103 protein-coding genes, 4 tRNA genes, 2 pseudogenes and 1 riboswitch (2 of these 110 cut by a window edge) are annotated in these 112,261 nt (G+C 58.1%); of the genes and pseudogenes, 58 read left to right on the top strand and 51 right to left on the bottom strand.

The features are described from left to right. On the top strand, positions 1-407 hold the 3' portion of the coding sequence (locus tag ACZ9BB_RS17480; protein WP_052966452.1) for a YcgN family cysteine cluster protein. 43 nt of this gene lie to the left of the window's left edge; 407 of the gene's 450 nt are visible here — the last part of the coding sequence; its start codon lies off the left edge, out of view; the stop codon is at positions 405-407. 95 nt (positions 408-502) lie between these two features. Then, positions 503-1,732 carry a hypothetical protein gene (locus tag ACZ9BB_RS17475; RefSeq protein WP_476214823.1) on the top strand — a complete coding sequence of 410 codons (1,230 nt, stop codon included), beginning with the start codon at positions 503-505 and terminating at the stop codon, positions 1,730-1,732. Positions 1,733-1,770: 38 nt separating this feature from the next. Here ACZ9BB_RS17475 and ACZ9BB_RS17470 read toward each other — a convergent pair whose 3' ends face one another. From ACZ9BB_RS17470 to ACZ9BB_RS17455, 4 genes are all read right to left on the bottom strand, one after another. Beyond that, positions 1,771-2,148: a YgaP family membrane protein gene (locus tag ACZ9BB_RS17470; protein ID WP_476214821.1), complete on the bottom strand. Its 378-nt coding sequence runs from the start codon at positions 2,146-2,148 to the stop codon at positions 1,771-1,773. 80 nt (positions 2,149-2,228) lie between these two features. Next, positions 2,229-2,699, bottom strand: a complete 471-nt coding sequence (locus ACZ9BB_RS17465; protein WP_007898701.1) for an RNA methyltransferase — start codon at positions 2,697-2,699, stop codon at positions 2,229-2,231. A gap of 202 nt (positions 2,700-2,901) precedes the next feature. Then, entirely contained in the window at positions 2,902-3,273 is a 372-nt protein-coding gene (locus ACZ9BB_RS17460; RefSeq protein ID WP_007944009.1) for a YajD family HNH nuclease, read from the bottom strand. A gap of 49 nt (positions 3,274-3,322) precedes the next feature. Beyond that, the gene (locus ACZ9BB_RS17455) at positions 3,323-4,009 is read right to left on the bottom strand and encodes a spermidine synthase (RefSeq protein ID WP_028939344.1); all 687 of its coding nucleotides are present in this window, start codon (positions 4,007-4,009) and stop codon (positions 3,323-3,325) included. Between the two features lie 97 nt (positions 4,010-4,106). Between ACZ9BB_RS17455 and ACZ9BB_RS17450 the strand changes: the two genes are divergently transcribed. Beyond that, positions 4,107-4,397 carry a hypothetical protein gene (locus ACZ9BB_RS17450; RefSeq protein ID WP_476214818.1) on the top strand — a complete coding sequence of 97 codons (291 nt, stop codon included), beginning with the start codon at positions 4,107-4,109 and terminating at the stop codon, positions 4,395-4,397. Here the strand turns inward: ACZ9BB_RS17450 and ACZ9BB_RS17445 are convergent. Both ACZ9BB_RS17445 and ACZ9BB_RS17440 read right to left on the bottom strand, forming a co-directional pair. Further along, on the bottom strand, positions 4,394-4,867 hold the full coding sequence (locus tag ACZ9BB_RS17445; protein WP_476214816.1) for a cyclic nucleotide-binding domain-containing protein: 474 nt from the start codon (positions 4,865-4,867) through the stop codon (positions 4,394-4,396). The two genes, ACZ9BB_RS17450 and ACZ9BB_RS17445, sit on opposite strands and share 4 nt — an antisense overlap. Before the next feature lie 103 nt (positions 4,868-4,970). Then, positions 4,971-7,025, bottom strand: coding sequence for a S9 family peptidase (locus ACZ9BB_RS17440; RefSeq protein WP_476214814.1), 2,055 nt, complete (start codon positions 7,023-7,025; stop codon positions 4,971-4,973). Between the two features lie 337 nt (positions 7,026-7,362). Between ACZ9BB_RS17440 and ACZ9BB_RS17435 the strand changes: the two genes are divergently transcribed. Genes ACZ9BB_RS17435 through ACZ9BB_RS17425 form a run of 3 tightly spaced genes read left to right on the top strand, consistent with a single transcriptional unit; the run spans position 7,363 to position 9,225 of the window. Continuing rightward, the gene (locus ACZ9BB_RS17435; protein WP_476214812.1) at positions 7,363-7,860 is read left to right on the top strand and encodes an MFS transporter; all 498 of its coding nucleotides are present in this window, start codon (positions 7,363-7,365) and stop codon (positions 7,858-7,860) included. A 32-nt stretch (positions 7,861-7,892) separates the two neighbouring features. Continuing rightward, entirely contained in the window at positions 7,893-8,669 is a 777-nt protein-coding gene (locus ACZ9BB_RS17430) for a class II glutamine amidotransferase (RefSeq protein ID WP_476214810.1), read from the top strand. 13 nt (positions 8,670-8,682) lie between these two features. Beyond that, positions 8,683-9,225: a DUF2937 family protein gene (locus ACZ9BB_RS17425; protein WP_476214809.1), complete on the top strand. Its 543-nt coding sequence runs from the start codon at positions 8,683-8,685 to the stop codon at positions 9,223-9,225. A gap of 126 nt (positions 9,226-9,351) precedes the next feature. On the opposite strand, the gene ACZ9BB_RS17420 is transcribed toward ACZ9BB_RS17425, so the two are convergent. From ACZ9BB_RS17420 to ACZ9BB_RS17405, 4 genes are all read right to left on the bottom strand, one after another. Continuing rightward, positions 9,352-11,463, bottom strand: coding sequence for a TonB-dependent receptor (locus ACZ9BB_RS17420; protein WP_476214807.1), 2,112 nt, complete (start codon positions 11,461-11,463; stop codon positions 9,352-9,354). 13 nt (positions 11,464-11,476) lie between these two features. Beyond that, positions 11,477-12,688, bottom strand: a complete 1,212-nt coding sequence (locus ACZ9BB_RS17415) for an MFS transporter (RefSeq protein WP_476214806.1) — start codon at positions 12,686-12,688, stop codon at positions 11,477-11,479. Continuing rightward, positions 12,678-14,600, bottom strand: coding sequence for an IucA/IucC family protein (locus ACZ9BB_RS17410; RefSeq protein ID WP_476214804.1), 1,923 nt, complete (start codon positions 14,598-14,600; stop codon positions 12,678-12,680). The genes ACZ9BB_RS17415 and ACZ9BB_RS17410 overlap by 11 nt, the downstream gene beginning before the upstream one ends. A 332-nt stretch (positions 14,601-14,932) precedes the next feature. Next, the gene (locus ACZ9BB_RS17405) at positions 14,933-15,850 is read right to left on the bottom strand and encodes a LysR family transcriptional regulator (RefSeq protein ID WP_476214802.1); all 918 of its coding nucleotides are present in this window, start codon (positions 15,848-15,850) and stop codon (positions 14,933-14,935) included. Positions 15,851-16,022: 172 nt separating this feature from the next. Here ACZ9BB_RS17405 and ACZ9BB_RS17400 point away from each other — a divergent pair, with 172 nt between their 5' ends. The 4 genes from ACZ9BB_RS17400 to ACZ9BB_RS17385 all read left to right on the top strand — a co-directional run bounded on the left by ACZ9BB_RS17400 (position 16,023) and on the right by ACZ9BB_RS17385 (position 19,755). Further along, positions 16,023-17,309, top strand: coding sequence for an MFS transporter (locus ACZ9BB_RS17400; protein WP_476214801.1), 1,287 nt, complete (start codon positions 16,023-16,025; stop codon positions 17,307-17,309). A gap of 78 nt (positions 17,310-17,387) precedes the next feature. After that, the gene (locus tag ACZ9BB_RS17395; RefSeq protein WP_476214800.1) at positions 17,388-18,140 is read left to right on the top strand and encodes a 5-oxoprolinase subunit PxpA; all 753 of its coding nucleotides are present in this window, start codon (positions 17,388-17,390) and stop codon (positions 18,138-18,140) included. Next, positions 18,137-18,841, top strand: coding sequence for a 5-oxoprolinase subunit PxpB (gene pxpB, locus ACZ9BB_RS17390; RefSeq protein ID WP_476214799.1), 705 nt, complete (start codon positions 18,137-18,139; stop codon positions 18,839-18,841). The genes ACZ9BB_RS17395 and pxpB overlap by 4 nt, the downstream gene beginning before the upstream one ends. Next, positions 18,838-19,755 carry a 5-oxoprolinase subunit C family protein gene (locus ACZ9BB_RS17385; protein WP_476214798.1) on the top strand — a complete coding sequence of 306 codons (918 nt, stop codon included), beginning with the start codon at positions 18,838-18,840 and terminating at the stop codon, positions 19,753-19,755. Before pxpB ends, ACZ9BB_RS17385 begins: the two co-directional genes overlap by 4 nt. A 42-nt stretch (positions 19,756-19,797) precedes the next feature. On the opposite strand, the gene ACZ9BB_RS17380 is transcribed toward ACZ9BB_RS17385, so the two are convergent. The 3 genes from ACZ9BB_RS17380 to ACZ9BB_RS17370 form a co-directional block, all read right to left on the bottom strand. After that, positions 19,798-20,976, bottom strand: a complete 1,179-nt coding sequence (locus ACZ9BB_RS17380; protein WP_476214797.1) for a vWA domain-containing protein — start codon at positions 20,974-20,976, stop codon at positions 19,798-19,800. 13 nt (positions 20,977-20,989) lie between these two features. Continuing rightward, the gene (locus tag ACZ9BB_RS17375) at positions 20,990-21,835 is read right to left on the bottom strand and encodes an AAA family ATPase (RefSeq protein WP_007984829.1); all 846 of its coding nucleotides are present in this window, start codon (positions 21,833-21,835) and stop codon (positions 20,990-20,992) included. A gap of 143 nt (positions 21,836-21,978) precedes the next feature. Next, on the bottom strand, positions 21,979-23,055 hold the full coding sequence (locus ACZ9BB_RS17370) for a DUF748 domain-containing protein (protein WP_476214796.1): 1,077 nt from the start codon (positions 23,053-23,055) through the stop codon (positions 21,979-21,981). Between the two features lie 126 nt (positions 23,056-23,181). On the opposite strand from ACZ9BB_RS17370, the gene cysK reads away from it, so the two are divergent. Further along, positions 23,182-24,156, top strand: coding sequence for a cysteine synthase A (gene cysK / locus ACZ9BB_RS17365; RefSeq protein WP_476214795.1), 975 nt, complete (start codon positions 23,182-23,184; stop codon positions 24,154-24,156). 210 nt (positions 24,157-24,366) lie between these two features. After that, entirely contained in the window at positions 24,367-25,305 is a 939-nt protein-coding gene (locus ACZ9BB_RS17360; RefSeq protein WP_476214794.1) for an aspartyl/asparaginyl beta-hydroxylase domain-containing protein, read from the top strand. A gap of 100 nt (positions 25,306-25,405) precedes the next feature. Here ACZ9BB_RS17360 and ACZ9BB_RS17355 read toward each other — a convergent pair whose 3' ends face one another. Then, positions 25,406-26,314, bottom strand: a complete 909-nt coding sequence (locus tag ACZ9BB_RS17355; RefSeq protein ID WP_476214793.1) for a DMT family transporter — start codon at positions 26,312-26,314, stop codon at positions 25,406-25,408. 128 nt (positions 26,315-26,442) lie between these two features. Between ACZ9BB_RS17355 and aceK the strand changes: the two genes are divergently transcribed. The 5 genes from aceK to ACZ9BB_RS17330 all read left to right on the top strand — a co-directional run bounded on the left by aceK (position 26,443) and on the right by ACZ9BB_RS17330 (position 34,892). Further along, the gene (gene aceK / locus ACZ9BB_RS17350; RefSeq protein WP_476214792.1) at positions 26,443-28,164 is read left to right on the top strand and encodes a bifunctional isocitrate dehydrogenase kinase/phosphatase; all 1,722 of its coding nucleotides are present in this window, start codon (positions 26,443-26,445) and stop codon (positions 28,162-28,164) included. Between the two features lie 248 nt (positions 28,165-28,412). Then, the gene (gene hrpA / locus ACZ9BB_RS17345) at positions 28,413-32,324 is read left to right on the top strand and encodes an ATP-dependent RNA helicase HrpA (RefSeq protein ID WP_476214791.1); all 3,912 of its coding nucleotides are present in this window, start codon (positions 28,413-28,415) and stop codon (positions 32,322-32,324) included. 395 nt (positions 32,325-32,719) lie between these two features. Beyond that, the gene (locus ACZ9BB_RS17340; RefSeq protein ID WP_476214790.1) at positions 32,720-33,841 is read left to right on the top strand and encodes a beta-ketoacyl-ACP synthase III; all 1,122 of its coding nucleotides are present in this window, start codon (positions 32,720-32,722) and stop codon (positions 33,839-33,841) included. A 206-nt stretch (positions 33,842-34,047) separates the two neighbouring features. Beyond that, positions 34,048-34,662 (top strand): RNA polymerase sigma factor, encoded by a 615-nt coding sequence (locus tag ACZ9BB_RS17335; RefSeq protein WP_476214789.1) that lies wholly within the window; start codon positions 34,048-34,050, stop codon positions 34,660-34,662. Further along, a complete protein-coding gene (locus tag ACZ9BB_RS17330) occupies positions 34,656-34,892 on the top strand; it encodes an anti-sigma factor family protein (RefSeq protein WP_476214788.1) in 237 nt (78 codons plus the stop codon). The genes ACZ9BB_RS17335 and ACZ9BB_RS17330 overlap by 7 nt, the downstream gene beginning before the upstream one ends. A 130-nt stretch (positions 34,893-35,022) precedes the next feature. Here the strand turns inward: ACZ9BB_RS17330 and ACZ9BB_RS17325 are convergent, their stop codons facing one another. Continuing rightward, positions 35,023-36,345, bottom strand: coding sequence for a putative porin (locus ACZ9BB_RS17325; RefSeq protein ID WP_476214787.1), 1,323 nt, complete (start codon positions 36,343-36,345; stop codon positions 35,023-35,025). Between the two features lie 277 nt (positions 36,346-36,622). On the opposite strand from ACZ9BB_RS17325, the gene ACZ9BB_RS17320 reads away from it, so the two are divergent. After that, entirely contained in the window at positions 36,623-37,747 is a 1,125-nt protein-coding gene (locus ACZ9BB_RS17320) for a GNAT family N-acetyltransferase (RefSeq protein ID WP_476214786.1), read from the top strand. Positions 37,748-37,767: 20 nt separating this feature from the next. Here ACZ9BB_RS17320 and aqpZ read toward each other — a convergent pair whose 3' ends face one another. The 3 genes from aqpZ to ACZ9BB_RS17305 all read right to left on the bottom strand — a co-directional run bounded on the left by aqpZ (position 37,768) and on the right by ACZ9BB_RS17305 (position 39,958). Continuing rightward, positions 37,768-38,466, bottom strand: a complete 699-nt coding sequence (gene aqpZ / locus ACZ9BB_RS17315; protein WP_476214785.1) for an aquaporin Z — start codon at positions 38,464-38,466, stop codon at positions 37,768-37,770. Between the two features lie 382 nt (positions 38,467-38,848). Continuing rightward, positions 38,849-39,454 carry a pyridoxamine 5'-phosphate oxidase family protein gene (locus ACZ9BB_RS17310; RefSeq protein WP_476214784.1) on the bottom strand — a complete coding sequence of 202 codons (606 nt, stop codon included), beginning with the start codon at positions 39,452-39,454 and terminating at the stop codon, positions 38,849-38,851. Positions 39,455-39,472: 18 nt separating this feature from the next. Continuing rightward, positions 39,473-39,958: a GNAT family N-acetyltransferase gene (locus tag ACZ9BB_RS17305; protein ID WP_476214783.1), complete on the bottom strand. Its 486-nt coding sequence runs from the start codon at positions 39,956-39,958 to the stop codon at positions 39,473-39,475. Between the two features lie 141 nt (positions 39,959-40,099). On the opposite strand from ACZ9BB_RS17305, the gene ACZ9BB_RS17300 reads away from it, so the two are divergent. The 3 genes from ACZ9BB_RS17300 to ACZ9BB_RS17290 all read left to right on the top strand — a co-directional run bounded on the left by ACZ9BB_RS17300 (position 40,100) and on the right by ACZ9BB_RS17290 (position 42,269). After that, complete coding sequence (locus ACZ9BB_RS17300) at positions 40,100-40,525, top strand: YybH family protein (protein WP_476214782.1); 426 nt, start codon at positions 40,100-40,102, stop codon at positions 40,523-40,525. Between the two features lie 87 nt (positions 40,526-40,612). After that, positions 40,613-40,957, top strand: coding sequence for a YciI family protein (locus ACZ9BB_RS17295; protein WP_192344398.1), 345 nt, complete (start codon positions 40,613-40,615; stop codon positions 40,955-40,957). A gap of 76 nt (positions 40,958-41,033) precedes the next feature. Next, positions 41,034-42,269: an RNA polymerase sigma factor gene (locus ACZ9BB_RS17290; RefSeq protein WP_476214781.1), complete on the top strand. Its 1,236-nt coding sequence runs from the start codon at positions 41,034-41,036 to the stop codon at positions 42,267-42,269. A gap of 31 nt (positions 42,270-42,300) precedes the next feature. On the opposite strand, the gene ACZ9BB_RS17285 is transcribed toward ACZ9BB_RS17290, so the two are convergent. After that, positions 42,301-43,155, bottom strand: a complete 855-nt coding sequence (locus tag ACZ9BB_RS17285) for a LysR family transcriptional regulator (RefSeq protein ID WP_476214780.1) — start codon at positions 43,153-43,155, stop codon at positions 42,301-42,303. Positions 43,156-43,244: 89 nt separating this feature from the next. Between ACZ9BB_RS17285 and ACZ9BB_RS17280 the strand changes: the two genes are divergently transcribed. Then, positions 43,245-43,679 (top strand): multidrug/biocide efflux PACE transporter, encoded by a 435-nt coding sequence (locus tag ACZ9BB_RS17280; protein ID WP_476214779.1) that lies wholly within the window; start codon positions 43,245-43,247, stop codon positions 43,677-43,679. 180 nt (positions 43,680-43,859) lie between these two features. On the opposite strand, the gene ACZ9BB_RS17275 is transcribed toward ACZ9BB_RS17280, so the two are convergent. Together ACZ9BB_RS17275 and ACZ9BB_RS17270 are read right to left on the bottom strand one after the other, a co-directional pair. Continuing rightward, the gene (locus ACZ9BB_RS17275) at positions 43,860-45,476 is read right to left on the bottom strand and encodes an inorganic phosphate transporter (protein WP_476214778.1); all 1,617 of its coding nucleotides are present in this window, start codon (positions 45,474-45,476) and stop codon (positions 43,860-43,862) included. Between the two features lie 279 nt (positions 45,477-45,755). After that, a complete protein-coding gene (locus tag ACZ9BB_RS17270; protein ID WP_476214777.1) occupies positions 45,756-46,778 on the bottom strand; it encodes a transporter in 1,023 nt (340 codons plus the stop codon). 274 nt (positions 46,779-47,052) lie between these two features. Here ACZ9BB_RS17270 and ACZ9BB_RS17265 point away from each other — a divergent pair, with 274 nt between their 5' ends. Both ACZ9BB_RS17265 and ACZ9BB_RS17260 read left to right on the top strand, forming a co-directional pair. Continuing rightward, positions 47,053-48,678: a methyl-accepting chemotaxis protein gene (locus ACZ9BB_RS17265; RefSeq protein ID WP_476214776.1), complete on the top strand. Its 1,626-nt coding sequence runs from the start codon at positions 47,053-47,055 to the stop codon at positions 48,676-48,678. 111 nt (positions 48,679-48,789) lie between these two features. Then, positions 48,790-49,224 carry a hypothetical protein gene (locus ACZ9BB_RS17260; protein WP_476214775.1) on the top strand — a complete coding sequence of 145 codons (435 nt, stop codon included), beginning with the start codon at positions 48,790-48,792 and terminating at the stop codon, positions 49,222-49,224. On the opposite strand, the gene ACZ9BB_RS17255 is transcribed toward ACZ9BB_RS17260, so the two are convergent. From ACZ9BB_RS17255 to ACZ9BB_RS17245, 3 genes are all read right to left on the bottom strand, one after another. Next, positions 49,221-50,399, bottom strand: a complete 1,179-nt coding sequence (locus ACZ9BB_RS17255; RefSeq protein ID WP_476214774.1) for a GAF domain-containing sensor histidine kinase — start codon at positions 50,397-50,399, stop codon at positions 49,221-49,223. The two genes, ACZ9BB_RS17260 and ACZ9BB_RS17255, sit on opposite strands and share 4 nt — an antisense overlap. A gap of 158 nt (positions 50,400-50,557) precedes the next feature. Next, positions 50,558-50,863, bottom strand: coding sequence for a PepSY domain-containing protein (locus tag ACZ9BB_RS17250; RefSeq protein ID WP_476214773.1), 306 nt, complete (start codon positions 50,861-50,863; stop codon positions 50,558-50,560). Between the two features lie 190 nt (positions 50,864-51,053). Continuing rightward, on the bottom strand, positions 51,054-52,181 hold the full coding sequence (locus ACZ9BB_RS17245) for a glycerophosphodiester phosphodiesterase (RefSeq protein WP_476214772.1): 1,128 nt from the start codon (positions 52,179-52,181) through the stop codon (positions 51,054-51,056). Between the two features lie 234 nt (positions 52,182-52,415). Here ACZ9BB_RS17245 and ACZ9BB_RS17240 point away from each other — a divergent pair, with 234 nt between their 5' ends. Then, entirely contained in the window at positions 52,416-52,742 is a 327-nt protein-coding gene (locus ACZ9BB_RS17240) for a DUF2025 family protein (RefSeq protein WP_476214771.1), read from the top strand. 112 nt (positions 52,743-52,854) lie between these two features. Here ACZ9BB_RS17240 and ACZ9BB_RS17235 read toward each other — a convergent pair whose 3' ends face one another. Together ACZ9BB_RS17235 and ACZ9BB_RS17230 are read right to left on the bottom strand one after the other, a co-directional pair. Beyond that, a complete protein-coding gene (locus ACZ9BB_RS17235) occupies positions 52,855-53,178 on the bottom strand; it encodes an antibiotic biosynthesis monooxygenase family protein (RefSeq protein WP_476214770.1) in 324 nt (107 codons plus the stop codon). Then, positions 53,175-53,882 carry a CTP synthase C-terminal region-related (seleno)protein gene (locus ACZ9BB_RS17230; protein WP_476214769.1) on the bottom strand — a complete coding sequence of 236 codons (708 nt, stop codon included), beginning with the start codon at positions 53,880-53,882 and terminating at the stop codon, positions 53,175-53,177. The genes ACZ9BB_RS17235 and ACZ9BB_RS17230 overlap by 4 nt, the downstream gene beginning before the upstream one ends. A gap of 15 nt (positions 53,883-53,897) precedes the next feature. On the opposite strand from ACZ9BB_RS17230, the gene ACZ9BB_RS17225 reads away from it, so the two are divergent. Further along, the gene (locus tag ACZ9BB_RS17225) at positions 53,898-54,839 is read left to right on the top strand and encodes a LysR family transcriptional regulator (RefSeq protein ID WP_476214768.1); all 942 of its coding nucleotides are present in this window, start codon (positions 53,898-53,900) and stop codon (positions 54,837-54,839) included. A 6-nt stretch (positions 54,840-54,845) separates the two neighbouring features. Here the strand turns inward: ACZ9BB_RS17225 and ACZ9BB_RS17220 are convergent, their stop codons facing one another. Next, entirely contained in the window at positions 54,846-55,391 is a 546-nt protein-coding gene (locus ACZ9BB_RS17220; RefSeq protein ID WP_476214767.1) for a DUF1003 domain-containing protein, read from the bottom strand. 121 nt (positions 55,392-55,512) lie between these two features. Then, on the bottom strand, positions 55,513-56,139 hold the full coding sequence (locus ACZ9BB_RS17215; protein WP_476214766.1) for a TetR/AcrR family transcriptional regulator: 627 nt from the start codon (positions 56,137-56,139) through the stop codon (positions 55,513-55,515). 219 nt (positions 56,140-56,358) lie between these two features. Here ACZ9BB_RS17215 and ACZ9BB_RS17210 point away from each other — a divergent pair, with 219 nt between their 5' ends. Next, positions 56,359-57,420 (top strand): MBL fold metallo-hydrolase, encoded by a 1,062-nt coding sequence (locus tag ACZ9BB_RS17210; RefSeq protein ID WP_476214765.1) that lies wholly within the window; start codon positions 56,359-56,361, stop codon positions 57,418-57,420. Positions 57,421-57,478: 58 nt separating this feature from the next. Here ACZ9BB_RS17210 and ACZ9BB_RS17205 read toward each other — a convergent pair whose 3' ends face one another. Next, positions 57,479-57,739 carry an XRE family transcriptional regulator gene (locus ACZ9BB_RS17205; protein ID WP_476214764.1) on the bottom strand — a complete coding sequence of 87 codons (261 nt, stop codon included), beginning with the start codon at positions 57,737-57,739 and terminating at the stop codon, positions 57,479-57,481. 11 nt (positions 57,740-57,750) lie between these two features. Then, positions 57,751-58,068: a helix-turn-helix domain-containing protein gene (locus ACZ9BB_RS17200; RefSeq protein WP_476214763.1), complete on the bottom strand. Its 318-nt coding sequence runs from the start codon at positions 58,066-58,068 to the stop codon at positions 57,751-57,753. 282 nt (positions 58,069-58,350) lie between these two features. Here ACZ9BB_RS17200 and bglX point away from each other — a divergent pair, with 282 nt between their 5' ends. Further along, positions 58,351-60,654, top strand: a complete 2,304-nt coding sequence (gene bglX / locus ACZ9BB_RS17195) for a beta-glucosidase BglX (RefSeq protein ID WP_476218342.1) — start codon at positions 58,351-58,353, stop codon at positions 60,652-60,654. Positions 60,655-60,789: 135 nt separating this feature from the next. Here bglX and ACZ9BB_RS17190 read toward each other — a convergent pair whose 3' ends face one another. Further along, positions 60,790-61,557 (bottom strand): AraC family transcriptional regulator, encoded by a 768-nt coding sequence (locus tag ACZ9BB_RS17190; protein ID WP_476214762.1) that lies wholly within the window; start codon positions 61,555-61,557, stop codon positions 60,790-60,792. A 113-nt stretch (positions 61,558-61,670) separates the two neighbouring features. Between ACZ9BB_RS17190 and ACZ9BB_RS17185 the strand changes: the two are divergent. From ACZ9BB_RS17185 to ACZ9BB_RS17175, 3 genes and pseudogenes are all read left to right on the top strand, one after another. Beyond that, positions 61,671-62,481, top strand: a pseudogene (locus ACZ9BB_RS17185) (sulfite exporter TauE/SafE family protein). 71 nt (positions 62,482-62,552) lie between these two features. After that, a complete protein-coding gene (locus tag ACZ9BB_RS17180; RefSeq protein ID WP_476214761.1) occupies positions 62,553-62,915 on the top strand; it encodes a hypothetical protein in 363 nt (120 codons plus the stop codon). A gap of 32 nt (positions 62,916-62,947) precedes the next feature. Then, positions 62,948-63,637 carry a DUF6933 domain-containing protein gene (locus tag ACZ9BB_RS17175; protein ID WP_476214760.1) on the top strand — a complete coding sequence of 230 codons (690 nt, stop codon included), beginning with the start codon at positions 62,948-62,950 and terminating at the stop codon, positions 63,635-63,637. On the opposite strand, the gene ACZ9BB_RS17170 is transcribed toward ACZ9BB_RS17175, so the two are convergent. From ACZ9BB_RS17170 to ACZ9BB_RS17135, 8 genes and pseudogenes are all read right to left on the bottom strand, one after another. Next, positions 63,638-64,627: a hypothetical protein gene (locus tag ACZ9BB_RS17170; protein WP_476214759.1), complete on the bottom strand. Its 990-nt coding sequence runs from the start codon at positions 64,625-64,627 to the stop codon at positions 63,638-63,640. Between the two features lie 316 nt (positions 64,628-64,943). Further along, the gene (locus ACZ9BB_RS17165; protein WP_476214758.1) at positions 64,944-65,657 is read right to left on the bottom strand and encodes an HNH endonuclease; all 714 of its coding nucleotides are present in this window, start codon (positions 65,655-65,657) and stop codon (positions 64,944-64,946) included. A 120-nt stretch (positions 65,658-65,777) separates the two neighbouring features. Further along, a pseudogene (locus tag ACZ9BB_RS17160) lies at positions 65,778-65,929 on the bottom strand (BRO-N domain-containing protein); the annotation flags it as partial. Positions 65,930-66,052: 123 nt separating this feature from the next. Continuing rightward, complete coding sequence (locus ACZ9BB_RS17155) at positions 66,053-66,622, bottom strand: peroxiredoxin (RefSeq protein WP_476214757.1); 570 nt, start codon at positions 66,620-66,622, stop codon at positions 66,053-66,055. After that, a complete protein-coding gene (locus ACZ9BB_RS17150) occupies positions 66,619-67,593 on the bottom strand; it encodes a hypothetical protein (protein WP_476214756.1) in 975 nt (324 codons plus the stop codon). The genes ACZ9BB_RS17155 and ACZ9BB_RS17150 overlap by 4 nt, the downstream gene beginning before the upstream one ends. A gap of 13 nt (positions 67,594-67,606) precedes the next feature. Continuing rightward, complete coding sequence (locus ACZ9BB_RS17145) at positions 67,607-69,094, bottom strand: hypothetical protein (RefSeq protein WP_476214755.1); 1,488 nt, start codon at positions 69,092-69,094, stop codon at positions 67,607-67,609. Between the two features lie 76 nt (positions 69,095-69,170). Then, entirely contained in the window at positions 69,171-69,377 is a 207-nt protein-coding gene (locus ACZ9BB_RS17140) for a hypothetical protein (protein WP_095634587.1), read from the bottom strand. 353 nt (positions 69,378-69,730) lie between these two features. Then, positions 69,731-70,981: a ribonucleotide-diphosphate reductase subunit beta gene (locus ACZ9BB_RS17135; RefSeq protein ID WP_007934889.1), complete on the bottom strand. Its 1,251-nt coding sequence runs from the start codon at positions 70,979-70,981 to the stop codon at positions 69,731-69,733. Positions 70,982-71,146: 165 nt separating this feature from the next. Here ACZ9BB_RS17135 and ACZ9BB_RS17130 point away from each other — a divergent pair, with 165 nt between their 5' ends. Next, positions 71,147-71,551 carry a hypothetical protein gene (locus ACZ9BB_RS17130; RefSeq protein ID WP_476214754.1) on the top strand — a complete coding sequence of 135 codons (405 nt, stop codon included), beginning with the start codon at positions 71,147-71,149 and terminating at the stop codon, positions 71,549-71,551. 77 nt (positions 71,552-71,628) lie between these two features. Here ACZ9BB_RS17130 and ACZ9BB_RS17125 read toward each other — a convergent pair whose 3' ends face one another. Together ACZ9BB_RS17125 and ACZ9BB_RS17120 are read right to left on the bottom strand one after the other, a co-directional pair. Then, positions 71,629-71,901 (bottom strand): hypothetical protein, encoded by a 273-nt coding sequence (locus tag ACZ9BB_RS17125; RefSeq protein WP_476214753.1) that lies wholly within the window; start codon positions 71,899-71,901, stop codon positions 71,629-71,631. Between the two features lie 188 nt (positions 71,902-72,089). Further along, a complete protein-coding gene (locus tag ACZ9BB_RS17120) occupies positions 72,090-72,353 on the bottom strand; it encodes a DUF2790 domain-containing protein (RefSeq protein WP_476214752.1) in 264 nt (87 codons plus the stop codon). Between the two features lie 414 nt (positions 72,354-72,767). On the opposite strand from ACZ9BB_RS17120, the gene acs reads away from it, so the two are divergent. The 7 genes from acs to argR all read left to right on the top strand — a co-directional run bounded on the left by acs (position 72,768) and on the right by argR (position 80,588). After that, positions 72,768-74,723 (top strand): acetate--CoA ligase, encoded by a 1,956-nt coding sequence (gene acs, locus ACZ9BB_RS17115; protein WP_476214751.1) that lies wholly within the window; start codon positions 72,768-72,770, stop codon positions 74,721-74,723. Between the two features lie 616 nt (positions 74,724-75,339). Further along, positions 75,340-76,113, top strand: a complete 774-nt coding sequence (locus tag ACZ9BB_RS17110) for an ABC transporter substrate-binding protein (protein WP_476214750.1) — start codon at positions 75,340-75,342, stop codon at positions 76,111-76,113. Between the two features lie 90 nt (positions 76,114-76,203). Then, positions 76,204-76,893 carry an ABC transporter permease gene (locus tag ACZ9BB_RS17105; RefSeq protein ID WP_007951063.1) on the top strand — a complete coding sequence of 230 codons (690 nt, stop codon included), beginning with the start codon at positions 76,204-76,206 and terminating at the stop codon, positions 76,891-76,893. Beyond that, positions 76,890-77,588 carry an ABC transporter permease gene (locus ACZ9BB_RS17100; protein WP_476214749.1) on the top strand — a complete coding sequence of 233 codons (699 nt, stop codon included), beginning with the start codon at positions 76,890-76,892 and terminating at the stop codon, positions 77,586-77,588. Before ACZ9BB_RS17105 ends, ACZ9BB_RS17100 begins: the two co-directional genes overlap by 4 nt. 1 nt (position 77,589) lies before the next feature. After that, complete coding sequence (locus tag ACZ9BB_RS17095) at positions 77,590-78,702, top strand: M14 family metallopeptidase (protein WP_476214748.1); 1,113 nt, start codon at positions 77,590-77,592, stop codon at positions 78,700-78,702. A 27-nt stretch (positions 78,703-78,729) separates the two neighbouring features. Continuing rightward, on the top strand, positions 78,730-79,494 hold the full coding sequence (locus ACZ9BB_RS17090) for an ABC transporter ATP-binding protein (RefSeq protein WP_476214747.1): 765 nt from the start codon (positions 78,730-78,732) through the stop codon (positions 79,492-79,494). A gap of 113 nt (positions 79,495-79,607) precedes the next feature. Then, on the top strand, positions 79,608-80,588 hold the full coding sequence (gene argR, locus ACZ9BB_RS17085) for a transcriptional regulator ArgR (RefSeq protein ID WP_476214746.1): 981 nt from the start codon (positions 79,608-79,610) through the stop codon (positions 80,586-80,588). A gap of 34 nt (positions 80,589-80,622) precedes the next feature. Here the strand turns inward: argR and ACZ9BB_RS17080 are convergent, their stop codons facing one another. Next, complete coding sequence (locus tag ACZ9BB_RS17080; RefSeq protein ID WP_476214745.1) at positions 80,623-85,656, bottom strand: dermonecrotic toxin domain-containing protein; 5,034 nt, start codon at positions 85,654-85,656, stop codon at positions 80,623-80,625. A gap of 306 nt (positions 85,657-85,962) precedes the next feature. Here ACZ9BB_RS17080 and ACZ9BB_RS17075 point away from each other — a divergent pair, with 306 nt between their 5' ends. The 7 genes from ACZ9BB_RS17075 to astE all read left to right on the top strand — a co-directional run bounded on the left by ACZ9BB_RS17075 (position 85,963) and on the right by astE (position 93,824). Continuing rightward, positions 85,963-87,183: an aspartate aminotransferase family protein gene (locus ACZ9BB_RS17075; protein WP_476214744.1), complete on the top strand. Its 1,221-nt coding sequence runs from the start codon at positions 85,963-85,965 to the stop codon at positions 87,181-87,183. A gap of 198 nt (positions 87,184-87,381) precedes the next feature. Continuing rightward, complete coding sequence (gene aruF, locus ACZ9BB_RS17070; protein WP_007904685.1) at positions 87,382-88,401, top strand: arginine/ornithine succinyltransferase subunit alpha; 1,020 nt, start codon at positions 87,382-87,384, stop codon at positions 88,399-88,401. Positions 88,402-88,475: 74 nt separating this feature from the next. Next, positions 88,476-89,501, top strand: coding sequence for an arginine N-succinyltransferase (astA, locus tag ACZ9BB_RS17065; protein ID WP_476214743.1), 1,026 nt, complete (start codon positions 88,476-88,478; stop codon positions 89,499-89,501). After that, positions 89,498-90,967, top strand: a complete 1,470-nt coding sequence (gene astD / locus ACZ9BB_RS17060; RefSeq protein ID WP_476218340.1) for a succinylglutamate-semialdehyde dehydrogenase — start codon at positions 89,498-89,500, stop codon at positions 90,965-90,967. Before astA ends, astD begins: the two co-directional genes overlap by 4 nt. A 140-nt stretch (positions 90,968-91,107) precedes the next feature. Then, positions 91,108-92,454, top strand: coding sequence for an N-succinylarginine dihydrolase (gene astB / locus ACZ9BB_RS17055; protein ID WP_476214742.1), 1,347 nt, complete (start codon positions 91,108-91,110; stop codon positions 92,452-92,454). Positions 92,455-92,510: 56 nt separating this feature from the next. Next, the gene (locus ACZ9BB_RS17050) at positions 92,511-92,801 is read left to right on the top strand and encodes a topoisomerase II (RefSeq protein WP_258699500.1); all 291 of its coding nucleotides are present in this window, start codon (positions 92,511-92,513) and stop codon (positions 92,799-92,801) included. A 12-nt stretch (positions 92,802-92,813) separates the two neighbouring features. Then, positions 92,814-93,824 (top strand): succinylglutamate desuccinylase, encoded by a 1,011-nt coding sequence (gene astE, locus ACZ9BB_RS17045; protein ID WP_476214741.1) that lies wholly within the window; start codon positions 92,814-92,816, stop codon positions 93,822-93,824. A gap of 185 nt (positions 93,825-94,009) precedes the next feature. Here astE and ACZ9BB_RS17040 read toward each other — a convergent pair whose 3' ends face one another. Next, the gene (locus ACZ9BB_RS17040; protein WP_476214740.1) at positions 94,010-94,522 is read right to left on the bottom strand and encodes a 6,7-dimethyl-8-ribityllumazine synthase; all 513 of its coding nucleotides are present in this window, start codon (positions 94,520-94,522) and stop codon (positions 94,010-94,012) included. Positions 94,523-94,637: 115 nt separating this feature from the next. Beyond that, positions 94,638-94,807, bottom strand: a riboswitch (FMN riboswitch). Positions 94,808-95,006: 199 nt separating this feature from the next. Here ACZ9BB_RS17040 and ltaE point away from each other — a divergent pair. The 7 genes from ltaE to ACZ9BB_RS17005 all read left to right on the top strand — a co-directional run bounded on the left by ltaE (position 95,007) and on the right by ACZ9BB_RS17005 (position 100,970). Next, the gene (gene ltaE, locus ACZ9BB_RS17035) at positions 95,007-96,011 is read left to right on the top strand and encodes a low-specificity L-threonine aldolase (RefSeq protein WP_476214739.1); all 1,005 of its coding nucleotides are present in this window, start codon (positions 95,007-95,009) and stop codon (positions 96,009-96,011) included. 146 nt (positions 96,012-96,157) lie between these two features. Further along, positions 96,158-98,779, top strand: coding sequence for an alanine--tRNA ligase (alaS, locus tag ACZ9BB_RS17030; RefSeq protein ID WP_476214738.1), 2,622 nt, complete (start codon positions 96,158-96,160; stop codon positions 98,777-98,779). Positions 98,780-98,869: 90 nt separating this feature from the next. Beyond that, positions 98,870-100,111 (top strand): aspartate kinase, encoded by a 1,242-nt coding sequence (locus tag ACZ9BB_RS17025; protein WP_476214737.1) that lies wholly within the window; start codon positions 98,870-98,872, stop codon positions 100,109-100,111. 185 nt (positions 100,112-100,296) lie between these two features. Next, a complete protein-coding gene (csrA, locus tag ACZ9BB_RS17020; RefSeq protein WP_002554426.1) occupies positions 100,297-100,485 on the top strand; it encodes a carbon storage regulator CsrA in 189 nt (62 codons plus the stop codon). 62 nt (positions 100,486-100,547) lie between these two features. Beyond that, positions 100,548-100,638, top strand: a tRNA-Ser gene (locus ACZ9BB_RS17015). 107 nt (positions 100,639-100,745) lie between these two features. Continuing rightward, a tRNA-Arg gene (locus tag ACZ9BB_RS17010) sits at positions 100,746-100,822 on the top strand. 71 nt (positions 100,823-100,893) lie between these two features. After that, positions 100,894-100,970, top strand: a tRNA-Arg gene (locus ACZ9BB_RS17005). 19 nt (positions 100,971-100,989) lie between these two features. On the opposite strand, the gene ACZ9BB_RS17000 is transcribed toward ACZ9BB_RS17005, so the two are convergent. After that, positions 100,990-101,508 (bottom strand): cell envelope protein SmpA, encoded by a 519-nt coding sequence (locus tag ACZ9BB_RS17000; RefSeq protein WP_476214736.1) that lies wholly within the window; start codon positions 101,506-101,508, stop codon positions 100,990-100,992. Between the two features lie 321 nt (positions 101,509-101,829). Between ACZ9BB_RS17000 and mgtE the strand changes: the two genes are divergently transcribed. Beyond that, positions 101,830-103,272: a magnesium transporter gene (gene mgtE / locus ACZ9BB_RS16995; RefSeq protein WP_476214735.1), complete on the top strand. Its 1,443-nt coding sequence runs from the start codon at positions 101,830-101,832 to the stop codon at positions 103,270-103,272. 104 nt (positions 103,273-103,376) lie between these two features. Here the strand turns inward: mgtE and ACZ9BB_RS16990 are convergent, their stop codons facing one another. After that, complete coding sequence (locus ACZ9BB_RS16990) at positions 103,377-103,703, bottom strand: Arc family DNA-binding protein (protein ID WP_003178899.1); 327 nt, start codon at positions 103,701-103,703, stop codon at positions 103,377-103,379. A 388-nt stretch (positions 103,704-104,091) separates the two neighbouring features. Between ACZ9BB_RS16990 and phnN the strand changes: the two genes are divergently transcribed. Then, complete coding sequence (gene phnN, locus ACZ9BB_RS16985; protein ID WP_476214734.1) at positions 104,092-104,664, top strand: phosphonate metabolism protein/1,5-bisphosphokinase (PRPP-forming) PhnN; 573 nt, start codon at positions 104,092-104,094, stop codon at positions 104,662-104,664. Here phnN and ACZ9BB_RS16980 read toward each other — a convergent pair. After that, positions 104,639-104,818, bottom strand: coding sequence for a PA3371 family protein (locus ACZ9BB_RS16980; RefSeq protein WP_476214733.1), 180 nt, complete (start codon positions 104,816-104,818; stop codon positions 104,639-104,641). The genes phnN and ACZ9BB_RS16980 overlap by 26 nt on opposite strands. Positions 104,819-104,840: 22 nt before the next feature. Next, entirely contained in the window at positions 104,841-105,074 is a 234-nt protein-coding gene (locus tag ACZ9BB_RS16975) for a hypothetical protein (protein WP_476214732.1), read from the bottom strand. Positions 105,075-105,366: 292 nt separating this feature from the next. Here ACZ9BB_RS16975 and ACZ9BB_RS16970 point away from each other — a divergent pair. Together ACZ9BB_RS16970 and ACZ9BB_RS16965 are read left to right on the top strand one after the other, a co-directional pair. After that, positions 105,367-105,443 (top strand) — tRNA-Arg (locus ACZ9BB_RS16970). A gap of 90 nt (positions 105,444-105,533) precedes the next feature. After that, a complete protein-coding gene (locus ACZ9BB_RS16965; protein WP_476214731.1) occupies positions 105,534-106,850 on the top strand; it encodes a hypothetical protein in 1,317 nt (438 codons plus the stop codon). Positions 106,851-107,679: 829 nt separating this feature from the next. Here ACZ9BB_RS16965 and ACZ9BB_RS16960 read toward each other — a convergent pair. The 3 genes from ACZ9BB_RS16960 to ACZ9BB_RS16950 form a co-directional block, all read right to left on the bottom strand. Further along, the gene (locus tag ACZ9BB_RS16960) at positions 107,680-109,059 is read right to left on the bottom strand and encodes a PIN-like domain-containing protein (protein WP_476214730.1); all 1,380 of its coding nucleotides are present in this window, start codon (positions 109,057-109,059) and stop codon (positions 107,680-107,682) included. A gap of 126 nt (positions 109,060-109,185) precedes the next feature. Continuing rightward, positions 109,186-109,392 carry a hypothetical protein gene (locus ACZ9BB_RS16955; RefSeq protein WP_476214729.1) on the bottom strand — a complete coding sequence of 69 codons (207 nt, stop codon included), beginning with the start codon at positions 109,390-109,392 and terminating at the stop codon, positions 109,186-109,188. A gap of 328 nt (positions 109,393-109,720) precedes the next feature. Continuing rightward, positions 109,721-110,473 (bottom strand): hypothetical protein, encoded by a 753-nt coding sequence (locus ACZ9BB_RS16950; RefSeq protein ID WP_476214728.1) that lies wholly within the window; start codon positions 110,471-110,473, stop codon positions 109,721-109,723. A 989-nt stretch (positions 110,474-111,462) separates the two neighbouring features. Between ACZ9BB_RS16950 and ACZ9BB_RS16945 the strand changes: the two genes are divergently transcribed. Next, on the top strand, positions 111,463-111,648 hold the full coding sequence (locus ACZ9BB_RS16945) for a hypothetical protein (protein ID WP_476214727.1): 186 nt from the start codon (positions 111,463-111,465) through the stop codon (positions 111,646-111,648). A gap of 196 nt (positions 111,649-111,844) precedes the next feature. On the opposite strand, the gene ACZ9BB_RS16940 is transcribed toward ACZ9BB_RS16945, so the two are convergent. Beyond that, positions 111,845-112,261 carry the end of a lysozyme inhibitor LprI family protein gene (locus tag ACZ9BB_RS16940; protein WP_476214726.1) on the bottom strand. Its footprint extends 951 nt past the window's final position, so the window shows 417 of its 1,368 coding nt (coding positions 952-1,368); the start codon falls outside the window, past its right edge; its stop codon occupies positions 111,845-111,847.

Genomic DNA, 112,261 nt, shown 5'->3' with positions numbered 1-112,261 from the left:
ATCAACTCGATCAAGAGGAATGGGAGTCGCTGTGCGACGGCTGTGGCCTGTGCTGCCTGCAAAAGCTCGAGGATGAAGACGACAACGCGGTCTACTACACGCGCATCGCCTGCAAACTGCTGGACCTCAAAACCTGTCAGTGCACCGATTACCCCAACCGCCGCGACTTTGTGCCCGATTGCATTCAGCTCACGCCGGGCAAGGCCGATGAGTTCAAATGGCTGCCGCCGACCTGCGGTTATCGACTGGTCAGCGAAGGCAAGGACCTGCCGCTCTGGCATCACCTGGTGTGCGGTGATCGCGAGGCGGTGCATCACGAACGTATTTCCCAGTCCGGGCGCATGCTCGCCGAGGGCAGCGTGGCCGAAGATGATTGGGAAGATCATCTGATTTTTCGCGCGGGTTAATTCATTGCCGCCACACAATCGGCAGTGATTACAAGAATTTTGGGCCGCTACGCAGCCCGGCGCGAGCAAGCTCGCTCGCCACAATAGGGGTGTGTATGGCGGTGGGAGTGCTGCGGGCGTTGACTGTCGGGTTGCTGGCCCTGAGTTCGCCCGTGTGGGCGGCGAAGAAAGTCGATCTGGATTATCACGTGCGCCTGTTGCCGCAAAGCGATCAGGCCGAAGTGCGCCTGACCCTGGCTCAAGGCTCGGCGGTGCGCAGTCTGGATTTTGACTTGGGCGACGGCAGTCACTACAGCGATTTCAAGGCCGATGGCCAATGGCAGCTCACACCGGGCAAGCAGGCCCGTGGTGTCTGGCGCCCGGGCGCCGACAAGGCCAGCCTGACCTACCGCGTGCGCATCAGCCATGGGCGCAAGAGCGGCAGCTTCGACACGCGCATGACGCCAGCGTGGGCGCTGATGCGTGGCGATGACCTGGTGCCCGCGGCCAAACTCGATCAGCAGGACGGTATCGAGTTGGTGTCACGCCTGGAATTCGAATTGCCCACCGGTTGGAAAAGCGTCGAAACCGCTTGGCCGCGGATCGGCAAGAACAAGTTCCGCATCGATAACGTCTCGCGCCTGTTCGACCGTCCTACCGGTTGGATGCTCGCCGGTAACCTCGGTAGCCGGCGTACGCGACTGGGGGAAACCGAAGTCACTGTGGCCTCGCCCCAAGGCCAGGGCATGCGCCGCATGGATGTTCTGACGTTGCTGACCTTTGTCTGGCCGCAAGTGCAGGAAGTTTTTCCGCGTCACCCCAGCAAACTGCTGATTGTCGGCGCCAATGACCCGATGTGGCGCGGCAGCCTGGGGGCCCATGAATCGATCTACCTCAATAGCCGTCTGCCGCTGGTCAGCGAAAGTGGCACCAGTGCCTTGGTGCGCGAATTGGCTCAGGTGTTCGGGCGGATCAACGACAGCCAGCGCAGCGACTGGATCAGTGAAGGGTTTGCCGAGTATTACGCCATCGAACTGGTGCGCCGCGCGGGCGGCATGAGTGATGAGCGGTATGAGAGCCTGCAGAGCAAATTGACCAAAGCCAGCCAAAAAGTCACGACGTTGCGCGGGGAGAAAATCGACCCGGCGCAGGTGGCCAAAGCGGTGGTGTTGCTACAGGAACTGGATCGCGAGATTCGCCTGAAGACCCGCAACAAGCGCTCGCTGGACGATGTGCTGCGTGGGGCGATGCATTTGGAGCGTGTCGATACCAAGGAATTCGTTCAGCTCAGTGAGAGCGTTATTGGCGAGCCTTCCAAGGTGCTTGATACCGGGTTGCTTCAGTAATATCGCCTTCGCGGGTAAGCCTCACCGCAAATTCCGGATCAAACCCCGGCTTTCGGCGACTTCAAAGAATCATTACCGGTGACTGTGGCAGTGTTGGTCGCCGCTTTGGCATTCGCCTTCAACTGGCTCAACTCTTCCCCGGCCCGCTCGATCCTGGCCCGCACGTTGTTCATGTCCTGACGGCTTTTTTCCAGAAAACTTTTCGCCGAACTGTGCCCGGTGATACCGCGAGCCAGGGCCACGCCGCCAATCGCCACTTGAATCAACCCGAACACCCCACCGCGACGCAGGCCCTTGCCGACCATCACCACACCGCCGGCCAGAGAGCCGATACGCTCCCACCCCTGGACGTTTTGCGTGGGCTGAGTCTGGAACGGGGTGGACTCGATAGGCTCTACGCGTTTGAGGTCGCTCATGATCTGTCTCCAGGCGTTAGGTGTAGATAGATAAGCTGACTGCCGAGGCGGGTGGCTTGTTCCATCGAATGTGCGGTGCTTCAGCGGAATTTCGGGCCCGAACGGGTGTTGTTGCCCTTGGCCATGCGGTCGTACAGCACGACGTTGACGGTGGCCGCCAGGTTCATGCAGCCAGTGGTCGGGATATAGACCACGTCTTCGCACCACTCGCGGATCTCTTTATCCAGCGAGCCGTCTTCGGGGCCGAAGATGTAGAGGGCGCGATCCGGGTGAGTGTATTCCGGCAGCGAGCGGGCGCCATCGACCAGTTCCACGGCGACCGGCACACAGCCCAGGGGCAGGATTTTCTTCAGGTCATCGATGCCGATCAGCGGAATGTCGTAGTGGACGCGCTTGGTATCGGTGACGAAATCGGCGGCGCGTTCATAGCGCTTGCCGGTATAGAACACCGATGCCACGCCATAGCAGCCGGCGGCGCGCATTACCGAACCGACGTTCTCCGGTGATTTGGGGTTATACAAACCAATGCAGCTGTACCGTTTGTCTGCCACGAGCGGGGTGCCTTCGGGGAAAAAAGCGCGATTATACGGGGATTGGGAGAGGGGTGTTCAGTTTGGAGATTGGTGGTGTCAGGGAGATAGCCTTCGCGGGCAAGCCTCGCTCCTACAGGTTTCAATGTCATACGCGGTTGTCGCGTAAACCTGTAGGAGCGAGGCTCGCCCGCGAAGAGGCCAGCATGTCCAACGAATATCTTCAGTCTTCTTTCTTCATCAACCCCGCCAACGCCGCAAACGGGTTATGCGTCGCCTTGGCAATCTTCGGCGTACTCAGCGAACCTTCGCCAAAATACTGCTGATCGGTATAACGCGAATGCTCGTTGTCATGGCAATACAGGCACAACAGTTCCCAGTTCGAACCGTCCTGCGGGTTGTTGTCGTGGTTGTGGTCGCGGTGGTGCACGGTCAGTTCGCTCAGGCGCTTGCCGGAGAACTCACGGGCGCAGCGGCCGCACACGTGCGGGTACATCTTCAGGGCTTTGTCGCGGTAACCCATTTCCTTGTCGCGCTGATTGTCGGCAAGGATGCGGTCCAGTTTCGAAGTGTTGGTCGGGGTGGACGAACTCATGGGTTCACCTTTGTAAAAAGACTAATGACGGTTATGAACAGAGTTTAGCTCAGCCCTTGAGCTTCTCGGCAATCCAGATGGTGTGGCGGGTGCCCTTGTTGCCGTGGGCGAAAACTTGCACTTCCTCGGCCTTGAAACCGGCCTTTTTCAGCTTGTCGGAAAACTGCCGGTCGGCGCTGGCCGACCACACCGCCAGCACGCCTTTTGGCCGCAGGGCCTTGGCACATGCACTCAGGCCACCGGCGGAGTAGAGCCAGCTGTTGGCCTTCTGGGTCAGGCCTTCGGGGCCGTTGTCGACGTCGAGCATGATCGCATCGAAACCTTGCGGTTCGGCTTGCAGCACCTTGGCCACGTCTTCCAGGCGGATCACCGTGCGCGGGTCGAGCAGCGGATTACCGGCTTTTTCACCCAGCGGTCCACGGTTCCACTCCACCACGCCGGGTACCAGTTCGGCGACTACCACTTCAGCTGTCTTGCCCAAATGCTTGAGCGCCGAGGCGAGGGTAAAGCCCATGCCCAGGCCACCGATCAATACCCGTGAATTTGGCCGGCCGGCAACCTTGCGGCACGGGATCTCGGCCAAGGCATCTTCGGAGCCGTGCATGCGGGTGTTCATCAACTGCCCGCCGTCACCGCCCTGAATCTTGATGACGAAGTCCTCGCCGTATTCGAACAGGCACAGGGCACCGCCGTTTTCAGGAATGGGCGTGGTGTCGAGCAGAACGAAACGTTTCATGAGGCTCTCTTGAGGAGAAAATTGATAGATGGAAGAAGGCAAACAAGTGCAGTTGGGAGTAGCCTGCAAAAAGACAACAAGGCCAACGGAGCCCTTGATGAAGCGCACCATTCTAACGGTCATTGCCCTGGCCGCGCTCTCGATAACTGCAGTGCAGGCCCAGGAGCTGCAAGCCATCCCCACCAGCCCCGCGCCGCTGCACGGTTCACCCGGCACCGCCACCCCGACGCCGTATCCGCAGATCACCCCGACCAGCGTGCCCAGAGCCGGTTCCGGCAGTGGCGGGCCACCGTTGTTACCGCCGATCGAAATGCCCAATCCGCCCAAGGACCAGACCTTGCCGGGTCTTGAGCCGGGCACGACGAAAATCAAAACACCGGGAGGCTAGACCTGTTGCGAGAGCAGTTGTCCGTCGGCCATGCGCAAGCGTTTGGAGAGGGAGACGGCGAGGGCGCGGATGATCTTGGCGGCGATTTTCGGCGCCTCGTTGAGCATCTTTTCCAGGGAGTCCTTGCCCAGGTTGAGCAGCTGGCAATTGCTCGCGGCCACGCAACTGGCTGAGCGCCGTTCGCCGTCGAGTACGGCCATTTCGCCAAACGCCCGACCGCTGCGCAAGGTGGCCATGGTCACCCGTTGCCCTTCGCTGTTGGTTTTCTGCACCGCGACCTGGCCGGTGTGGATGATGCACATGAAACTGCCGGCATCGCCCTCATGGAAAATCTCTTCGCCTTCGGCGATGGTGCTGATGCTGAAATAACCCGAAGCCGCCGCGAAGTCTGCCGGCAGCAGTTGATCGAACAGGCCGCAGTCCATCAGCCAGTCGCGAATTTCTTTGTTCAGTAAGGTCGGTTCTGACATGTCGTCACGGTCTTTTTCTTGTGTCTGGTTCCGGTTTTTTTGGATGTGTGTTGTATCGGCATCCGGTGTCTGGAATTAAGACCGGGACACCGGACCAAGTTCCTCAGGCAATGCCCAAAACCTTAAAAACAAATGCGTATTCGAGGGCTACATCACGTAATCCCTGATAACGACCGCTCATCCCGCCATGCCCCGCGCCCAATTCAGTCTTGAGCAGCAAGAGATTGGTGTCGGTTTTGGTGGCTCGCAATTTCGCCACCCACTTGGCCGCTTCCCAGTACTGCACGCGACTGTCGTTGTAGCCGGCGATCACCAGCGTCGCCGGATAGGCTTGTGCAGCGACGTTTTCATACGGGGCGTAAGCCTTGATCCGATCATAGACGTCCGGCTCTTGCGGGTTGCCCCATTCGTCGTATTCGGTGACGGTCAGCGGCAGCTCCGGGTCGAGCATGGTGTTGAGTACGTCGACGAACGGCACTTCGGCAATCGCCGCACCGAACAGCTCCGGCCGTTGATTGAGTACCGCGCCGATCAATAGGCCTCCCGCGCTGCCACCGCTGATCGCCAGTTGCCTGGAGGTGGTGAAGCCATTGACGATCAGGTGTTCGGCGCAGGCAATGAAGTCGCTGAAGGTGTTGTGCTTGTGTTCCTGCTTGCCGGCGCGATACCAGGCTTCGCCCAATTCACCGCCGCCGCGTACATGCGCGATGGCAAACGCCATGCCGCGATCCAGCAGGCTCAGGCGGGCGTGGGAGAACCACGGGTCGAGGCTTTCGCCGTAGGCGCCGTAGCCGTACAGATAAAGCGGCGTCGGCTTACCGAGGAATTCGCGTTTGACCACCAGGCTGATCGGCACTTGCGTACCGTCCGGTGCCGTCGCCCACAGCCGTTGGCTAACGTACGCATCGGCGTCGAACAGGCCAAGCACCGGGGTTTCCTTGAGGACTTTCTGCTCGCCGGTGGTCAGAATCAGTTGGCGGATTTGCGCCGGGCGGTTCAAGGCCTCGTAGCGCAGCCGGATCCGGTCGCTGACAAATTCCAGGCTGTTCTGCACATGCAGGCTGTAGGCCGCATCCGGCAATTGCACGCGATACGGCACCAGGTCCCGGGGGTGGACTTCGATGATCGGCAGGCCACCTTCGCGCAGGCTCAGGGTCATGGCCTCGGCGTTCAGGCTCATGCCTTCGAGCATCACTGTGTCGCTGTGGGGAATCACGTTCTGCCAGTCGGCTTCGGTCGGTGCGACGCCGGTATCGGCGGCCCGGTACAAGGCGAAGTTGATGCCGTCGCGGTTGGTGCGGATCAGCCACGTCCACTCGCCATCGAGTTTGCCGTGGTCGACATCGTACTCATGTGCTTCGACCCTCGGCGCCAGGCAGGTAAAGGCCTGATGCGGCAGCGAGGCGTCGAGTACCCAGACTTCGCTGGTGGTCTTGCTGCCCAGCGACAACAGCAGTTGCCGTTCGGAGCTTGAGCGGTAGCAATGCAGGAAGAACCGACCGTCTGGCTCATGGAACACCTCTTCGGCCGCGGTACCGTCCAGCCGATAGCGGAACAGTTTGTGCGGGCGATGAGTATCGTCCAGTTCGCCGAAGAACAGCGTCAGGCTGTCGTTGGCCCAGGTCATGCTGCCGTCGCAGTTCTGGAACTCCAGTTCGCTGACGCGGCCATCGGACAATTCCTTCACGAACAGCGTGTAAATCTCTTCGCCGCTGGAATCGATGCTGTAGGCCAGGCGCTGGTGGTCCGGGCTGATGCTGAACGCACCCAGGGAAAAGAAGCCGCCCTTGGCCAATGCATTCGGATCAAGCAGCAGGAGTTCCTGGTTTTCGTCGATGTGCAGGCTGCCATCGGCTGGACGCGGGCAGCGGTAGTGGCGGGCGTATTCATCGCCGGCGGTGGTGCGGGTGTAATACAGGTACGGGCCCCAGGGCGAAGGCAGCGACAGATCGGTTTCGAGAATCCGCCCCTTGATCTCTTCGAACAGGGTTTCGCGCAGCCCGGCCTGATCGGCGGTTTGCGCTTCTTGATAGCGGTTTTCAGCTTTCAGGTAATCGAGCACCGCATCGGTGTCGCGCTCCTGCAGCCAGGCATACGGGTCAGAACCGTCGGCCTTGTGGGCAATCGGGGCGCTGGTGACGTTGGCGGATAGGGGCATGAATGGCTCTCGGACGATGTACGGAATAGGGGCTTCGCAACCTGTGGGAGCGGGCTTATGGTAAGGGGGTTTGTCTGTGGCGAGTGGCTTTTGTGGCGAGGGAGCTTGCTCCCGGTGGGCTGCGCAGCGGCCCCAAAAAAGGAACTGCTGCGCAGTTCAACGGGAGCAAGCTCCCTCGCCACAGGCAAGCGCCCTCACCACAAAAGCTTCCTCGCCACATAAGCCCCCTCACCACATAAGCTCGTTCCCATAGGGTCTGTGTCTTGCCCGACTGGTATTGGGGCAAGCCTGACGTGCGAAAAGTCGTTACTATAAGCGCCTCTTTGCCTGCCTTGCCATGGACACCATGACCGAGAACGACTATCTGATCGCTTGGGGCCTCTACGCCTTCGCTGCTTTGGGCTGCCTGTTGGTGTGGATGCGCATCACCCGCTGGATGTGGCGCTGGCTGCGTGAGCCGCTGCGGCTGCTGATGGCGGTGTTGCTGTTCAGCCCGACCATCATCGACCCGGTGAAGGAAAAGGTCGCCCCGGCCATCGCCATCACCGCCCTCGATCTATTGTTCAAGGTGGGCAACAACGCCTGGCGGGCGATTTCCGACCTGTTCATGTACGGCATGATTGCCTTCGGCCTTTACCTGGTGCTCGTGGCGATCCGTTTCCCCATCGAGCGCGCGTCCAATGCTCGCAAGGCGCGGGCGGAGGCCGCCAAGGCTGCGGCGCGGGCCGACGAGCCTGAAGCTGAGCAACCGTTCGGCGGTGCCGGCGATGATCGTTACGGTCGGCCACCGGTGCCGAGCAATCCTCAGCGTTTGCGGGTCGAACCGCGTCTGTAACCGTGTCCCTGCATTGAATCGAGAGTCCGAGCATGTGTGAGTTATTGGGCATGAGCGCCAATGTCCCGACCGATATCGTGTTCAGCTTCACCGGGCTGATGCAGCGTGGCGGTCGCACCGGGCCGCACCGGGACGGCTGGGGCATCGCTTTCTATGAGGGTCGTGGCCTGCGGCTGTTCCAGGACCCGGCAGCGAGCAGCGAGTCGGAAGTGGCGAACCTGGTGCAGCGCTATCCGATCAAAAGTGAAGTGGTGATTGGCCACATCCGCCAGGCCAACGTCGGCAAAGTGTGTCTGTCCAATACCCATCCGTTCGTGCGTGAGTTGTGGGGGCGCAACTGGTGTTTCGCCCACAACGGCCAGTTGGCCGACTTCAACCCGACCGCCAGTTTCTACCGCCCAGTCGGCGATACCGACAGCGAAGCGGCGTTCTGCGATTTGCTCAACCGGGTGCGTGCTGCGTTCCCCGAGCCGGTAACGATTGAAGAACTGCTGCCGGACCTGGTGGCCGCCTGCGCCGAATATCGCAGCAAAGGCGTGTTCAACTGCCTGCTCAGCGACGGCGACTGGCTGTTCTGCTATTGCTCGAGCAAATTGGCCCAGATCACCCGCCGAGCACCGTTCGGCCCGGCACGTTTGAAGGACGTCGATGTGATCGTCGATTTCCAGGCCGAAACCACGCCTAACGATGTGGTCACGGTGATCGCCACCGAACCCTTGACCGAAAACGAAACCTGGACCCGCTACGAACCGGGCCAATGGAGCCTCTGGCGGCGCGGTGAATGCGTTAGCCAGGGCAAGACCGAATAAGGATCTATCCCCCATGTTGCTCAGTTATCTACGGCTGGTGTTGTTCGCGGCGGGCCTGTTGATCGGTGTCCAGGTGCCTGGATTCATCAATGATTATGCCAAGCGGGTCGAGGCGCATCTGATCGAGGCGCAAACCGGTTTGCGCGGCTTCCAGGGCACTGCCGAGCAGTTCTTCAAGGGCGACATGCAGGCGCTCGTGGCTCATTACCGTGCCAGCGAAGACCCGATCTTTCGCAGCGATGCCGACAGCCTGAGTACCTTGCTCACCCGTCAGCTGGCCCTCGACAAGCAATTCCAGGCCATGCAGGGCCCGTGGTACATCCGCTTCCTGCAAGTGGTGCTGGCGGCCGACCCGGATATTCGCAAGGAAACCTGGACCGGCTACAGCTACCAGATATTGCTGACCCCGGAAGCGATGATCTGGGGCATGAGCGGCGCGTTGCTGCTGTCGTTCGGCATTGAATGCCTGTTCCGACTGATCGACTGGGTGGTGCTGGGCGGCAAGCGTTTGCGCCAGAGCCGGCCGATTGAAGAGCGGGATTTGCGCGGGTTGTAAGAAAAAGATCAAAAGATCGTCCGAACGCGGCCCGAACCTTCGGCAGCTCCTACAGCCGACTTGCCGGCGATTGCCGCGACGCGGTATGCCTGGCAGACCGCATCGCTGGCAAGCCGGCTCCTGTTTTTACCAGTCGACCGAGTAGCTCATGCTCAGTGTGCGGCCTTCGGCGTTGGCGTACGGCGCTCTGGCGTTGGCCTGGGTGAACAGGTTCTGGTAGGTGCGGTTGGTCAGGTTATACACGCCGCCCTCAAGACGACCGACCGGCAGTTGCACGGACCCAAGCAGGTCCACCAGCGTATAGCCTTCGATCTCGCGTCCGTTGTTGTCCTTGGCGGCGGCATCGTAATTGGCCAAACGCATGCCTTGCAGGCGCAGGGTGTAATCGTCTTCGGTGTAGCCGACGAACAGTGTGGTCTTGGCCGGTGAGATGCGCGTAGCCGGCAGATCGATCCATTTGCCGTTCTGCTCGGTCTCGCCTTTGGCCCAGGCATAAGTGCCACCCACCGACCAGCGATCGGTCGCGCGATAGGTCAGGCTGTTTTCGATGCCGCGAACTCGCTCTTTCTGGTTGATCAGGCGCAATACGCGATCATTGGCATCGTAGAACTGAGTCACGTCCGATGTGTTTTCGTACACAGTGACATCGGCCTGCCACTGATCCCAGTTACCGCGCCAGCCCAGTTCGTAACTGTCGACCTTGATGGCCTGGGCGTTGAGGCTCTGAATGTCGAAGGTGCTGCTGACATCACGCATGAAGCGCTGGATATCCGGCAGCGAAAACCCCTGGCTGTAATTGGCGAAGACGTCCTGGTTTTCACTCAGGTGGTAGACCGCCCCCAGGTTGTACAGGGTGGCATCGTATTTGAGGGTGTCACCGGGCAGCGTTGCGCGTACGCCGGTCTGGACGATCTGACCATAAGCGATGCTGTCGGAGACCTCGCTTTCGATCCATTCACGGCGCACACCGCCACGCAAAGTCCAGTCACCGATGTCCCAGGACATCTGCCCGAACAGCGACTTGGTGGTGGTTTCGATGTCCGGGCCCAGCTCGTAGGTGGTGCCGGTCTTGGTGTAATTCAGGCCATTGAGCGTGTATTGATCACCTCGTTGGCGAGAGCGCTCGTTATCATAATCAGCGCCCCACACCAGATTACCCGTGGCACTCCCGATCGCCGGCAGCGGCGTGTCGATGGCCGCGCGCAGGCCGTAGACATCCTGCACACTGTTGTTGTCGGAGATCCCGGCCCTGCCTCGCGACAGGTCCGGAAAGAACAGTGCATCGGCACGGCGCCAGTAGCTTTCCAGTTGCAGGCCCTGACCGTAGAAGTCCTTGTCGGTGTAGTTGAGGTTGACCGCCTGATTATGGGTATAGGGTTGGTCGTCGAGTTTCAGCCCTTTGACCGCCACGGCCTGCTGCGAGTTTTTCGGGTCTTTGGTATAGCCCGTGTCCTGCTGGTCCTTGTAGTCCTGCAGCGACAGGCTGAGTTTTTTGTCAGCATCCAGTTCATAACCGAAACGACCTTGCAGGTCATAGGTTTCGGTGTCCATGTTGCTGCCCTGGGAGGTGTCTTGCGGGATGCGGTTGCCGTTGCCATCGTACTGATCGTTACGCTGGGTCAGGTCGGCGGAGACATACCAGTCCAGGGCATCCTTGCGCCCCGTCGCACTCTGAAAGGCTTCGTAGGCGAAGCCTTTGCGGTTGAGGTTGTTGCCGCTGGTCAGGCCCAGTTTGCTGCTGTAGGCAATGTCCTGGCCCTGATTGCGCTTGGTGATGATGTTGATGATGCCGCCTGAAGCCCCGGCACCGTAGATGCTGCTGGCGCCAGAGATCACTTCGATGCGTTCGATACTGGCCGGGGCGATGCTGTTGAGCTGGCGGAAGTTGTCGCGCGTGGCGTTCTGCGATACGCCGTCGATCAACACCAGCATGTTGCGCCCGCGCAGGGTCTGACCGAAGTTGCTCATCCCGCCGCTGGACGGCGCAAGGCCGGGGACCAGTTGCCCGAGGATGTCGGAGACCCGGCGACCCGCGCCGCTCTGCTCACGGACCTGCTGCTCGTCGATCACCTGGACCGAGCCCGGAATCGAAGCAATGCTCGCTTCGCTGCGAGTCGCGGAAACGACGGTGGGTTGCATGTTCAAGGTGCCGGGTTGCTGTTCAGTATCCTCGGCCCAGGCCTGGGCGCTGAAGGTACCGAGCAGCGGGATCAGCAGAGAGAGTTTGGTTCGGATCATGACGTGGTCTTTTTTAGTTGTGATAAGTGTGAGGCGATAAGGTCGAGCGGTCGGGCGCGGAGTTTAATGAGCGCACCCAGCGGATCCCGATGGCGGCTATGGCGTAGGTCAGCGCCACCAGCCAGAAACTGTGAGCCAGGCCAACCAGGCCCATGCCGATCCCGCCAAGGACGACACCGAGCAGCGCGCCAGCCTTTGCCGCGCTGTTGCCCAGGCCGAGCGCGAAGCCCTGCTGGGTGATGGAAATGGTGTTGGCGATCAGGGCATAGGCGACGGGCAGCAGGGCGCCTTGCCAGATGCCCCAGACGAGTCGGCTGACGAGAAACCCCAGCCATTCGTTGGCCAATGCGGTGGCCGCCAGCGTCAGTGCACACAACCAGGCCACGCCTTCGATGACGCGCAAGGTGTAGGCCGGCTGCCAGCGGTCGAACAGGCGTCCCCACAGCGGTGCGCAAATGGCCAGGGTCGCGGCGCTCGCCGCGTAGGTGGCGCCAATAAGCCAGCTTGGGGCATGCAGGATGTTCGCGACGTACAGCGCGTAGAACGACTGCGGCATCATCTTCGCGGCCTGAATCAACACGATCACCAACAGAACTCCACCGAGCCAGCCTTTGGGCAGGGCAACCGGCTCAACCACTTTTTTCTTCGAGGTCCGAGCCTTGTCGGCCGGCAGGAAAAAACTCCCCAGTGCGCACAGCAGGCAAATCGCTGTCGCGCCATAACAGAGCAGGGCAAACCCCGAGACGTCCATCAGCCAGCCACCCAGCACAGGGCCGATCAATGAGCCGACGGCGGTTGCCGATTGCAGGCGGGCCAGGGTGTGACCCCGTCTGGAACTGTCGCAGCAGGCTAGGGCATAGGCTTGCGCGGCAGCGAGAAAACCGGCCAATGCGCCTTGCATCACGCGAATACCCACCAGCAGCCACGGGTCGAGGGTGATGGCCGCCAACCCTTGGCACAGCGCAAGGGCCAGCAACGCCCGGACAATCATCGGTTTGTGTCCGGTGCGATCCCCCAACCGGCCCCACATGGGTGTCAGGAGCATGGCCGCCAGCATCGGACCGGCATAAACCATCGCCGATAACAGCGCGGTATAGGCGGCGCCCTCCGGCCCGAGCAGATGCTGGATCTGCAAGGGCCAGAACGGGCCGCTCATTTCCATTGCGCCCATGGAGACAAACTGGATGACAATCAGCAGTCGCAGGGCGCGACCGTCAGCGAGCATGGGTGTTGGGTCGCAGCGGGTTACTCAGGCGTCCGACGATGTCGGCATGACTGTCGAGCAAGCGCATGCGCATGAACGATTTGGCGGGCCAATCCTGTTCCAGCAAGGCCTGGCGCTCGCGTTCCCAACGTGTCGGTTCAACGCGCTCGCGCAAGGTCTCGAAGCACTGTGCAACGTGCGATGCCAATCGCTCCCAAAGGATATTTTCCGGCACATTCCAATGGCGGGCGCAAAGCAAAGTCAGCTCACCGAGATGGCACATGAAGGTGGTGTGCAGGAGTTTGTCGCGGACAAAGCCTGAGTCGTCATACAGGGTCATTTTCGGATCGTGCAACTGGATATCCAGACCCTTGGCGTGCAGGGTTTTGCGATCGATACGAACGTCGCCGAAATCACGCAATAGCAGCCGATTCAACTGGCCGTCAGCGCCCATCACCATGAAACTGTTTTGCTGATGCGCTTCGAACGCCACGCCATACATCAGGTAAATGCCCAGCAGGCTCGGTACGGCAATCGACAGGTAATCGTCGAAGAACGTCAGCATGGCCTCGCTGTCGTCACTGCCCTGAGCCAGCCTTACCCAATCACGCAGCAGCGGTTGCTCGAATTCGTTGACGGCGAACAGGCTGCCGACCGGTACCGCCAACTCGCCTTCTTGCAAGAGGGTAAGCGGGTTGTCGCGATACAACACGCCAGCATGCCGGGAGCGCTCGTCATCGGCCGGTAGCGGTGCGTAGTGCACGCCGATGCGCTCGGGAACGATGTTCAGCAGACGCTGGATCTGCGGCTCCTGATCGAGAATGTCCAATATCAGCTGGCTGATGCGCGGACCCATCCTGGCAGAGCGTGGTGACACGGTGCGCTGCACGCTGGTCAGTCGCAGAGCCACCGGCAGTTTGACCATCGGCGCCGTGCGACTGGCCTGCGGCAGGACCGTGCGGAAGGACATGGTTGGGTGGCCGGTAAAAGCAACGATGTCAGTGACGATCAGCAGGTTGTCGGCGATCTCGTTGGCGAACGAATGTGGCAGCTCTTCATGGGCTTGCCATGGGTGCGATGGGAGCGGGAGGTAATCTTTTGCTTCAAGACCCAGCTGCTGCAAATGGCGTTGCAATTGCTCGGCGGCCTGTGGGAAGTGACCTTGCCACCAGTCCCAGTAATCGGTGGTGCCAGCCAGCGCTTCAACGTGGGCGTACTGGCGATGCAGGGCGCACAGGACAATCGGAAAACTCGCTTCGAATTCTGGCGAGAAAGCGATGACCTGAGCGGCGCTCAAGCCCAGTTTGGTCTTGTAGTTGGGGTGCCACGGATGGCCCAGAGTGCCCCACTGTTCGAGCAATGACGTAGGGTTCTGGTGGCTGGAGCCGGCGTTGAGCCATGCGAGCAGATTGTCGTCGTACTCGGTATCGATCTGCTCTCTCAGGCGCTCGGTCCATCCATGGTGAAACGCCAGGCACAGGGTGTCGTTGCTGAAGCTGTCATCCAGCTCCCGGGCCAGACGTTCCAGTACCTGAGGGGAGGCTGGCGGGTTGAGTTGAGTGCTCAGATGAGCGAGCAGTTCGCTGGGCAACTGGATTTTCTGGGGGAGTCTGTCGGGGGTGTGCAGGACGATGCTGCCGCGTATGTCCCAGCTGTTCATTCTGCCGCCGGACAAGTGCTCGAAGCAAAGATGCGCGCCATTGCCAAGTGGCAGCCAGCAACGGCTGGAGTCATCGTATTTGCAGGTGTCGGGGTTGATCAGATCTTCACGAAACAGCGCCTGGATCAGGCGTTGGAAACAGCGCTGGGCGGCGGGTTCCAGTGCATTGCTCAAATGATCGAGAGTGATGCGGTGGGACTGGAAAGCCTTAGTACCAAGAGCTTCGCTCCAGTGAGCGAGCAATTGCTGCTGTTTTTGCGTGTGGCCGCGCATCAGGTCCGACTCCTTCTGGACAATTGATTAGCTGAAAGCGCGCTGAGAATACCGTTTTGAATAAATAATGCAAATGATAGTGGTTCATATTTACAATTTGGAAGGTGTCTTTCAGATTCGTAATGCTGTTCATTTAGGCGCGCTCTTGGATCGTGCGTCCCTTTGTGGCGAGCGAGCTTGCTCGCGCTGGGCTGCGTAGCTGCCCCAAAAATCTGACAAACATCGCCAATTTTTGTGAGTGCTACGCACTCAAGCGGGAGCAAGCTCCCTCGCCACAGGTTTCTCTGATTCAAGATTCTCTTAAGTGAACAGCATTTCTCTCAGATTCGGGCCTATGATTGGCTCAAGACGATGTAGTGCTCACCCACTTTCTGCGCATAGCGCTCCAGGACTTGCTGACACAACGTCACAATCTCCTCGACCCATTCCACACCCACCCGCCACGACACCACCACCTGCAAATTCGGCGGCCGCTGATCGATGGCCAGCAAGGTCAATTCCCCCCGTGCCAACTCCTCGGCCACCAGCACGGGCGGCAGCGCGCCGATGCCGAAACCGTCGCGCAGCAAGCGGGTGATCGCCGACACTGAGTTCACACAGTTCAGCCGTGGCGCCATGACCCCGTTGGCCTGCATCAGGCTCAAGATGTCCTGATGGGGGCGGGAGTTCTTCGAATAGGTGATGATCCGCTCCCGCGCCAGGTCGGCGACACCCGAATACTCCCGGTTGTAGATGGAATTGCTGGCCACGATCCAGCCCATCGGATGGCTGGCCAGCTCCAGGCTGCGTACGCTTTCCTGACGCAACAGGTCGGTTTGCAGGATCAGATCGAGGAAGCCTTTTTGCAGCTGATCGCAGAGGTTGAGCGCGGTATCGGCCACCAGCTCGATTTCCACCAGTGGATAGTGATCCATCATCTGCGCCACCAAGGGGCTGAGCCAGGTGTGGATCACGGTGTCCATGACGCCGATCCGAACCCGTCCGACCTTGCTCGAACGCGTCTCGATCGAGTGCTTGAGCGCCTGCATCGTGTCCATCATCTGCTCGGCATATTCGAGCACTTTCAAGCCTTCGGGCGTCAAGCTCACGCCGCGAGAGTCGCGCAGAAACAGCTTCACCCCGAGCTCACCTTCGAGCACGGCAATGCGGCTGGAAATCGACGCCTGGGTGGTGAAGAGCTTGTCTGCCGTCAGGCGGAAACTCTTGAGTCGGGCGACCCAGACAAAGGACTCGAGAAACTTCAGGTTCATGGGGCAGCTCGTGGGACTCAGCTTGTGGGATAAGGTTTTCTTATCTCTAGGGCGGGTTTTTATTAGTTGGACGCAACAGGGCCGGGCGTCCAAAAATCAGCACATCCGGTTCCCACGATAGGCGTCGTCGGGGCTCAGAACAATACCAATAAAATTTGCACGGAGATTTGCCATGAGTGCGCCCGACACCCTCGATATCCCCAAGCCCACGGCTCGCCCCGGGCCTTTCGACTGGTACCGCAACATCAATCAGCAGGAGCGTCGCACGTTCTGGAGTTGCAAGATCGGTTATGGCCTGGACGGCATGGACACCCAGATGCTCAGCTTCGTGGTGCCGACCCTGATTGCCATGTGGGGCATCACCACCGGCCAGGCCGGGCTGATTCACACCAGCACCTTGATCGCCTCGGCCATCGGTGGCTGGGTGGCGGGGATTCTTTCCGACCGCATCGGTCGTGTACGCACTCTGCAACTGACGGTGCTGTGGTTCGCGTTCTTCACCTTCCTCTGTGGCTTTGCGCAAAGCTACGAACAACTGTTGATCAGCCGCACCTTGATGGGCTTCGGGTTCGGTGGCGAATGGACCGCCGGCGCGGTGCTGATGGGCGAAGTGATTCGTGCCAAGGACCGTGGCAAAGCTGTCGGCATGGTGCAATCGGGCTGGGCACTGGGATGGGGGCTGACAGCGATTCTGTATGCGCTGCTGTTCTCGGTATTGCCGCCGGAAGACGCTTGGCGGGCGCTGTTCATCTTGGGCATCGTGCCGGCGATTTTCGTGATCTTCGTCCGTCGCCTGGTGAAAGACCCGGAAATCTACCGCGAAGCCAAAGCCAAACAAGAGCCAAACAATCCGGCAAAGTTCTATGAGATTTTTGCCCCCGGCATCCTTTTCACCACCATTCGCGCTTCGATCCTGACCACTGGCGCGCTGGGCGGTTACTACGCAATCACCTCATGGCTGCCGACATTTCTGAAGAATGAGCGGGGCTTGAGCGTACTCGGCACGGGCGGTTATCTGGCGATGGTAATCATCGGGTCCTACGTCGGATACGTGATCAGTGCGTATTTGACTGACCTCCTTGGCCGTAAAAAGAACTTCATTTTGTTCGCGGTCGGCTCGTTCACCATCGTTCTGCTGTACACCCAGTTGCCGGTCAGCAACGGCGTGATGCTTTGGCTGGGTTTCCCTTTGGGCTTCTTCGCTTCAGGGATCTTCAGCGGCATGGGCGCGTTTTTGACCGAGCTGTTTCCGACCCGGATTCGTGGCTCGGGCCAGGGTTTTTGCTACAACATCGGTCGGGCGCTGGCGGCGTTGTTCCCGCTGCTGATCGGCTTGCTCAGCCAGAAGGTGCCATTGAGCGTGGGAATCGGTGCCTTCGCGGCAGTGTCCTACGGGGTGGTGATCCTGGCTGCGTTGAGTCTGCCGGAAACCAGTGGCAAGCAACTTGACGCGCAATAACCGAATATCCGGCAACTGATAATCTGTGGGGCATATGTCCTTCAGTTAAAAAGACAAAAACCTACAGGAGTGTTCACCGTGAACCGCCTGCTATTGAACTGCGATATTGGCGAGAGCTTTGGCAACTGGACCATGGGTCTGGACGCCGAGGTCATGCCGTTCATCGACTGCGCCAACATCGCCTGCGGTTTCCATGCCGGCGACCCGAGCATCATGCGCAAGACTGTCGGTCTGGCCCTGAGCCATGGCGTACAGATTGGTGCACACCCGGCTTATCAGGATCTGGTGGGATTCGGTCGCCGCTCCATGGCGTACACCGCCCAGGAATTGCAGGACCTGTTGCATTACCAGATCGGCGCCCTCGACGGTATTTGCCGGGCACAGGGGGGGCGGGTGAGTTACGTCAAACCTCATGGTGCGATGTACAACGACATGATGGCCAACCCGGCGCAATTGCGCGCGGTGATACAGGCCGTGGCGGCCTACGACCGGAAGCTGCCGCTGATGCTGATGGCCACCCGCGACAACCGCGCTGCCCAGCAGCTGGGCGACGAGTATGGCGTGACGTTGTGGTTTGAAGCGTTCGCCGATCGCGCTTACGACAGCGCCGGCCGGCTGGTCTCGCGGCAACTGCCGGGAGCCGTGCATCACGATCCCGAGAAAATCATCGAGCAGGCGCTGATCATTGCCCGTGGTGACAACCTCACGGCCAGCGACGGCAGTGCCTTGCATTTACAGGCCAATACCTTATGCGTACACGGCGACAACGCCAGTTCGGTGGCCGCTGTGCAGCGCATTCGCGAGGCCTTGAATCAGCAGGGCGCGTCATGAAACCACGGGTAGAAGTGGTGGCGCTGGATTGCCTGATGGTGCGTCTGTTCGATGAAATCAGTGAAGCCAATATGCCGTGGATGCTCGCCGCCAGCGAACGCCTGCGAGAAGCATTTGCCAGCCATTTGATCGATCTGGTGCCGTCCTATACGACGTTGATGGTGCATTACGATTTGACCGCGTTGAATCCGGCCCAGGCGCGGGAGTTGATCGCTGAAGCCTTGATCGATCTATCGCCCAACGCCCGGGCCAAAGGTAAATGCCATGTGTTGCCGGTCTGGTATGACCTGAGTGTCGGCCCGGAGCTGAGCTTGCTTGCTCAGCGCAGCGGGCTGGCGGTGGAAGAGGTGATTCGCCGCCACAGCGAACGCGAATATCAGGTGTTCGCCTTGGGGTTCGCACCGGGATTCGCCTTCATGGGCCTGGTGGAAGAAGTACTCGCCGCGCCGCGCCTGAACACTCCGCGCAAAAAGGTTGCCGTCGGCAGTGTCGGCATCGCCGAACGCCAGACGGCGGCTTATCCGGTGGTGTCCCCCGGCGGCTGGAACCTGATCGGCCGTACGCCGGCCAAATTGTTCGACCGCGAGCGTGATGGCTACAGCCTGATGCAACCGGGCGACACCGTGCGCTTCGAACCGGTCAGCCATGCCGAGTTCATCAACCTGGGCGGTGACGATACGCCGTTGGAGGCCCTGGCATGAGCCGACTAAAGATTGAAGCCAGTACGCCGCTGTGCCTGTTGCAGGACGCCGGGCGATTTGGCGTACGACATCTGGGCGTGACCCAGGGCGGCGGGCTGGATTGGCGATCGATGTCATGGGCCAATTGGCTGCTGGGCAATGGGCTGGATGCAGCGGTGATCGAAATCACCCTCGGCGGGTTCACCGTGGTGGCTGAAGAGGATTGCGTGCTGGCCCTGGGGGGCGCGGATCTGGGGGCGCAAATCGATGGCGAGGTGTTGGCGCCATGGCGCAGTTTCAGGCTGCATAAGGGCCAACGACTGCAATTCACGCAACCGTTACTCGGAGCGCGGGCCTATCTGGCGGCGCCGGGCGGATTCGATGCGCCTAAGGTGCTTGGCAGCCGGGCGACGGTGGTGCGCGAAGAACTCGGCGGTCTCGATGGCATGGGTCGTCCGTTGGCCAAGGGGCAGTCGTTGAGCTATTCGGGGAACTCGGTGATGCTGTTGCGCGAGTTGCCGGCGGACCAGCGACCGGACTTGAGCCTCGCTGCACCGCTGGACCTGGTGCTTGGTGCGCAGATTGGTGAGTTCAGCGGGCAGAGTCTGTTCGATGCGTTCAATAGTGCCTGGACCCTCGACAGCCGCGCCGATCGCATGGGCATTCGCTTGTTGGGAACGGCGTTGCAGTATCAGGGCAAGCCGATGATTTCCGAAGGCATCCCGCTGGGCGCGGTCCAGGTGCCGCCGGATGGGCAGCCGATTGTGCTGCTCAATGACCGGCAGACCATTGGTGGTTATCCACGGTTGGGGGCGTTGACGCCATTGGCAGTGGCGCGACTGGCGCAGTGTTTGCCGGGGGCGACGGTGCGGTTGCGGCCGGTGGTGCAGGACGTCGCTCATCGCGAACACGTCGAGTATTTGCGGCGGTTTTAACTGTGGCGAGGGGGCTTGCCCCCTCGCCACAGGTGCAACGCTTTATTTGGAAAGAAACCGCATCCCTTCCTCCAACCCCCGCAAGGTCAGCGGATACATCTGATCATCAATCAAATCCCGCACGATATTGGTCGACGAGGTATAGCCCCAAGTATCTTTCGGGTACGGATTGATCCAGATGAGCTTCTTGTACTTTTCCTTGAAGCGCTGCATCCACACATAACCGGCTTCTTCGTTCCAGTGCTCGACGCTGCCGCCGGCCTGGGTGATTTCATAGGGCGCCATGGCGGCGTCGCCGATGAAGATCACTTTGTAGTCGGCGCCGTACTTGTGCAGCAGATCCATGGTGGCGGTGCGCTCGGAGGTACGGCGCATGTTGTTCTTCCACACCGATTCATAAATGAAGTTGTGGAAGTAGAAGTACTCCAGGTGTTTGAACTCGGTCTTGCAGGCCGAGAACAGCTCCTCGCAGATCTTCACGTGGGCGTCCATCGAGCCGCCGATGTCGAACAGCAGCAACAACTTGACGGTGTTGCGGCGTTCCGGACGCATCTGGATGTTCAGCAATCCGGCATCGCGCGCGGTGTGGTCGATGGTGCCGTCGATGTCCAGTTCTTCCGCCGCGCCCTGACGAGCGAATTTACGCAGGCGACGCAAAGCCACCTTGATGTTGCGCGTGCCCAGTTCGACCGAATCGTCGAGGTTCTTGTACTCGCGCTGATCCCAGACCTTGGCCGCTTTGCCTTGACGCTTGCCGGCATCGCCGACCCGAATGCCTTCCGGGTTGAAGCCACCGGAGCCGAACGGGCTGGTGCCACCGGTACCGATCCATTTGTTGCCGCCGGCATGGCGTTCTTTCTGTTCTTCCAGGCGTTTCTTGAACTCTTCGATCAGCTTGTCGAGGCCCCCCAGGGACTGGATCGCCGCCCGTTCTTCATCGGTCAGGGAGCGTTCGAACTCTTTACGCAGCCAGTCTTCGGGGATCAGGGCCTGCAAGTGGTCGTCGAGTTTTTCCAGGCCATTGAAGTACGCACCGAAGGCCCGGTCGAACTTGTCGAAATGCTTTTCGTCCTTCACCAGGATCGCCCGCGACAAGTAATAGAACTCGTCCATGTCGGCGAAGGTCACGCGCTGTTTCAGCGCGTTGATCAGGTCCAGCAGCTCGCGCACCGAGACCGGCACCTTGGCTGCACGCATTTCATTGAACAGGTTGAGCAGCATGGCGATCAGCCTCTTAGCGGGTGCCGCGACGGCTCATGAACGCCAGACGTTCGAGCAATTGCACGTCTTGTTCGTTCTTCACTAACGCACCTGCCAGCGGCGGGATGGCCTTGGTCGGATCGCGTTCGCGCAGTACGGCTTCGCCAATGTTGTCGGCCATCAACAGTTTCAGCCAGTCCACCAGTTCGGAGGTCGAGGGCTTCTTCTTCAGGCCCGGCACCTTGCGTACGTCGAAGAACACGTCCAGCGCTTCGCTGACCAGGTCTTTCTTGATGTCCGGGTAATGCACATCGACGATCCGCTGCATCGTGACGCGATCCGGGAAGGCGATGTAATGGAAGAAGCAGCGACGCAGGAAGGCGTCCGGCAGCTCTTTCTCGTTGTTGGAGGTAATGATGATGATCGGGCGCTTCTTGGCCTTGATGGTCTCGTCGATCTCGTAAACGTAGAACTCCATCTTGTCGAGTTCTTGCAGCAAGTCGTTGGGGAACTCGATGTCGGCCTTGTCGATTTCGTCGATCAGCAGGATCACCCGCTCTTCGGACTCGAAAGCCTCCCAGAGCTTGCCCTTCTTCAGGTAGTTGCGAACGTCGTGAACCTTTTCCGTGCCCAGTTGCGAGTCCCGCAGGCGGCTGACCGCATCGTACTCGTACAGGCCTTGATGCGCCTTGGTGGTGGACTTGATGTGCCAGGTAATCAACTTGGCGCCGAAGGACTCGGCCAGTTGCTCGGCGAGCATGGTCTTGCCGGTGCCTGGCTCGCCCTTGACCAGCAGTGGCCGTTCCAGAGTGATGGCGGCATTGACCGCCAGTTTCAGGTCATCGGTGGCGACGTAGGCCTGGGTGCCTTCGAACTTCATCTCTAATCCTCGAACGGTAACGCCGACCTGAACGAGGCAGGGCGGGGCGCAATAAATGGTCAGGCTCGACTATAACGCGCTGTCCGGTCGACTGTGAACGCAGACGGCTTATTCAGTCTCTGAATGGGGCGTCACTTAGTGACTCACCCCGAATCCGGCTTGGAGCGTTCGTACTGGGCATTGAACGCCTCGATGAAACCATTACGCAAAATCTGCAAAAAAGCCTCGAATGCGCTGATATCTCGCTGGTGTACGTTGCCTCTGAGCTCGACGCGGGTGGCGAACTGGTTCTCCGGCTGGTTCTTCAGCACGTTTTCGGTGCCACCGACGAGGGCTTCCCAGATGGAGCGGAAAATCCCTTTGTTTTTGTTTTCCACGTCCTGTTGCCAGTTGAACACATCGACGTCGTGCAATAGCGGCTTGATATAGCCAGTGAGTTGACCCTTTTTGGCCTCGGCTTCGATGACCAGGTCACCGTGGCCGGCATTGAAGTCGAACTTGCCGTAGGCCGAGGCGAAGTCGTTCATGCGTTTGAGTTCCAGATTTTGGGCGCGCAGGCGAAATTCGAAGTCCTGGAAGTCGCTCAGCGGGTCGAAGGTTGCCGTTGTTTCCAGTGGTGCATGGCCCAGCAACAGAGCCTTGCCGTCGAATCGGGCGTCGCGCTTGCCTTTGGTATCAACCACATTGGTCAGGTTGTAAATGCTGGCATTGACCTGGGTGGCATTCATGTTCACGGGCGGTTTTGAATTGAAGTTTCGAAAGGTGATCCGCCCGTCGTTGATCCGTACTTCGTTCAGGGTAATCGGCAGCAATTTTTCCAATTGTGCCCGCCAGTCGGTGCCCTCACCGGTCTGGGAGTTTTTCTTGTTGGCACCGCCGTCGACGAAGTTCACCTCGGGTTTGTCGAACTGCGCCTCGGCCACCACGGCGTGGTCATACCAGAGCGAGTGCCAGCTGACGGAGAGGTCGATCAATGGCGCGTTGACGAAAGGCACCGGGACTTTGCCTTCGACCTTGACGATTTTCAGGCCGTTGATTTTGTAGGCGCCGCGCCACAGGGCCAGGTCCACGTCGGTAATTTGCCCGCGATAGTCGCCCATGTTGGCCAATCGCTCGTTCAGGTAATCACGCACGATGTAGGGCAGGGCGATGTGCAAGGCAACCAGTAGCATGAGGAGGCCGGCGAGGGTCAACAGGGGCCAACTGTATCGACGCTTCATGGCGGCAAATCTCTGGCGATGTAAAGCGGTTGACTGCGGTGGCAGCCGGACGTTCGACTGACTGGACGACCACGAGTAACAGGCATACCTTGGTGGGCTAATTCAACGCTGTATAAGGACCCAGCCATGAGCCGTATCTATGCTGACAACGCCCACTCCATCGGCAATACGCCGCTGGTGCAGATCAACCGTATCGCCCCGCGCGGTGTCACCATTCTGGCCAAGATCGAAGGGCGCAACCCTGGTTACTCGGTCAAGTGCCGAATCGGCGCAAACATGATCTGGGATGCTGAAAGCAGCGGTAAACTCAAGCCCGGCATGACCATCATCGAACCGACCTCGGGCAATACCGGTATCGGCCTGGCATTCGTTGCCGCCGCCCGTGGTTATCGGTTGATGCTGACTATGCCCGCGTCCATGAGCATCGAGCGACGCAAGGTGCTCAAGGCCCTTGGCGCCGAACTGGTGTTGACGGAGCCGGCCAAAGGCATGAAAGGCGCGATCGAGAAGGCCACCGAAATCCTCGCCAGCGATCCATCCACCTACTTCATGCCGGCGCAGTTCGAAAACCCGGCCAACCCGGCCATCCACGAAAAAACCACCGGCCCGGAGATCTGGAACGACACCGACGGTGCAGTCGACGTGCTGGTGGCGGGTGTCGGAACGGGCGGAACCATTACCGGGGTTTCGCGGTATATCAAGAATACCCAGGGCAAACCGATTATCTCGGTGGCGGTGGAGCCGGTGGTGTCGCCGGTGATCACCCAGGCAATGGCGGGTGAAGAGATCAAACCGAGCCCTCATAAAATCCAGGGGATCGGTGCTGGTTTTGTGCCGAAGAACCTGGACCTGTCGATGGTCGATCGGGTTGAGCTGGTCAGCGACGACGAATCCAAGGCGATGGCTCTGCGCCTGATGCAGGAAGAAGGGATTTTGAGCGGCATCTCTTGCGGTGCTGCCATGGCAGTGGCCGTGCGTCTGGCCGAAACCCCGGAAATGCAGGGCAAGACCATCGTGGTGATCCTGCCCGACTCTGGCGAACGCTACCTGTCGAGCATGCTGTTCAGTGATCTGTTTACCGAGCAGGAAAATCAGCAATAACGTTTTACGACTGCTTCGCAGCCAAACGGGGGATGATCCAGGTCAGCCCCCGTTCAGGAATCTTGTGTTAATACGTGTTTATTGCGTAATCCTTAACACTGAATATTGAGTTATGCGGGTTTTTCCCGAGGCCGGTAGTGTTTATCATGGCCGACTGCCACGTCGGGTGAATGACGTAGTGCGGAGTTACCTACTATCAAGGAGTCGTAGATGAGCTTTTCTTTTGTCGCGAAGGCGTCGGTGTTGCTGTTGTTCCTTGGCAGTACGCTCTATGTGCACTTGCGTGGCAAGGCGCGTTTGCCGGTCCTGCGGCAGTTCGTCAACCATTCGGCCCTGTTCGCACCCTATAACGCCTTGATGTACCTGTTCTCCGGCGTGCCGTCCAAACCCTATCTGGACCGCAGCAAGTTCCCGGAACTGGACGTACTCAGGGACAACTGGGAAGTTATCCGCGACGAAGCCATGCACTTGTTTGACGAGGGCTATATTCGCGCTGCCGAAAAGAACAACGATGCCGGTTTCGGCTCATTCTTCAAGAAGGGCTGGAAGCGTTTCTACCTCAAGTGGTATGACAAACCGCTGCCGTCGGCCGAAACCTTGTGCCCGAAAACCGTGGCATTGGTCAGCGGCATTCCCAACGTCAAAGGCGCCATGTTTGCGTTGCTGCCCGGTGGCAGTCACCTCAACCCGCATCGCGACCCGTTCGCTGGTTCCCTGCGTTATCACCTGGGGCTGTCGACGCCGAATTCCGAGGATTGCCGCATTTTCGTCGACGGTCAGGTCTATGCCTGGCGCGATGGCGAAGACGTGATGTTCGATGAAACCTACGTGCACTGGGTCAAGAACGAAACCGAGCAAACCCGGGTCATCCTGTTTTGCGACATCGAACGACCGCTGAGCAACCGCCTCATGACGCGTATCAACCGCTGGGTCAGCGGCTTGCTGGGCCGCGCCACTGCGCCACAGAACCTCGATGATGAACGTGTTGGCGGGATCAACCAGGCCTATGCCTGGAGTAAGCACTTCAGCGACAAATTCAGTGGCGTGGTCAAACAGTGGAAGCGTCGTAATCCCAAGGCCTACCGCGTAATGCGGCCGGTGCTGGCGGTGGTGGTGTTGACGTTGCTGGGGTATTGGCTGTTTGGGTGAGGCCGATTACTGAGTGACCTGTGGCGAGGGGGCTTGCCCCTCGCCACAGGTATCGTGTCAAGCTCCGGGCCTTGTTCATTTGATCAGCCACACCACATCACTACCTGGCAACCACCTCAACCGGCTTCACCACCGCCGGCTTCAACACCAGCCACAATGCCGCCGCAATCAATACTCCGCCATACAGGTGCGCCATCGACAGCGGCTCATCCAGCAACAGCGCGCCCCACAACACGCCGAATGGCGGGATCATGAAGGTCACGGTCATCGACTTCACCGGCCCGATCGAGCTGAGCAAGCGGAAGTAAATAATGTACGCAAACGCGGTGCAGCCCAACCCCAATCCCAGTAGCGACAGCCAGACGCTCCAGCCGCCCCAGCTCGCCGGTGGCTGGCTGATCACGCTATAGCCGAACAGCGGCAGCAAAAACAAAGTCGCGCCGAGCATGCTGCCCAGGGCTGAAAGGCGACTGTCGAGGCCGCCGGCCTGGTCGAGCCAGCGCCGTGCGAGGAATCCGGCGAAACCGTAGCAGGTCGTGGCGAGCAGGCAGGCGAGGGCGCCCATCAGCAGTTCCATGTCGAACGCCACTGGACCGGCTCGGGTCAGGATGCCCACGCCAAACAGCCCGAGGAACACGCCACCAAGCTTGGCGGCGGTGAGCCTTTCATGGAAGAACAGACCGCCGATCAACACCCCCATCAAAGGCGTGGTGGCGTTGAAAATCGCCGAGTAACCGGCCGGCAGCACCTGGGCCGCGACGGAGTAAAGCGTTGCCGGAACCCCGGAGTTGATCAGCCCGAGCAGCATCACGGTTTTGAGTTTGCCTTTGAAATCCCAACTGATGCGCATCAGCCCAAGGATCACCAACAGGCCGACAGCGGCAATCGACACGCGGAAAAATGCAGTGGGGATTGTGCCAATCACTGGGGCGATGATGCGCATGAACAGAAAGCTCGCACCCCAAATGGCGGCAAGTGACAACAAACGCAGGATATCGACGGGGTTCACAGCACTTTCCTTCCTTTATTGGCGCGCAAGTGTCGCGTCAGTCGGGGCTCAAGGCAATGGTTGCGTTGCGCAACACAGGGCCACTAAGCTCAGGCTCCAACGATAAGAACAGCCGCAGAGGTCTCACCATGCCGCAGCAATGGCCAGCCGCCGACATCGCCCGAATGATCCTCGATGGCTTTGACGATTACCGCGAGCATTTCCGCCGGATCACCGACGGCGCCCGGGCACGCTTCGAGCAGGCCCAATGGCAGGAGACGCAGGTTGCGTCGGCGGCGCGGATCAACCTCTATGAAGAGAAGGTCGGCGAAACGGTAGGGCGCCTGCATGAGTCGTTTACCACCGAGGTGCTGATGGACGTCAGCAACTGGCCGCTGGTCAAAAGCGCTTACATCAGCCTGATCGACCTGCGCTTTGACGATGAACTGTCCGAGACCTGGTACAACTCGATCTTCTGCGGGCTGTTCAGCCATGACCTGATCAGCGACGGCTGCATGTTCATCCACACCACCCGGCCAAGCCTGCGCCGGGCCCGGGCGGCGCAAACCCGCACCTACAAGCCTCAGGGGCAGTTGTCCGGCATGCTCACAAGCATCTTTGCCGACTACCGCTTCAGCGAGGAGTACGCCGATTTGCCCGGCGACCTGCGCCGCCTCGAAGCGCAATTGCGCGAGAACCTGCCGGACTGGGTCTGCAAGGATCCGGAATTGAGTGTCGAGCTGTTTTCCTCGGTGCTTTACCGCAACAAGGGTGCCTATCTGGTGGGGCGCATCTACACCCCGGACGAGCAGTGGCCACTGGTGATTCCGCTGTTGCACCGTGAAGGCCGGGGCATCCAGATCGACGCGCTGATCACTGATGAGGCGGAGGTGTCGATCATCTTCTCCTTCACCCGTTCGTACTTCATGGTCGATGTGCCGGTGCCGGCGGAATTCATCGGCTTTCTCAAGCGCATCCTGCCGGCCAAGCACATTGCCGAGCTGTACACCTCGATCGGCTTCTACAAGCACGGCAAGTCCGAGTTCTATCGGGCGCTGATCAATCACCTGGCCAACACCGACGATCAGTTCATCATGGCCCCCGGCGTGCGCGGCATGGTCATGAGCGTGTTTACGCTGCCGGGTTTCAACACCGTGTTCAAGATCATCAAGGACCGCTTCTCGCCGTCGAAAAACGTCGACCGAGCCACGGTGATCGAAAAGTATCGCCTGGTGAAAAGCGTCGACCGGGTCGGACGCATGGCCGACACCCAGGAGTTCGCCGACTTCCGTTTCCCCTTGAGCAAATTCGAACCGGCATGCCTGGCAGAATTGCTTGAAGTGGCACCGTCCACGGTGTCGGTAGAAGACGATACGGTGCTGATCCGTCACTGCTGGACCGAGCGCCGGATGACGCCATTGAACCTCTACCTGGAGCACGCCAACGAGGCGCAGGTGCGCGAGGCGCTGGAGGATTACGGCCTGGCGATCAAGCAACTGGCGGCGGCGAACATTTTTCCCGGCGACATGTTGCTGAAAAACTTTGGCGTCACCCGTCACGGTCGTGTGGTGTTTTATGACTACGACGAGATTTGCTTCCTGACCGAAGCCAACTTCCGCCACATCCCGCAACCGCGCACGCCGGAAGACGAAATGGCCTCTGAGCCGTGGTACTCGATCGGGCCACTGGATGTGTTCCCCGAGGAATTTCCACCGTTCCTGTTTGCCGATTCGGCGCAGCGCAAGTTGTTCGATCAGTTGCATGGCGAGCTGTACAACGCCGACTACTGGAAGGGCCTGCAGGAAGCGATTCGGGCGGGGAAGGTGATTGATGTGTTTCCCTACCGCCGTAAAGGCCTCGATAACGAATAAGGCCCCGAGTGACCCCTGTGGCGAGGGGGCTTGCCCCCGTTCGGCTGCGAAGCAGTCGTAAACCCGATACTCGCGGTTTGCCTGAATCACCGCGTTGTCTGATTTTGGGGCGGCTTCGCCACCCAACGGGGGCAAGCCCCCTCGCCACAGTAAGCTCTCTGGCCACAAAAGCAGGTTGCATTCGTCGCCATGCGCCCAAATCTGCGACAATCCGCTCCCTGCGCCACTAGACGACTTTTGCGTACCTGATGACTGACGAATCGCCTTCCATCGACAAACTGCTGAAAAACCTTGATCACGCCATGCTCGCCGACCGTCACCGGCTGCGGCGGCAGTTGCTTGAGCTGCGCAAAAAACCTGACGAGGCCAAACTGGCCCAGTGGGTAACACGCACGCAGGCGTCCTGTGATCAGGTGTTGGCGCGGCGCGCCAGTTTGCCGGTGATTCGTTATGACGACAGCTTGCCGATCGCCGCCAAGCGTGACGAAATCAAAGCGGCGTTGCTCAAGCATCAGGTGCTGATCATTGCCGGCGAAACCGGGTCGGGTAAAACCACCCAGTTGCCGAAGATCTGCCTGGAAATCGGCCGCGGCCAGCATGGCCTGATCGGTCACACCCAGCCGCGTCGAATCGCCGCCCGCAGTGTGGCGAGCCGTGTTGCTGAAGAGTTGGCGACACCGTTGGGCGCGTTGGTCGGCTATCAGGTGCGGTTCGAGGATCAGAGCGATGCCAACACTCTGATCAAACTGATGACCGACGGCATCCTGCTGGCGGAAACCCAGAACGACCGCTACCTCGAACGCTACGACACGATCATCGTCGACGAAGCCCACGAACGCAGCCTGAACATCGACTTCCTGCTCGGTTACCTGAAAACCCTGTTGCCGCGTCGTCCGGACCTGAAGGTCATCATCACCTCGGCGACCATCGACCTGGAGCGCTTTTCCAAGCACTTCGACGACGCACCGATTGTCGAAGTCTCCGGCCGGACCTTCCCGGTGGAGACCTGGTATCGCCCACTGACCCTGGAGCAGGACGAAGAGGGCAACCGCGTCGAGGACGACCTGACCGTGGATCAGGCGATTCTCGCCACCCTCGACGAAATTGCCGCGTTCGAACGCAGTGAACGCAAGAGCCCCGGCGATGTGCTGGTGTTCCTGCCCGGCGAGCGCGAGATTCGCGACGCGGCGGACATGCTGCGCAAGGCCCAGCTCAAACATACCGAGATTCTGCCGTTGTACGCGCGGCTGTCACCGGCCGAGCAGCAGCGGATTTTCCAGTCGCACCCAGGGCGCAGAGTCGTACTGGCGACCAACGTCGCGGAAACCTCGTTGACGGTGCCGGGCATTCGTTATGTGATCGACAGCGGCACCGCGCGCATCAGCCGTTACAGCTACCGCGCCAAGGTCCAGCGCCTGCCCATCGAAGCGATTTCCCAGGCCAGTGCCAATCAGCGAAAAGGTCGCTGCGGGCGGGTCGAGCCGGGCATTTGCGTACGCTTGTACAGCGAAGAAGATTTCATTGGCCGGCCAGAATTCACCGACCCGGAAATCCTGCGGACCAACCTCGCCGCGGTGATTCTGCAGATGCTCCATCTGCGCCTCGGCGAGATCACCGATTTCCCGTTTATCGAACCGCCGGATGGCAAGGCCATCAGCGACGGTTTCAACCTGCTGCAAGAGCTTTCGGCGGTGGATCGCAATAGCCAGTTGACGCCACTCGGTCGTCAATTGGCGCGGCTGCCGGTGGACCCGCGCATGGGCCGCATGCTGCTCGAAGCGGCCAAACTCGGCAGCTTGCAGGAAGTGCTGATCGTCGCCAGCGCCATGTCGATTCAGGACCCGCGCGAACGTCCGCCGGAGCGTCAGCAAGCCGCCGATCAGGCCCACGCCCAATGGAAAGACGTGGACTCGGACTTCGCCGGGCTGGTCAATCTGTGGCGTGGCTTTGAAGAACAGCGCCAGGCGTTGACGGCCAGTCCGCTGCGCAACTGGTGTCGCAAGAATTTCCTCAATTACCTGCGTCTGCGTGAGTGGCGCGATTCCCATCGCCAGCTGAGCCTGATCTGCCGCGACATGCAGCTGAGCCTTAACAAAGAACCGGCGGATTATCCGAAGCTGCACAAAGCCGTGCTGTCGGGTTTGCTCAGCCAGATCGGCCAGAAAACCGAAGACGGCGATTACCTCGGCGCCCGTCAGCGGCGCTTCTGGATTCACCCATCCTCCGGGCTGGGTAAAAAGCGTCCGCAATGGCTGATGACTGCCGAACTGGTGGAGACCACCAAGCTTTACGCGCGGATGGTCGCCAAGATCGACGCCGACTGGATCGAGCCACTGGCCGGGCACCTGATCAAGAAAAACCACTTCGAACCCCATTGGGAGAAGAAGCGTGGGCAGGTCGTGGCCTTCGAGCAAATCACTTTGTTCGGGCTGATCGTGGTCGGGCGCCGGCCTGTGCATTACGGGCCGGTCGACCCGGTGGTGTCCCGCGAATTGTTTATCCGCGAAGGCTTGGTGCGCGGCGAGATTCAATCCAAAGCCAAGTGCCTGACGGCCAACCAACAGTTGCTGGAACAGCTCGACGAACTGGAGGCCAAGGCCCGTCGTCGGGACATTCTGGCGGACGAAGAAACCCTGTTCGCCTTCTACGATGCGCGATTGCCGGCAGAGATCCACCAGACAGCGACCTTCGACAGTTGGTACCGGATCAACAGCCAGAAAGACCCGCAGCTGCTGATCATGCGCGAAGAAGACGTGTTGGCCCGCGAAGCCAGCGAAGTCACCGCCGCGCATTACCCGGACACTCTGCACATCGGCGATCTGGAACTGGCGCTCAGTTATCACTTCGAGCCCAACCATCCTCGCGATGGCGTGACCTTGCGCGTGCCGGCACCGTTGTTGCCGATGCTGCCGCCGGAGCGTCTGGAATGGCTGGTGCCGGGCGTCATCGAGGCCAAGTGCATTGCGTTGGTGCGCAACCTGCCCAAGGCCCTGCGCAAGAATTTCGTGCCGGTGCCGGATTTCATCAAAGCCGCGTTGCAGCGCATCACGTTTGCCGAGGGCTCGTTGCCTCTGGCGCTGGGCCGTGAACTGTTGCGCATGACCGGTGCGCGGGTCAGCGATGAGGCGTGGGCCGAGGCCTCGCAGCAGGTCGAAAGTCATCTGCGGATGAACCTGGAAATCGTCGACGGTCAGGGCAAGTTTCTTGGCGAAGGGCGTGACCTGGCCGAGTTGACTGCGCGCTTTGCCGAGGCCAGCCAAGCTGCATTGGCCGTACCGCAAACCGCGAAAAGCCAGCAGCCGGTGGAGGCGAAAGTGTTCGCCGCCGTCGCCGAGAAAACCCAACAGAAGATCGCCGGGCTGTCGATGACGGTGTATCCGGCGCTGGTGGAAGAGGCTGGGACGGTCAAGGAAGGACGTTTCTCGACGCCGGCCGAAGCCGAGTTCCAGCATCGCCGGGCCTTGCAGCGCTTGCTGATGCAGCAACTGGCGGAGCCGGCGAAGTTTCTGCGCGGCAAGTTGCCGGGGCTGACCGAGCTGGGCCTGATGTACCGCGAACTGGGGCGCATCGACAGCCTGGTGGAAGACATTCTGCTGGCCAGTCTCGACAGCTGCATCCTTGATGGCGAAGACCCGCTGCCACGCGATGGCGCCGGGCTGGCGTCGCTGGCCGAGCGCAAGCGTGGCGCCTGGACCGAGCATGCCGAGCGGTTGGCGAAGCTGACGCTGGAGATTCTCAAGCATTGGCACGGCCTGCAAAAACGCTTCAAGGGCAAGATCGACCTGGCGCAAGCGGTGGCCCTGAACGACATCAAGCAGCAGCTCAGCCATCTGGTGTATCCGGGATTCGTGCGGGAAACCCCGATGCCGTGGCTCAAGGAACTGCCGCGTTATCTGAAAGCGGTCGAGCAGCGTTTCGAGAAAATCGGCGCGCAGGTGCAGCGGGATCGGGTCTGGAGCGGCGAATTGTCCGGTCTCTGGGTTCAGTACCAGACTCGCGCCAACAAACACGCCCAGGAAGGCAAGCGCGATCCGCAGCTGGAACTCTATCGCTGGTGGCTGGAGGAATACCGGGTCTCGCTGTTCGCGCAGCAATTGGGGACCAAAGTACCGATCTCCGACAAGCGCCTGAACAAACAATGGAGCCAGGTCGAGCCATAAACCCTGTGGGAGCTAGCTTTTGTGGCGAGGGGGCTTGTCGGAACGCCGCATCGCCCCGTTCGGCTGCGTAGCAGTCGTAAACCAGCGCACTCGGTATATCTGATACACCGGGGCTGCAGGTTTTGGGGCGGCTTCGCCACCCAACGGGGGCAAGCCCCCTCGCCACACTGGCTCCCACATTAAGTAGATCGTCGCTCCAGCAAAAGGCGCCAAAACCCAGCGTTTATGGCAAACTTCGCGCCTATAAACGCCGGCCCCGCGGTTTTGAGCCTCCACGGGCCCGGGCGGAACTGAATAAAGCGATGCCAGGTTTGCGTCTGGAACCTGGAATAGACCCTTTGTGTGTTGGTACGTCGGTGCCAGCGCTTTCTGCCTGAACAGATAGAGAAACGACCATGCATAACGTCGTCATCAGCGGCACCGGCCTGTACACCCCGGCCAACAGCATCTCCAACGAAGAGCTGGTGCAGTCTTTCAATGCTTACGTCGCGCAGTTCAACGCCGACAACGCCGACGCCATCGCGAGCGGCGAAGTCCAGGCATTGACCGAATCCAACGCCGCGTTTATCGAAAAAGCCTCCGGCATCAAAAGCCGCTTTGTCATGGACAAGGACGGCATCCTCGACCCACAGCGCATGGCGCCGCGCTTGCCCGAGCGCTCCAACGACGAGTGGTCGGTACTGTGCCAGATGGCCATCGGCGCGGCCGAGCAAGCCTTGCAGCGCGCCGGCAAGACTGCCGCTGACATCGACGGGGTGATTGTCGCCTGCTCCAACCTGCAACGCGCTTACCCGGCCATCGCCATCGAAGTCCAGGAAGCGCTGGGCATTCAGGGTTTCGGTTTCGACATGAACGTGGCCTGCTCCTCGGCGACCTTCGGCATCCAGGCCGCCGCCAACAGCGTGCAACTGGGTCAGGCCCGGGCGATCCTGATGGTCAACCCGGAAGTCTGCACCGGCCACCTGAATTTCCGTGACCGCGACAGCCACTTCATCTTCGGTGACGCCGCCACCGCAGTGGTCATCGAACGAGCCGACCTGGCAACGTCCAAGTACCAGTTCGACGTGGTCAGCACCAAATTGCTGACCAAGTTCTCCAATAACATCCGCAACAACTTCGGCTTCCTCAACCGCGCCGCGGAAGAGGGCATCGGTGCCCCCGACAAACTGTTCGTTCAGGAAGGCCGCAAGGTGTTCCGTGATGTCTGCCCGATGGTTGCCGAGCTGATCGCCACGCACCTGGAAGAGAACCAGCTCAATGTCAGCGACGTGAAGCGCTTCTGGCTGCACCAGGCCAACCTCAGCATGAACCACCTGATCGTCAAGAAGTTGTTGGGTCGCGAAGCCACCGAAGCCGAGGCCCCAGTGATTCTCGACACCTACGCCAACACCAGCTCCGCCGGTTCGGTGATTGCGTTCCACAAGAATCAGGACGATCTGGTCAGCGGTTCGCTGGCCGTACTCAGCTCGTTCGGCGCCGGCTATTCGATTGGCAGCGTGATTCTGCGCAAGCGCTGAGTGCGCCTGATTGTGGTGAGAGGGCTGTTGTGGCGAGGGGGCTTGCCCCCGTTCGGCTGCGAAGCAGTCGTAAAACCAACGCACTCGGTATAACTGATATACCGGGGCCGCAGGTTTGGGGCGGCTTCGCCACCCAACGGGGGCAAGCCCCCTCGCCACAGTGTTGTCTGATGCTGGAACATCGCTGGTTCTGAAACGAGGTTTGCATGGCCGCAGCTGACGACACCCGACTGCTCGAACGTCTGCTGGCGGGCGAGCAGAAGGCTTTCAAGGAACTGGTCAGCACATACCAGAGCGCCATGCGTGCGGTGGCCTACGCTATCGTTGGCAACCGCCATGCTGACGAGGTGGTGCAGGACGCCTGGCTGTCGGTGGTGCGCAACCTCGGCGGGTTCGAAGGGCGATCGAGCCTCAAGACCTGGCTGCTGACCATCACCGCCAACTCGGCCAAGAGCCGCTACAAGCAGAACCGCCGGGAAGTGCTGCTCGATGACCTGCCGTCGCCTCACGGCACGATCGATGACGATCGTTTTTCATCGAGCGATGGTCATTGGCTGGTGGCGCCGTTCGCCTGGCACCAGGACACGCCAGAGGCGCTGTTGACCGAAAACGAGCTGCGCGAATGCCTGGAGCACACGTTGCTCAGCCTGTCGGAATTGCAAAGCAGTGTTTTGCTGTTGCGCGAGCGACAGGGGTTGGAGCTGGAAGAGATCTGTAATCTTCTGGAAATCTCGCTCTCCAATGTCCGTGTGCTGTTGCATCGGGCACGGTTGAAGGTTTTTGCGACCGTGGAGCATTTTGAGGAAACCGGCGAATGTTGACCTGCAAGGAACAAGTGGCGCGATCCAGCGATTATCTCGATGGCCAGTTGAGTTTTCGCGAGCGACTGCTGATGCGGCATCACTTGATGTTTTGCCCAAATTGTCGGCGATTCATTCGGCAGATGCGGTTGATGCAGGCGACCTTGCGGGTGATGCCGCAGAAGCCGGTCGAGGATGTCGAGGCACTGGCCGAGCGGCTGGCGGCGCAGCGGCGTAAAGATCGTTCCTGAAGGAAAACGCAGGCCGGCGCGGGTGAAACGAACGGATGATGGGGATCGTTGCCCGCGCCAGACTGTTGAACCTCTTCAAACGATACGACCGGATGTAAAACGCATCGTTTGAAGTGTGTTGCTTCGTTGCTTAGAACTTCGCTTCCGCGTCCAGTTGCAGCGTGTTGGCGTCGGCATCGCGTTGGGTACGGCTGGCGAAGTCGGCTTTGGTCAGGAAGTAAGTGGCACCGATGGCGAAGTTCTTGTCGATGTCGTAACCGACCTTGAGCTTGTGACCGCGAGAACCGGTGGTGCCGTTGGCGAAGTCCGAGTCGGTGAAGGCGCCGACCACGGCGTTACGCTGCACGTCGCGGTAGTTGTAGTCCAGGTTGAAGCCGAAGACTTTCGACTTGGCACCGAGCAACCAGGCGGTGTCCTGATCGGTCACGGCATCGTTGTTCTTCACGTATTGGCCGTAGAACGACAGCGGCATCGGCAGGCCGCCGATATCGATCTGGCTGAAACCTTCGTACAGGCGGAACTCGTTGTTGGCCGAGTTGCCGTTGACGGCCAGGGCGCATGGCGTGGACGTGCCAGTGCAACGGCTGTCTTCGTCGTTCTGGTAGGCATAGACGCTGCCGCCGACGGTCAGTTTCAGGTTGTCGGTGATGGCGAAACGGCTGCCCAACTGGCCGGCGGTCAGACGCAGGTCGTGACGAAATTGCACGCCTTCGCCGTCGACGTTGTCCTTGAGGTTGTAGTTGCCCAGGCTACCGAACAGTTCGGCGCTGCTGCCCAGCGGGTATTTATAGGTCACTGCCAGACCTTCCGGGTTGATGTCGCTGTCCCAGATCACATCACCCATGCTGACCCACGGTTGCAACATCTTGCCGCCGATCACATGCAGGTTCTTGATGGCGTCCGGGTGGTAGTCGATGTAGCCCAGATCCAGCCAGATCTGCTTCTTGTCGAAGTAGTTATCCATGTCCTGGTTGGTCGAACGAGCATCGTCGCCGCCGCCGGTGGCGATGCGGATGCCGGTGTCCACTTGCGGGTTGATTTCGCTGTAGGCACCCAGACGGGCGCGGATACGTTGACGATCCTTGTCGCGGCCACCGTTGTTGGGTTCGCCGTCGATCTTGACCGTTTCCTGGCGCACGCGAACGTCGCCCTTGAACTGGGTCTTGGCGGCCCAGGCCAGTTTCTGGTCGAAGGCGCTCAGCTCGTTGGCTTTCTTCGCGGCGACCGCTACTTGTTCGTTGGTCTCTTGCTGCGCCTGCTGCGCGATTTGCTGGGCCTTCTGATCCTTGGCCAGTTCGGCCTGCAGTTCAACGTACTGCGCCTGGGAAATAGAACCGTTAGCCTTGAGCATGTCGAGCAGTTTGGCGTCGACTGCGGCACTGGCCGGAACACTCATGGCCAGCAACAGGCCACCGCACAAGGCCGCCGCAGTTTTCGTGGAAGCAAGACGCATAGCAATCTCCGAAGATGAGAGGGATGGCTGAACCACCCTGGACACAACCGACGGTTGAAGGTCGGAAAACAGTGGCCGGATAGAACCCGGCGCTCTAAAAACAGGCGCCAGTATCGCGATGCTTTATGACACGTCAGTGGCAAAGTGATGGCAGGTCGATGACGATACAAGAGTTCCGAAATGCCCGATTCAGAGCCTTGCATCGGATTGACTCGTGTGGATTGCCCGGCGATCGGCGATACTCGCGGGGCTGTCACGCCAAGATGTGGAGAGGAAAATGCCGCTGCAACGTCTACACACGCTGTCGGAAATCGCACCCCGTACCTGGGATGCCTTGGTGCCGCAAACTCAGCCGTTTCTGCGCCATGCCTTTCTGAGTACGCTGGAAGACAGCGCCAGCCTCGGCCCGCATTCCGGCTGGCAGCCCGAGCATTTGCTGCATGTCGAAGGCGATCGTCTGATCGCTGCATTGCCCAGTTACCGCAAATGGCATTCCTACGGTGAGTATGTGTTCGACCATGCCTGGGCCGAGGCCTGTGAGCGAGCCGGCATCGACTACTATCCCAAGCTGCTGACGGCGGTGCCGTTCAGCCCGGTCAGTGGGCCACGATTGCTGGCGGCGACAATCGAAGATGGTTTCGAGCTCCTGCAGAGCCTGCCGGGCTATCTGGAAATCGAACAACTCTCCAGTGCCCACATCAACTTCACCGATCCGTTCACCGATGCGGCGTTGGCCGAACAGCCAGGCTGGTTGCAGCGTATTGGCTGTCAGTACCACTGGCAGAACCGCGGTTATCGGGACTTTCAGGACTTCCTCGACGCCCTCAGTTCGCGCAAGCGCAAGCAAATGCGCAAGGAGCGTGAGCAAGTGGCGGGGCAGGGCATCGATTTCGAATGGCTGGAAGGTCGGCAACTGGACCAGGCGCAGTGGGACTTTGTGTATGCCTGCTACGCCAATACCTACGCGGTGCGTCGGCAAACGCCGTATCTGACCCGGGAATTTTTCAGTCTATTGGCCGAGCGCATGCCGGAATCGATCCGCGTGGTACTGGCCAAGCAAGGTTCACGGCCGGTGGCCATGGCCTTCAGCCTGGTCGGGGGCGACAGCTTTTACGGTCGTTACTGGGGCTGTCTGGCGGAGTTCGATCGGCTGCACTTCGAGACCTGTTTCTATCAGGGTATGGATTACGCGATTGCCAACGGCTTCCAGCGTTTCGACGCTGGCGCTCAGGGCGAGCACAAACTGATTCGCGGGTTCGAGCCAGTGATCACCCATTCCTGGCATTACCTGCGCCATCCGGGCTTGAAGTCGGCGGTGAAAGACTTCCTTGAGCGCGAACGTCTTGGGGTGTTGGGTTATGCAGAAGACGCGAAGACAGCCTTGCCCTATCGACAGGGCTGATCTTCGCGTTATGTCCGTTGTTAGCTGTCTTCTTTACCCAACCAGCGATAGGTCACGCCGCCGATGACGGCCCCCAGAATCGGCGCCAGCCAGAACAGCCACAGTTGTTGAATCGCCCAACCGCCGACAATCAGCGCCGGGCCAGTACTGCGCGCCGGGTTGACCGAGGTGTTGGTGACCGGAATCGAGATCAGGTGGATCAGGGTCAGCGCCAGGCCGATGGCGATGGGCGCCAGTCCGGCCGGGGCGCGTTTGTCGGTGGCGCCTAGAATGATCAGGATGAACATGGCGCTCATCACCAGTTCACTGACAAACCCCGCCGCCATTGAGTAGCCGCCTGGCGAGTGTTCGCCGTAGCCATTGGATGCAAGGCCGCTGGCCAGTTCGAAGCCGGGTTTGCCGCTGGCGATGAAGTACAGCAGAGCTGCTGCGATGATCCCGCCAATCACTTGGGCGATGATATAGGCGGGCAGTTCTTTGGCCGGGAAACGTCCGCCGACGACCAAGCCGACCGAGACCGCAGGGTTGAGATGGCAGCCCGAAATGTGGCCGATGGCGAAGGCCATTGTCAGCACCGTCAAACCGAATGCCAGGGACACCCCCAACAAACCGATCCCCACGTTTGGAAACGCCGCCGCCAGGACCGCACTGCCGCACCCCCCCAACACCAGCCAGAACGTACCTACTAATTCTGTAGCCGAACGTTTGAACAAAGACATAGCGAGTTTCCCTGTCGAGATAACACTGTCGTTGTGCATCCGGCAGATGGACTACAGAACCATCTCCAGTACCTTGGCTGAGTACAGCAGGGATTTAATGAAATTCCAGTGACCATAAAAAACCGCCAGCGCCCGTGCTTAAAGGGTTTTGGCGGTTATCGCAGATCTAATGTGGGAGCGGGCTTATGTGGCGAGGGGGCTTGTCGGAACGCCGCATCGCCCCGTTCGGCTGCGAAGCAGTCGCAAATCTGGTGTATGCGGTATGCCTGGCAGAACGAGGGTTGCAGGTTTTAGGACTACTTCGCAGTCCAACGGGGCGATGCGGCGTTCCGACAAGCCCCCTCGCCACATGAGTCTGCTCCCACAGTGGGTAGTCATCGTGTCAGTAGAGACTATCTCGCACTCTCACCGGTGCTTCCCGGTCATACGCTTCGGCATCGAACTGCCCATCGTTCAGGCGCTTGTGAAACGCCCCGGCAGTCGGCAGCGCAGAGCGTTCGAGGTGTTTTTGCGGGTTCCACAAATCCGAACGCACAATGGCTTTCGAACAGTGGAAATACGCAGCCTCCACCGTCACCAGCATCACCGTGCGCGCCGGTTTGCCATTGACTGCAAAACTCTCCAGCAACTCGGGCTCGGCGCTGATCTGCGCCGTGCCGTTGACCCGCAACGTCTCGCCAATCCCCGGGATGATGAACAGCAGCGATACCCGCGAGTCGAGTACGACATTGCGCAGCGTGTCGATGCGGTTGTTGCCCGGGCGATCCGGGATTGCCAGCGTGCGTTCGTCGACGATCCGCACGAACCCCGGTGTATCGCCGCGCGGTGAACCGTCCATACCGTCGGGGCCGACCGAGCTGATAATCACCAGCGGCGAGGCGCGGACCATCGCCTGATAATCCTCGTTCAAAAAGGGGATCTGCTTACGCACCGCGCGGTCATGGGGCAGGCCGTAGATCGCTTCCAGCGCTTCGATTGATTCCAGCATCGTTCATCCCTCTGCGAATTAGAAAACCAGCCCCATCCGCCGTTCATAACCGATCCGGCCTTTGTATGCTTCGCCGCTGTCGACAAAGCCGTATTTGGCATACAGCGCGATGGCCGCCTCATTGTCGGCATCCACCGATAACTCCAGCCCCTTGATTTGCGGCCAGGCCTGGCGTGCAACCTCGGGCAGGGCTTGCAGGCAGGCTTTGCCATAGCCTTTGCCCTGGGCGCGGCGATCGACTTGCAGGGCGTGCAGGGTGGCGCTGTGTTCGTCGGCCCAGGCCGGCAGCACCGGCGGGCGCTTGAGCAGCAGGAAGGCCACTGGAACCTCTTCCACCAACAGCGCAAAGCCTTTGACGCCAGGGCCTGGCTTGGACAACAAGGTGTGCAATGCACCATGAATGTCGCCGGAGAATTTGATTTGTTCGGCGTGGATTTCGATGGCCTCGACCTGTTGGCGCTGCAGGGCGTTCAGGCTTTCGTAAGGCACGAGTCGGGCAGTCACTGGAGTGTCCTTTTTCCAACGGAAATGAGCTTCGGATTCTAGCGAGTTTGCGCCCATGGATTATTTTTATTTTCGGCTGTCGATTTGGCTGTTCGCCAGACGACTAAGGGTGTCTTCAACAAAAAAACACGGAGAACCCCCATGAATGCTCAAACACAAATCCATAACCTGATCGAGAACTATCGCCAGGCGGTCATCGCCAAGGACGTGGAAAAGGTCATGGCCCTGTACGCCGACGACATCGTCTCCTTCGACGCGGTCAAAGCCCTGCAATTCAAGGGCAAAGCGGCCTACCGTGCGCATTGGCAGGAATGCATGGAGATGTGCCCCGGTCCGCACATTTTCGAGTTTCACGAGATCGACATCGTGCCGTCGCAGGAAATCGCTTTCGCTCACTGGCTGGCGCATTGCGGCGGTACCAATGAAAAAGGTGAAACCCAAGCCTGCTGGATGCGTGTCACCGCGTGCTATCGGCAGGAAGCGGGGCTATGGCAGATCGTTCACGAACATTGGTCGGCACCGTTCGACATGACGAGCGGCGCGACGTTGTTCAACCTGGAACCCTGATCGTCGTTTTTTTCGCTAAGGCATCAATCTGCAGCCATAGTTGATCCGTTCGATCAGGGCAAAGCCCCAAAGAAATGGAGAGCCCCCATGAAGTATTTATGCCTGGTCTACAGTAACGAGCACGAATTGCACTCGCTGCCCGAAAGCCCCAATGACGCCGAGTGCATGGCCTACGCCGAGTCGATCCAGGGCAGTGGGCGGATGCTCGCCGCCGAAGCGCTGGAGTCGGTGCAGACCGCGACCACCGTGCGTATGCGCAACGGCAAAATGTCGATCACCGATGGCCCGTTCGCTGAAACCAAGGAGCAGTTGGCCGGCTTCTACCTGATCGATGCCAAGGACCTCAATGAAGCCCTGCAGGTCGCCGGCAACATTCCGGCGGCCCGGGTCGGCTGTGTCGAGGTACGGCCCGTTCGCCAGTTGAATCCCTGAATAACCATCACAACAGGAGTTCTTTCATGAGTCTGCCACCCGTGCAACGAAAGCTCGCCCAAGGTATGCCGGACTGATGCCCGGCGAGTCGGTACGGGCGCACGTCGAGCAGGTTTACCGCGATGACTCGCGGCGGATTCTGGCGACCCTGATCCGTCTGCTCGGCGATTTCGACCTCGCCGAAGAGGCTATGCATGAGGCGTTCTTCGTCGCGGTCGAGCGCTGGCAGCGTGACGGTGTGCCAGACAACCCGCGCACCTGGCTGGTGTCCACCGGGCGCTTCAAGGCCATCGATGTGTTGCGCCGGCGCGCGCGTTTTAACGCGTCCCGGCCGATGTTGATTGCTCAACTGGAGGCGCTGGAGCAGGCCGACTGGAGTGATGAAGACGTGGAAGACGATCGCCTGCGCCTGATCTTCACCTGTTGTCACCCGGCCCTGGCGGCGGACGCTCAAGTGCCGTTGACCCTGCGCGAAGTCTGCGACCTGACCACCGAAGAAATCGCCCGGGCCTTTCTCTCGGCACCGGCCACCATCGCCCAGCGTATCGTACGGGCCAAGGCCAAGATCCGTGATGCGAAAATCCCTTATCAAGTGCCCACCCTGACGGAACTGCCCGAACGTCTGGACAGTGTGTTGCGGGTGATTTACCTGGTGTTCAACGAAGGCTACTCGGCGTCTATCGGCAACGAGCTGACCCGCGAAGACCTGACGCGCGAAGCGATTCGCCTCGGTCGGTTGTTGATGGAATTGCTGCCCGAACCGGAGGTGATGGGGCTGCTGGCGCTGATGCTGTTGCATGAGTCCCGGCGCCCGGCCAGGACCTCATCGAGCGGCGAACTGATTGTGCTGGATGAGCAGGATCGCTCGTTGTGGGACGCCGAATTGATTGCCGAAGGCTGTGCGCTGGTGGAGCGGGCGCTGACGACGCGGCGCTTCGGGCCTTATTGCCTGCAAGCGGCGATTGCCGCAGTACATGCCGAAGCATCCACGGCACAGGAGACGGACTGGCCGCAGATTGTCGGCCTGTATGACGTGCTGCTGCGGGCCGCGCCCTCGCCGGTGATCGAACTGAACCGCGCGGCGGCGTTGGCCCGGCGCGATGGACCGCTGGCCGGCCTGACGTTGATCGAAGGGATTCTGGCGCGGGGCGAGTTGCTGGATTACCACCTGGCGCACTCGGCGCGGGCAGAGTTTTGCCGGCAGTTGGGGAGGGTGGAAGAGGCGCGGGCGGCGTATGAGCGGGCGCTGGAATTGACGCAACAGGTGCCGGAACGGCGGTTTATCGAGGGGCGACTTCAAGCGTTGGAGTGATGTGATTTCACCAGCCCCATCGCGAGTACCGCTATTCCAGCATCTTGCTCAATAACCAACTCCCCGCCGGCCCCGGTGGATGCAGGCGCGACCATAGCGCATCGACGAACACCGGTTTCGGCCAGCCGCGCACATTCAGCTCCACCAACGAGCCGGCCCCGAACCGCCCCACCAGCCACCTGGGCAATGGCGCCCAGCCGAACCCGCCCTGAGCCATTTCCAATAGCATCAAGTAACTCGGCGCCGACCAGACGCGCCCCTTCGCCCGGCTTTCATATGGATTGACGATCGTCGCCAGACGCAATTCGCGGTGCTGTTGCAGCACGTCTTGATCGATTCCATCGAGCTTTGCCAACGGGTGCGTCCGGGATACGAACAGGGCGATTTCCGTGCGCTCGTCCACCGTCGAGCTGACCAGGTCCGGCGGATAACTGTCTTGCATCTCGGCGAAGGCGACATGCGCTCGACCGCGTTGCACCAGCGCCACCAGGTCGTCACATTCGGCAATCAGGCATTCAAGTTCCAGGTCTGGATAACGCTGCTCGAAAGCACTGAGCGCCGCTTCGAAGCGGTCGGACTGATAGGTGTCGGAAATCGCCACGGTCAGCTTCGGCTCGATCCCTTGGGACAATTGGCTGGCGGTCATTTCCAGACGGCTGGTGGCGGCCAGAATCTCCTCGGCCCGTTGCAGCATGACGTGCCCGGCCGGGGTCAGGCTCGGCTTGCGGCTGCTGCGGTCGAAGAGGACGAGATTAAGGTCGATTTCCAGGCTCGCCACTGCGGCGCTGATGGTCGACTGACTGCGACCGAGCTTGCGCGCCGCAGCGGAAAACGAGCCTTGGGTCGCCGCCTGGACAAACGCCAGCAACACTTCGTGGGAAGCCATGAACTATCGCCTTGATCGATGGTTATTGGTTATGAAGTATCGGTGCGGTCGCGGATCATGGCAACCACAGTCACTCAGGGAGTCAGGCCATGAACGCCAACAAATCCATCACTGAACGAATTTTCCAGGCCATCGGTTTCGAACTGCTGGCGATAATGATCTGTACCCCGTTGCTGGCCTGGATCATGGATAAACCGATGCTGGAGATGGGCATGGTGACCATGGCCATTGCAGCCTTGGCCCTGGCCTGGAACGTGGTCTTCAACGGCCTGTTCGACCGTTTGCTCAAGCGCTTTGCCATTGTGCGTACCGCTTGGGTTCGCGTGGTGCATGCGCTGCTGTTCGAAGGCGGACTGGTCGCGTTTGGCGTGCCGTTGATTGCCTGGTGGTTGAAGGTCAGCTTGTGGCAAGCGTTCCTGCTGGACATCGGGGTATTGCTGTTTTTCCTGCCGTACACCTACGTGTACCACTGGGGTTACGACGTGGTGCGTGAGCGGTGGGTGATGGCTCGTGCAGTCCGCTAATGAGAGGGCTCCTTTGTGGCGAGGGAGCTTGCTCCCGTTCGGCTGCGTAGCAGTCGTCATCCGGTCACCGCGTTTTATCTGAAGCATTGCGATGGCAGGTTTTCGGGTCGCTTCGCAACCCAGCGGGAGCAAGCTCCCTCGCCACAGGGAATCTTTACTACCCACAGTCCGGTGTGCCGACTAGAACAGCTTGGTGAACAACCAGTACAAACTGCCCGACAACACAATGGCCGCCGGCAAGGTCAGCACCCAGGCCATCAGCAGGTTGCGGATGGTCTTCATCTGCAAGCCGCCGCCGTTGGCGATCATGGTTCCGGCCACGCCTGAAGACAACACGTGGGTGGTCGACACCGGCAGGCCGAACATGTCGGCGGCGCCGATGGTCAGCATCGCCACGGTTTCCGCCGAGGCACCCTGGGCGTAGGTCATGTGCGTCTTGCCGATTTTCTCGCCGACCGTCACCACGATGCGTTTCCAGCCAACCATGGTGCCCAGCCCCAGGGCGATGGCCACCGCGATCTTCACCCACAGCGGAATGAACCGTGTGGCGTTGTCGATCTGCTGTTTGAACAATTGCAGCTTGCCGGTGGTGTCGGCGTCGAAGTTGCCAACCTTGTTCTTGTCCATCAGGCGAATGGTTTCGCTGGTCAGGTACATGTCATTACGCACGTTGCCCATCGCTTCGGCCGGGACTTTCGACAGCGAGCCATAACCCTTCACTTCGTTACCGATATGGCCCGCCAGTGCGGCGAGGGCAGGAATCAGTTGCGGGGTGGCTTCCTTGTTGCGCATGTAATCGGTCAGTACCGGGCGTGGATCGGCAGGCGCCGGCAGGCTGGTATTTTTCATCAGGGCTTGCTGGGTGACTTCGGCCACCGCGGCGAATTGCAGAGACTGATCCGCCGGCATGGTGCGGTTCAGCGCATACGCCATTGGCAGGGTACCCACCAGAATCAGCATGATCAGGCCCATGCCTTTCTGGCCGTCGTTGGAACCGTGGGCGAACGACACGCCGGTGCAGGTCAGAATCAACATGCCGCGAATCCACCACGGTGGCGGCGCATCGCCCTTCGGCGCCTTGTACAACGCACGATTTTTGACGAAAGCGCGCAACGCCAGCAGTAACAGCGCGGCAAAGGCGAAGCCGATCAGCGGCGACAGCAGCAACGCGTAGCCAACCTTGGTCGCCTGGGCCCAATCCACCCCGCTGGTGCCGTCGCGGCCGTGCATCAGGGCATTGGCCACGCCGACGCCGATGATCGAGCCGATCAGGGTGTGCGACGAAGACGCCGGCAAGCCCAGCCACCAGGTCCCGAGGTTCCACAGGATCGCGGCGATCAACAGCGCGAAGATCATCGCGAAACCGGCGGAGGAACCGACTTGCAGTATCAGCTCCACTGGCAACAGGGCGATGATGCCGAACGCCACCGCGCCGCTCGAAAGCAACACGCCGAGGAAGTTGAAGAAGCCCGACCAGACCACCGCGAAATGTGGTGGCAAGGAGTGAGTGTAAATCACCGTCGCCACGGCGTTGGCGGTGTCGTGGAAACCGTTGACGAACTCAAAGCCCAAGGCAATCAGCAGCGCAACGCCCAGCAGCAGAAATGGCGTCCAGGTGGTGACCACCGTGCCGAGTTCGCTCATGTCGTGCATCAGGCTGTAGGCGGTGAACAACAGCCCGCTGCCCAGCACCGCAAAGAACACCACAATGGTTAGCAGGCCGGGTTTTTTATCGAGCTTGGGCGTGGCGCTGCTGGCGGAAGCCAGGGTAGCGGCAGTAAAGGAAGGCGTAGCCATGCCGGACAATCCTGAGCAGAGAAGGAGTATCGGTCATGATCGTTGCTAAATATTACAGAGAGGCTGCGCTGGGTCAGTGTTTGGGTTTTTTTGCGGAGCTGGATGCTTAGGCTGGCAAACATCTGTGGCGAGGGAGCTTGCTCCCGTTCGGCTGCGAAGCAGTCGTCAAGTAGGAAACCGTGTTCTGTCTGGAGAAAACGGTTTGCAGAATTTGGGGTCGCTTCGCAACCCAACGGGGGCAAGCCCCCTCGCCACAATGTATCGGTGGGGCCGAAGGATTCAATAATCCTGCCGCTTGCGAAACGCCCAGCGCCCGGCAATCAGGGTAAACGTCGCGACCAGTGCCACCAGAATCCAGAACCCCTCCGGATCACCGGCAAGCGGCACCCCGCCGACGTTCATGCCAAAGAAACCGGCAATGATGTTGATCGGCAGCGCCAGCACCGTGACCACGGTCAGGGTGAACAGCGTGCGGTTGCTCTGTTCGTTGAGGTTGGCGGCGATCTCTTCCTGCAACAGCTTGATCCGTTCACCGAGAGCGGTGAGGTCGTTGATGATCAGCGCGAACTCCTCGGTGGACTTGCGCAGCTCCTTGACGTCCTCCTTCTGCAACCATTGCGGCGGGCGATTGAGCAGGCGTAGCAATGAGCCCGGCTCCAGCGCCAGCAAGCGTTGCAGGCGCACCAGCACCCGGCGGTTGGCGCCCAGTTCGGCGCGGTTGGTGGACAGGCGCGAAGACAGCAATTCATCTTCGATCTGATCGACACTGAGGCTGGTCTTGCGCACGATCTGCGTCAGCACTTCGCCCTGATCGCGCAGCAAATGCACCAGCAGTTCCAGCGGCGAACGAAAGCATTCACCGGCCTTCACCGAAGAGCGCAGCTTGTCCACCGAGTGCAGCGGTTGCAGCCGCGCGCTGACGATCAGCCGGCTGCGGGCGCAGACCCACAGTGTCGAGACGTCCGAGGAGACCATGCTGCTGAGGTTGAACACCACATCGTTGACCACCGCCAGCAACGCCGAATCGACATGCTCGATGCGTGTCGAGCGGGAACCTTCATGCAAGGCTTCAAAAAACTCGTCGGGCAATTGCAGATGGCTTTTCATCCAGCGTTCGCACGCGGCGTGGGCCAGGTTCAGGTGCAGCCAGAGGAATTCGTCGTTATCGTCCGGGTGTTGCAGGCAATGCAGCGCCTTGGCCGAATCGATCTCTCGGCCACGCTCGCCGGGGCGAAAACTGAAACCGTAAAGCAGCCCGAACAGGTCGGAATCGCGATGGCGTTGGTCGATGCTGTGGTTCATTAAGTCTCGCTGGAGAAGGCGCCTGTCGCGGGTTTCACAGGTTCACTTGTGCCACATCATTGCAAGCACTCATGACGGTTTTGTGACGGCGAGGTGTACGCAAACGATTGCGATACCGATGGTCGGATTCTCCTCAAGAACCGCTCTGGCACGCCGATCACCCTTGGGTTAAGTTTGCGCGCCTTCGGCCAAGGGCCAATGTGGGAGACAGGGATGTCCGGATACTTTTCACGCCTTCATCCGCGTGCCTCATTCCTGTTTTGAGTACTTCCCGATGTCTTTACAAAAGTCCCTTCGAGCACAAATTCTCGCCCTGTTGAGCGGCAGCCTGTTGGCGATGTTGCTGATCGCTTTGGCCAGCTTTCACTTTCTGTCCAACGGTGTTCAGAGCTACGCGAATCTGATTGAAGGCCCGTTGCGCACCTCGCAATTGATCGATGAAGCCAACCTGCAATTCAAGGTGCAGGTTCAGGAGTGGAAAAACGTCCTGCTGCGCGGCAAGCAGCCAGCGGACCTGGACAAATACTGGAAGCAGTTCGAGGAAGGTCAGCGCAACGTGCAGGGCATCCTGGGCGAGCTGGCCGGGCAGAAGGGCATTGAGCCGCAACTCAAGACTCGCATCGAACGCCTGCGTGAAGAGCATCGTGTATTGGGTGCAGCCTATCAGAAGGGCCGTGATGCCTATGTGGCGGCCGGTGCCGACCCAACGGCCGGCGACAACGCGGTCAAGGGCATGGACCGTGCCGCCAGCGAGCAGATGAGCGAACTGGTCAGCGAGCTGCGCAAACAGGGCACCGAGCAATCGAAGTTGATCAGCGCCAGCGCCGATCAGACGGTGTTGCTGGGGATCATCGTGATGCTGGTATCGGGTCTGTTGATTGGCCTGTTGAGCCTGTGGCTGGTCAACCGCAATCTGGTAGAGCCGATCCGCAAACTGATCGACTACGTGGCACAACTGAGCCAGGGCCGTTTCGCCGAACGCGTGGCCAGCACCCGTCAGGACGAACTGGGCAACTTGGCCACGGCCGCCAACACCTTGCGCGATTTCCTTGCTGAAACCTTCAACCGTTTGCAGCGCAGTGCGACGGACCTGGACAGCGCCAGTGGCGAGCTGAACTCAATTGCCGGTCTTATGGCCAGCGGCACCAACGAACAGTTCAACCGCACCGATCAGGTGGCCACGGCGATGAACGAAATGTCCGCCACCGCCCAAGAAGTCGCGCGTCATGCAGCGGATGCGGCACGTGCGGCCGACGATGCCGACCAGTCTGCCCAGCAGGGCGAAAAAGTCATGCAGGGCACCATTCACACCATCACCCAAATGCGCGGCGAGATCGCCAACACCGCCACGGTCATCCGTCGTCTGGAAGCCGACAGCGGGCGCATCGGCAAAGTGCTGGAAGTGATTCGCGGCATCGCCGAGCAGACCAACCTGCTGGCGCTCAACGCAGCGATCGAAGCGGCCCGTGCCGGTGAAGCCGGGCGCGGTTTTGCGGTGGTCGCCGATGAAGTGCGCAGCCTGGCCCAGCGCACGGCAGCCTCGATCATCGAGATCAACCAGATCATTCAAACCGTGCAAACCGGTGCGGTGGACGCGGCCCAAGCCATCGAAAGCGGCCAGTCACGCAGCGAAGAAAGCGTCGAGCAAGTGACCCAGGCCGGCGCCATGCTCGAGCGCATCACCCATGCCGTGGAAGCCATTCGCGACATGAACCGCCAGATCGCCACTGCCGCCGAAGAGCAGACCTCGGTGGCCGAAGACATCTCGCGCAACCTCACCGAAATCACCAGCATCGCCAGTACCAACCTGGATAACGTGCAGCGCACTGAAGCGGCCAGCCACAATCTGCATGGGTTGTCGGGGCAGTTGAATGAAGTGACGGCGCGATTGAGCGCCTAGTGACATTGGCTGTGTACCGATTCGGTTACCGACTCGGTACACAGTCGCTCTCAAGTTCGCGCCGCGCCCGTCGATGACGGATTTACCCAAACGCCACACTGGATAAATCCCATGGTCAGCATCAGCTCCGTTTCGATCAACCAGACCCTGTCGACCTCTTCAAGCAAAGTCGCGATCAACGACAGCACCGACGACACCTCAGTCGCGACAACGACTGAGGCGTCCGGCGACACCACTAAGGTTTCCGCTGGCGGTGCACCGGCGGCGTCGAGCGACAGCAGTTCCAGCAGCACCGAATCCGATACGGTGAAAGAACTGCGCAAGCAGATCGCCGAGCTGCAAAAGCAATTGCAGGAACAACAGCAGCAACTGCAAGCGGCCCAGGCCAGGCAGGAAAGCCAAGCCAAGGCAGCGGAAGTCGCGGCGGCTCAGTCGCAGGTTGCGGCCACTTCAGCTTCGTTGCAGACAGCGACGGCGGCGTTGTTGCAGGCGTTGCAGGATGAAGGTGGCAGTACTTCGGGATCGTTGGTCAGCACATCCGCTTAAGCCCGTGGGGGCAAGCTGAAAGTAAACGTCGTGCCCTGTTGCTCGGTCGATACAACCTCCAGTTTCCCCCCATGAGACTGCGCAATCTCGCTGGCAATGTACAACCCCAATCCGAGGCCGGCCTGCGGCGTTCTGCCGGCTGGTTTCGAGTAGGGCTGGAACAGGTGCGGCAGTGCATTCTCGGCAATCAGTCCCTGGTTTTTTACACTCAACACGAACCGTCCTTCCTCGATCCGGGCACTGACTTCGACCGGGTTGTCGGGGTCTCCGTGGGCAACCGCGTTTGCCACCAGATTGGACAGCAACTGCGCGACCCGTTCGCGATCGCAACGAATGTTGCTCAGCTCGCCAATCGACGACTGAATGATGCGTTTAGGGTGGATGCTCTGGATCTCGGACACCACATGCCGCAATGCATCCGCCAGATCCGGGCACGGCTCGATGTTCACCGGGATGCCCCGGCCCAGTGAACCCCGCGCGAAGTCCAGCACGTCGTCGACCAGTTTGCTCGCCCGTTGGGCGCTGGTGAGGATATGCCGGGCCCGTTGTTTATTCGCCGGGTCGCCGAGTTTGCGCAGGAGCATTTCGGCACCGGCGCTGATGGCAAACAATGGGTTGCGCAAGTCGTGGCCGAGCACGGCAATAAATTGTTCGCGCAGTTCGGCGGTTTGGCGTTCCTTGATCAGCGCCGTTTCGGTCCGTTGCAGGTCTTCTTCGGCCTCGATCTGCAGCGCGAGCATCCGGGCGAACGACTCCATGGTGCTCAGGATCGTGCTGGACTTGAGCGGCGCAGGGTTGGGGTCAAGGGCGCAGATGGTGCCGAAAAAACCTCCGTCAGTGCGCAAGATCGGCACGGCAATGTAGCTTTCGAATTGATGGTTGCGGGGTGTGAGGTGGTCGCGGTAGAGCGGGTCTTCACTGGCTTTGTCGATGATCATCGAGCGGTGGCATTGGCGCACTTCGTTGCACAAGGTGGACACCAGGTCCAGTTTGTCGCCCACCTTCAAACCTAAATCCAGTCGATCAAGCACCGCGCAGGCGGTCCAGGAATCGTCAGTGACGCGGGCCACTGCCGCGAACCGCAAACCAGTCAACTCGCTGATCACCTGAAGAATCGCCGGCACCGCACTGATCCGGCTGATTGTGGTGATGTCTGCTGCCGCTGTTTGCCCCATATCCGTGGTTCTCTACTTCAACATGCCGAATGGTTTTGAGGGATTCTAGCGGGCTTGCGCAAGATGGCGAGACTTCGTTCGTCACTTCGTCGACTGGCCTGACGCCGAATGCAAAAAAGCCGCACGATCGGAAAATCGTGCGGCTTTTTGCAGTTCAGTCACTTGTCTTGTTTGTTGCTCAGGACCTTGCCGGTGGCGGCATCGAAATCCACGTCCCACTCGGTGCCGTCAGCCAAACGCAGCTCGACTTCATATTCGTAACCATTGAAGTGGTTATCCAGGTCGGTGTCGCTAATCGTGGCACCGGGGTGCAACTTCAGGGCTGCCTGGTTCAGTTCTTCCAGTGGTTTGATCTTGCCACTTTTGACCAACTCAGGAATCTGGTCGACACGAACGTCAGCCTGGGCCAGGCCAGCGGTGAGGGTCAGGGCAGCAGCGGTGAACAGGGCAGTTAAGGTTTTCATCAAGTTCTTTCCTTGGATGAGCTGTTTAATTGGAGTCAGGTTAAACAGCGCAACTTAATTCATCCTTAATTGCCCGTGGGGTCAGTTAAAAGCTTCGCGGGCAAGCCTCGCTCCTACAGGTATTGCGCAGACCTTGTGGGAGCGTGGCTTGCCCGCGATGGGGACGACGCGGTGCAGTGCCTGGCGCCGATCAATACCCGTTGTTCTGCAACAACTGCGCAACACTCGCCGCCGCCGGGCGCTTATAGAACTTCAGCAGTTCGCTGGCGCGGTTGGTGAAGATGCCGTCGACGCCGGCATCCGCCACTTTCTGATAATCCACGGCATCGTCGATGGTATAGACGTGCACCAGCAGGCCCTGATCGTGGGTGTACTGGTTCATCCACGGTTTCACCAGGTCTGAATAGCTTTGGTCGCCGCCCTTGGTCAGCGCAGCCGAAGGACCGGTCCCGATTGCGCCCTGAGCCTTGGCGTACTCGACCCATTGCTGGAACTCGGCTTTGTCTTTCGGTTCCTGCTTGGCGTAGTACGTCGCTTTGTCCTTGTCACCGGACTCGGCGAACGTCACTTTGGATTTCGGCTCGATGCTGCCTTCGCCTACCCACAGCAGCAGGATTTTCGGCACCTTCGGCATTTCCTTTTCCAGCAGTTCAAGGCTGCTCTTCTCGAAGGTTTGCAGCACTACCTTGCCTTTGCCCTGGCCGACCGCCAGATCGCTTTTCGCCAGTTTCGAACCGGCCGGGCTCAGCCAGCCGCGATCCTGGAGTTTCTCCTTGAGGTCGCGCTCGATGCCGGGAAACTGCTTGGGCTCTTTGGTTTCGATGTACAGGCCGGGCTTGTGCAGCGGATTGCCTTGGGCGATGTCGATGATTTCGTCCAGGGTCAGGATCTTCAGGCCCGCGTAGCCCGGACGCGCGCGATCGGGGTAAGCGGTATTGAACCAGCTGCCGGCATCCAGGGTTTTGAGTTCGGCGATGGTGAATTCGTTGGCCGCGCTGTCCTTGCGCTCAGGGAACTTGGTGGCGACGTCGGTGGTGCGTTGCAGGTTGTTGTCGTGCAGGGCGAACAGCACGCCATCCTTGCTGCGTTGCAGGTCCAGTTCCAGGTAATCGGCACCCAGGTCGCGAGCCAGTTTGTAGGCCGCGGCGGTGGATTCCGGCGCATCGAAGGACGCGCCACGGTGGGCGATCACCGCCGGGTGCGGAATGCCCAGACGAGTCGCCAGTGCGGTGGGGCTTGGCTCGCTGGCGGCCTGTGCCTGGCCGAGGCCGAGCATCAGGCTCAGCAGCAGGGCGCTTTTGGTGAAGGTGACAGGCATGGTCGAAGTCCTTTTGCGATGGGTTTTCAAAGACGTATCTTTTAACAACTGAACGTCGCTTGCGCTATCGTCAGACCGACATAAACGTGTTTAAAAGGATTTTTTTCAGCGCTTATGTGCGGTTCTTTGCAGTACCCTTGGCCCCGGCGTTTCCCCGGCAGAGGGAAACCCGTTCGCTTGCCCTGCGTGTAAACCATCGATCACCGGTCCTTGCGACCTATTGTGAGGTTTACCATGCGCATCACTTCCCAGCTCATCTGCCAGGCCGCCGACCAACTCAAAGGCTTTGTCGGCCTCAATCGCAAGACCGGCCATTACATCGTGCGCTTCAGCGAAGACTCCTTTGGCATGGACGTGGCCGACGACGGCATCATCCCCACCAGTGAATTCGTCTGGGCCCCCGGCCCCGAGCAGGCCATGACGCTCAAGCGTGAACTGATCCAGTTGCTGCTGGACCAGAACATCGACGACCGGATCAACATCACCGAGCCGCTGCGGGCGTATATGAACCGACGGGAAGTGCCGGAAATTTCGGCGCTGAGGAGCTTGGTTCAGAACTGAAGTTTGTGAGTGGCCGTCAGGGCCTCTTCGCGGGCACGCCTCGCTCCAGGTTGCGTTGCCCTCTCTGAGCGAGGCTTGCCCGCGAAGGCAGTTCTAAAAACGCCGCCGAAAATCACTGCTCAAACCGATAATCCCGCTCAACCTTGCACACCCGCGTATGACACGTCGAATACCAGGTCGACCGTCCGCGCTCACGAATCGCGCTGTGTTCGGGATGGTGTTTCCAGGCCAGGATCGCCGCTTCGCTGGCCCAGTAGGACACCGTAATCCCGAGCCCGTCCGCGCCACGGGCCGATTCCACGCCAAGAAAGCCAGGTTGCTCACGGGCCAATTGCACCATGCGTTCGGCGGCCTGTTCGTAACCGTGATCGCCCTCGGTGCGCAGCGAGGTAAAAATCACCGCGTAGTAAGGCGTTGCAGGTGTCTGGGCGGTCATGATGGGTGCCTCGCACACGCTTCGATCAACGCGCGGACCAACGGCGGCAGTATGCCCTTGAGCGCGGCGCGCTCGGGCTGGAACAGCGTCGCGACAAAGAACGGATGCCCGCGTAATTCCACCGCCCGCAAGTCCCCCGTCGAGTCGTGTCCAACGGCGCACAGCTGTTGGCTCAATAACTCACGTTCGAACTCGGAATTCACACCATAACGGCAGTGATATCCCTCACGAATCTCAGCGTTTTCGTACGCCTTGGCGATCAACGAGCCTTCAACCAAATGAATACTGTCTACGGTTTCCACCAGCGAACAGGTTAGCGGCGTGAGTAACGCCCGCGTCGCGTCGGGCGATGTCTCGCCGTGTTCGGCATCGGCCCAGCCTAAGACGTTGCGGGCGTATTCGAGTACCGCATGCTGAAAACCGCCGCAAGTGCCAAGGAACGGTCGCTGCTGTTCACGCGCAAAACGAATTGCCCGTAACGCGCCGTCCATGTCGCGGTAGGGGCTGGCCGGCACGCACCAGAAACCATCGAAGTCATCCAGTGGCGTATCGGTGTTGATGCTGTCGGTGGCCAGCCATTGGAATTGCAGGTCTGTGCTTGAGTGTTCGGCGGCCATACCGAGAGCGACGGGAATGGCTTGGTGGGCGGTGACCTGGGGGGCGTAATCGCCGATCAAGGCGATGCGGATGGCGCTGGTTTCCATGAGTGATCTCGACGCTTGTTGATTCCGGGTCCCCACTATAGATTGGCGTTCACGCAATCAATATTGGCGTTATCCCAAGTGATCAATGCATCGATGCACTATCGACTGGAATACCCCGACCTGTCCCTGATCCTCGCGCTGGTGCGCGGCGGCTCTCTGGCTCGGGCATCGACGTTGTTGAAGGTCGACGTCTCGACAGTGTTTCGCGCCGTCCGCCGACTGGAAGCCGCCCTGGGCCAGCAACTGTTCGAAAAGAGTCGCGCCGGATACCTGCCGACCACGCTGGCGCAGACCCTGGCCGAACAGGCTGAACGCGCCGAACAAGCATTGGAGGCGGCGCGCATAGGCGTGGAGCAGGGCGGTGAAGTCATCAGCGGCACCGTACGCCTGACCTGCACCGATTCCGTCCTGCAAAGTCTGCTATTGCCGGCACTGGCGCGGTTTATGCCGGCCTATCCGGCGCTGACCATTGAACTGTGCACCTCCAACGACTTCGCCAACCTCAGCCGTCGCGATGCCGACATCGCCTTGCGGCTGACCCGTACACCGCCCGAGCATCTAGTTGGCCGGCGGCTGGCAGATATTTCCTACAGGGTCTGTGCCAGCGCGGCCTATCTGCAATCGGTCGATTCCGACGACCTGGCTTCATTGACCTGGATCGCCCCGGATGACTTCCTGCCTGATCACCCCACTGTCGCATGGCGGCGCCAGCAGTTACCTGGCGTGACACCCGCTTATCGCTGCAACAGCATGTTGTCGGTGACTGAGTTGGTGCGGGCCGGGCTGGGCGTTGCGGCGCTGCCGGACTTCCTGATCGGTGACGGACTGCAACCGTTGACCGAGCCCTTGCACGGTTACGACACCGCGCTGTGGTTGCTGACTCGGCCGGACTGCCGCGCCTTGCGCTCGGTGGTGACGTTGTTCGATGAGTTGGGGCGGGCGCTCAAACTTCCTTGAGTCGGATCAGGTCTTCGGCGGCTCCTTGCCTACGAAGTGCTGATGCATTTCCGACGTCAGGCTTTCGATGCGCTCGGTCAGGGTCTTGGTGATTTCGGTGAGCCGGGTGTTTTGCTCCAGCAGCTCCTTCAGTTGCGCGGTGTTTCGCGCGGCCTGCGCCTGACGTTCACTGTTGGCGACGGCCAAGGCTTCGCGATGTCGCGCATCGGCGTCTGACTGGGCTTTGTCCCGCGCCGCCTGGCGCGTCTGTGCCAGCAGAATCAGCGGCGCGGCATAAGCCGCTTGCAGGCTGAACGCCAGGTTGAGCAGGATGAACGGGTACACGTCGAACTGAGTCACGCCGGACAGGTTCAGGCAGATCCAGACCACCACAATCAGGGTCTGGGCGCCGAGAAAAGTCGGCGTGCCGAAGAACCGCGCAAACGCCTCGGCGCGCAGGGCAAAACGGTCAGTGCCAAAAGTAGGTGCCAGATGAGCGTGAGGGCGATGGAAGCGCAGGTGATCGACAGGGACGGTGGTTTCGGTTTCGATTTCGCTGGTCGGGGTACTCATGAGTGCTCTCTGCATGGCGCTGGGACTGAGGCTCACTATAACTCCAGCGCCAGTTTCATTCTGAAACACATTACGGTGTTCTATTCAGAGCTATCCGACCATTGGCAAACAGTACACATTGTCATTTTTCGCAGCCCGATTGGCACTCATAACACGCCAGGAACATATCCAGCGCCGACTCCGTCACGGTCTGTTGCATCTCGGGCGACAGGCCTGACTGACCCATGGAGATTTGTGGCCAGAACGCAAAAGCCTTGAGCAATCCCTGTACCTGTTGCGCGGCAAACTCGGGCGCGACCGGTTTCAATCGGCCATCGGCCTGGGCCGCGCGAATCCACACGGTCAGGCTTTCTTCACGCTCACCCATTCGGGCGACCATGTTTTGTGCGCGCTCGGGGGAATGGATGGTGGCGGCGATCGCCACCCGCGCCAGGTCGAGGAAATTGTCATCGGACATCATCTGCAGTTTCGCCTGCAATATCAGACGCAGCTGATCGCGCAGGGGCAGGTTTGGCTGGTAGGCCGTTTGCTGTTCGGCCATCACCCGTGCCCATAGCTGATTGAGGATTTCGGCAAACAACTCCTCTTTGCTCGGAAAGTGGTTGTACACCGTGCGCTTCGACACACCGGCGGTAGCGGCGATCTTGTCCATGCTGGTGATGTCGAAACCGTTGGCACGGAATTCGGCAATCGCCGCCTGGATGATGGCTTCGCGTTTACGGTCGGTGAGGCGCTGTGGAGCTGTCATAAATACGCTTCGGCAGGAGAAAAATGAAAATTACACTCGGCAGTTTACTTGTGATCGGCTTTGATGCAACCTAGAAACTACACTGTGCAGTGTAATGTTTTGTTAATCCTGCACTGTGAAAAATAGAATTTCCGGCTGATGCGTGCGTGCCTTGGCCATTTTTTCATAGTCCCAAGCGGAAAATCGTGAATCGTGCGGTTTTTCTGGAGTCATTCAGTCATGGCCACTTCAACTTCCCCCGCGAATAACGCTTCAACGCCTGAAGCGTCTCGGCAGGCTCAAGGGCAGTACCGAAATCATACGCCGGTGCAGCGTGAAGGTTTTCGTAAAACCCTGCGCATCATTTGGAACATGATCTTTCACAAGCCACGCGACACCCGGCCGTCCACCCCTGTCCCGGTGCAAACCCTGACCCAGGCGGCATTGATCGCGGCGCCCAACCACAGCGTCTATCGCCTCGGCCATTCCACCGTACTGCTGAAGCTGCGGGACAAATTCTGGATCACCGACCCGGTTTTCGCCGAACGTGCTTCACCGGTGCAATGGGCCGGCCCCAAGCGTTTCCACCAACCGCCGATCAGCCTCGAAGACCTGCCGCCGATTGAAGCGGTGATCCTGTCCCACGATCACTACGACCACCTGGATTATCAGGCGGTCCTCAAACTGGCGGACAAGACCCGCTACTTCCTCACACCGCTGGGCGTGGGTGACACGTTGATCAAGTGGGGCATGGATGCCAGCAAAGTGCGGCAGCTGGATTGGTGGCAGGGCACCGAGGTCGATGGCCTTCAATTCGTCGCCACACCTTCGCAGCACTTTTCCGGACGTGGCCTGTTCGACGGCAACAGCACCCTTTGGGCGTCGTGGGTGATGATCGACGGCGACACGCGAATCTTCTTCAGTGGTGACAGCGGCTACTTCGACGGTTTCAAACGCATCGGCGAACAGTACGGCCCGTTCGACCTGACACTCATGGAAACCGGTGCCTACAACGTCGAGTGGCCTCACGTTCACATGCAGCCCGAGCAAACCCTGCAAGCGCACATCGACCTGAAAGGGCGCTGGTTGCTGCCAATCCACAACGGCACCTTCGACCTGTCGATGCATGCCTGGTACGAACCCTTCGACCGTATCCTGGCATTGGCCTGGGAGCGGAACGTGTCGATCACCACACCGCAAATGGGTGAAGCGTTCAATGTGATGTATCCACAGAGTGGTCGCACCTGGTGGCTGGGGTTGGAAGAAGGTGTAAGCGATCCGATGGCACCTCAGAACGCTTGATCTTGATGTTGTGTTGCCGGGCCGCTTACCGTGGGAGCGGCCCGAGTGCTGAACCAATCTATCTGCGTTCATCCAGTAGCAGGTTTGTATATTCCGAGATCTTTGCCACGGTCAAATCGCGAAATTTTCCACTCAGTATTTCGTCCAGTTCTTCCTGAGACAGTCCGAGCCTTTGCGCAGCCTCAGTCTTACTCAGCCGACCGGTATCGAGGAGCAGACCAATTTTCATGACGTGTTCGGCTTTGGCCCGCATCTCACCAGCCTCGGGATAGCCCAGCGCTTCATAAACGCAGCTGTTGCTTCCATCGATTTCATTCATCTGCTGACACCTCACTCAACCATCGCATAATCCGCCCGCCCCACCGGATCCAGTGTCGACCCTTTCACATTCATTCCTCTCCCTGGCGCAAACCCCGGGAAGAACACCAAACCTTCCGATTCCAGCCGATAAGCCAGCGCCAGCCGGGTGACATCCAGCACATCGCGCTCCGCTTCGAAGCGCTGAATGGCGTCAACGGAAACCCCGGATTCCTCGGACAACTCTTCGACACTCCAGCCCAGCATCGCTCGGGCCTGGGCGCAGTGGGCGGGGGTGAACTGGAAGAGGGCGATACGTTCCAGGGTGATTTTCATCGCAAGAGAGGCCATGGTTTTCTCCGGGGCTCGAGAGTGGCTATTCGATAAAGTACTGTGTTTTTGTACAGTTATTTTGTCCCCGGATCAAACTCATTTTTTTGATCGATGGTGTTTTTTCGCTCAGGCAGGAGCGTGGGACCGACTACGCTCTTTCTATGCGGGATCGTGAAAGCCCGATCGGTTTTCAATACCCGTCAGCAGTAACGATTGAACGTCAGCCTTCTGATTTTCAATGCCAGGAAAGGTGGCGTTTCAAAAAGCAGTGCGCCACAGCGTTATGCGGGGAAGGGAATCATGAAAAGACTATGTCTGCTATGTGCCCTGATTGGTTTTACAAGTCTGCCCGTCGTGGCTGATATGGCTTCGTTGAGCAAAGAGGCCTTTGTCAGCAACCTGATAAATCAGATGACCCTGGAGGAAAAAATCGGCCAACTGCGGCTGATCGCTATTGATGAAAAGATGACGCCCGAAAAAATACGCGAAGAGATTAGCGCCGGGCGAATCGGTGGGACCTACGGCTCTGTGAGCCGCTACGTGAACCGACCCATGCAGGACGCGGCTCAACAAAGCCGCTTGAAAATACCGATGTTTTTCGGCTGGGACGTGATACACGGCCATCGAACCATTTTTCCCATTGGCCTGGCATTGGCTTCCAGCTGGGATATTGGCGCTATCGAGTTGAGCGGTCGAACAGCGGCGAAAGAAGCCAGTGCGGACGGTATCGATTTGACCTTCGCCCCGATGATAGATATCGCCCGGGATCCTCGCTGGGGGCGCACCTCCGAAGGCTTCGGCGAAGACACCTATCTGGTTTCGCGCATTGCCAAAGCGATGGTTCAGGCTTACCAGGGCGCAAGTCCGAATGCACCCGACAGCATCATGGCCAGCGCCAAACACTTTGCGTTGTATGGGGCTGTCGAAGGTGGACGCGACTACAACAGCGTCGACATGGGCCTGGCCAGGATGTACCAGGATTACCTGCCACCTTATCGTTCGGCGATTGAGGGTGGTGCGGGGGCGATGATGGTGGCGCTTAACTCGATAAATGGCGTGCCAGCCGCTTCCAACGCATGGTTGATGCAAGACCTGCTTCGCAAAGCATGGGGCTTCAAGGGACTGGTTATCAGCGACTATAACGGGATAAACGATCTGGTTCAGCATGGTGTCGCGAAGAATCCCCGCGACGCTGCCAGGCTCGCGATCAGGGCTGGCGTTGATATGAGCATGAACGACTTCTCCTATGGTCCGGAGCTATCGGGGCTGCTTGAGTCGGGCGCTATTTCCCAGAGCAATATTGATAACGCGGTGCGCGAAGTCCTGGGGGCCAAGTACGATATGGGGCTGTTCGAAGACCCGTACCGACGCATCGGCGTTGCCAGTGAAGACCCCGTTGATAACAATGCCGAAAACCGTCTGCACAGAGCGCAAGCCCGTGAGGTGGCACGCAAGACATTGGTACTGCTGAAGAATGAAAACGGGCTCTTGCCGCTAAAAAAAGAGGGCACGATCGCGCTCATCGGCCCATTGGCAAAAAGTACTGTCGACATCATGGGCAGTTGGTCCGCAAGCGGCGTGGCCGCGCAATCGGTGACGATCTACGACGGCCTGAAAAACGCGATGAACCAGGGCTCGCTGATCTATGCCCGAGGCGCCAATCTCGAGGAGGATCAGGAAGTTGTTAAATACCTGGAGTTTCAGGGAGTGTCCGAAATCGCGAACGACCCTCGTCCGGCAGCAGAAATGATTGACGAAGCGGTCAAGGCTGCACAGCAAGCCGATGTTGTGATTGCAGTGGTGGGCGAGCCCCGCAGTATGTCTCATGAAGCGGCCAGCCGAACCAGCCTCGATCTGCCGGGGCGCCAGAGTGAATTGATCACCGCCCTGAAAGCCACCGGAAAACCGCTGGTACTGGTCTTGATGAACGGCCGGCCACTGTCCATCGGCAAGGAGCAGAAACAGGCCGATGCGATTCTGGAAACCTGGTACAGCGGCTCTGAAGGAGGTAACGCCGTTGCCGATGTGTTGTTCGGTGACTACAACCCGTCCGGCAAGTTACCCATCACCTTTCCACGCTCCGTGGGGCAGATCCCGAATTACTACAGCCACTTGAACACCGGTCGTCCCTACATAGTGGGTGCGCTTCGCAACTACACCTCTCAATATTTCGATCAATCCTATGGTCCGCTTTATCCCTTCGGTTATGGGCTGAGTTATACCGATTTCAGCCTGACCGACATGGCCCTGTCTTCGACCACGCTGAACAAGACCGAAAACCTCGTCGCCAGTATCATCGTGAAAAATACCGGCCCTCGCGATGGCGAAACGGTGGTTCAGCTGTATATCCGCGATGTCGTTGCATCCGTCAGCCGTCCGGTCAAGGAACTGAAAAACTTTCAAAAAATCATGCTCAAGGCCGGAGAGGAGAAAGCGGTCCACTTCAGCATTGATGAGAACGACTTGAAGTTCTTCAACGCCCAACTGGAATACACCGCCGAGCCGGGCGAGTTCCGGGTGCAAATCGGTCTGGACTCCCAGGATGTGAAGGAGCAGAGCTTTGAGTTGTTGCCAGAACAAGCAGTGGCTAAGACCGATCAGTAAAGAAAATGAAGTGCCAAGCGCAGAACCTGTGGGAGCGTGGCTTGCCCGCGAAGAACGATGACGCGTAGTACCTGAAAAACCGCGGTGCATTCTTCGCGGGCAAGCCACGCTCCCACAGGTTCTGCGCTATGCGCGTCACTTCGCCCCCTCCAACCAGACAGACGGTGCCTGCCCCAGCACACGACGAAACATGGTCGAGAACGCCGCCGGGCTGTCATAGCCAAAATCCAGGGCAATCCGCGTCACCGGCGTGCCCACCGCCAGCCGCGCCAATGTCAGCACCACACAGGCCCGCTGCCGCCATTGGCTGAAACTCAGGCCGGTCTGTTGGCGGAACAACCGATTAAACGTACGCAGGCTGATATGCAACTGATCAGCCCAGTGCTGCGGCGATTGGTGAGCGTTCGGTTGCCGGAGAAACGCTTGACACAACCCGAGCAGCCGCACATCCACGGGCAACGGAATATGCAACGGCAGGTGAGCGCTGCGGGCCAGTTCGTGCAACAGCAAATCGATCAACACACCGTCACGCCCGGCCTCGTCGTACTCCAGCGCAACCTCCACCGCTTCCCTCAACAAATGCTGCATCAACGGCGAAACACTGATCACCTGGCAGCGATTGCCCAAATCAACCGCCCCCGGTTCGATGTACAAACTGCGGGTACTCACCCCCAGCATCAACACCTCATGCGCCACCCCCGGCGGAATCCACACCGCCCGCTGCGGCGGCACCACCCAATTGCCATCGAGCGTACTCACCTGCATCACCCCGGTGGCGCCATACAACAACTGCGCCCGCCGATGGGTATGGCGCGGCAACCGATGACCATCGGCGTAATCGGTACCGATGGCCACCACCGGCCGTGGCGTGTCGTCCAGCAGATCAATCGAAACATTGCGCATCGAAGCGGTATCCAGCGGTTGGCGTAAACGCAAACATTATTGGCTGGCTTGCTGAAGCAGGCCAAGCCACATCGCTCTATCGTCGACCACTCTCAACCAACGGACGACGCGCGATGTTCTACCTCCTGCTGACACTCTTCGGCTGCATGACCGGCATCACCGCCATGCTATTCGGTTTCGGCGGCGGCTTCGTCGTCGTGCCCTTGCTGTACCGCATGCTCACGGCCAGCCACGGCGTCGACGACCCCATCAGCCAATCGGCAATGCACATCGCCGTGGCCACCTCGACCTACGTAATGATCGTCAACGCCCTGATCGCCAGCGCAAAGCATCACCGCGCCGGAAACCTCATTCGCCATTACCTGTGGCCGTTGGGCGGGTTCATCGGTTTGGGCGCGGTCGTCGGAGCTGTGGCTGCGATGTGGGCGAGTGGCGAGTTGATCCGTTTTGCCTTCATCGCCTACCTCGGCGTGACGATTCTGGACTGCCTGTTAATACGCGGTTTTCTCACCCAGTCCGACGCGGTAATCCCACGGCGATTGGGCAGGGCAGAGGTGTCCGGTGGCGGTGTAGGCATCGGCACCATCGCCACGTTTCTCGGCGTGGGCGGCAGCGTCATGACCGTGCCGTTATTGCGACGGGCTGAACATGTCCCAGGCGACGTCCATGGCCAATCCGTTGAGCTTGCCGGTGGCGATAGCCGGGACGCTGACTTACATGGCCATGGCGGGGTTTACCGAGTTTGATCTGGGGCCATGGTTTGTTGGTTATGTGGATGTGCTGGCGTTTGCGGTGCTGACGGCTGGATCGGTGCTAGGCATTCGGCTGTCCACGCCGTGGATCGGGCGGATACCGGATCGGGTGCATGCTCGGGTTTATATTGGTTTGCTGGTTTTGGTGATGCTGAGTATGTGTGCCAAGTGAGGTTGGAATCAGTCGGCTTATTCGCAAGAATAGGCCTTCGCACTGTTCAAGATTTCACGCAGGAGAATGTCATGCCGATCCTCGAAAGTGACTGGAAGAAGTTCAAGGAACTGCGCAAGATTGCGCTCGATCGCTTCTGCCTGGGTGTTCTCACCGACGCCGAAACCATCGCCCAACACAGCGCGCTGTCGCCTCATGCCCGGTACAGAATGCTCTACCGTCTCACCCGTGATCGGGATAAAGATATCGTTCGGACCTTTGATCTGTATAGCCGCTCCAGTGCGCTTATGGCATTGAGAAAGATGGTCATGCACGACTTGTTGACCGACGCGGAACTATCGGTTCTCAGTGACGAAGCACGTGAGGAAGTTGCAGACGTTGTTCGTCAGCCATACGAGCTTGAATGGGTTGAAGAGATCGAGCGACCAGACTGAGCGACATAACCCTATTAATCAAAGGACCAAGGATGTTGATCTTCAACTGCACCGAAGCGGCCAGTGACTTCTTCAGTCGCGTGAGCAAGGGCAAGAAAATCACTGCGGTGGAGAAACCGCCATCGCCTGTTATCGAAGACGATGAGTCAGTTGAGTCCACCGAACAGTGGCTGGTCCATGCCATTACCGTGCAACGCAAGCACGTGTTGTTTGTCATCCATGTGCAAACCCGTTATTGCATGATTTTCGCGGACGCGAAAAAGGCCGATGTCGCAGGTTTTGTTCAACGTTTTTCCGAGCGATGGATAAACGGCCTGATCCATCATGCGGGGCAGCATGACATCCTTCGCTGGGTCGAAGATGAGCCAATGATGGAGCGCTTTGAGGAAAGCAATCGCGAGTACCGACTGTACAAACGCCGACATCGCGGTGCGCAAAAGCACATCGACGATATCGCCTGGTTCTTCCAGGATTGCGCCGCAGAGTGGGGCACCTTACCGCCGGATGAGTATGCGGCCGGTCGCTTCGACGCGCAGATGAACGATTTCCTCAGAGGCAGTAAAGGCCATAAAGACTATTACTTCCCGAGCGAAGAGATGATGGTGCACTGGTTACGCACATACTGCGGGCGGAATGAGCAAGTTATTCAGGCTGCACGTGATCGGCGTAAAGAAGTGAAGCAGGAAATTCGGGATTTGGAGAGTCAGCTTCAGCAAAACTGATTACTTCTCCGCCAACCCCAGCGCCTCACGAATAATGAAGTGATCCAGGTTCTCAATATTGGCACTGAACACCCCGAACGTCTGTTCGGGGTGTTTCTTGCTCGGCACCTGCTTCAGCTCCGGCGTCACGCCATAAAAGAAGCAATACAACTCCGCCTCACTGTCGATGGCGTGCTTGATCTCTTCCAGAAACGCCTTGCGCTTGCGGTAGTCATCGATCAGCTTCTTGCTCAGATAAACATTCACCGAATAAGGCTTCTTCTTCGCCTCGTCCGGTTGCTTGAACCAGACCTTCTGTTCGAAATCGATCCGAAAGCTCTGGGTGTAATCCTTGATCTCCTTGATCTTGCCCCAATAAATCAGCCCCTTGTTGTCCTGCAGATACTCAATCTTCTTGAAAAACGACCCATAAGGCGCCGAGTGCTCGCCAATCTTCAGCGGCATGCGCTTGAGCAGATCCTTGTCCTCGAAGTTCGACACAAAACACTCCACCGGATGGGCGAAGACACTGGTCTTGTCCGGCGCCGACTCCCGGCTCGGATGCTCGACGTTACTGGCCGCTGAAGTTGTTTTTGGATCATCGCGCATGACATCCGCCGCCACCGCCGGGCTCGCAGGCTTACGCACATACTCACGCCGAGTCAGCAACAACTCCGACGGAAAATGCTCCTCGCGACTGTCATCCGATTCCGCCCCATCCACCTCCAGGCCCGACGCCGGCGTCTTCAGACTGACATAAGGACAACCCTCAACATGCCGCGTGCTGGGGATGTTCTTGAAGTGCGGCGTGCGCACGTAATTCACGTTCTTGGCGTTGAACGTTCCCAACACGTTGGTCGCGTCGAACGCCAAGCGGCAGGCATCGTTGGGGCACTGGAAGTGTTCTTTAGCGGAATCGAACTCCATCGTCTCGTCGAAATTCAAATCGCGCACGTCATAGATCGACAGCTTGTCGTCGAGGCTGAGGCAGTAGGCGAGGTCGAATTTCATGGCGGGCTCGGGTCCTTGAGTGGGGAAGGGTATTAATAGCGGGAGGCGGGGCGGGTTGCACTGACTGTTTTCAACACCGCGTAAAACCTGTGGAAACAAAAAAACTGTGGGAGCGAGCCTGCTCGCGATTCCCAAAATCACCACAGCCATCAAGCCTACCGCCAATCTGTGGCGAGGGAGCTTGCTCCCGCTGGGCTGCGCAGCAGCCCCAAAACCGGCAAGCGGGGTGTATCTGACAGATCAAGTTGTTCGCCTAGCGACTGCTTCGCAGTCGAGCGGGAGCAAGCTCCCTTGCCACAAATCTCATGCAGTTCAATTACTCGGGTTTCAGTCTCTTCACCTTTGTATAAAGCGAGGCAGTAAATTCATCCTTGTCGCTCGAATGGTGACAACGTCGATGACAGTTCGGGCATAGAGCGACTGCGTTCCTAGGACGATCCGAACCTTTATGAGCCAAAGGCTTAACATGATGGACTTCAAGGTATGGCAATCCATCAGCGCGCAGAAAAGGAGCAGCTTGATTACATCCTTCGCAGAAGCCTTGAGACTGTTTCAATATCCAATCAGTAATCCTCCGTGCCCGCGAGTACTTAATAGTTGCGGAGCTGGTCTGATTGGGATTCAGAATTCCTTCAGGTGCGTCATTAAATGGAGGCGTTTGAACCTCCAACAGCCGATAAGTAAGGTGCTGGCTGGCTCGCGTTGGTTTTTTGCGAAAAGCTTCGATATTTTTTTCGGTAAGGATCTTTCGAATTCGGTTACCGATCCCGGTGCCGACGTTTTTTGCAGATACATAGCCAACAATGTGGCTCAGACCCATTTGTTCCATCACGGCGGAGATGTTCTGCATGCGGTACTCAACCGAAGAGGCGCTACGTTTGCTTAACGGGCCTTTACGCAAAAGCTGATTCTCAACTGACTTCCTAAACGTCTGGCCGCTTTGTTCAAGGCTCAGCATCTTCAGATACGCATCGACCGAAGCCTCAAGCTCCTGATCGCTCCAGCCACTTTTTTCCTTTGGGGTATCCATACAATCGCCGAGGGTTGAAAACCCTCGGACGATACTGAGTGGCCATTACACCTGTCTACGAAAATTCCTACAGAAAAGACCGACGTATCGCTCAAGCGATTCTACAAATACACCGTCGTTCTAACCCACCGGCTTCGACGACTGAAACACCTCCACAACCTTCCGCCACCAAGGCTTAACCACCGGCACCCGCCGCCGCGTGCGATTGAGCAACAGATAAGGCTATCCCGCAGCCGAATTCAGCCTTCATCCTGCCAATGCAACAGACTCAATATGGGCCGATCCGTCCAGCTTGGCTGACTACTCGCATCCGTACCGGCGCCAAGGTTGCTAACGGCTCAGTTGTACGAAGTTGGCCTACTGCCCGCTACTGTTTAAACAGCCTACGGATAGGTCTACTCGTTGCTCTCCAGCCATGCTAATACTTTGGTTGCGCATTGATCCGGTGGGAATACTGGGTAAAACACCTGTCTGATTTTTCCGTCTTCTAATATCAGAGCTAAACGCTTGTAAAACAATTGGCCGTACGCTTGAAATGTGGGCAGGCCTAGTTTGTCTCGCAGAATGAAGTTTGAATCGTTCAAGAGTATGAAGGGTAACTTTGTTCGTTGCTTGAACTCGATCTGTTCGGCCGCACTCTGTCCGCTGACACCGAATACCTGATACCCCATCTTCTTAAACTGCTCGTAACGCTCGCCAAAGCCCAGTGACTGCAAGGTGCAACCCGGTGCTCCTGGAATAGCATCCCAGTCTGGTATGGGGTCTTTGCCAGGTACGCCGGTGGCCGGGTAGATATAGATTATTGTTTTCCCGGCGTGTTTAGCCAGATTCCAGAGTTTGCCCTCTGTGGACGTCAATTCGATTTCCGGCAACCGCATTCTCGCTAGATGATCACACGCACCGTCATCCTGCGGGACAGGCAAGTCAGGAGGAAGCGTATAGGGATTAGGTTGTTGGTCAGTCATGCTTGTTCCTTGCCTGTTGCAGGCTGGTTCATTACCAATGCGAATTGCCTGGTCTGTTCATATTGTTCCAACCGATTCCGAACGTAACTCGCCGCGGCGAGAGCCCGCTCCCATGAACGGGGGGTGGCCATTTCCACCGTGTTCAATTGTACTTTCGCATGATGGGCACAGTCTTGCATTAAGCCGATGAGGGTTGTTGTATGAAGGTTGCTTAACCTGAAACAATAACGCCCGTGCACGTTAATAACTGCAACAAAGCCAAGCTCGTTCAGTAAACAGAACAAGAGATAAGGTATCAGGCCGTAAGGTGCACTGTGCAGGGTCAATATGCCCTGGCGATGAACGCCAAAGCGAAGTAGCAGGTTATATAGGAAGATTTGTACAGCCTGTTCAGGCGGTAGCAGTTTTACCGCAAATCCGAAAGCATTCAAATCCGCGCGGAATTCTTCAAGGTAGATAAGCGGCCACACGGTTTTTCCGCCGGGTGCGAAATAACCATCGTTCTGTTTGGTAAAAACATCATAGGCGATGAAGTGCCCGGCCTCATGCACCATATATTCATTGGCGATGGTCGTTTGCAAGTCGCTTAAATGCCCCATGGCGTGCTGATAGTCTTCAGCACAGAACAGCGTCTGGACAAATTTTTTCCGCTGGATCCAGTTCTGCCACGACTTGAGCACATCGACAATATTTTCCAGCATGGCATCGCTGTCGGGGGCGGGGATGAACAGGTCATGCTTGTAGAGAATGTCCGGCTCGGAGGCGAATTTGCCGAAACGTTGACTGATTAGCGCAGTCCGCAACGCCACCTGTACCTGTCCAGTCCAGAACGGATGGGCCCGTAATGCCTCATTGATACCCGCATTGCCCAGCACACCCGGGCCGCCATACCACTCACCCTCCAGTGCTGATGTGGCATAGTCTCGCCGGCTTTGTACGCGGTACTGTCCATGGAGAGAGAAGTGCGACATTGCTGACCCCGTCCTATATCTGTAACAACCTGTGCGGCATCAGATCGCGACTGCCAAGCCAGCGGACTATCAGTTCGTCCAGCTGGCGCAACGCCGTTAAAGGTAAACGGCAGCTTGAGCTGCTCACTACGCAGCCGCGCAGTGCCTGTTCGATGCAGGTTCTCACTGCATCAGTCAACTTGAACTGGGTGAGTCGTTCGCTTAGCAGGCTAGTCAGCATCAACCAAGTGGCGGGGCAGTTGGCGGCTTCCAACAAGTGGTTGGTGATGGCCAGCGACCATGGATTGAGCGGATTGTCGGATTCGCTTGGCTTGGCATGCCGGGAGAAAGCTTTAGCAACTCCCCCGCAGGCGATGATCTGATCGTGGTCGCGAGCAAAGCCGAGCGCCCGAAAAGCACTCTTGCATAATCCGTCGACTAGAAAAGCCTGATCGACATCGCGCAAGCGGGCCGTCTGGGGAAACTTTTCCGCGCCGAGATGGCTGGTCAGCGCTTCCCACAAGTTAGGGAGATTGCGGGCTGCATTCTGCTCAACCGGTAGCCGCAGGTATATTTCATCGCCGTGCTGCTCCTGTTGAATGTCGTCCAGGCTACAACATAGAAAATAGAAGCCGAGCCAGGCATTGCGCAACGCGCGCTCCAATACAGCTGCTTCCACTTCGGCAGCGGAGTCCAATAATTGACCGAGCCCCTCGGCATGGCCATGGTTGACGTCTATCTGGATATGTTGTTTCCAAGTATTGAATAAACCTTTGATGTCGTATTGATCCTCTACGACTTGATAGAAATCGTTGCTGGCGCTGGCGAAAGCGATGCTCGACTCTTGAAAATAGGCGATCAATAAATGTCCTAATGGATCGGTTTCTGCGACTTGCAGGCAGTGCTCTTCAAATGCCAGCGAACCAGGCAGAGGCACATAGGATTTCACATCAGCCAGACTTACGCCTTGCAGCAAGGGCGTATCCAGAGAGTAGAACGCATCACAGTGCCAATATTCTTCCAGTGCATCCTGTTGAAAGAATTTAGTCGAGATTGTTTCTTTTCCCAAAGCCGCCATTCGGGCCGCTACAATGCCAGCGGCGCGAGAGATGTGATAGTTGTGTATTAACCAGGCCAACAGTACATTGCGGTTGGACTTTCCGGTTCTTATTTGTTCCCAGGCGAGATGGGCATAATAGGTCGCGTACCATTCGGAACGGAGCGGATCAAACAGCGCTTTTATTTCTTTAAGAGAATAGTGCGTTTTTTCAATCGATGTGAAACAGCCCTGTGCGCTGAGCAGATTTACCAGCGGATTGGCCATCGGATTCTCCAGTGCCTGGGCGCGGGATATACGTCGATCAAGCAGGTCTTTTATGACGGGTTGAGCGTTCACCCAACTGACAGGAAGTTTCACTTCCCACAGCGCGTATGCAATTGTTGTCTTGTCGTTCGAGAACACCACAGAGACGTTATCTTTTAAGCGTTCGCTGACAAGACTGGTGGCTTCCTTGCTTTGCATGATCTTTAACCCTTTGGCTTCTTGTTCGCTGCACTTCCTTGCACAAGTGACAAGCACTTGTGCAAGGGCACTTGGGTTAGCGCACGATGACTGATGCAGCCTTGGTGATGACTCGAACTTCGGTTCCTTTCGGTAGTTCGAGGATATCCAGTAGCTGATGGATTTTTTCCGGTTTGTCGTGCAGGGATGTCAGATTGCCTTTCAGGACTACGGGATTATCCGATTGTTTCGAGAAGATCTGGAGTTCTGTCTCCGTACTTTCCGCATTGTATTTTCCAGACATGGCTTTGCTCCTTCTAGCAGGTCATTGGAAATAATATGCGCACAGGGATGGCTCTACTCCTTGAGCGCCTTGGCATCAATCATGAACGCGCGCCTGAAAGGAACGTATCCATACGATGTAATAAAAAACGATAGTTCCGTTTCCTGGATCATGAACCCCTCTCGGACCAACGGCGGGGTGGTTGGTTTTGCGAGGGCTTTGGTCGGGCGCGACCCCGGCTCGGACGTAGCCTTCGATAACGGCTACGGCGTGCGCTCTTTTTCCCAAATCAAAAAGCCCTGAACAAGTCAGGGCTTTTTGATTTTTCCAATCTGCCGATTCAGATCACAACCGGCCGTGGCTAGGTCCAGGAATCAATCCCAGCTCAACGCCCCACCAGTCTGATACTCAATAACCCGAGTCTCAAAGAAGTTCTTCTCTTTCTTCAAGTCCATAATCTCGCTCATCCAAGGGAACGGGTTAGTCGTCCCTGGATACTCTTCCTTCAAACCAATCTGGCTCAAACGACGGTTAGCAATAAACTTCAGGTAATCCTCCATCATCGCCGCATTCATGCCCAACACGCCGCGAGGCATGGTATCCCGTGCGTATTCGATCTCCAGCTGAGTCCCCTGCAGAATCATCTGGCTCGCTTCTTCCTTCATCTCAGCATCCCACAAATGCGGGTTTTCGATTTTGATCTGGTTGATCACGTCGATGCCGAAGTTCAGGTGCATGGATTCGTCGCGCAGGATGTACTGGAACTGCTCGGCGACGCCGGTCATTTTGTTGCGGCGGCCCATGGAGAGGATTTGGGTGAAGCCGCAGTAGAAGAAGATGCCTTCCAGAACGCAGTAGTAGGCGATCAGGTTGCGCAGCAGCTCTTTGTCGGTTTCGACGGTGCCGGTTTCGAACTTCGGATCGGAGATCGAACGGGTGTATTTCAGGCCCCAGGTGGCTTTTTTCGCGACCGATGGGATCTCGTGGTACATGTTGAAGATCTCGCCTTCATCCATGGCCAACGATTCGATGCAGTACTGGTAGGCGTGGGTGTGGATCGCCTCTTCGAAGGCCTGGCGCAGGATGTACTGGCGGCATTCCGGGTTGGTGATCAGGCGGTACACGGCCAGGACTAGGTTGTTGGCAACCAGGGAGTCGGCGGTGGAGAAGAAGCCGAGGTTGCGCATTACGATGCGGCGCTCGTCGTCGGTCAGGCCTTCCGGGTTTTTCCAGAGGGCGATGTCGGCGGTCATGTTGACTTCTTGCGGCATCCAGTGGTTTGCGCAGCCGTCCAGGTACTTCTGCCATGCCCAGTCGTATTTGAATGGGACGAGCTGGTTGAGGTCGGCGCGGCAGTTGATCATGCGCTTTTCATCGACAGCTACACGGGCGGAGGCGCCTTCCAGTTCGGCGAGGCCTTCGGCGACGTCGAGGGAATCCAGGGCAGCCTTGGCGCGGGCGATCGCGGCGGAGTCCGTCGCGGTCACGGCGCGGGCCTCTTGAGCGGCGGCACCACCGGCGCTGTCGAGGCGGTCCATGTTGGCTTCAGAAGCGTGGCCGGCATTGGCGCCTTTTACAGCGACTTCGCCGTCATCTTCTTTGTCGAATTCGTCCCAGCTCAGCATGACGTGTCGTCTCCTGCGTGAGGGCCAGATTGCCCGTGTGAAAACTGATAGGTTGGTTTTTCACACGACCGGTTCTGGCCGCGTTGGATCTAAAGGAAATCGTTTGTTGCAGCAGTACAACGCAGGCAATAAACAGAATTTTGTACGGGTGTTCCGAAGCCGCTGATGGGCGCAGAGAACGTGAGCTGCTTCTGCGTGGGCTTCAGACTGGCTTTTCACCCCTGTAAGGGAATATTGCAGGCCCGTTTAAGTGCGCATTATAAGGAAATTTTCAGCCCCGTGGTGCGGCGAAATGGCACCTGCAGCCGTCGGCGAGGGGCGTTTTCAGGTTGGAGCGAGGGTTTACAGGGCTTTGGCGGAGGAAGTTTTTTTTTCGCCTGTTTTGGCCGGTTTTTGACGGTGGGAGCAAGATGTTCGCGTCGTTATGGTCTGCTGCTGTGTTGCAAGTCAGGTGGGGCGGGGCTTTCAGGGTTTTTTGTGGGCGGGATTGTGTGCAGTTTCTGGCTGAAAATGTTCTTGAAACAGGTTGCTCAAAAAACAACCAAAAACGGCGTTTTTTACTATATGTAGTGGTTTTGGTCGATTTTTGACCACTCCAGACACAACTAAGCCCGACCGAAGTCGGGCTGTAATGTCGCGTTCGGTTTTCAGCTGAAACGAGCGGCACCTACGCGGTCGGCGCCATCGGCAGCGACTTTGGCAGCGCCAGTGTGATCAAAGCCGTCAGCAGCAACCTTGGCAGCGCCAGTGCGATCAAAACCATCGGAAGCGAAAGAAGCCGAACCAGTGTGGTCGTAACCGTCAGAAGCGACAGTTGCTTCAGTGAAAGAAGCCGAGCCAGTGCGGTCGTAGCCATCGGCGGCGAAGGTGTTGGCGGCCAGGACGGAAAGGGTCAGGGCGAGGATCAGTTTGGTTTTCATGGTGGTGGCTCCAGGTTCGTTGGCGTTGTATGCCTTGGGTGTGGAATTCATACTACGCCAGATAATTTGATTAAAAAGCGCAAATAAACGCTTAAAACAATCGTATTTATCGATGTTAGGCTCGGCGCTTCATCTGCCTTTAAATGCGGGCGGATGGGTCGAGCCTTGAGGTAAAAAAGTGGGGCGGATCAGCCGTTGGAGCAGCCGTTACCCATGACGCTGTAGCGCAGAATGTGTCGCTGACCTTTGGAGTCGTCGTATTCCATTTTGGCCGGAACCACTTCGCAGACATTCGGGATTTCGCTCATCGATATAACTTTGGCGATGTCCAGGTGAGTGGAGTAGGTGTATTCCTCGACGACGGGTTGTTGCTGTGCGGCATCAGTCGGCGCCTCATCTGCCATGGCGGTTGCGCACAGACTGCTGAGGGCCAGAACCAATAAAGCTTTCATTTCGAATTTACCTTTCTGAAGTCGAATGGGGTCACGCAATCTTTTGGGGTTGCGTGTGGAGCTTTAATAAAGAGTCTTGGATTAACTGCCTTCGTGGGGGCTGCAACTGGGTTAATCACGTTGCCTTGTTGGCGAGGCTGATTTTAGGCCTGGGGGTGGCGTGCATATAGCCGTGCTTTTGATAAACACTTTTGGCAGATTTGGTAACAATCCTCGAAAAGGTAAGGCATCCGTTTTACTGCGACGCATGATTTGTAGCCGCTGGCATTGTCTGGAAGAGGCGTAGAAGTGGGGTTTCGGGGTATCCACGATAATTTGTAGGGGCTTGTTACTACCATCGTCGAATGGTTCTATAGGCCCGGCCCGGCTAAAACGGAGCCATACAAAAACAACTATTCCACCGAGGTAAGAAAGATGAGTGCGGCTTCTTTGTATCCCGTTCGTCCCGAGGTAGCAGCCAACACGCTGACTGACGAGGCCACTTACAAGGCCATGTACCAGCAGTCGGTCGTCAACCCGGACGGCTTCTGGCGTGAACAAGCCAAGCGCCTCGACTGGATCAAGCCTTTCACCACGGTGAAGCAGACGTCGTTCGACGATCACCATGTCGACATCAAATGGTTCGCCGACGGCACGCTGAACGTTTCCTACAACTGCCTCGACCGTCATCTGGCCGAGCGCGGCGATCAAATCGCGATCATTTGGGAGGGGGATGACCCTGCCGAAAGTCGCAACATCACCTACCGCGAGCTGCACGAACAAGTCTGCAAGTTCGCCAACGCCTTGCGCGGCCAGGACGTGCACCGCGGCGACGTGGTGACGATCTATATGCCGATGATCCCCGAAGCCGTGGTCGCCATGCTGGCCTGCGCCCGGATCGGCGCGATTCACTCGGTGGTGTTCGGTGGTTTCTCGCCGGAAGCCTTGGCCGGTCGCATCATCGACTGCCGTTCGAAAGTGGTGATTACCGCCGACGAAGGCATTCGTGCCGGCAAGAAGATTTCGCTCAAGTCCAACGTCGATGACGCACTGACCAACCCGGAAACCAGCAGCATCCAGAAAGTCATCGTGTGCAAGCGCACTGGTGGCAATATCAAGTGGAACCAGCATCGCGACATCTGGTACGAAGACCTGATGAAAGTGGCGGGCAGTGTGTGCGCGCCGAAAGAGATGGGCGCCGAAGAAGCGCTGTTCATCCTTTATACCTCTGGCTCCACCGGCAAGCCGAAGGGCGTGCAGCACACCACTGGCGGTTACCTGCTGTATGCGGCGATGACCCACGAGCGCGTGTTCGATTACCGTCCGGGGGAAATCTACTGGTGCACCGCCGACGTCGGCTGGGTCACTGGCCACTCTTATATCGTCTACGGCCCGCTGGCCAATGGCGCGACCACGCTGCTGTTCGAAGGCGTGCCGAACTATCCGGACATCACCCGGGTGGCGAAGATTGTCGACAAGCACAAGGTCAACATCCTCTACACCGCGCCCACTGCGATCCGCGCGATGATGGCGTCGGGCACTGCCGCTGTTGAAGGTGCCGATGGCAGCAGCCTGCGTCTGCTGGGTTCGGTCGGTGAGCCGATTAACCCGGAAGCCTGGGATTGGTACTACAAGAACGTCGGCCAATCCCGTTGCCCGATCGTCGATACCTGGTGGCAGACCGAAACAGGCGGCAACATGATGAGCCCGCTGCCGGGCGCTCATGCTCTGAAACCTGGCTCTGCGGCACGGCCGTTCTTCGGCGTGGTGCCGGCGCTGGTGGACAACCTGGGCAACATCATCGAAGGCGTTGCCGAGGGTAACCTGGTGATTCTCGACTCGTGGCCAGGCCAGGCGCGCACGCTGTTTGGCGACCATGACCGCTTCGTCGATACCTACTTCAAGACGTTCCGTGGCATGTATTTCACCGGTGACGGTGCACGTCGTGATGCGGACGGTTACTACTGGATCACCGGTCGCGTGGATGACGTGCTTAACGTTTCCGGGCACCGCATGGGTACCGCCGAAATCGAAAGCGCGATGGTTGCGCACCCGAAAGTCGCCGAAGCGGCGGTGGTCGGTGTGCCACACGACATCAAGGGGCAGGGCATTTATGTCTATGTCACGTTGAATGCTGGCGAAGAGCCGAGCGAACAACTGCGCCTGGAACTGAAAAACTGGGTGCGTAAGGAAATCGGTCCGATTGCCTCGCCGGACGTCATTCAGTGGGCGCCGGGCCTGCCGAAAACCCGCTCGGGCAAAATCATGCGCCGCATTCTGCGCAAGATTGCCACGGCGGAATATGACGGGTTGGGCGATATCTCCACCCTGGCGGATCCGGGAGTGGTGCAGCATTTGATTGATACGCACAAGACCATGAACGTCGCATAAGCGCCGATTCCTGAGTCATCGAAGCCCCGCCAGGTGTTGAGCCAGGTGGGGTTTTTTATGCTTTGGGTTTTGTGTTGGCCGTTCTGGCCTGCTCGCGAAGGCGATCTGACAGGCAACACATAAACAACTACCAATAATTATCGGCTTCCCCCGTCGGCGCTTTCCCGCTGTTACCCATCATCCTTCAAGTAACTGAATGTGTAACCGCTCGTCCAATAACGAGGCATTGGGAAACGCAAAGCCCCGTTTCAGGGCCTCTCAACCCTGCATTAAAAATAAGACACTACGCTGCGCTTGCCGGATTAGAAGGGTTTGCCAATAATAGGCCCGCAATTTGCAACGTAGATAGGTTCACTGTCTTTTGCTCTTGCATGAAATTGCAAGGCTGTCAACGTGCCCAAGCGGCTTTCTCGGTGCATCTGTAATTTGTTGTCGCATTGAAGAAATATCGGCTTCGGGCCTGTCGTTAGAATGCCGATCACTCGCTCGTCGTTGCCTGCGTTGAAAATCAACGCGGTCTTCCTAGGACGCAGCACCGCTTTTCCGGTTTAACCCATTCGCATATTGGGCTGTCGCTCACTCTGCCGTTTTTGCCCTTTACCGATGGAGTCCCAAGATGAAGAAACTCGTGCTGCTTGGCGCCCTGGCACTGTCCGTGCTGTCCCTGCCGACATTCGCCGATGAAAAACCTCTGAAAATCGGTATCGAAGCGGCTTACCCTCCGTTCGCCTCCAAAGCACCGGATGGCAGCATCGTCGGTTTCGACTACGACATCGGCAATGCCCTGTGCGAAGAGATGAAGGTCAAGTGCCAGTGGGTCGAGCAAGAGTTCGACGGCCTGATCCCGGCACTCAAAGTGCGCAAGATCGACGCGATCCTGTCGTCCATGTCGATCACTGAAGACCGCAAGAAGTCCGTGGACTTCACCAACAAGTACTACAACACCCCGGCTCGCCTGGTCATGAAGGCCGGCACTCAAGTCGGCGAAAACCTGGCTGAGCTGAAGGGCAAGAACATCGGCGTGCAACGTGGTTCGATCCACGAGCGTTTCGCCCGCGAAGTCCTGGCCCCGCTGGGTGCCGAGATCAAGCCTTACGGTTCGCAGAACGAAATCTACCTCGACGTGGCCGCCGGCCGCCTCGACGGCACCGTGGCAGACGCTACCCTGCTGGATGACGGCTTCCTGAAAACCGACGCCGGCAAGGGCTTCGCCTTCGTTGGCCCGGCCTTCACCGACGAGAAATACTTCGGCGACGGCATCGGTATCGCGGTTCGCAAGGGCGACGCGCTGAAAGACAAGATCAACACTGCTATCGCGGCCATTCGCGCGAACGGCAAGTACAAGCAAATCCAGGACAAGTACTTCGCCTTCGATATCTACGGCAAGTAATCGTCCCCGCAACAAGTCCGAAATGGCGCAAGCAACAGGATCTCTGAGGTTTGCGCCATTTTTTCATCCCAACTTTCGAGGACCTGAATCATGTTGAAAGGCTACGGGGCTGTCATCCTCGATGGCGCATGGCTGACGCTTCAGCTCGCCTTGTCGTCCATGGCCCTGGCCATCGTTCTGGGGCTGATCGGCGTTGCGCTGCGTCTGTCGCCGGTGCGCTGGCTGGCCTGGCTGGGCGATCTGTATTCCACGGTGATCCGCGGTATTCCAGATCTGGTGCTGATCCTGCTGATTTTCTACGGCGGCCAGGACCTGCTCAACCGCGTTGCGCCGATGCTCGGCTATGACGACTACATCGACCTGAACCCGTTGGCCGCCGGCATCGGCACCCTGGGCTTCATCTTCGGTGCGTACCTGTCGGAGACCTTCCGTGGTGCCTTCATGGCAATCCCGAAGGGTCAGGCAGAAGCCGGCATGGCGTACGGCATGAGCAGTTTTCAGGTGTTCTTCCGGGTGTTGGTGCCGCAGATGATTCGTCTGGCGATTCCGGGTTTTACCAACAACTGGCTGGTACTGACCAAGGCGACCGCGCTGATTTCGGTGGTCGGTCTGCAAGACATGATGTTCAAGGCCAAGCAGGCGGCAGACGCTACCCGCGAGCCTTTCACCTTCTTCCTCGCGGTGGCGGCGATGTACCTGGTGATCACCAGCGTCTCGTTGCTGGCATTGCGTCACCTTGAGAAGCGCTACTCGGTAGGCGTAAGGGCGGCTGATCTATGATCTTCGACTACAACGTCATTTGGGAGGCCTTGCCGCTGTACTTCGGCGGCCTGGTGACCACCCTCAAACTGCTCGCACTGTCGCTGTTCTTCGGCTTGCTGGCGGCACTGCCGCTGGGGCTGATGCGCGTTTCCAAGCAGCCGATCGTCAACATGAGTGCCTGGCTGTTCACCTACGTGATTCGCGGCACGCCGATGCTGGTGCAGCTGTTTTTGATCTACTACGGCCTGGCACAGTTCGAAACGGTACGTGAAAGCTTCCTCTGGCCGTGGCTGTCCAGCGCCTCATTCTGTGCGTGCCTGGCGTTCGCTATCAACACCAGCGCCTACACCGCTGAAATCATCGCCGGCAGCCTGCGCGCCACGCCGAACGGTGAGATCGAAGCGGCCAAGGCCATGGGCATGTCGCGGATCAAAATGTATAAGCGGATCTTGCTGCCATCGGCCCTGCGCCGGGCGCTGCCGCAGTACAGCAACGAAGTGATCATGATGCTGCAGACCACCAGTCTGGCGTCCATCGTGACCCTGATCGACATCACCGGTGCCGCGCGCACGGTCAATGCCCAGTTCTACTTGCCGTTCGAGGCCTACATCACCGCCGGCCTGTTCTACCTGTGCCTGACCTTCATTCTGGTGCGCCTGTTCAAGATGGCCGAGCACCGTTGGCTGGGCTATCTGGCCCCGCGGAAGCACTGATATGGAACGCATCGATCATGTATTGCCGTGGAGCCACCTGGGCAGCGAACGCCGGACTTCGGTGTTCCGCTTTGGTACTGGCGAGCGCAAGGCCTACATCCAGGCCAGCCTGCACGCCGATGAACTGCCGGGGATGCGCACGGCCTGGGAGCTGAAAAAGCGCCTGACCGAACTCGAAGCCCAAGGCTTGCTCAACGGTGTGATCGAGCTGGTGCCGGTGGCCAACCCACTGGGCCTCGGTCAACTGCTTCAGGGTAACCATCAGGGGCGTTTCGAGGCCGGCAGCGGCAAGAACTTCAACCGGGATTTCGTCGAGCTGAGCGCGCCAGTGGCCGCTGAGCTTCAAGGGCATCTGGGGGATGATCCTCACGCCAATATCCGGTTGATCCGTGAAACCATGAGCGACGTGCTGGCTGCATTGCCGCCGGCTGCCAGTCAGTTGCAAGGCATGCAGCGCATCTTGCTCAGCCATGCCTGCACCGCCGACGTGGTGCTGGATCTGCATTGCGATTGCGAAGCGGCGCTGCACATGTACGCCTTGCCGCAACACTGGCCGCAATGGCGTTCACTGGCTGCGCACTTGAACGTCAAGGTCGGTTTGCTGGCGGAAGATTCCGGCGGCAGTTCCTTTGACGAAGCCTGTTCGCTGCCGTGGCTGCGTTTGTCGCGTCTGTTCCCGGATGCGCAGATTCCGCTGGCCTGCCTGGCGACGACCATCGAGTTGGGGGGCCAATCCGATACCGGTCGCCCAGAGGCGGTGGCTTACGCCGAAGGCATTCTGGCGTTCCTCGCGGAACAAGGCTTGATCAGCGGCGAATGGCCAATGCCTGCGCAAGAGGCTTGTGAAGGCCTGCCGTTCGAAGGCACCGAATTGCTGTTCGCGCCGCATCCTGGCGTGGTGAGTTTTCTGCGTAAACCCGGTGAGTGGGTTGAGGCGGGCGACGAGATTTTTGAAGTGATCGATCCGTTATCGGATCGGGTCAGCACGGTGTGTGCTGGTACGTCCGGGGTGCTGTTTGCCATTGAACGGCTGCGTTATGCCCAACCCGGTTTCTGGCTGGCCAAGGTGGCGGGGCGCGAAGCGCTGCGTCACGGGCGCTTGCTCAACGACTGACTGACTGCTTTTGTGAGAACCGACCGCATGTACAAACTTGAAGTCCAAGACCTGCATAAACGCTATGGCAGTCACGAAGTGCTCAAGGGCGTGTCCCTGAAAGCGGCGGCTGGCGATGTGATCAGCATCATCGGCTCCAGTGGCTCCGGCAAAAGTACTTTCCTGCGTTGCATCAACCTGCTCGAGCAGCCGCACGCGGGCAAGATTCTGCTCAACAACGAAGAGCTGAAACTGGTTGCCAACAAGGACGGCGCGCTCAAGGCCGCCGACCCGAAACAGCTGCAACGCATGCGTTCGCGTCTGTCGATGGTGTTCCAGCATTTCAATCTGTGGTCGCACATGACCGCGATGGAAAACATCATGGAAGCGCCGGTCCACGTACTCGGCGTGTCCAAGGCCGAGGCTCGCGAGAAGGCTGAGCATTACCTGAACAAGGTCGGTGTTGCTCATCGCAAAGACGCTTACCCGGGCCACATGTCCGGCGGTGAACAACAGCGTGTGGCGATTGCCCGTGCGCTGGCGATGGAACCTGAGGTGATGCTGTTCGACGAACCGACCTCGGCACTCGACCCGGAGCTGGTCGGTGACGTACTCAAAGTCATGCAGGCCCTGGCACAGGAAGGCCGGACCATGGTGGTGGTGACGCACGAAATGGGCTTTGCCCGTGAAGTGTCCAATCAACTGGTTTTCCTGCACAAAGGCGTCGTCGAAGAAAGCGGCAACCCGCGCGAAGTGCTGGTCAATCCGCAGTCGGAACGTTTGCAACAATTCCTCTCGGGTAGCCTCAAGTAATCGCTCCCGTTACGCACCAAATTAGGTCATGCTGCGCACCGCGCCCCAGATGGTCTAATTTGGTTGCAGCCGCCTTCGGCTTCTAACAATGTTTTCGTTTCGGATTGCCCGCCATGACTGCCCATCGAATTGGTTTCCTGATTTGGCCCAGCACTAAAGCTCTGACGCTTGCGCTGGCTGAGGAGGCCTTGCGTGTTGCCCAGCGTGTGCATCCGGACGTTGTCTACGAACTGTCGTTCTTGCAGGCCGAGCCGCCGACCGAAGGCGCCTGGCAATTGCCAGGTGAACCGTGGTCCGGCAAGCTCGAAAACTTCCAGAAACTGTTCCTGCTCGCCGACGAACCACCGACCTCACTTGCGCCGGCGCTCAGCAGTGCGCTGAAACAACTGGTGCGCGCCGGGTGTGTAATCGGCGGGTTGTCGGCCGGTGTTTACCCGTTGGCGCAATTGGGTTTGCTCGACGGTTATCGCGCTGCCGTGCATTGGCGCTGGCAGGACGATTTCGCCGAGCGTTTCCCGAAGGTGATTGCCACCAGTCACCTGTTCGACTGGGATCGCGATCGCTTGACCGCGTGCGGCGGCATGTCGGTACTCGACCTGTTGTTGGCGGTGCTGGCCCGCGATCACGGCGCCGAACTGGCCGGTGCGGTGTCGGAAGAGCTGGTGGTCGAGCGCATCCGCGAGGGCGGCGAACGCCAACGCATTCCGCTGCAGAACCGCCTCGGTTCCAGTCATCCGAAGCTCACCCAAGCGGTGTTGCTGATGGAAGCCAACATTGAAGAACCGCTGACCACCGACGAAATCGCCCAGCACGTGTGCGTATCGCGTCGGCAGCTGGAGCGGATCTTCAAGCAGTACCTCAACCGTGTGCCGAGCCAGTACTACCTGGAACTGCGCCTGAACAAGGCCCGGCAAATGCTGATGCAAACCAGCAAGTCGATCATCCAGATCGGCCTGTCATGTGGCTTCTCTTCGGGGCCGCACTTCTCCAGCGCCTATCGCAACTTCTTCGGCGCCACGCCGCGGGAAGACCGCAACCAGCGGCGCAGCAGCAGCCCGTTCGAGTTGTCGTCGGTGCCTTCCGAACGCGGTTGAATCGGCGCCAGGCTGCACTCGAACCCGACGTTGATTATTCTTCAACCTCTGAGTCTCCAGAAGACGACACCTCCACCTGCGCGTTGTCGACGATCGCATCGAGTCCGAAGTCAACGTTGTTCAGCCGGAAATAATCGAAGAGTCGTCGAAGGCTGTCTGCGGACAACGGATTCCCTCTCAGGTTGAAGGCTTCGCCGATTTCCATCGGCAGCTCCAGAATATCGCTGGGTATTTCAATGATCCCGTTTGCGCTCAGGTCTACCACGTCCAGAAACTGGAGTTGCAGCAGGCCCGTAGGCAGTTCTGTGATACCGGTGCTGTTCAGCAGCAGTACGGCAAGGTCGTGCATCTGGCTGACGTCGGGTGCCAGCCCCAATGGGTTGTTGCTCAGCTCCAGATAATCCAGGCGTTCCATTTGTGCCAGTTCGAGCACGGTTTGCGCGGTCAGGGTGAGTTGACACCGGGTCAGAGCCAGCGTTGTCAGATCGCCCATCCTGAACACCGAGTCGGGTATTTCGCCCAGCCTGTATTCGCGGATGGTCAGGCTTTTGAGCCGGGGGAAGCACTCCAGAAAAGGCCCGGCCCCTGAAGTCAGTCCGGCATTGCTGTGCAGATAGAGCAGCGAGACGTGACTGAAATCGGCGCTCAGTACCGGCAGGTTGCCAGTGATGTTGATGGTCAGCGTCAAATCATAGGTGGGTGTCAGTGTCGCGTTGAAGCCATCCACATTGGTTTCATGGCGCCAGCAACGCTCCAGAATCCGTTTGGTTTCAATTCGGTTCAACTCTTCGAGTACCCGCTCCACGTCCGTCAGGGCTTGGCCAGAAACCGGGTGGTGGGTGGGAATGTCCTGGGTCCAGATTTCCAGGGTGGTCCTCAGCGTTTCGAACTCGCCTTCCAGGCGTGTCAGCTCTGTTTGGCCTTCTTGCAGTGTGCCAGGCAGGCGATAAATGAAATCGCTGGCTCGCTCTTGATCCAGTCGCGGATAGAGTCGTTGTAATCGTTGGATATCCGCCTGTTCAGCAAAGACACCGAAGTCAAGGCCGGTCTTGACGAAGTAGCGCTTGATGCGTTCGCGGCCTGCTGCGCAAATCGGGTTGCCGCCCAGGTCAAAGCCATTCTGTATGTCCGGTGGCAATTCGAAGAGGGCGGCAGGCAGTTCCGGGATTCGATTGTCATTGAGCAGGGCGGTTCGAAGGTGGGGGCGCGTCAGCAAACCGGTGGGAATGCTGGAGATGCCGGTCCCTGCCACATCGATGTAATCCAGATCGGGCATGTTTTCGACGTTGGGGAGTAACCCCAGCGGATTTTGATACAGATCCAGTGTTGTCAGCTCGCCCAGCGCAGCGAGTGTCGCCTGGCTCTGCGGGGTGAGGGTGAGCGCACAGTCGCTGATAATCAGTTCGTTGAGGTGCGGCCATTGGGTGATGGCGTCCGGGAGAGTACCAAGGTTGAAATTGCGCAGGGCCAAACGATGCAGTCCGGAGAAGCGCCTCAAGAATCCATTTACGCCCCGAGTGGCTCGATGGCCGGCCAATGCCAGGTTGTCCACGTGAGCGAAATCGGCGCTCAGCACCGGGAGTTCGCCCAAAATCGGCCGTGAAAAAATAAAATCGACGTGCCAGGTGTCGGTCAGAGGGTGGGAGGCCTGCCGACGCCAGCAGTCGAGCAGCTGGTTCATGAACTGCCTGCGATTGCGTTGTTGTGTGGAGAACTGGTTGGCGACGATTCTGACATCGGTATCCGGGATATACAGCGGGATATCGCCGGTCCAGAGTTGCAGTTCACCGACGAGCCTTTCGTGTTCGCCGATCAGTCGCGTCAATTCTGCTCGCGGTCCGCTCGGATGCAGTTGTAGCCGTTCGACGTACGCCTGCAGTTCTTCGGCCGAAAGATGGGGGAACAGACTATGGGCTCTGGCTTGTAACGTCGGTGGCTGGTCCGGCATACGCCGATAGCCTTCGGAGCCGCCCAGCAGACGCATCACTGACGGGTCGTAAGTGGGTTTGAAGATGGGGTGATGCGATAGCAGTGCGCGCAACTCGTCGCGGCTCAAGGCATGTTCGCGGATCGATTGTTTGAGTTTTTCACCCTCGCCGATGTGGATCTTCAGCGCGGTACGCCCCGGGTCGGGGAATGCCTGCAGCAGGCTGGCATACAGATCGCTGGCGGAATTGAGTGCCTGGCCTGTCTCGTCATAGGCCTGAAACGGGCCCTCTTCGGTCATGACCAGGACCTTGTGCAGGGGCGCATCCGTTTTGCCGACGCTGTCGATCAGCAGTCCCTCATAGCGGTACTGCCGGAGTTCGATGCGCAGTTGCCCCGACCACCCCGGCAAACGTTCCAGCGAGTGCAGGGCCAGTCGCTGCGTATCGAGGTTATCGGCGGTCGACTTCAGCTCAAGGCCTTCGTAGGCGCGTGTCACTCGTGTTTGCAAAGCGGCCTCACGGCTCAGTTCCTCCAGCCGTCTGGATAATGTTCCGTGTTTGAGTTGTTGCAGTTCCTGGTCGCTCGCCGTGTCGAGCACCGCTTCTGCGAGGCTCGTCGGCAGGCCGGGTTCGGCGTTGATGATGGTGTGTGTCAGGGCGCGAGCGCCGCGTTCGAGTTTGCGGTAGCGATAGTCGAACAAGGTGGCTCTTTTGCGTTCGGCAATCTCTGCCAGCGTGCGACGCAGTGTGCGAGTGCGGGTGTCGAGACGGGCGACGGGGGCTCCGAATTCTTCGCCCATCAGCGTTTTTATTTCGGCTTCATCCAGTGTCAGAAGAAACGTTTTGAGCAAGTCGCCGTCGTTCATTTGAGTGACATCGATTTGCAGGTCCGGCACCGCGGAGCCGGGGCTTTGCCAGAGGGTTTGAGCCTTTTCATCAATCAGGCGCAGGCCTTTTCGCTCGGGCCAGTATCCGTTTTCGTGGAGTAACTCCAGTTGTGTCACGGGATCGGCCTTGAGGAAGTCTTCAGGCCGGTCGCTGTTCATCTGTTCGATAAAGGTTTGAATGTCCTGTTCGATCCTGAACCGTTTGAGTGTGTCGGCGAGCAACGGCGGCAGCCGTTCGACGTCCGCGTGCATCTTGCGCAGCGCGTTTTCATGGCTGCCGCTGATCTTGAGCATTCGCTCACGCTCGGTGGCGGAAAAACGTTCCATGTCGGGACCGATACGGCGTAACAGCGTGGCCTGATCCCATTCCAGCGGTTGGTCCAGTTCGGTCTGCCAGGCACCTTCGCCATTGTGTTTCAGCACAGGTTTATAGGCGTCGGGGCGAGACGGGTGGTCGAGGCGGTGCTGGCCGGTTTGCGGATCCTCGATCACGGCATAGAGTTTGTCTTCCAGCCTCAACAGGGATTTGCCCCGATGGTTGTGCAGCCCGCGTTCGTCGGTTGGGGAACCCTTGGGCAGTTCTGTGCGCTGCTCGAACGGAGCCAGGTCGGGATTCCAGTAGCGGGTGTCGCCATTCGGTGTCTTGATCGGTTTGAAGCGGTCAATGAACGCAACGACTTCTCGGGGCAGGACTGAGCGAAACTCCCCCACGGCGAGAGCGCCTCCTACCGCAAAGGTGCCCAGCTGTACGGCGGACTGAACCGTCGCCATGAAATGCTCGAGCGCTTCATCTGTCAGGCCTTCTGCCCAGTCGACGATGCCTTCGAAGGTCTCGTCGAGCAATTGGTACGCCACGTAGGCCAGCATCAGTTCGCCGAGGAACGGTACGAACGGCAGGGCGACAAAGGCGGCGATGTTCAACAGCGCCGAGGCAATTTCTGTGAAGGAGTCCCATAACGCCCATCGGGCTTTTTGGTCGACCAGGGCAGTGGATACTGCGATGCCCCGTGCATCGTTGAGGATCTTGTCCAGTTTGCGCTGGTAGAGATGAGTCCACAGATCGCCCTGGATCGGCGCTGCCGCCATTTGCAGGCTGACGCGCTGGTCTGGATTTTCTCTCCACGTGGGGCGCGAATCGCCAGGTTGAAGCGGTTGCCAGGTGATGGGGGTGAGGCGGTTGTTCAGCTGAGCGAAAAAGTGTCCGCGATCCTCGTGGTCGATAAAGCGACTGAAGAACTGTTGATAGTCATGGCTGCGCAAACGCTGGATCAGTTCCTGGGCGAATGCGCCGGTGGAGGAATACTCCTTGATCGGGTGTTCGGGGTCATCGGGAATATAGGCCACTACCCGAACCGTTTCGTGCGAACGCTCCAGATCCGGGGCAAACAGCACGATACCGGTCAGGTTGGCGTTCATGATTGTCAGTTCATGGCAGCCCCATTCCTGGCCGCGCAGGCGCAAGTGTTGCAAGCCATCCAATAAGCCAAGGATCAGTTGATGAACATCACCGCCAAGCTTGTTTTGCATGTACGCCAGTTGCAGGGCGGCGGTGAGTGCCGCTGTCTGGCTGTTGCGAACTTTGGATTGCAGGACCGCCGTCGCCACCGGATTGCGCAGGCCCAGGTTTTCTTCGAGGTGCTCTTTGTAGCGTTCGCCAATATCCAGTTCCCGGCACAATCGGGTAAATGCAGCGATGGGCATTTTTTGCAGGATATGCGGCAGTTGTTTGAATTGCCCGGTGGAAGACGGCGGGGTGATATAGGTGGAAGCGGACTCAAAGGCCTGGTCTGTCGTCTCGCTGCTTTCAAAATTGTGCAGTGCGGCATCCAGCAGCGACACGGTCCAGATGCGTGCTGCCCCGGACTTCAATCGCAGCCAGGGAATGCGGGCAGGAATATAAAGACGCAAAAAGGTATGGCTGACATCCAGTTCCAGCCCAAAGCGTTTCTTGATCTCGGCTGCAAGTATTGGCTCGGCAAAGGTGCTGGCGTTTTGTAGGCGCGCCAAGGCCCGATCGACACGGTTTTGCGCCTCCCAATGCCGTGCATTGAGTTTGCCCAGTTCGACGTGCTGTGCCCTGGAGGCTGCCTTGAGTTCAGCGGGTAGCTGCGGTTTGACCTTCAGCAGGGCTTCGCGCTTTTGTGCGTTCGCCTGCATCAGCCAGGAGGGAATGACGCTCATCAGGTGCTGATAGTGCACATCCGGCCTGAAAGATGGCATCGAAGCGTCTGGGTGTTCGGTGTTCATGTTCATGGAAGAGGTCGTCTGGGTTCGAAAGACCTCTAGCAAAACCCATCAGCCTGAATTGCGTGCGGTACATATTTACCGCCATTGGCAACACCGCATCAGATAGAACTGAGCACGCCTGCCGCAAACCCCGCCAGCAGTTTAAACTGCGCCTTTGCGACGCTATTTGTCGCATTGCCGTAAACCCGGGCAAAACCTGTGTTTGCGCTATAAGAAGTTGTCGCTTGGCGGCAAGGCCGGGCTGAAAACTGTCCTTACAATCCCCTCATCGCTCGCCAGTTTCAGGCGAGTGTTCCTCATCAGGAGACTCCGATGTCCGTTGAGCACGCTGCGGTAGAACGCGCCGATTTTGACCAGGTAATGGTTCCCAACTATGCGCCTGCCGCTTTCATTCCTGTGCGTGGCGCCGGTTCCCGTGTCTGGGACCAGTCTGGCCGCGAGCTGATCGACTTCGCCGGCGGGATTGCCGTTAACGTATTGGGCCATGCGCACCCGGCGCTGGTCGCTGCATTGACCGAGCAGGCGAACAAGCTGTGGCACGTGTCCAACGTGTTCACCAATGAGCCGGCCTTGCGCCTGGCCCATAAGCTGGTCGACGCCACCTTTGCCGAGCGTGTGTTCTTCTGCAACTCCGGCGCCGAAGCCAACGAGGCCGCCTTCAAGCTGGCCCGTCGCGTGGCCCATGACCGTTTCGGTACCGAGAAGTACGAAATCGTTGCCGCGCTCAATAGCTTCCACGGCCGTACCCTGTTCACGGTGAACGTCGGTGGCCAGTCGAAGTACTCCGACGGCTTCGGTCCGAAGATCACCGGCATTACCCACGTGCCTTACAACGATCTGGCCGCGCTCAAAGCCGCTGTTTCCGACAAGACTTGTGCGGTGGTTCTGGAACCGATCCAGGGCGAAGGCGGCGTGCTGCCGGCCGAACTGGCTTACCTGCAAGGTGCTCGTGAGCTGTGCGACGCGCACAACGCGCTGCTGGTGTTCGACGAAGTCCAGACCGGCATGGGCCGTAGCGGCGAGCTGTTCGCCTACATGCACTACGGCGTGACCCCGGACATCCTGACCAGCGCCAAGAGCCTGGGTGGCGGTTTCCCGATCGCTGCGATGCTGACCACCGAAGACCTGGCCAAACACCTGGTCGTCGGCACCCACGGCACCACTTACGGCGGCAACCCGCTGGCGTGCGCTGTCGCTGAAGCGGTGATCGATGTGATCAACACGCCCGAAGTGCTGAACGGCGTCAAAGCCAAGCACGACAAGTTCAAGGCCCGTCTTGAGCAGATCGGCGAGAAATACGGCCTCTTCACTCAGGTCCGTGGCCTGGGCCTGTTGCTTGGCTGCGTGCTGAACGATGCCTGGAAAGGCAAAGCCAAGGACATCTTCAACGCCGCCGAGCGTGAAGGCCTGATGATTCTGCAAGCCGGCCCGGACGTGATTCGTTTCGCCCCAAGCCTGGTGGTTGAAGACGCCGATATCGATGCCGGTCTGGACCGCTTCGAACGCGCCGTGGCCAAGCTGACGCAAGCCTGATCGACCCTTCGACGCCTGATGATTCAGGCGTCGAACCAAATTTTTATGCCGTGCCCGCTCTTCTGTAGGAGCGAAGCTTGCTCGCGAAGGTGTGTCAGCCACCGTGATGTCGACTGACACACCTTCGCGAGCAAGCTTCGCTCCTACAAGGGTTCGGCTTATTTTCCTCAAAGAGTTTTTCGAGAAAGGAGTGACACCATGCTGGTGATGCGCCCCGCGCAAATGGCTGATCTGGGCGAGGTACAGCGTCTGGCTGCGGACAGCCCGATTGGTGTCACTTCCTTGCCGGATGACGTTGAACGTCTGAGCGACAAGATCGCCGCAAGCGAAGCCTCTTTCGCCGCCGAAGTCAGCTTCAACGGTGAGGAGAGCTATTTCTTCGTCCTTGAAGACACCGCAACCGGCAAGCTGGTCGGGTGTTCGGCCATCGTGGCCTCGGCCGGTTATTCCGAGCCGTTCTACAGCTTTCGTAACGAAACCTTCGTGCATGCCTCCCGCGAGCTGAAGATTCACAACAAGATCCACGTGCTCTCCCAGTGTCACGATCTGACTGGTAACAGCTTGCTGACCAGTTTCTACGTGAAGCCGGAGTTGGTGGGTTCGCCTTGGGCGGAGCTCAACTCCCGTGGTCGCTTGTTGTTCGTAGCCAGCCACCCGGAGCGTTTTGCCGATTCGGTGGTGACCGAGATCGTCGGTTACAGCGATGAAAATGGCGACTCGCCGTTCTGGGATGCCATCGGTCGCAACTTCTTCGACCTCAACTACGCCGCCGCCGAGCGTCTGTGTGGCCTGAAAAGCCGCACGTTCCTGGCCGAGCTGATGCCGCATTACCCGATCTACGTGCCGTTGCTGCCGGACTCCGCTCAAGAGGCGATGGGCCAGGTACACCCGCGTGCGCAAATCACCTTCGACATCCTGATGCGCGAAGGCTTCGAGACCGATCACTACATCGACATTTTCGACGGTGGCCCGACCCTGCATGCCCGCGTCTCGGGGATCCGTTCGATCGCCCAGAGCCGCGTGGTGCCGGTGAAAATCGGCGAACCGGTCAAAGGTGCCGGTCGTCAGTATCTGGTGGCCAATGCCCAGTTGCAGGATTACCGAGCTGTTTTGCTTGAGCTCGATTACGCGCCAGGCAAACCCGTGACCCTGGATCTTGAAGCGGCCGAAGCCTTGGGCGTCGGTGAAGGTGCCAGCGTGCGCCTGGTGGCGGTTTAACGCCTGCTTTAAAGAACGCTTAGTAAAGCAGCGAGTTTCACGGGTGGCTCAAGCGGCCCGTTTGAGGAGATAGCATGATCGTTCGTCCCGTACGCAGCAGCGATTTACCCGCTCTGATCGACCTGGCCCGCAGCACCGGCACCGGCCTGACCACTTTGCCGGCCAACGAAGAACGTCTGGCCCATCGGGTCGGCTGGGCCGAGAAAACCTTCCGCGGCGAAGCCGGGCGGGGCGATGCGGACTACCTGTTCGTACTCGAAGACGACATTGGCCGTGTGGTGGGCATTTCCGCCATTGCCGGCGCTGTCGGCCTGCGTGAGCCCTGGTACAACTTCCGGGTGGGCCTGACGGTCAGCGCCTCGCAAGAGCTGAACATCTATCGCGAAATTCCGACGCTGTTCCTGGCCAACGACCTGACCGGCAACTCTGAACTGTGCTCGCTGTTCCTGCATGCCGATTATCGCAGTGGCCTCAATGGCCGCATGCTGGCCAAGGCGCGTCTGCTGTTCATCGCCGAGTTCCCGCAGCTGTTCGGCAACAAGATCATTGCCGAGATGCGTGGCATGTCCGACGCGGCGGGCCGATCGCCGTTCTGGGAAAGCCTGGGTCGGCACTTCTTCAAGATGGAATTCAGCCAGGCCGATTACCTGACAGGTGTGGGCAACAAGGCGTTCATCGCCGAACTGATGCCGAAATTCCCGCTGTACACCTGCTTCCTGTCCGAAGATGCGCGCAACGTAATCGGCCAGGTTCATCCGGACACCGAGCCGGCGCTGGCGATGCTCAAGAGTGAAGGTTTCAGCTATCAAGGCTACGTCGACATCTTCGACGCCGGTCCGGCCGTGGAATGTGAAACCACCAAGATTCGCGCGGTGCGCGACAGCCAGGCGCTGGTGCTGGCCATCGGCACCCCGGGTGACGACGCCACGCCATTCCTGATTCATAACCGCAAGCGCGAAGACTGCCGGATTACTGCCGCGCCAGCACGCTTCGCCGCCGGCACTCTGGTGGTCGATCCGCTGACCGCCAAACGCCTTCAACTCAATGCTGGCGATCAAGTACGCGCCGTTCCGTTGTCTGCTGCTCGGGAGTCGAAATAATGAATTCGCTATACATCGCCGGTGAATGGCTGGCTGGCCAGGGTGAAAACTTTCAATCGGTGAACCCGGTGACCCAGCAAGTGCTGTGGACCGGCGAAGGTGCCACCACTGCTCAGGTCGAGTCGGCTGTGCAAGCCGCGCGTCAGGCGTTCCCGGGCTGGGCCCGTCGTACCCTGGAAGAGCGCATCGGCGTGCTCGAAGCCTTTGCCGCCGCGCTGAAGAATCACGCTGACGAACTGGCTCGCACCATCGGTGAAGAAACCGGCAAACCCCTGTGGGAAGCGGCGACTGAAGTCACCAGCATGGTCAACAAGATTGCCATCTCGGTGCAGAGCTACCGCGAACGTACCGGCGAGAAGAGCGGTCCGTTGGGCGACGCCACCGCTGTATTGCGTCACAAGCCGCACGGCGTAGTGGCGGTGTTCGGTCCTTACAACTTCCCCGGTCACTTGCCGAACGGTCACATCGTGCCGGCGCTGCTGGCCGGTAACAGTGTGCTGTTCAAGCCGAGTGAGCTGACCCCGAAAGTGGCTGAGCTGACGGTCAAGTGCTGGATCGAAGCCGGTCTGCCGGCCGGTGTGCTGAACCTGCTGCAAGGCGCTCGCGAAACCGGTATCGCCCTGGCGGCGAACCCGGGCATCGACGGTCTGTTCTTCACCGGTTCCAGCCGTACCGGCAATCACCTGCACAAGCAGTTTTCCGGTCGTCCAGACAAAATCCTCGCGCTGGAAATGGGCGGTAACAACCCACTGGTGGTGGATCAGGTCGCGGACCTCGATGCCGCTGTTTACACCATCATCCAGTCGGCGTTCATTTCCGCCGGCCAGCGATGCACCTGTGCCCGTCGCTTGCTGGTGCCGCAAGGCGCCTGGGGCGACACGCTGCTGGCGCGTCTGGTGGCGGTCAGTTCGACGATTGAAGTCGGCGCGTTCGATCAGCAACCGCCACCGTTCATGGGCTCGGTGATTTCCCTCGGCGCTGCGAAAGCGTTGATGGAGGCGCAAGAGCATCTATTGGCCAACGGCGCCGTGGCGCTTTTGGAAATGACTCAGCCTCAGGCTCAGGCCGCCTTGCTCACTCCTGGCATTCTGGACGTGACAGCGGTTGCCGATCGCCCGGACGAAGAGCTGTTCGGTCCGCTGCTGCAAGTGATCCGCTACGCTGATTTTGAAGCGGCGATCGCTGAAGCCAACGACACCGACTATGGCCTGGCGGCCGGTCTGCTGTCGGATTCCGAAGCACGTTATCAGCAGTTCTGGCTGGAAAGCCGTGCCGGTATCGTCAATTGGAACAAGCAACTGACGGGTGCGGCGAGCAGCGCACCATTCGGCGGTGTCGGTGCCTCGGGCAACCATCGCGCCAGCGCCTACTACGCCGCGGATTACTGCGCGTACCCGGTGGCCTCGCTGGAAACCCCGAGCCTGGTGTTGCCGACGGCGCTGACCCCGGGCGTGCGCATGTCGTAAGACCGCTTTCGCGGGCAAGCCTTGCTCCTACGGACTCCATCGACCCTGTAGGAGCGAGGCTCGCCCGCGAAGGCCGCACCTCGGTCTTACTGAATTGATACTTGATGCCTATAAAAACAGATTCTCGTGGAGCCTCGCTGATGAAATCCTATGAAGTCAATTTTGACGGTCTAGTGGGGCCGACCCATAACTACGGTGGCCTGTCCTACGGCAACGTCGCGTCCCAGAGCAACAGCCAGCAGTCTTCGAACCCGAAGGAAGCCGCGCTGCAAGGCCTGGCGAAGATGAAAGCGCTGATGGAAATGGGCTTCCAGCAAGGCGTGCTGGCCCCACAAGAACGTCCGGATGTCGCGGCGCTGCGCCGGTTGGGTTTCAGTGGCACCGATGCCCAAGTCATCGAGCAGGCCGCCAAACAGGCGATGCCGCTGCTGGTTGCCAATTGCTCGGCGTCGAGCATGTGGGTGGCCAACGCCGCCACGGTCAGCCCGAGCGCCGACACCGCGGATGGTCGCGTGCATTTCACCGCCGCCAACCTGAACTGCAAGTACCACCGCAGCATCGAACACCCGACCACCAGTCGTGTGCTGGGGGCGATGTTCGCCGATCAGAAACACTTTGCGCACCACGCCGCTTTGCCGGCCGTGGCGCAGTTCGGTGACGAAGGCGCGGCTAACCACACCCGTTTCTGCCGTGACTACGGTGAAGCCGGCGTCGAGTTTTTCGTGTTTGGTCGCAGCGCCTTCGACACCCGTTACCCGGCACCGCAGAAGTACCCGGCGCGCCAGACCCTCGAAGCCTCTCAGGCGGTCGCGCGCCTGCACGGTCTGAGCGATGACGGCGTGGTCTATGCCCAGCAGAATCCTTCGGTGATCGATCAGGGGGTGTTCCACAACGACGTGATCGCAGTCGGTAACGGCGAGGTGTTGTTCTACCACGAGGACGCGTTCCTCGACACCGAACAGATGCTGGCTGAACTGCACGGCAAACTCGCAAAAGTCGGTGGGAAATTTCAGTCGATTTGCGTACCGCGTTCCGCGGTCACCGTGGAAGACGCCGTTCGTTCCTACCTGTTCAATAGCCAGCTGCTGTCGCGTCCTGACGGCTCCATGCTCTTGATCGTGCCGGAAGAATGCCGTGGCAACGCGCGTGTCTGGCAGTACCTGCAAGGCCTGACCAGCTCTGGCGGCCTGATCCGCGAAGTAAAAGTTTTCGATCTCAAGCAGAGCATGCAGAACGGCGGTGGCCCGGCTTGCCTGCGGTTACGCGTCGCACTCAACGAAACCGAACTGGCGGCCGTCAACCAAGGGGTTATCATGACGGCACCGTTGTACGGCACATTGACCGAATGGGTCGACAAGCACTACCGCGACCGCATGACCGAAAACGATCTGGCGGACCCGCAATTGCTGCTTGAGTGCCGGACGGCACTGGATGAACTGACGCAAATCCTTAAACTGGGCGCGGTTTATCCATTCCAGATCAATTGAAAGCCGGCACTGCTTTTCAAGCGGTGCTACTTCATCTCCAGACGAGAGCGTAAAACATGAGCGATACCCTGCAGCTGATCCTTGAAGACACCGACGGCACGCAACTGGAAACTTCCTGCACCCGCGTCGCGGTCATGTGGCAAGGCAAAGAGCTGTGGATCCAGCAGGATGGCCGTGGCCAATTGCTGATCGGCGTGGACGTCGAAGAGGGGGACGCCGAGTACGCCAACCTGCTACTGCGCCCATTGGCGACTAATCTGGTAAGTCTGCAACTGGAGATGGAACCGGCCGACCTCAGTGATGATGAGGACCACGTCCACGGCCCGGATTGCAATCACGACCACTAAGGAAACCGCTCTATGCTCGCCCTCGGCAAACTGCTTGAACTGACCCTCGCCGGCCGCGAACCGGCGGAGAAGACTCAACTGACTGTCGAAGGCGTGCGGATGCGCTGGTTGAGCGAAGGTGCGCTGGAAGTCCGGCCACCGCAAGCGAGCGACAACGGCCTGGACCTGCTTCTGTCGGCCGGCATCCATGGCAACGAAACAGCGCCGATCGAGCTGCTCGATCGCCTGTTGCATGACATCGCCCGCGGTGACTTGAAGCCGCGCGCACGTATTCTGTTCCTGTTCGGCAATCCCGAGGCTATCCGTCGCGGTGAGCGTTTCATCGAGCAGGACGTCAATCGGCTGTTCAATGGCCGGCACGAACAAAGCAGCGGTTCCGAAGCCTTGCGCGCTTGTGAGCTGGAGCGGCTGGCGGCGACCTTCTTCAGCCTGCCGGACCGCAACCGGCTGCACTACGACCTGCACACGGCGATCCGTGGCTCGAAAATCGAGCAGTTTGCCCTGTATCCCTGGAAAGAAGGTCGTCAGCATTCACGCCTGGAGCTGGCTCGCCTGCGCGCCGCTGGCATGGAAGCGGTGCTGTTGCAGAACAAACCCTCCATCGTCTTCAGCTCCTACACCTACGACAAGCTCGATGCCGAGTCCTTCACCCTGGAGTTGGGCAAGGCGCGGCCGTTCGGGCAAAACGAAGGGGTCAACGTCAGCCTTCTGGAAACCCGCCTGAAACAGATCATCGAAGGCACCGAGCCGCCAATGACCGACGAAGGACTGGATGGTTTGCAGTTGTTCAGCGTCGCCCGGGAAGTCATCAAGCACAGCGATAACTTCCGCCTGAACCTGCCGGCGGACATCGAAAACTTTTCGGAATTGAAAGTGGGTTATGTGCTGGCCGAGGATATCGCCAATACCCGCTGGATTATCGAAGAGCAGGGCGCCCGGATCATTTTCCCGAACCCCAAGGTCAAGAACGGCCTGCGCGCCGGCATCCTGATCGTACCAACCACCGACGAAAACCTGGCCTAAGCACAACACCCGTCAAATATGGGCGCGGGCTTGTGTGGCGAGGGGGCTTGCCCCCGTTGGGGCGCGAAGCGGCCCCCGGTTTGGGTCCAGACAAACCAAGTTATCTGGATTTACGACTGCTTCGCAGCCGAACGGGGGCAAGCCCCCTCGCCACACAAGCCCGCTCCCACAGGTTTTATTGGTGTTTAGACGGCCAATGCGCGAGGTTCGCTGCGGCGCAATGCGCGCATCTTGTGCAGCGTATCCGCGCAAGTCTTCGCCGCTTCCTGGCCTTTGTGCACGAAATGCTCGAAGAAGAACTTATGATGCAGTTCTTCACCGGCATGGAAATGGTGCGGGGTCAAAACCACCGAGAACACCGGCACTTCGGTTTCCAGTTGAACCTGCATCAGGCCGCTGATCACCGACTGGGCGACGAATTCGTGGCGATAGATGCCGCCATCGACCACCAGGCCTGCCGCAACGATGCCGGCATAACGGCCGGACTTGGCCAGCAACTTGGCATGCAGCGGAATTTCAAAGGCGCCGCCGACTTCGAAGAAATCGATGTCCGACTCCTGATAACCCTGAGCAATCATTTCGGCGACGAAGCCTTTACGGCTCTGATCGACGATTTCCTTGTGCCAGCAGGCCTGGATGAACGCGACGCGCTCGCCCTGATGGTTTTTGCTTTTGCTATCGATTGCGGTGGGTTGCATGTTCTGACTCCTGTTTGTGTGAAAAACAGGGCGTTATGAATCGAATGGGATTTAAGGGTACGCAGGCACAAGTGCCTGCGGACGGCGCTTTGGTATAGAGCCTAGGCGGCGCCAATCCCGTTCTCTCTTCATCCGGACTATGACCGTCGGCCCCGGGATCACACCGGGTCTGCTGACCTTGTCGCCATCACAGCCATTGCCGTGCTGCCACCAAGCGCTCGCGGGCTATGCGCATTGCGCGCAATTACCGCCGGTGGGGAGTTACACCCCGCCCTGAGAACGTTTTGCCGCCAGATTGTTTGGCGGCGAAGCGTTTTTAACACATATTTCTCACCTGTGCATTGCTGCTATCTGATGATTGTTATCGACTTTTTCGTTGGCTTGAACCACCTTTTCCTAGCCGAAGGATTGATTAATCATCGGCATGACCGCAGTAATTCCTTCCTGAAAGGGATTTTCCCCCCTGCTTACCGAGGCCAGATTCATGAGCGTTATCGATCTTCGCAGCGACACCGTTACCCAACCGACCGCAGGGATGCTCGACACGATGGCCAATGCAGCCACCGGTGACGACGTTTATGGCGAAGATCCGACGGTCAACCGTCTGGAAGCCGAACTGGCAAAACGACTGGGTTTTGCCCAGGCGCTATTTGTCCCGACGGGCACCATGAGCAACTTGCTGGGCCTGATGGCCCACTGCGATCGCGGTGACGAATACATTGTCGGACAACAGGCTCACACCTATAAGTACGAAGGTGGCGGCGCGGCAGTGCTCGGTTCGATCCAGCCACAGCCGCTGGAAGTTCAAGCCGATGGTTCGCTGGACCTGGCCCATGTGGCTGCCGCGATCAAACCGGACGACTTCCATTTCGCCCGCACCCGTTTGCTGGCGCTGGAAAACACCATGCAGGGCAAGGTTCTGCCCCTGGAGTACCTGGCTCGGGCTCGCCGTTTTACTCGTGAAAACGGCCTGGCGCTGCATCTGGATGGCGCGCGGCTCTACAACGCGGCGGTCAAGCTGGGTGTCGATGCCCGGGAGATCACTCAGCATTTCGATTCGGTCTCGGTCTGCCTCTCCAAAGGCCTGGGCGCACCGATCGGTTCGGTGCTGTGCGGCTCGGCCGAGTTGATCGCCAAGGCGCGACGTCTGCGCAAGATGGTGGGTGGCGGTATGCGCCAGGCCGGGATTCTCGCCGCCGCCGGGCTTTATGCGCTGGATAACAATATTCAGCGTCTGGCCGACGATCATGCCAATGCCCAATTGCTGGCAGAAGGCCTGCGGGCGGCGGGTTATGAGGTCGAGCCGGTGCAGACCAACATGGTTTACGTGCAGATGGGCGACAAGGCCGAAGCGATCAAGGCCTTTGCCGCGACACGCGGGATCAAGCTCAGCGCTGCCGGTCGCCTGCGCATGGTTACGCACATGGACATCAGCCGTGCGCAAATCGAGCAAGTCGTCGCTACATTCGTCGACTTTTCCCGCAACTGATCGCGTTAGCGGTCCAATTGACCGTTTCTATCGTATAAACACGCTGTACCCCGCGCGCAGGGCCGATATAATGCGGCCCTTTGCCGTCGCTTCGTCTGTTGACGTTTCGCACAGGCCTTTGGCCGCAGCCTCCGTGGAAGAACCTAATGAAAAGCGCAGAAATCCGTGAAGCCTTCCTTCGCTTCTTCGAAGAACAAGGCCACACCCGTGTAGCCTCCAGCTCTTTGATTCCGGGCAACGACCCAACCCTGCTGTTCACTAACGCGGGGATGAACCAGTTCAAGGACTGCTTTCTGGGCCAGGAAAAGCGCGCGTACACCCGCGCTGTAAGCAGCCAGAAATGCGTGCGCGCCGGTGGTAAGCACAACGACCTGGAAAACGTCGGCTATACCGCCCGTCACCACACCTTCTTCGAAATGCTGGGTAACTTCAGCTTCGGTGATTATTTCAAGCGTGACGCCATCACCTACGCCTGGAACTTCCTGACCTCCGAAAAGTGGCTGAACCTGCCGAAAGAAAAGCTCTGGGTCACCGTCTACGCCAGCGATGACGAGGCGTACGACATCTGGACCAAGGAGATCGGCGTTCCGGCCGAGCGCATGGTTCGCATCGGCGACAACAAGGGCGCGCCGTACGCTTCCGACAACTTCTGGACCATGGGCGATACCGGCCCGTGCGGTCCTTGCACCGAGATTTTCTACGATCACGGCGCCGACATCTGGGGTGGTCCACCGGGCTCGCCGGAAGAAGACGGCGACCGTTACATCGAGATCTGGAACAACGTGTTCATGCAGTTCAACCGCACCGCCGATGGCGTGTTGCACCCGTTGCCAGCACCGTCGGTGGACACCGGCATGGGCCTGGAGCGGATCAGTGCCGTGCTGCAGCACGTTCACTCGAACTATGAAATCGACCTGTTCCAAAGCCTGCTGAGCGCATCGGCCAAGGCCATCGGTTGCACCAACGATGCTCAGGCTTCGCTGAAAGTCGTGGCTGACCACATCCGTTCCTGCGGCTTCCTGATTGCCGATGGCGTGCTGCCATCCAATGAAGGCCGCGGTTATGTGCTGCGCCGGATCATTCGTCGTGCTTGCCGTCACGGCAACAAACTGGGCGCCAAGGGTAGCTTCTTCTACCAGATCGTTGCGGCCCTGGTCGCCGAGATGGGCGAAGCGTTCCCTGAGCTGAAATCCCAGCAGGCGCATATCGAGCGCGTTCTTAAAGCTGAAGAAGAACAATTCGCCAAGACCCTGGAGCAGGGCCTGAAGATCCTCGAGCAGGATCTGGCCGAACTCAAAGGCGACGTGGTGCCGGGCGAGGTGGTGTTCAAGCTCTACGACACTTACGGCTTCCCGATGGACCTGACCGGCGACATCGCTCGCGAGCGCAGCCTGACCATCGACGAGGAAGGCTTCGAGCGCGAAATGGAAGCCCAGCGCGTCCGTGCCCGCTCCGCCAGCTCCTTCGGCATGGACTACAACAGCCTGGTCAAGGTTGATGTAGCCACCGAGTTCACTGGTTACACCGCTCACAGCGGTTCCGCCAAAATCGTTGCTCTCTATAAAGACGGGCAATCGGTTGACGTACTGAGCGAAGGCGAAGAGGGCGTAATCGTTCTCGATCAGACGCCATTCTATGCAGAATCCGGTGGTCAGATTGGTGATTGCGGCTTCCTCCAGGCTGGCGCTGCGCGTTTCGACGTGCGCGACACCACCAAGACCGGCGGTGCGTTCCTGCACCACGGCGTGCTGGATTCGGGCAGCCTGATCGTCGGTACTCCGGTGGAGACTCATGTCGATGCCGAAGTGCGTCACGCGACATCGCTGAACCACTCGGCGACTCACTTGCTACACGCCGCATTGCGTCAGGTATTGGGCGAGCACGTCCAGCAGAAAGGCTCGTTGGTCGACAGTCAGCGTCTACGCTTTGACTTCAGCCACTTCGAAGCGATCAAGCCTGAGCAGTTGAAGGCGCTGGAAGACATCGTCAACGCCGAGATTCGCAAGAACTCCGAGGTTGAAACCGAAGAAACCGATATCGAAACCGCCAAGCAAAAAGGCGCCATGGCGCTGTTCGGCGAGAAGTACGGCGACAGCGTGCGCGTGCTGAGCATGGGCGATTTCTCCGTCGAGCTGTGCGGCGGTATTCACGCCACCCGTACTGGCGACATCGGCCTGCTGAAAATCATCAGCGAAGGCGGTGTGGCCTCCGGTGTGCGTCGTATCGAGGCAGTGACTGGCGCAGCGGCGCTGGCCTACCTGAACGCGGCTGAAGAACAACTCAAGGAAGCGGCCAACCTGGTCAAGGGCAGCCGCGATAACCTGATCGACAAGCTGTCGGCTGTGCTGGAGCGCAACCGTCTGCTGGAGAAGCAACTCGAGCAGTTGCAGGCCAAGGCGGCCAGCGCGGCGGGCGACGATCTGTCGGCTTCTGCCCTGGACGTCAAGGGCGTGAAAGTGCTGGCCGTGCGTCTGGACGGTCAGGATGGCAAGGCGCTGCTGGCGCTGGTCGATCAACTGAAAAACAAACTCGGCCGCGCAGTGATCCTGCTCGGCAGTGTCCATGAGGAAAAGGTCGTTCTGGTTGCAGGCGTGACCAAAGACCTGACTGGCCAACTCAAAGCCGGTGATTTGATGAAACAGGCTGCTGCGGCAGTGGGCGGGAAGGGCGGTGGCCGTCCAGACATGGCGCAGGGCGGTGGTACTGACGCTGGCGCACTGGATGGTGCATTGGCCCTGACTGTTCCATTTGTAGAGCAGGGTTTATAAGGCAGTGTGCCTGGCCCGCGGTCTAGTGGCGGGCCAGAACGCTGTTTGAGTGATTATTGGGCGCCCTTCATGGGCAGAGGCGGCTTTGAAATGGCTTTGATCGTACAGAAATTTGGAGGCACCTCAGTCGGCACTGTCGAGAGAATCGAGCAGGTCGCCGACAAGGTTAAGAAATTCCGCGATGCGGGCGATGACCTGGTGGTTGTGCTGTCTGCAATGAGCGGCGAAACCAACCGTCTGATCGATCTGGCCAAGCAAATCAGTGGCGACGGCCAGCCGGTTCCTCGCGAGCTGGATGTGATCGTTTCCACCGGTGAGCAGGTGACGATTGCACTGTTGGCCATGGCGCTGATCAGGCGCGGCGTGCCAGCGGTGTCGTACACCGGCAATCAGGTACGGATTCTGACGGATAGCGCGCACAATAAAGCGCGTATCTTGCAGATTGATGACCAGAAGATTCGTGGTGACCTGAAAGCCGGTCGCGTGGTGGTTGTCGCCGGTTTCCAGGGCGTCGACGAGCACGGCAATATCACCACGCTCGGTCGTGGCGGTTCCGACACCACCGGCGTGGCGCTGGCGGCAGCCCTGAAGGCTGATGAGTGCCAGATCTACACCGACGTCGACGGCGTCTACACCACCGACCCGCGTGTAGTGTCCGTGGCTCAGCGTCTGGACAAGATCACCTTCGAAGAGATGCTGGAAATGGCCAGCCTCGGTTCCAAGGTGTTGCAGATCCGTGCGGTGGAATTCGCCGGCAAATACAACGTTCCGCTGCGCGTACTGCACAGCTTCAAGGAGGGTCCGGGCACCCTCATTACTATTGATGAAGAGGAAACCATGGAACAGCCGATCATTTCCGGCATCGCTTTCAACCGCGATGAAGCCAAGCTGACCATCCGTGGCGTGCCAGACACCCCAGGCGTGGCGTTCAAGATTCTCGGCCCGATCAGTGCCGCGAACATCGAAGTCGACATGATCGTGCAGAACGTTGCGCACGATAACACCACCGACTTCACCTTCACCGTACACCGCAACGACTACCAGGCGGCGCACACCGTGCTGGAAAACACCGCCCGCGAGATCGGTGCCCGTGAAGTCGTTGGCGACACCAAGATTGCCAAGGTCTCGATCGTCGGCGTCGGCATGCGCTCCCACGCAGGCGTGGCCAGCCGTATGTTCGAATCCCTGGCTAAAGAAAGCATCAACATCCAGATGATCTCGACCTCGGAAATCAAGGTTTCCGTAGTGATCGAAGAGAAGTACCTGGAACTGGCTGTGCGCGCTCTGCACACAGCTTTCGAACTGGACGCGCCGGCCCGACAGGGCGAGTAATGCGTTTCCCGAAGGGCGCGGTCTGACCGCGCCCTTCGTTTTTTGAATGGTGCGTACCAAAGCTGTTCTTTTGCTCGTGCTAGTCAATACTCAGGCATGTAGGGCTGCGATCGTTCCGGTTGTAGGTCGAATGCCTTTTTTTTGCAGACTGTTGTCCCTGAAATGAAATGCGTGAGGAGAAAGGTATGCTGATTCTGACTCGTCGGTGCGCAGAAAGCCTGATTATTGGTGATGGCGAAATCACCGTGACCGTGCTCGGCGTTAAAGGAAATCAAGTGCGTATCGGTGTCAACGCCCCGAAAGAGGTAGCTGTCCACCGTGAGGAAATTTACCTGCGTATCAAGAAAGAGAAGGACGAAGAACCAAGCCATTAATTTTTATCGTTTTTTATGTTTGCAAACGGGGATAAAGCTGGTTAATATACGCCCCGTGTTGCGGAGAGCTGGCCGAGTGGCCGAAGGCGCTCCCCTGCTAAGGGAGTACACCTCAAAAGGGTGTCGGGGGTTCGAATCCCCCGTTCTCCGCCATTATTTGTTTAGTACGTTGTAATCTGGCTTTTTCGGTAAGTTGTTGAAATTACTAGAAAAAGTGCTTTACAAAAAGATTTAACGGCCTATAATGCGCGGCAACAAATGCACTCGTAGCTCAGCTGGATAGAGTACTCGGCTACGAACCGAGCGGTCACAGGTTCGAATCCTGTCGAGTGCACCATTTAAGAGTTGTTTGCAGTGATGTGAATAACTTGGCTCCAACCAGTTGTGATCTGGTATAAAAACACAAATGCACTCGTAGCTCAGCTGGATAGAGTACTCGGCTACGAACCGAGCGGTCACAGGTTCGAATCCTGTCGAGTGCACCAAACACCAAAAAGCCCGCGTTTAACGCGGGCTTTTTGCCGTCTGCGATTTGGCTTTTCCTTTGGTACAACCTTTCTCATCGAACTCGATGTTTGCACTACGCCCTCGCTTGTTGTCGTAGCGGTAGCTCATGGCTGAGTTGCGGGTGCTGATCTTGTCTGGCTTGCCGAGAGCGCTTTCGACGTCCTGCTGACTCATGCCGGCAACGACCCGCTGATTGATGATTGCTATGCGGCGCTCCTTCGCGCTGAGCAGATTTCCACATTTGTCCTCGGACTGACTAACGACTGTCGGCTCTCTCCTCTGGATTTTCATACCCGATGTTTCGCGAAAATCGGCTTCTGGCATCAGCGGTGTCGTGCTGCCTGGCAAGAACGTGCGCACATCCTGATAGGAAAGGCTTTCTCCGGCCGTACAGCTCAAGGTCGTGAAGGTGATATGCCCATTGGGTGCTTCGCACCGGTGAACAGTTGTAGCAAGCGCCCAGGGCGGCAGGCAGAGCAGGGCGGCAAGCAAAAGATAATGAGTATTCGACAGCATTCGGCGTCCTCCTTGACGGTCCTGATCAAGGGTAGCCGGTACATTTTTTGGCGACTGTGTGTTTTCTTTTCAGGATAAGTCGTCGCACATCCATGGATCAGGACAACGCTCAGGTTTATCTCGCAAGCGCTTGTTTCAGCCGCGATTTTTTCACCTTTAAAACCATCAGGCGGTGTTATCATTGCGCCCGTCAGCCCCGCCGGGGCTTGTGGAATACCTCCATGGACTTACCCAGTAGTTACTCAGTACCCCGTTTTTACAATCATGAATTGACTGATTGATCCTTCCGGCGTGCCCCGCTGCTGGGAGTGGAGTTCGCCTATGTCTGAAGTTGAAGTAAAGAAAACGCAGGAAAGCTTGCAAGACCGCCTCGCTCAAGTCGTTGAGCTGCTGCAGCGCCAGCGGGTGGTCGAAGACCTGACTCATCGCCAGGAAGGTCCTCATCACGACCGGGTCGAGAACCTGGTTCACCGGCAAAACCTCGTCGAGTTGCAGCGCAAGCTCGATGATCTGCACTCCGCCGACGTTGCCTACATCCTTGAAGCCTTGCCACTGGACGATCGTCTGACCGTCTGGCAATTGGTCAAGGCCGATCGCGACGGCGACATTCTGCTCGAAGTATCCGATTCGGTTCGTGAAACCCTGATCGCCGACATGGACGATCACGAGCTCCTGGCGGCGGCCAAGGACATGGATGCCGACGAACTCGCTGACCTGGCCTCCGAGCTGCCGCGAGACGTCGTCCACGAGTTGATGGAAACCCTCGATGCTCAACAGCGTGAGCGCGTTCGCTCCGCGTTGTCCTATGACGAGGAGCAGGTCGGTGCGCTGATGGACTTCGAGATGGTGACCATCCGTGAGGATGTCAGTCTTGAAGTGGTGTTGCGTTACCTGCGTCGTCTCAAGGAGCTGCCGAGCCACACCGACAAACTGTTCGTGGTCGATTACGACGGCGTGCTCAAGGGCGTGTTGCCGATCAAGCGTCTGCTGGTCAACGACCCTGAAAAACAAGTGTCGGAAGTCATGGCCAGCGATCCGGTGAGTTTTCATCCGGACGAAGACGCTTACGAGGCCGCTCAGGCGTTCGAGCGTTACGACTTGATCTCGGCCCCGGTGGTCGACAAGAACGGCAAGCTGATCGGTCGTCTGACCATCGATGAAATGGTCGACCTGATTCGTGAAGAGAGCGAAAACGAAGTTCTCAACATGGCGGGTCTGCGCGAAGAAGAAGATATTTTTGCGTCAGTCTGGAAATCCTTGCGCAACCGTTGGGCCTGGCTGGCGGTGAACCTGATCACTGCGTTCGTGGCTTCCCGGGTGATCGGTCTGTTCGAAGGCTCTATCGAGAAGCTGGTAGCGCTCGCGGCATTAATGCCGATCGTCGCGGGTATCGGCGGCAACTCGGGTAACCAGACGATCACCATGATCGTTCGGGCCATGGCGCTGGACCAGGTCAGTACCGGCAATACGGCGCGCCTGATGCGCAAGGAGTTGGCGGTCGGCTTGATCAATGGCCTGGTCTGGGGGGGGGTGATTGGTGTGGTGTCCTACCTGCTTTATGGCAGTTGGTCCTTGGGCGTGGTGATGACCGCCGCCATGACGCTTAACCTGTTGCTTGCGGCATTAATGGGGGTGTTGATTCCGATGACCCTGGCGCGGCTTGGACGTGACCCGGCAATGGGGGCCAGTGTGATGATCACTGCCATGACCGACAGTGGTGGCTTTTTCATCTTCCTCGGGCTGGCGACGATTTTCCTGCTCTGACCTTCTGCTTCAAAAGAACCCGCCATCAATTGGCGGGTTTTTTTTACCCGGATTTCAGGCAAAAAAAAGCCAGCAATTACGCTGGCTTGAACTTTCGGGATAAATCAGGAAGCGTCTGCGGCCATTTCGGCGTCATGGGCGATCAGTGAAACCAGAGCGTTTTGCTGGCGGTGGGAGAGTTGGCGGAAGCGTTGCAGCAGTTCGCGTTCGTGCAATGACAGCTCGGGGCTGTCCAGGCGCATGCTCAATTCTTCGCCCAACGCGCCTTCCTGAATGAGACTCTGCTCAAGGCGCGCGATGATCTCGGAATTCATGCTGCGATGATGATTGCGAGCCACCTCGGCAATGCGTTCACGCATTCCGTCTGGCAGACGTACGACGAACTTGTCAGCCGTACGGCTGGAATAAATTGCCTGTTTCAATGGGCGCATATATTTAACCGGTTAGTTCAGGGGAGCGGTTCTCGGGATTGGCCGCAGGATGTCAGATAGGACAAGCGCTCCGACCAAATGTTCAACCTGAATTGATAGAGGCGCGCATCTTGCCTCAAATTAGCCAGATCATTGGCGTCAATTCTGTGACAAATATTGATCTGGGTAAAGGCTTTCTGCCAGCACCTGTTATCAGAAATGCGGACTGGTTTGAAAAGTTTGCACCTTGTCCGTATCCCAGACCGCGTCCTTTTGCCCAACAGGTAATGCCCGAAGGCCCCCTGAAGGTGCATGCTATGCGGATTCGATCCTTGTTCCCTACCTTATACAGGATAGTGGCAAATGGCCGATTTACTAGGGCAGACGGGCGGTACGGGATAATTTCAGGATGGATGGCAGGCTGATTTATTTAATGGGGCCTTCGGGATCAGGCAAGGACAGCCTCATTGAAGCCGCTCGCGAGCTGTTGCGGGCACTAAATTGTAACGTGATGCGTCGGGTTATCACGCGCTCGGCCGAGTCGGTGGGCGAAGATGCTATCGAGGTATCGCGCGAAGAGTTCGAGCTCCGCAGAAGCCAGGGGGATTTTGCGCTGTCATGGCAGGCCAATGGGCTGGACTACGGTATTCCGACCCGCATGGACCAATGGCTCAAGGACGGTCGCGATGTATTGATCAATGGTTCGCGTGGGCACCTGGCAGAGGCACTACAGCGCTATCCCACGCTATTGCCGGTGCTGTTGACGGTCAAGGATGAAGTTCTGCGAGAGCGTTTGCTACGGCGGGGGCGTGAGAGCCCGGCAGAAATTGAAGCAAGACTGCGCCGCAATGCGCTGTTTGCGGCTGACGATTCAATCGATGGTACGCAGATCCATCGACTCGATAACTCCGGCGACCTCGCTGTCACCGTCGCCAATCTTCTGAAGCTGCTGAGCCTCAGCGCAAAACCGGATCGAACTTGATCTTGCGCCCGGCGATCAGTGCCAGCACGAACAGCGCACCGAACACACCGCAGGCAATCAGGGGCAGGGTGACGAGCGTATCCTGGACCAATGACAAATGAAGGATGCCACTCAGTAAAGCGAGGATGAAAAATCCTGCGGCTGATTTGGACATGCTGTGCTCCTGATGGGGTAATTCAAAATACCAAGCGTTCGAAAGACTGTGTGCGCAGCTGAATACTCTCCAGGCTCACCTCTTGGCTAACAAAACTGCGTTGATCGCTCATGACTGCCCATTGAGGCGTTTTTTGCAGTTGCAGGTAATGGGGTATGCGTTGAGCAATCGTCGCAACGTCGTTTCCGGGGAAAAAATGAAAACCCGACAGAACCACCAGAGCGACCGCGTTCGCGACTAACAGAGCGCTGTTCATGGGGCTGATCTCCTGTGTTCTGTGAGAACAGTCGAAGCAGCCCGCATGCCAAAAGTCTAACGGCTATTAAATCCTTTAAAAACAACGAATTAAGATATTTTTGCAAAATACCCACATTGCATTTTGCAATGATGGCATTTTGCGGTGATGCAATTTGCACGGTAAACAAAGCCACGTGACCGTGAGGCATCTGCCTACACTTAAAAAGCCCTACGGACGACATGACAAAAGCGGGCCTGCCCGTTAACATGCACGCCGTCCATCGCACCGCATTCCTTTGCGGGCGACGTGTGTCTCAGTAGCTCAATTGGATAGAGCATCCCCCTCCTAAGGGGAAGGTTGGCAGTTCGAACCTGCCCTGGGACACCAATAAATTCAACGTGTTAGGTCGTATTGCCCGGCCCACTTTTCCTTTCGCGGGTGCGCCATGGGTGCAATCGCCGATCAAGGATGGTATGTGTGAGTGAGCTTCTCGAGCCGATACTGGAAAAGCTTGATGCTATTAACGCATCATTGAAAACTGCCATTTCCACTGCAGCACCTCTCAGCGTCAGCAGTGGGAACTGGTCCTTCCCTGGCGTCACAAGAGCGGAGCTTAGCGCTAGGGTAACTAGCCTGCGCGACCTCATAGCGGACGCTGACGAGCCATCTTCAGAATCCGAGAAGTACTTAGTCAGCGTCGTAGAGCGACTCGAATTCCTTAATGATCACACGGTTCCGCAACTGGCTTCCAATGCCGTCAACGCCGTGCCTGCCTTTCTCATTACGTTAGATGCTGTACAGCGGGGATTAATGCCTCTGTTGACGGACACAAAGGCGCTAGCGTTAAAAAACTCTCAAGCCGTAAAGAAAACGACAATTCAGGTTCGATCCATTGAGACAAGGCTGCGCGAACTGACGCCACGAACCAAATCGCTTGAGGATATGGTTAGTCGTATCGAGAAGGCGTATGACGCAGCGGACCAGCTTCCAACGGATCTTGAAACCCTTGCAGAAGCTCAGAACAGCGTCGGCGGCCTCCTGAGTCTGGCGGAAACTGACAAGGGCAAAATTGAAGAATTGCTGAAATCCATCGCCGATCATGAAAAGGATCTGAAGGCGAAATCAGATGAGGCGGGAGAGGTACTGAAAAAGTGTGTTTCTGCTTATTCATCGGCTACCAGCCTCGGTTTGGCGGCTGCATTTTCTGAACGATCGAAGGCCTTGGACTGGTCAATGTGGGGCTGGGTAGTGGGCTTGATTGTTGCGCTTCTCACAGGCGGCTGGGCGGGTTCTATTCAGTTGCACAATCTTGCATACGAACTGACTCGAGCTGAAGCTAGTAGCTTTGGCATTAGCATTAACCTTGTTTTGTCCATTCTCTCAGTCGGCGGCCCTGTATGGTTCGCGTGGCTTTCGACGAAACAAATCGGTCAACGCTTCCGACTGTCAGAGGACTATGCATTCAAGGCTTCTATCTCGCGCGCATATGAGGGATACCGCCGAGAAGCGGCACAGATTGATAAAGATCTTGAGAAGCAACTACTCGGGTCTGCGTTGGCCAGACTCGATGAGCAGCCGCTTCGCTTGGTCGAAAGTAATAGCTTTGGTAGTCCTTGGCATGAGCTCCTTGCTTCAGACCTCGTCAAGGACGCCGTAAAAACTGTTCCTGGGTTCGCTGAAAAAGTAATGTCAATGGCATCTTCCGCTCTTCAAGGAAAGAAAGCCGCTGCCACGCCCGCTCCTGCAGTAGCTGCGAACGACACTCCATCTGAGCAAGCTGAAGCGAAGGTTTAGAGATCCCTGATCCTCAAGACAGTGGTCGTTGAACAGTTCGCGTGTCTGGCTGTAGCTCGCTGCATTTGAGATAGGTATGGGTCTATCACTGTCGAGTTCAACGACCGTTCGCAATACCTCTATACTAATAAGAGTGCAGGGCCCGGATCTATTGCAGAAATGCACCGACTGGCAAGGGCCGGTCGAGGGCTTAATAGCTACATTGGTCGTGTCGTTAAGAAAGGCTATGCAAGAAAAGTTCGATAAGAGACGGTAGGTGCGACACGTTTTGCCGATTCTGAAAACGTGCCGCGTACCTAGGCAGGCAGATCTAAATGTAGATGCTCCCCCACCGGGAAACACCTCAAATTCGAGGCCTTTCGAACCACAGAGAAATCCTCGGTGGTTCGCTGACGATGGCTAAGTGAAGGAGCCGCACTATCGGTGTGGAAGGTATTCGTTCGGAAGCCAGTTCTCATTTCGTAAAGCGAGTCTCTAGCACCTGGCCAGACGCTTCATCAATCCAGCAATTGAAGCCAGCAAAGTTCGCAACCCACAGTGGTTCCTCGTTCGTTACGCCTGTGTAGGCATCCACAATCCCCATCCCGATATCTGGGGCGTGTCAAAGAAAGTTGCCTGACCGGTCATTTGATCAACACAGGGCGGGATACTCGCCCTCAAAGCTTATTCCGTTGCCGAAAACCCTTGTGCCGTTGACGTTGAGTCGCATTTGACCTATTCCTGCCCCTGTCGCTGTGGATGATCGCCCAACGTGGCTTCTTAAAGTTACTGACGCGACGTTTATCGCCTGCTCCGGCCTGCTGTCAGGCTGCACATATGTCGAGGTAGACTACGGAGCGGTGTTTTTGAGGATATCGCTATACCGCCCCTCATAAGCTACGTCGAATACCGGTCCGTTCAATGAGTATTCGATCTGGCCAAATACAATAATTAAGTTCTCTGGAATGGCAGCAATCCTGGTGGAGGAAAGCATACTTAGAAGAAAGCCTAATGTAAAAGAACTGTCTATCATGAAAATTGTCGTAAGAGTAGAAAGGTTTTTCTTGATAATGGTATTTTGAGCCTGCATGATTATGTCTTCGTATACGTCGAGGCTAGTAGCTCTCACTTGTTTTATTTCGAAGCCGTGGAAGACGTCGTTTTCGCATATAATAAAGTCTGGAGGGGTGTTTCTATATTGTGTGACAGTCGTATGTTTTTTCAGTAGCCAGTGAAAAATTGCACGTTCAATATCTGATCGTGCTTCGGGTTTTAGTGAAGGGTTTTCTCGTTTCTTGTTTTCGTAGGATACGTCGCGAACCTCGGTTAGTGTTTCTTCTGAGACTTTAGCTGCAAGGTACTCGTTTGCATGTTTTAAGAAAGTCTCAGGCTTGTACATGAGAAATGTATCCAGTTTGCCTATTCTTCTGGCCTCTTCAATCAGCTCGGTGCGAGGGCCAATGGTTTTGGGGCCATTAAAATCTATTGTTTGCCACCAATCTTCTTTAGCATCGTCCGTGATAAATATGAGTTTTTTTCGCTGGCTACTGGCGGCATAATCAAGCAGCTGACTCCAGACAAAGTAATCACCAAATTTCTTTTTGTAGGTTATGCCGTTGTGATTGAAGTCATCCAGGCCATCCTTGCCTTTTTCACTATCTTTGTATCCAGGTGGTATTTTTGATTTGTACCTAGCTTCTGCTTCTTTGTTTTTTTGGTCTACGTCCGCTTGAGACGCGAACGCCGCGCCCACCTTGCCATCGAAAATATCTTCAATCTTAATTTTTATTGGGTCGGGCGCGGTGAGTGTCTGCTGGCTGTTTTGAAGTTTTTCTAGCTTGGCTAAAAAGTTTGAAGTGAGAGTCTCAAATCCAGTGGTTAGTGGTTCTGGATTGATTAGTGCGTGTCTTTGAGTGAGCTGTAAGTTGCTGATGCTATTCGCAAGTTCGGCTTTCGTTTTTTCAATAACTTTTCGAATTTCAGAAAAGCGTCGCCCTTGCGCTGCAATTACGGTAAGTCGGTTTCGCTGAAACTCTAGAGCGACGTGGTGTGGTATCCAAATGCGTTCAGATAGTTTTTCTAATGTTTCAAGCAGCTCTTCTCGAGTGCGCTCGTGGTAGCGATATAAGTTGAGTAGAACATTGGTATCGAAAACGAAGAGAGCGGTTTTCCATGTCTCTGCTTGATCTGTCGATGCTGTGTAGTCGTATTGCGGAAAGAGTCCCTTCATGTGCCCTCCAGGCGGGTAACACCCAAATTGAATGGGTGGCCATTGAAATGGCATCATCTTGCCGGTTTTTCGCGTGCTTGTCGAAATGCTTCTCCAGCGTTGACTTGTCCCTTCTGATTCAAGGGTTCAGCCTGAAACGGTTAGCTCTGCAATTCCCTGTCTGATGTAATCAAGGTTCTCGTCTAGCGTGGCAAGCGCTCCGCGTACGTTTTCGGCTACGTCGGCCGAGCCACGCTGTTCCACCCAATTAGAAAGCTCCTCTACGGCAGCGCCCAGGGCGATCTGGTTTTGATCCAGTGCATTGAGCAGACCGGCGACCAGTGTGTTGTTCATTTCATCCTCCGTGTGAGCTGGGAAGGGTAGCAGGCAGTAGGTCGAGGCGCTGATTTGCAGGGTGTGCCTGAATGAGGCTTGGCAGATCGGCTGGTGACGTTCGATCAGTGAGACCTAAATGTCTCACTGAGGCCAAAACCACATCGGGAAACTTCACTGTGGAAGTGGATTATCGCAGGGTTTTTACTTGGAGGAGGGAGATGTACTCAAATCTGAGTATATCGTTGAGATGCGCGAATTTCTGCTCGCATCTCCTCCATGCGTCCGATGCGCTCTGATTTGAGTACATTGAAAACTAGAGGCGGCGGGGGCGTCTTAGACTACCAAACTACTTAGCTTTCGGAAATATTGAGGCTGGAGTCCTAGAAACTTCGACGCATTGATTTTTCTCGAGTTGCATTTTTTCAACCTCTAAAGTGATCTGCCCCTTTTTCAGTATATGGTTTCTTTCCGTGCTAGCTAAAATCTCTATGACTTTGGTTAGTGTCTCGCTACTTTCACATCTTAGAGATGCGAGTAGAACCATCTTTTTTGATTCTAGGTTTGTAAGTTCGTTTTGAAAGTATTTTATTTCTGCTAGTTCGGTTTTATAAAGTCGCAAAAATAAATAGGCGAATATTTCTGTAAAAATAACTAGTGTTAATCGAGGTAGAAAACTTATCGCAAAAGGTAATGGTTCTATTGTGGGGTTGTCACTTTTAAAAAGAAATGCGGTTAATAACGCTAGGCCTAGAATAGTGGTTATGACTCCGAGTATCAAGTTAATGTTGCCTCGGTGCCCCAAAGATGCTATTTCGTCGCTAATCCTTTTCGAGGATGTTGTATGTGTCTGATTTATATTAAGCTCTGCGCGCTCTATACCTGCTTCAGATTCATACCGATATTTAAAATTCTTCAGCAGTTTTTGGCCTGCTTCAAGCTTTATTTTTTCTTTGAAGCTCTCGGTTAAGCTTTCAAGAGTGATTTTTTCGATGTCTATAATTGACTTGATTTTATCTATTTTTTCTTTTAGATCGTTGAGTTCTGAATGATGTGTCACCCCTGAGGAGAAAAAGTTTTCCTCGGTGGTTGGTTTTTTCATCTGCCGTATGTGGAGTGAAAGCATTCAGGTTTGTGGCATGGTGTATGACTTTAAATCCGGACTGTAAGTACCAATAAAGCATGCTTCCTATTCCAAGTGCTATCAGAGAAATTGATAAAAATAGGAAGAAAATCCTCATGAGGATTGTGTCTAGGTTGTTAAGTTCTGTAGAGGCTACGTCGAAATAATAAGGATAAAGAATAGCCCAGCACCAAAGATTATAAACAAAATTGAGATTGCTATTCGAAAGCGGCGTTCAAAATCTTATTTGTAAGTTGCGCTTTCATATATCATGTTCGTGAGTTCTGAGTAGTGATAATGCCATTTTGGCATGATGCTGGCGACTTGATAAGAAAGCCAAACTGACTCCTCATATAGATCAAAAATAGCGATGGCGATAAGACCGGTCAGCTCACGAGTTGAGATTGCTGACCTCATTTTGAGGGCAGATTTTAGGCCTGATAATCAGCTACTCCCAGTCACTGCCAAATCAGGAAATCCTGCTTTGGGATGTGAGTTGGAGTGCGTCTTTCTCCTGGACAGCAATGATTTTGCACTCAGTAGTTGCGTGACTAGTAACGATAGCGTGTCTTCATTCCAACGTAACTAGTAACAGGTGTTCAAATGACGGGAGAGGTGAAGCCTCCGTGCTCAGCAGCGGCCAGCCAGCGTGACTACAAGGAGCGTCAGCGAGCAGCGGAATACAAACTCACAGCGCTATGGATTCACACAGAAACAGAGGAGGAGGGCAAGCAGGCGGCGCGGGACGGTAAACCACTCAAGCCGATGGAGTCGAAAGACCCATTGAGCGGCGGGCTGGATCAGCGAGAAAGGTAAGAAGTAAATACCCCTGATTTAGGGTATTTAAATCGGCTGAAAACTTAGCCGATTGATCAATAGCCCAGAGATGAGCCATTACAGAAGAGGTGCCAAGCCGCTGCGCTAACAGCGGCCTGGCGATCACACGACGCAACCTTGAGAGACACGTCATGCAATTGAAACGGGATATCATCCAAATCCTCGATACGTGTGGGGAAATCATCGGCTCCATGAACCTGTCGGCCAACATCAAACTGGCTGATCTTGCCCCGCTGAAGATGTTAGGAGGCATCAGCGTAAAGGTCTTGCCTTGTTTCACCCCCTTTAGCGGAATCAACGCAGGGGGCGCGCAATGAGCCAGACCCCCGCCATCATCTCCGCACGATATCGAAGAGCTGGCCAACCTCGGCGGCTTCCTGGGTTATGACTGGGTGAACTATGTCGATTGCGGGTTGGCAGTTCGAACCTGCCCTGGGACACCATATATTTGAAAGCCCCACGCAGAGTGATCTGGTGGGGCTTTTTTGTGGCTGTTCGTAGGCGGATTACTGACTAAAAATATTCAGCCCCACCTTCGGCCTTGCCAATCGATGTGCTCACTCGTGTGATATGTCGACGTCCGTTGACCGAATAACTGCGCGCCTGGTCTTCAGATCCCGGTTTGCGCAGCGTCAGTAGTGCAAACAGTCCGTCCTTGTCGCTGTAGCTCCCGTACCAATTGATCAGTCTTGCGATGAAGCACTCATTGCTGATGACCACCGGCATATCGGCGACGGGTTCGACCGCGTAGTAACTTGCCCCAAAGCTGTAATAGTCATCACTGTCTTGTACTGAAGAGGGGATGGGGCAGATCGGGGTTTTCTGCTGGCCAGTCTCCAGGGCTTCACCTGTATTCACTTTGATCAAGGCTTTCGCGAGTACCTTTTGCAGCGTGGGCTCCAGTTCGAAAGGGGTAGTGCCGTCCTCCAG

This window comes from Pseudomonas sp. TE3552 (genome assembly GCF_056278945.1).
This window is presented reverse-complemented; position numbering and strand designations above follow the sequence as displayed.

Coding starts and splice junctions, on each gene's coding strand:
- ACZ9BB_RS17110 (WP_476214750.1), top strand. CDS start 75,340: ATGAAGAAACTCGTGCTGCTTGGCGCCCTGGCACTGTCCGTGCTGTCC.
- ACZ9BB_RS17000 (WP_476214736.1), bottom strand. CDS start 101,508: ATGCTGTCGAATACTCATTATCTTTTGCTTGCCGCCCTGCTCTGCCTG.
- ACZ9BB_RS17265 (WP_476214776.1), top strand. CDS start 47,053: ATGTCTTTACAAAAGTCCCTTCGAGCACAAATTCTCGCCCTGTTGAGC.
- phnN (WP_476214734.1), top strand. CDS start 104,092: ATGGATGGCAGGCTGATTTATTTAATGGGGCCTTCGGGATCAGGCAAG.
- ACZ9BB_RS16980 (WP_476214733.1), bottom strand. CDS start 104,818: ATGTCCAAATCAGCCGCAGGATTTTTCATCCTCGCTTTACTGAGTGGC.
- ACZ9BB_RS17385 (WP_476214798.1), top strand. CDS start 18,838: ATGAGCCGACTAAAGATTGAAGCCAGTACGCCGCTGTGCCTGTTGCAG.
- ACZ9BB_RS17410 (WP_476214804.1), bottom strand. CDS start 14,600: ATGCGCGGCCACACGCAAAAACAGCAGCAATTGCTCGCTCACTGGAGC.
- ACZ9BB_RS17340 (WP_476214790.1), top strand. CDS start 32,720: ATGCATAACGTCGTCATCAGCGGCACCGGCCTGTACACCCCGGCCAAC.
- ACZ9BB_RS17380 (WP_476214797.1), bottom strand. CDS start 20,976: ATGCTGCTCAACCTGTTCAATGAAATGCGTGCAGCCAAGGTGCCGGTC.
- ACZ9BB_RS17370 (WP_476214796.1), bottom strand. CDS start 23,055: ATGAAGCGTCGATACAGTTGGCCCCTGTTGACCCTCGCCGGCCTCCTC.
- ACZ9BB_RS17240 (WP_476214771.1), top strand. CDS start 52,416: ATGCGCATCACTTCCCAGCTCATCTGCCAGGCCGCCGACCAACTCAAA.
- hrpA (WP_476214791.1), top strand. CDS start 28,413: ATGACTGACGAATCGCCTTCCATCGACAAACTGCTGAAAAACCTTGAT.
- ACZ9BB_RS16945 (WP_476214727.1), top strand. CDS start 111,463: ATGCAATTGAAACGGGATATCATCCAAATCCTCGATACGTGTGGGGAA.
- ACZ9BB_RS17280 (WP_476214779.1), top strand. CDS start 43,245: ATGAACGCCAACAAATCCATCACTGAACGAATTTTCCAGGCCATCGGT.
- ACZ9BB_RS17230 (WP_476214769.1), bottom strand. CDS start 53,882: ATGGAAACCAGCGCCATCCGCATCGCCTTGATCGGCGATTACGCCCCC.
- ltaE (WP_476214739.1), top strand. CDS start 95,007: ATGAGCGTTATCGATCTTCGCAGCGACACCGTTACCCAACCGACCGCA.
- ACZ9BB_RS17125 (WP_476214753.1), bottom strand. CDS start 71,901: ATGAAAACCAAACTGATCCTCGCCCTGACCCTTTCCGTCCTGGCCGCC.
- argR (WP_476214746.1), top strand. CDS start 79,608: ATGACTGCCCATCGAATTGGTTTCCTGATTTGGCCCAGCACTAAAGCT.
- ACZ9BB_RS17260 (WP_476214775.1), top strand. CDS start 48,790: ATGGTCAGCATCAGCTCCGTTTCGATCAACCAGACCCTGTCGACCTCT.
- ACZ9BB_RS17430 (WP_476214810.1), top strand. CDS start 7,893: ATGTGTGAGTTATTGGGCATGAGCGCCAATGTCCCGACCGATATCGTG.
- ACZ9BB_RS17155 (WP_476214757.1), bottom strand. CDS start 66,622: ATGACTGACCAACAACCTAATCCCTATACGCTTCCTCCTGACTTGCCT.
- astB (WP_476214742.1), top strand. CDS start 91,108: ATGAAATCCTATGAAGTCAATTTTGACGGTCTAGTGGGGCCGACCCAT.
- ACZ9BB_RS17440 (WP_476214814.1), bottom strand. CDS start 7,025: ATGCCCCTATCCGCCAACGTCACCAGCGCCCCGATTGCCCACAAGGCC.
- ACZ9BB_RS17175 (WP_476214760.1), top strand. CDS start 62,948: ATGTTGATCTTCAACTGCACCGAAGCGGCCAGTGACTTCTTCAGTCGC.
- ACZ9BB_RS17150 (WP_476214756.1), bottom strand. CDS start 67,593: ATGTCGCACTTCTCTCTCCATGGACAGTACCGCGTACAAAGCCGGCGA.
- ACZ9BB_RS16975 (WP_476214732.1), bottom strand. CDS start 105,074: ATGAACAGCGCTCTGTTAGTCGCGAACGCGGTCGCTCTGGTGGTTCTG.
- ACZ9BB_RS17435 (WP_476214812.1), top strand. CDS start 7,363: ATGGACACCATGACCGAGAACGACTATCTGATCGCTTGGGGCCTCTAC.
- ACZ9BB_RS17460 (WP_007944009.1), bottom strand. CDS start 3,273: ATGAGTTCGTCCACCCCGACCAACACTTCGAAACTGGACCGCATCCTT.
- ACZ9BB_RS17200 (WP_476214763.1), bottom strand. CDS start 58,068: ATGGCCTCTCTTGCGATGAAAATCACCCTGGAACGTATCGCCCTCTTC.
- ACZ9BB_RS17330 (WP_476214788.1), top strand. CDS start 34,656: ATGTTGACCTGCAAGGAACAAGTGGCGCGATCCAGCGATTATCTCGAT.
- ACZ9BB_RS17250 (WP_476214773.1), bottom strand. CDS start 50,863: ATGAAAACCTTAACTGCCCTGTTCACCGCTGCTGCCCTGACCCTCACC.
- ACZ9BB_RS17325 (WP_476214787.1), bottom strand. CDS start 36,345: ATGCGTCTTGCTTCCACGAAAACTGCGGCGGCCTTGTGCGGTGGCCTG.
- ACZ9BB_RS17455 (WP_028939344.1), bottom strand. CDS start 4,009: ATGAAACGTTTCGTTCTGCTCGACACCACGCCCATTCCTGAAAACGGC.
- ACZ9BB_RS17405 (WP_476214802.1), bottom strand. CDS start 15,850: ATGAACCTGAAGTTTCTCGAGTCCTTTGTCTGGGTCGCCCGACTCAAG.
- ACZ9BB_RS16955 (WP_476214729.1), bottom strand. CDS start 109,392: ATGAACAACACACTGGTCGCCGGTCTGCTCAATGCACTGGATCAAAAC.
- aceK (WP_476214792.1), top strand. CDS start 26,443: ATGCCGCAGCAATGGCCAGCCGCCGACATCGCCCGAATGATCCTCGAT.
- ACZ9BB_RS17220 (WP_476214767.1), bottom strand. CDS start 55,391: ATGAGTACCCCGACCAGCGAAATCGAAACCGAAACCACCGTCCCTGTC.
- ACZ9BB_RS17295 (WP_192344398.1), top strand. CDS start 40,613: ATGAAGTATTTATGCCTGGTCTACAGTAACGAGCACGAATTGCACTCG.
- ACZ9BB_RS17400 (WP_476214801.1), top strand. CDS start 16,023: ATGAGTGCGCCCGACACCCTCGATATCCCCAAGCCCACGGCTCGCCCC.
- ACZ9BB_RS17205 (WP_476214764.1), bottom strand. CDS start 57,739: ATGAATGAAATCGATGGAAGCAACAGCTGCGTTTATGAAGCGCTGGGC.
- ACZ9BB_RS17180 (WP_476214761.1), top strand. CDS start 62,553: ATGCCGATCCTCGAAAGTGACTGGAAGAAGTTCAAGGAACTGCGCAAG.
- ACZ9BB_RS17245 (WP_476214772.1), bottom strand. CDS start 52,181: ATGCCTGTCACCTTCACCAAAAGCGCCCTGCTGCTGAGCCTGATGCTC.
- ACZ9BB_RS17190 (WP_476214762.1), bottom strand. CDS start 61,557: ATGCGCAATGTTTCGATTGATCTGCTGGACGACACGCCACGGCCGGTG.
- mgtE (WP_476214735.1), top strand. CDS start 101,830: ATGTCTGAAGTTGAAGTAAAGAAAACGCAGGAAAGCTTGCAAGACCGC.
- ACZ9BB_RS17210 (WP_476214765.1), top strand. CDS start 56,359: ATGGCCACTTCAACTTCCCCCGCGAATAACGCTTCAACGCCTGAAGCG.
- alaS (WP_476214738.1), top strand. CDS start 96,158: ATGAAAAGCGCAGAAATCCGTGAAGCCTTCCTTCGCTTCTTCGAAGAA.
- ACZ9BB_RS17285 (WP_476214780.1), bottom strand. CDS start 43,155: ATGGCTTCCCACGAAGTGTTGCTGGCGTTTGTCCAGGCGGCGACCCAA.
- ACZ9BB_RS17090 (WP_476214747.1), top strand. CDS start 78,730: ATGTACAAACTTGAAGTCCAAGACCTGCATAAACGCTATGGCAGTCAC.
- pxpB (WP_476214799.1), top strand. CDS start 18,137: ATGAAACCACGGGTAGAAGTGGTGGCGCTGGATTGCCTGATGGTGCGT.
- csrA (WP_002554426.1), top strand. CDS start 100,297: ATGCTGATTCTGACTCGTCGGTGCGCAGAAAGCCTGATTATTGGTGAT.
- ACZ9BB_RS17320 (WP_476214786.1), top strand. CDS start 36,623: ATGCCGCTGCAACGTCTACACACGCTGTCGGAAATCGCACCCCGTACC.
- ACZ9BB_RS17470 (WP_476214821.1), bottom strand. CDS start 2,148: ATGAGCGACCTCAAACGCGTAGAGCCTATCGAGTCCACCCCGTTCCAG.
- ACZ9BB_RS17120 (WP_476214752.1), bottom strand. CDS start 72,353: ATGAAAGCTTTATTGGTTCTGGCCCTCAGCAGTCTGTGCGCAACCGCC.
- ACZ9BB_RS17145 (WP_476214755.1), bottom strand. CDS start 69,094: ATGCAAAGCAAGGAAGCCACCAGTCTTGTCAGCGAACGCTTAAAAGAT.
- ACZ9BB_RS16960 (WP_476214730.1), bottom strand. CDS start 109,059: ATGAAGGGACTCTTTCCGCAATACGACTACACAGCATCGACAGATCAA.
- bglX (WP_476218342.1), top strand. CDS start 58,351: ATGAAAAGACTATGTCTGCTATGTGCCCTGATTGGTTTTACAAGTCTG.
- astA (WP_476214743.1), top strand. CDS start 88,476: ATGATCGTTCGTCCCGTACGCAGCAGCGATTTACCCGCTCTGATCGAC.
- acs (WP_476214751.1), top strand. CDS start 72,768: ATGAGTGCGGCTTCTTTGTATCCCGTTCGTCCCGAGGTAGCAGCCAAC.
- ACZ9BB_RS17100 (WP_476214749.1), top strand. CDS start 76,890: ATGATCTTCGACTACAACGTCATTTGGGAGGCCTTGCCGCTGTACTTC.
- ACZ9BB_RS17375 (WP_007984829.1), bottom strand. CDS start 21,835: ATGAAGTTCGAAGGCACCCAGGCCTACGTCGCCACCGATGACCTGAAA.
- ACZ9BB_RS17235 (WP_476214770.1), bottom strand. CDS start 53,178: ATGACCGCCCAGACACCTGCAACGCCTTACTACGCGGTGATTTTTACC.
- ACZ9BB_RS17140 (WP_095634587.1), bottom strand. CDS start 69,377: ATGTCTGGAAAATACAATGCGGAAAGTACGGAGACAGAACTCCAGATC.
- ACZ9BB_RS17425 (WP_476214809.1), top strand. CDS start 8,683: ATGTTGCTCAGTTATCTACGGCTGGTGTTGTTCGCGGCGGGCCTGTTG.
- ACZ9BB_RS17335 (WP_476214789.1), top strand. CDS start 34,048: ATGGCCGCAGCTGACGACACCCGACTGCTCGAACGTCTGCTGGCGGGC.
- ACZ9BB_RS17135 (WP_007934889.1), bottom strand. CDS start 70,981: ATGCTGAGCTGGGACGAATTCGACAAAGAAGATGACGGCGAAGTCGCT.
- cysK (WP_476214795.1), top strand. CDS start 23,182: ATGAGCCGTATCTATGCTGACAACGCCCACTCCATCGGCAATACGCCG.
- ACZ9BB_RS17165 (WP_476214758.1), bottom strand. CDS start 65,657: ATGGATACCCCAAAGGAAAAAAGTGGCTGGAGCGATCAGGAGCTTGAG.
- ACZ9BB_RS16990 (WP_003178899.1), bottom strand. CDS start 103,703: ATGCGCCCATTGAAACAGGCAATTTATTCCAGCCGTACGGCTGACAAG.
- ACZ9BB_RS17475 (WP_476214823.1), top strand. CDS start 503: ATGGCGGTGGGAGTGCTGCGGGCGTTGACTGTCGGGTTGCTGGCCCTG.
- ACZ9BB_RS17300 (WP_476214782.1), top strand. CDS start 40,100: ATGAATGCTCAAACACAAATCCATAACCTGATCGAGAACTATCGCCAG.
- ACZ9BB_RS17025 (WP_476214737.1), top strand. CDS start 98,870: ATGGCTTTGATCGTACAGAAATTTGGAGGCACCTCAGTCGGCACTGTC.
- ACZ9BB_RS16950 (WP_476214728.1), bottom strand. CDS start 110,473: ATGAAAAAACCAACCACCGAGGAAAACTTTTTCTCCTCAGGGGTGACA.
- ACZ9BB_RS17075 (WP_476214744.1), top strand. CDS start 85,963: ATGTCCGTTGAGCACGCTGCGGTAGAACGCGCCGATTTTGACCAGGTA.
- aqpZ (WP_476214785.1), bottom strand. CDS start 38,466: ATGTCTTTGTTCAAACGTTCGGCTACAGAATTAGTAGGTACGTTCTGG.
- ACZ9BB_RS17105 (WP_007951063.1), top strand. CDS start 76,204: ATGTTGAAAGGCTACGGGGCTGTCATCCTCGATGGCGCATGGCTGACG.
- ACZ9BB_RS17080 (WP_476214745.1), bottom strand. CDS start 85,656: ATGAACATGAACACCGAACACCCAGACGCTTCGATGCCATCTTTCAGG.
- ACZ9BB_RS17420 (WP_476214807.1), bottom strand. CDS start 11,463: ATGATCCGAACCAAACTCTCTCTGCTGATCCCGCTGCTCGGTACCTTC.
- ACZ9BB_RS17360 (WP_476214794.1), top strand. CDS start 24,367: ATGAGCTTTTCTTTTGTCGCGAAGGCGTCGGTGTTGCTGTTGTTCCTT.
- ACZ9BB_RS17050 (WP_258699500.1), top strand. CDS start 92,511: ATGAGCGATACCCTGCAGCTGATCCTTGAAGACACCGACGGCACGCAA.
- ACZ9BB_RS17450 (WP_476214818.1), top strand. CDS start 4,107: ATGAAGCGCACCATTCTAACGGTCATTGCCCTGGCCGCGCTCTCGATA.
- ACZ9BB_RS17215 (WP_476214766.1), bottom strand. CDS start 56,139: ATGACAGCTCCACAGCGCCTCACCGACCGTAAACGCGAAGCCATCATC.
- ACZ9BB_RS17290 (WP_476214781.1), top strand. CDS start 41,034: ATGCCCGGCGAGTCGGTACGGGCGCACGTCGAGCAGGTTTACCGCGAT.
- ACZ9BB_RS17040 (WP_476214740.1), bottom strand. CDS start 94,522: ATGCAACCCACCGCAATCGATAGCAAAAGCAAAAACCATCAGGGCGAG.
- astE (WP_476214741.1), top strand. CDS start 92,814: ATGCTCGCCCTCGGCAAACTGCTTGAACTGACCCTCGCCGGCCGCGAA.
- ACZ9BB_RS17130 (WP_476214754.1), top strand. CDS start 71,147: ATGGGCGCAGAGAACGTGAGCTGCTTCTGCGTGGGCTTCAGACTGGCT.
- ACZ9BB_RS17255 (WP_476214774.1), bottom strand. CDS start 50,399: ATGGGGCAAACAGCGGCAGCAGACATCACCACAATCAGCCGGATCAGT.
- ACZ9BB_RS17095 (WP_476214748.1), top strand. CDS start 77,590: ATGGAACGCATCGATCATGTATTGCCGTGGAGCCACCTGGGCAGCGAA.
- ACZ9BB_RS17445 (WP_476214816.1), bottom strand. CDS start 4,867: ATGTCAGAACCGACCTTACTGAACAAAGAAATTCGCGACTGGCTGATG.
- aruF (WP_007904685.1), top strand. CDS start 87,382: ATGCTGGTGATGCGCCCCGCGCAAATGGCTGATCTGGGCGAGGTACAG.
- ACZ9BB_RS17270 (WP_476214777.1), bottom strand. CDS start 46,778: ATGAACCACAGCATCGACCAACGCCATCGCGATTCCGACCTGTTCGGG.
- ACZ9BB_RS17275 (WP_476214778.1), bottom strand. CDS start 45,476: ATGGCTACGCCTTCCTTTACTGCCGCTACCCTGGCTTCCGCCAGCAGC.
- ACZ9BB_RS17170 (WP_476214759.1), bottom strand. CDS start 64,627: ATGAAATTCGACCTCGCCTACTGCCTCAGCCTCGACGACAAGCTGTCG.
- ACZ9BB_RS17310 (WP_476214784.1), bottom strand. CDS start 39,454: ATGCTGGAATCAATCGAAGCGCTGGAAGCGATCTACGGCCTGCCCCAT.
- ACZ9BB_RS17415 (WP_476214806.1), bottom strand. CDS start 12,688: ATGCTCGCTGACGGTCGCGCCCTGCGACTGCTGATTGTCATCCAGTTT.